The 115343-nt window shown below is 29.0% G+C and carries 112 protein-coding genes (2 of these 112 cut by a window edge); 94 read left to right on the top strand and 18 right to left on the bottom strand.

Going from position 1 to position 115343, the window contains the following annotated elements:
* Both L3B96_RS01020 and L3B96_RS01015 read left to right on the top strand, forming a co-directional pair.
* A protein-coding gene (locus tag L3B96_RS01020) for a glycoside hydrolase family 2 TIM barrel-domain containing protein (RefSeq protein ID WP_238858603.1) crosses the window boundary here: on the top strand, positions 1-2085 show its 3' portion. Its footprint begins 942 nt before the window's first position; the window shows 2085 of its 3027 coding nt (coding positions 943-3027); its start codon lies beyond the left edge, outside the window; the stop codon is at positions 2083-2085.
* Between the two features lie 113 nt (positions 2086-2198).
* Positions 2199-2795, top strand: a complete 597-nt coding sequence (locus L3B96_RS01015; RefSeq protein ID WP_238858602.1) for a maltose acetyltransferase domain-containing protein — start codon at positions 2199-2201, stop codon at positions 2793-2795.
* Positions 2796-2937: 142 nt separating this feature from the next.
* Here L3B96_RS01015 and L3B96_RS01010 read toward each other — a convergent pair whose 3' ends face one another.
* On the bottom strand, positions 2938-3417 hold the full coding sequence (locus L3B96_RS01010) for an S-ribosylhomocysteine lyase (RefSeq protein ID WP_026889258.1): 480 nt from the start codon (positions 3415-3417) through the stop codon (positions 2938-2940).
* A gap of 330 nt (positions 3418-3747) precedes the next feature.
* On the opposite strand from L3B96_RS01010, the gene L3B96_RS01005 reads away from it, so the two are divergent.
* The 6 genes from L3B96_RS01005 to L3B96_RS00980 all read left to right on the top strand — a co-directional run bounded on the left by L3B96_RS01005 (position 3748) and on the right by L3B96_RS00980 (position 11042).
* Complete coding sequence (locus tag L3B96_RS01005) at positions 3748-4335, top strand: ACP phosphodiesterase (RefSeq protein WP_238858601.1); 588 nt, start codon at positions 3748-3750, stop codon at positions 4333-4335.
* 332 nt (positions 4336-4667) lie between these two features.
* Positions 4668-6590 carry an oligopeptide transporter, OPT family gene (locus L3B96_RS01000; protein WP_238858600.1) on the top strand — a complete coding sequence of 641 codons (1923 nt, stop codon included), beginning with the start codon at positions 4668-4670 and terminating at the stop codon, positions 6588-6590.
* A complete protein-coding gene (locus L3B96_RS00995; RefSeq protein ID WP_238858599.1) occupies positions 6577-6933 on the top strand; it encodes a PqqD family protein in 357 nt (118 codons plus the stop codon). Before L3B96_RS01000 ends, L3B96_RS00995 begins: the two co-directional genes overlap by 14 nt.
* Positions 6934-7340: 407 nt before the next feature.
* On the top strand, positions 7341-8633 hold the full coding sequence (larA, locus tag L3B96_RS00990) for a nickel-dependent lactate racemase (RefSeq protein WP_238858598.1): 1293 nt from the start codon (positions 7341-7343) through the stop codon (positions 8631-8633).
* A 477-nt stretch (positions 8634-9110) separates the two neighbouring features.
* On the top strand, positions 9111-10403 hold the full coding sequence (locus tag L3B96_RS00985; protein ID WP_238858597.1) for a C40 family peptidase: 1293 nt from the start codon (positions 9111-9113) through the stop codon (positions 10401-10403).
* Positions 10404-10679: 276 nt separating this feature from the next.
* The gene (locus L3B96_RS00980; RefSeq protein ID WP_238858596.1) at positions 10680-11042 is read left to right on the top strand and encodes a DUF2809 domain-containing protein; all 363 of its coding nucleotides are present in this window, start codon (positions 10680-10682) and stop codon (positions 11040-11042) included.
* 87 nt (positions 11043-11129) lie between these two features.
* Here the strand turns inward: L3B96_RS00980 and L3B96_RS00975 are convergent, their stop codons facing one another.
* Positions 11130-13130, bottom strand: coding sequence for a KUP/HAK/KT family potassium transporter (locus L3B96_RS00975; RefSeq protein WP_343073036.1), 2001 nt, complete (start codon positions 13128-13130; stop codon positions 11130-11132).
* 412 nt (positions 13131-13542) lie between these two features.
* Here L3B96_RS00975 and L3B96_RS00970 point away from each other — a divergent pair, with 412 nt between their 5' ends.
* The 4 genes from L3B96_RS00970 to amrS all read left to right on the top strand — a co-directional run bounded on the left by L3B96_RS00970 (position 13543) and on the right by amrS (position 16530).
* Entirely contained in the window at positions 13543-13683 is a 141-nt protein-coding gene (locus L3B96_RS00970; RefSeq protein WP_171788706.1) for a hypothetical protein, read from the top strand.
* Between the two features lie 176 nt (positions 13684-13859).
* On the top strand, positions 13860-14015 hold the full coding sequence (locus L3B96_RS00965) for a hypothetical protein (RefSeq protein ID WP_170816419.1): 156 nt from the start codon (positions 13860-13862) through the stop codon (positions 14013-14015).
* 21 nt (positions 14016-14036) lie between these two features.
* The gene (amrA, locus tag L3B96_RS00960; RefSeq protein WP_238858594.1) at positions 14037-15443 is read left to right on the top strand and encodes an AmmeMemoRadiSam system protein A; all 1407 of its coding nucleotides are present in this window, start codon (positions 14037-14039) and stop codon (positions 15441-15443) included.
* A gap of 100 nt (positions 15444-15543) precedes the next feature.
* Positions 15544-16530, top strand: coding sequence for an AmmeMemoRadiSam system radical SAM enzyme (gene amrS / locus L3B96_RS00955; protein WP_238858593.1), 987 nt, complete (start codon positions 15544-15546; stop codon positions 16528-16530).
* Positions 16531-16602: 72 nt separating this feature from the next.
* On the opposite strand, the gene L3B96_RS00950 is transcribed toward amrS, so the two are convergent.
* Positions 16603-17304 (bottom strand): hypothetical protein, encoded by a 702-nt coding sequence (locus L3B96_RS00950; RefSeq protein ID WP_238858592.1) that lies wholly within the window; start codon positions 17302-17304, stop codon positions 16603-16605.
* Positions 17305-17506: 202 nt separating this feature from the next.
* On the opposite strand from L3B96_RS00950, the gene L3B96_RS00945 reads away from it, so the two are divergent.
* From L3B96_RS00945 to lon (L3B96_RS00920), 6 genes are all read left to right on the top strand, one after another.
* Entirely contained in the window at positions 17507-17947 is a 441-nt protein-coding gene (locus L3B96_RS00945) for a YiiD C-terminal domain-containing protein (RefSeq protein ID WP_077830324.1), read from the top strand.
* A gap of 54 nt (positions 17948-18001) precedes the next feature.
* Positions 18002-18409, top strand: a complete 408-nt coding sequence (locus tag L3B96_RS00940) for a VOC family protein (protein WP_238858591.1) — start codon at positions 18002-18004, stop codon at positions 18407-18409.
* Between the two features lie 92 nt (positions 18410-18501).
* Positions 18502-18897, top strand: coding sequence for a carbonic anhydrase (locus L3B96_RS00935; protein ID WP_238858590.1), 396 nt, complete (start codon positions 18502-18504; stop codon positions 18895-18897).
* A 255-nt stretch (positions 18898-19152) separates the two neighbouring features.
* Positions 19153-19524 (top strand): four-helix bundle copper-binding protein, encoded by a 372-nt coding sequence (locus tag L3B96_RS00930; protein WP_238858589.1) that lies wholly within the window; start codon positions 19153-19155, stop codon positions 19522-19524.
* A 276-nt stretch (positions 19525-19800) separates the two neighbouring features.
* A complete protein-coding gene (locus L3B96_RS00925; protein WP_236895187.1) occupies positions 19801-20364 on the top strand; it encodes a TetR/AcrR family transcriptional regulator in 564 nt (187 codons plus the stop codon).
* Between the two features lie 125 nt (positions 20365-20489).
* Positions 20490-22877, top strand: coding sequence for an endopeptidase La (gene lon, locus L3B96_RS00920; RefSeq protein ID WP_238858588.1), 2388 nt, complete (start codon positions 20490-20492; stop codon positions 22875-22877).
* A gap of 171 nt (positions 22878-23048) precedes the next feature.
* Here lon (L3B96_RS00920) and L3B96_RS00915 read toward each other — a convergent pair whose 3' ends face one another.
* Positions 23049-23984: a multidrug resistance efflux transporter family protein gene (locus L3B96_RS00915; protein WP_238858587.1), complete on the bottom strand. Its 936-nt coding sequence runs from the start codon at positions 23982-23984 to the stop codon at positions 23049-23051.
* Between the two features lie 150 nt (positions 23985-24134).
* On the opposite strand from L3B96_RS00915, the gene L3B96_RS00910 reads away from it, so the two are divergent.
* The 20 genes from L3B96_RS00910 (at position 24135) to L3B96_RS00815 (ending at position 39797) form a co-directional block, all read left to right on the top strand.
* Positions 24135-24689 carry an XRE family transcriptional regulator gene (locus tag L3B96_RS00910; RefSeq protein WP_023976665.1) on the top strand — a complete coding sequence of 185 codons (555 nt, stop codon included), beginning with the start codon at positions 24135-24137 and terminating at the stop codon, positions 24687-24689.
* Between the two features lie 180 nt (positions 24690-24869).
* Positions 24870-25592, top strand: coding sequence for a precorrin-3B C(17)-methyltransferase (gene cobJ, locus L3B96_RS00905; RefSeq protein WP_023976664.1), 723 nt, complete (start codon positions 24870-24872; stop codon positions 25590-25592).
* Between the two features lie 130 nt (positions 25593-25722).
* The gene (locus tag L3B96_RS00900; protein ID WP_238858650.1) at positions 25723-26487 is read left to right on the top strand and encodes a cobalt-precorrin-6A reductase; all 765 of its coding nucleotides are present in this window, start codon (positions 25723-25725) and stop codon (positions 26485-26487) included.
* Positions 26488-26596: 109 nt separating this feature from the next.
* Entirely contained in the window at positions 26597-26785 is a 189-nt protein-coding gene (locus L3B96_RS00895; RefSeq protein WP_238858586.1) for a GNAT family N-acetyltransferase, read from the top strand.
* Between the two features lie 4 nt (positions 26786-26789).
* Entirely contained in the window at positions 26790-26951 is a 162-nt protein-coding gene (locus tag L3B96_RS00890) for a hypothetical protein (RefSeq protein ID WP_238858585.1), read from the top strand.
* A 501-nt stretch (positions 26952-27452) separates the two neighbouring features.
* On the top strand, positions 27453-27620 hold the full coding sequence (locus tag L3B96_RS00885; RefSeq protein ID WP_236895180.1) for a hypothetical protein: 168 nt from the start codon (positions 27453-27455) through the stop codon (positions 27618-27620).
* Between the two features lie 72 nt (positions 27621-27692).
* Entirely contained in the window at positions 27693-27872 is a 180-nt protein-coding gene (locus tag L3B96_RS00880) for a hypothetical protein (protein WP_011968594.1), read from the top strand.
* Between the two features lie 533 nt (positions 27873-28405).
* On the top strand, positions 28406-29371 hold the full coding sequence (locus tag L3B96_RS00875; protein ID WP_238858584.1) for a glucosaminidase domain-containing protein: 966 nt from the start codon (positions 28406-28408) through the stop codon (positions 29369-29371).
* Positions 29372-29445: 74 nt separating this feature from the next.
* Positions 29446-30537: a nicotinate-nucleotide--dimethylbenzimidazole phosphoribosyltransferase gene (cobT, locus tag L3B96_RS00870; protein ID WP_171788696.1), complete on the top strand. Its 1092-nt coding sequence runs from the start codon at positions 29446-29448 to the stop codon at positions 30535-30537.
* Between the two features lie 418 nt (positions 30538-30955).
* Positions 30956-31486, top strand: a complete 531-nt coding sequence (locus L3B96_RS00865) for a cob(I)yrinic acid a,c-diamide adenosyltransferase (RefSeq protein ID WP_171788695.1) — start codon at positions 30956-30958, stop codon at positions 31484-31486.
* Positions 31487-31524: 38 nt separating this feature from the next.
* Positions 31525-32064 carry a bifunctional adenosylcobinamide kinase/adenosylcobinamide-phosphate guanylyltransferase gene (locus L3B96_RS00860; protein WP_238858583.1) on the top strand — a complete coding sequence of 180 codons (540 nt, stop codon included), beginning with the start codon at positions 31525-31527 and terminating at the stop codon, positions 32062-32064.
* Positions 32061-32819, top strand: a complete 759-nt coding sequence (locus tag L3B96_RS00855; RefSeq protein ID WP_171788693.1) for an adenosylcobinamide-GDP ribazoletransferase — start codon at positions 32061-32063, stop codon at positions 32817-32819. The genes L3B96_RS00860 and L3B96_RS00855 overlap by 4 nt, the downstream gene beginning before the upstream one ends.
* Before the next feature lie 15 nt (positions 32820-32834).
* Complete coding sequence (locus L3B96_RS00850) at positions 32835-33221, top strand: bifunctional adenosylcobinamide kinase/adenosylcobinamide-phosphate guanylyltransferase (RefSeq protein ID WP_171788692.1); 387 nt, start codon at positions 32835-32837, stop codon at positions 33219-33221.
* Positions 33222-33274: 53 nt separating this feature from the next.
* Positions 33275-33883: a histidine phosphatase family protein gene (locus L3B96_RS00845; protein ID WP_077830309.1), complete on the top strand. Its 609-nt coding sequence runs from the start codon at positions 33275-33277 to the stop codon at positions 33881-33883.
* 56 nt (positions 33884-33939) lie between these two features.
* Positions 33940-34887 (top strand): adenosylcobinamide-phosphate synthase CbiB, encoded by a 948-nt coding sequence (cbiB, locus tag L3B96_RS00840; RefSeq protein ID WP_238858582.1) that lies wholly within the window; start codon positions 33940-33942, stop codon positions 34885-34887.
* A 189-nt stretch (positions 34888-35076) separates the two neighbouring features.
* A complete protein-coding gene (gene cobD / locus L3B96_RS00835) occupies positions 35077-36162 on the top strand; it encodes a threonine-phosphate decarboxylase CobD (protein WP_238858581.1) in 1086 nt (361 codons plus the stop codon).
* Positions 36163-36238: 76 nt separating this feature from the next.
* Positions 36239-36976 (top strand): immunoglobulin-like domain-containing protein, encoded by a 738-nt coding sequence (locus L3B96_RS00830; protein WP_077830306.1) that lies wholly within the window; start codon positions 36239-36241, stop codon positions 36974-36976.
* Positions 36977-36996: 20 nt separating this feature from the next.
* The gene (locus L3B96_RS00825; RefSeq protein ID WP_238858580.1) at positions 36997-37659 is read left to right on the top strand and encodes a diphthine--ammonia ligase; all 663 of its coding nucleotides are present in this window, start codon (positions 36997-36999) and stop codon (positions 37657-37659) included.
* 106 nt (positions 37660-37765) lie between these two features.
* On the top strand, positions 37766-39265 hold the full coding sequence (locus L3B96_RS00820; RefSeq protein ID WP_077830305.1) for a cobyric acid synthase: 1500 nt from the start codon (positions 37766-37768) through the stop codon (positions 39263-39265).
* Positions 39266-39281: 16 nt separating this feature from the next.
* Complete coding sequence (locus tag L3B96_RS00815; RefSeq protein WP_077830304.1) at positions 39282-39797, top strand: hypothetical protein; 516 nt, start codon at positions 39282-39284, stop codon at positions 39795-39797.
* Between the two features lie 200 nt (positions 39798-39997).
* Here the strand turns inward: L3B96_RS00815 and ytaF are convergent, their stop codons facing one another.
* The gene (ytaF, locus tag L3B96_RS00810; RefSeq protein WP_011968608.1) at positions 39998-40624 is read right to left on the bottom strand and encodes a sporulation membrane protein YtaF; all 627 of its coding nucleotides are present in this window, start codon (positions 40622-40624) and stop codon (positions 39998-40000) included.
* Positions 40625-40934: 310 nt separating this feature from the next.
* Here ytaF and yidA point away from each other — a divergent pair, with 310 nt between their 5' ends.
* Positions 40935-41747 (top strand): sugar-phosphatase, encoded by an 813-nt coding sequence (yidA, locus tag L3B96_RS00805; RefSeq protein ID WP_238858579.1) that lies wholly within the window; start codon positions 40935-40937, stop codon positions 41745-41747.
* Between the two features lie 460 nt (positions 41748-42207).
* Entirely contained in the window at positions 42208-43314 is a 1107-nt protein-coding gene (locus L3B96_RS00800) for an HD-GYP domain-containing protein (protein ID WP_017211561.1), read from the top strand.
* Positions 43315-43359: 45 nt separating this feature from the next.
* Here the strand turns inward: L3B96_RS00800 and ade are convergent, their stop codons facing one another.
* Both ade and L3B96_RS00790 read right to left on the bottom strand, forming a co-directional pair.
* Entirely contained in the window at positions 43360-45129 is a 1770-nt protein-coding gene (gene ade, locus L3B96_RS00795) for an adenine deaminase (protein ID WP_077830301.1), read from the bottom strand.
* A 258-nt stretch (positions 45130-45387) separates the two neighbouring features.
* The gene (locus L3B96_RS00790) at positions 45388-46446 is read right to left on the bottom strand and encodes a lactonase family protein (protein ID WP_077830300.1); all 1059 of its coding nucleotides are present in this window, start codon (positions 46444-46446) and stop codon (positions 45388-45390) included.
* Between the two features lie 590 nt (positions 46447-47036).
* Between L3B96_RS00790 and metA the strand changes: the two genes are divergently transcribed.
* Together metA and L3B96_RS00780 are read left to right on the top strand one after the other, a co-directional pair.
* Positions 47037-47951 (top strand): homoserine O-succinyltransferase, encoded by a 915-nt coding sequence (gene metA / locus L3B96_RS00785; RefSeq protein WP_011968613.1) that lies wholly within the window; start codon positions 47037-47039, stop codon positions 47949-47951.
* Positions 47952-48036: 85 nt separating this feature from the next.
* Positions 48037-48645 carry a DUF2238 domain-containing protein gene (locus L3B96_RS00780; protein WP_017211558.1) on the top strand — a complete coding sequence of 203 codons (609 nt, stop codon included), beginning with the start codon at positions 48037-48039 and terminating at the stop codon, positions 48643-48645.
* A 38-nt stretch (positions 48646-48683) separates the two neighbouring features.
* Here L3B96_RS00780 and L3B96_RS00775 read toward each other — a convergent pair whose 3' ends face one another.
* Both L3B96_RS00775 and L3B96_RS00770 read right to left on the bottom strand, forming a co-directional pair.
* A complete protein-coding gene (locus L3B96_RS00775; protein ID WP_026015812.1) occupies positions 48684-48950 on the bottom strand; it encodes a DUF1294 domain-containing protein in 267 nt (88 codons plus the stop codon).
* Between the two features lie 145 nt (positions 48951-49095).
* Positions 49096-49737: an undecaprenyl diphosphate synthase family protein gene (locus L3B96_RS00770; protein WP_238858578.1), complete on the bottom strand. Its 642-nt coding sequence runs from the start codon at positions 49735-49737 to the stop codon at positions 49096-49098.
* 1100 nt (positions 49738-50837) lie between these two features.
* Between L3B96_RS00770 and hemA the strand changes: the two genes are divergently transcribed.
* The 8 genes from hemA (at position 50838) to L3B96_RS00730 (ending at position 58996) form a co-directional block, all read left to right on the top strand.
* A complete protein-coding gene (hemA, locus tag L3B96_RS00765; RefSeq protein ID WP_238858577.1) occupies positions 50838-52043 on the top strand; it encodes a glutamyl-tRNA reductase in 1206 nt (401 codons plus the stop codon).
* On the top strand, positions 52001-52681 hold the full coding sequence (locus L3B96_RS00760) for an NAD(P)-dependent oxidoreductase (protein WP_077831515.1): 681 nt from the start codon (positions 52001-52003) through the stop codon (positions 52679-52681). Before hemA ends, L3B96_RS00760 begins: the two co-directional genes overlap by 43 nt.
* 43 nt (positions 52682-52724) lie before the next feature.
* Positions 52725-53600, top strand: coding sequence for a hydroxymethylbilane synthase (gene hemC, locus L3B96_RS00755; RefSeq protein WP_238858576.1), 876 nt, complete (start codon positions 52725-52727; stop codon positions 53598-53600).
* Between the two features lie 12 nt (positions 53601-53612).
* On the top strand, positions 53613-55076 hold the full coding sequence (gene cobA, locus L3B96_RS00750) for a uroporphyrinogen-III C-methyltransferase (RefSeq protein ID WP_238858575.1): 1464 nt from the start codon (positions 53613-53615) through the stop codon (positions 55074-55076).
* A gap of 97 nt (positions 55077-55173) precedes the next feature.
* Positions 55174-56139, top strand: coding sequence for a porphobilinogen synthase (gene hemB / locus L3B96_RS00745; RefSeq protein ID WP_041900860.1), 966 nt, complete (start codon positions 55174-55176; stop codon positions 56137-56139).
* Between the two features lie 238 nt (positions 56140-56377).
* Entirely contained in the window at positions 56378-57673 is a 1296-nt protein-coding gene (gene hemL / locus L3B96_RS00740; RefSeq protein WP_238858574.1) for a glutamate-1-semialdehyde 2,1-aminomutase, read from the top strand.
* Positions 57674-57713: 40 nt separating this feature from the next.
* Positions 57714-58355 carry an epoxyqueuosine reductase QueH gene (locus L3B96_RS00735; protein ID WP_171788677.1) on the top strand — a complete coding sequence of 214 codons (642 nt, stop codon included), beginning with the start codon at positions 57714-57716 and terminating at the stop codon, positions 58353-58355.
* An 83-nt stretch (positions 58356-58438) separates the two neighbouring features.
* Positions 58439-58996: a DUF3867 domain-containing protein gene (locus L3B96_RS00730; RefSeq protein WP_077831521.1), complete on the top strand. Its 558-nt coding sequence runs from the start codon at positions 58439-58441 to the stop codon at positions 58994-58996.
* A 635-nt stretch (positions 58997-59631) separates the two neighbouring features.
* Here the strand turns inward: L3B96_RS00730 and L3B96_RS00725 are convergent.
* Complete coding sequence (locus L3B96_RS00725) at positions 59632-60606, bottom strand: alpha/beta hydrolase (RefSeq protein WP_038457281.1); 975 nt, start codon at positions 60604-60606, stop codon at positions 59632-59634.
* Positions 60607-60979: 373 nt separating this feature from the next.
* Here L3B96_RS00725 and L3B96_RS00720 point away from each other — a divergent pair, with 373 nt between their 5' ends.
* From L3B96_RS00720 to L3B96_RS00695, 6 genes are all read left to right on the top strand, one after another.
* Positions 60980-61918: a hypothetical protein gene (locus tag L3B96_RS00720; protein ID WP_011968626.1), complete on the top strand. Its 939-nt coding sequence runs from the start codon at positions 60980-60982 to the stop codon at positions 61916-61918.
* 160 nt (positions 61919-62078) lie between these two features.
* Positions 62079-63536, top strand: coding sequence for a threonine synthase (gene thrC, locus L3B96_RS00715; RefSeq protein WP_238858573.1), 1458 nt, complete (start codon positions 62079-62081; stop codon positions 63534-63536).
* Between the two features lie 11 nt (positions 63537-63547).
* Entirely contained in the window at positions 63548-64444 is an 897-nt protein-coding gene (thrB, locus tag L3B96_RS00710) for a homoserine kinase (RefSeq protein WP_171788674.1), read from the top strand.
* The gene (locus tag L3B96_RS00705; RefSeq protein WP_023974269.1) at positions 64444-64881 is read left to right on the top strand and encodes an ACT domain-containing protein; all 438 of its coding nucleotides are present in this window, start codon (positions 64444-64446) and stop codon (positions 64879-64881) included. The genes thrB and L3B96_RS00705 overlap by 1 nt, the downstream gene beginning before the upstream one ends.
* Before the next feature lie 139 nt (positions 64882-65020).
* Complete coding sequence (locus L3B96_RS00700; RefSeq protein WP_039772063.1) at positions 65021-65575, top strand: hypothetical protein; 555 nt, start codon at positions 65021-65023, stop codon at positions 65573-65575.
* A gap of 437 nt (positions 65576-66012) precedes the next feature.
* Positions 66013-66678, top strand: a complete 666-nt coding sequence (locus tag L3B96_RS00695; protein WP_077305386.1) for a hypothetical protein — start codon at positions 66013-66015, stop codon at positions 66676-66678.
* 301 nt (positions 66679-66979) lie between these two features.
* On the opposite strand, the gene L3B96_RS00690 is transcribed toward L3B96_RS00695, so the two are convergent.
* Positions 66980-67321, bottom strand: a complete 342-nt coding sequence (locus L3B96_RS00690) for a hypothetical protein (RefSeq protein ID WP_011968632.1) — start codon at positions 67319-67321, stop codon at positions 66980-66982.
* 592 nt (positions 67322-67913) lie between these two features.
* On the opposite strand from L3B96_RS00690, the gene L3B96_RS00685 reads away from it, so the two are divergent.
* The 8 genes from L3B96_RS00685 to msrA all read left to right on the top strand — a co-directional run bounded on the left by L3B96_RS00685 (position 67914) and on the right by msrA (position 76723).
* On the top strand, positions 67914-69053 hold the full coding sequence (locus tag L3B96_RS00685; RefSeq protein WP_171788673.1) for an acyltransferase: 1140 nt from the start codon (positions 67914-67916) through the stop codon (positions 69051-69053).
* A 559-nt stretch (positions 69054-69612) separates the two neighbouring features.
* Positions 69613-69753: a hypothetical protein gene (locus L3B96_RS00680; RefSeq protein ID WP_011968634.1), complete on the top strand. Its 141-nt coding sequence runs from the start codon at positions 69613-69615 to the stop codon at positions 69751-69753.
* A gap of 431 nt (positions 69754-70184) precedes the next feature.
* Positions 70185-71258 (top strand): hypothetical protein, encoded by a 1074-nt coding sequence (locus L3B96_RS00675; RefSeq protein WP_077305390.1) that lies wholly within the window; start codon positions 70185-70187, stop codon positions 71256-71258.
* Between the two features lie 359 nt (positions 71259-71617).
* Positions 71618-72172, top strand: a complete 555-nt coding sequence (locus L3B96_RS00670; RefSeq protein ID WP_171788671.1) for a sigma-70 family RNA polymerase sigma factor — start codon at positions 71618-71620, stop codon at positions 72170-72172.
* Position 72173: 1 nt separating this feature from the next.
* On the top strand, positions 72174-73415 hold the full coding sequence (locus L3B96_RS00665) for a hypothetical protein (RefSeq protein WP_238858572.1): 1242 nt from the start codon (positions 72174-72176) through the stop codon (positions 73413-73415).
* Positions 73416-73859: 444 nt separating this feature from the next.
* Positions 73860-74810 carry a DUF3800 domain-containing protein gene (locus L3B96_RS00660; RefSeq protein ID WP_236895156.1) on the top strand — a complete coding sequence of 317 codons (951 nt, stop codon included), beginning with the start codon at positions 73860-73862 and terminating at the stop codon, positions 74808-74810.
* 316 nt (positions 74811-75126) lie between these two features.
* Positions 75127-76074 (top strand): alpha/beta fold hydrolase, encoded by a 948-nt coding sequence (locus L3B96_RS00655; RefSeq protein ID WP_238858571.1) that lies wholly within the window; start codon positions 75127-75129, stop codon positions 76072-76074.
* 175 nt (positions 76075-76249) lie between these two features.
* Positions 76250-76723, top strand: a complete 474-nt coding sequence (gene msrA / locus L3B96_RS00650; RefSeq protein WP_238858570.1) for a peptide-methionine (S)-S-oxide reductase MsrA — start codon at positions 76250-76252, stop codon at positions 76721-76723.
* A gap of 66 nt (positions 76724-76789) precedes the next feature.
* Here msrA and L3B96_RS00645 read toward each other — a convergent pair whose 3' ends face one another.
* Positions 76790-77650, bottom strand: coding sequence for an AraC family transcriptional regulator (locus L3B96_RS00645; protein WP_238858569.1), 861 nt, complete (start codon positions 77648-77650; stop codon positions 76790-76792).
* Between the two features lie 319 nt (positions 77651-77969).
* Here L3B96_RS00645 and L3B96_RS00640 point away from each other — a divergent pair, with 319 nt between their 5' ends.
* From L3B96_RS00640 to thiI, 6 genes are all read left to right on the top strand, one after another.
* Entirely contained in the window at positions 77970-79439 is a 1470-nt protein-coding gene (locus L3B96_RS00640; RefSeq protein WP_238858568.1) for a UDP-N-acetylmuramoyl-L-alanyl-D-glutamate--2,6-diaminopimelate ligase, read from the top strand.
* A 46-nt stretch (positions 79440-79485) separates the two neighbouring features.
* Entirely contained in the window at positions 79486-80706 is a 1221-nt protein-coding gene (locus L3B96_RS00635) for a dicarboxylate/amino acid:cation symporter (RefSeq protein WP_238858567.1), read from the top strand.
* A gap of 443 nt (positions 80707-81149) precedes the next feature.
* Positions 81150-81974, top strand: coding sequence for a RelA/SpoT domain-containing protein (locus L3B96_RS00630; RefSeq protein WP_011968644.1), 825 nt, complete (start codon positions 81150-81152; stop codon positions 81972-81974).
* Positions 81975-82024: 50 nt separating this feature from the next.
* Positions 82025-82915 (top strand): NAD(P)-dependent oxidoreductase, encoded by an 891-nt coding sequence (locus L3B96_RS00625; RefSeq protein ID WP_275297061.1) that lies wholly within the window; start codon positions 82025-82027, stop codon positions 82913-82915.
* A gap of 228 nt (positions 82916-83143) precedes the next feature.
* Positions 83144-84292: a cysteine desulfurase family protein gene (locus L3B96_RS00620; RefSeq protein WP_238858565.1), complete on the top strand. Its 1149-nt coding sequence runs from the start codon at positions 83144-83146 to the stop codon at positions 84290-84292.
* Entirely contained in the window at positions 84292-85449 is a 1158-nt protein-coding gene (gene thiI, locus L3B96_RS00615) for a tRNA uracil 4-sulfurtransferase ThiI (protein WP_238858564.1), read from the top strand. The genes L3B96_RS00620 and thiI overlap by 1 nt, the downstream gene beginning before the upstream one ends.
* 65 nt (positions 85450-85514) lie before the next feature.
* Here thiI and L3B96_RS00610 read toward each other — a convergent pair whose 3' ends face one another.
* Complete coding sequence (locus L3B96_RS00610; RefSeq protein ID WP_238858563.1) at positions 85515-86264, bottom strand: YoaK family protein; 750 nt, start codon at positions 86262-86264, stop codon at positions 85515-85517.
* A 270-nt stretch (positions 86265-86534) separates the two neighbouring features.
* Between L3B96_RS00610 and hisZ the strand changes: the two genes are divergently transcribed.
* From hisZ to L3B96_RS00505, 21 genes are all read left to right on the top strand, one after another.
* Entirely contained in the window at positions 86535-87680 is a 1146-nt protein-coding gene (gene hisZ / locus L3B96_RS00605) for an ATP phosphoribosyltransferase regulatory subunit (RefSeq protein ID WP_236895132.1), read from the top strand.
* A gap of 2 nt (positions 87681-87682) precedes the next feature.
* The gene (gene hisG / locus L3B96_RS00600) at positions 87683-88312 is read left to right on the top strand and encodes an ATP phosphoribosyltransferase (protein WP_011968650.1); all 630 of its coding nucleotides are present in this window, start codon (positions 87683-87685) and stop codon (positions 88310-88312) included.
* A 132-nt stretch (positions 88313-88444) separates the two neighbouring features.
* Positions 88445-89743, top strand: coding sequence for a histidinol dehydrogenase (hisD, locus tag L3B96_RS00595; protein ID WP_238858562.1), 1299 nt, complete (start codon positions 88445-88447; stop codon positions 89741-89743).
* The gene (locus tag L3B96_RS00590; protein WP_238858561.1) at positions 89730-90770 is read left to right on the top strand and encodes an aminotransferase class I/II-fold pyridoxal phosphate-dependent enzyme; all 1041 of its coding nucleotides are present in this window, start codon (positions 89730-89732) and stop codon (positions 90768-90770) included. The genes hisD and L3B96_RS00590 overlap by 14 nt, the downstream gene beginning before the upstream one ends.
* A 217-nt stretch (positions 90771-90987) precedes the next feature.
* Positions 90988-91575 carry an imidazoleglycerol-phosphate dehydratase HisB gene (hisB, locus tag L3B96_RS00585; protein ID WP_238858560.1) on the top strand — a complete coding sequence of 196 codons (588 nt, stop codon included), beginning with the start codon at positions 90988-90990 and terminating at the stop codon, positions 91573-91575.
* 127 nt (positions 91576-91702) lie between these two features.
* The gene (hisH, locus tag L3B96_RS00580) at positions 91703-92323 is read left to right on the top strand and encodes an imidazole glycerol phosphate synthase subunit HisH (protein WP_065415838.1); all 621 of its coding nucleotides are present in this window, start codon (positions 91703-91705) and stop codon (positions 92321-92323) included.
* Positions 92320-93042, top strand: a complete 723-nt coding sequence (hisA, locus tag L3B96_RS00575) for a 1-(5-phosphoribosyl)-5-[(5-phosphoribosylamino)methylideneamino]imidazole-4-carboxamide isomerase (protein WP_011968655.1) — start codon at positions 92320-92322, stop codon at positions 93040-93042. The genes hisH and hisA overlap by 4 nt, the downstream gene beginning before the upstream one ends.
* Before the next feature lie 4 nt (positions 93043-93046).
* On the top strand, positions 93047-93808 hold the full coding sequence (hisF, locus tag L3B96_RS00570; protein ID WP_238858559.1) for an imidazole glycerol phosphate synthase subunit HisF: 762 nt from the start codon (positions 93047-93049) through the stop codon (positions 93806-93808).
* A 57-nt stretch (positions 93809-93865) separates the two neighbouring features.
* Entirely contained in the window at positions 93866-94195 is a 330-nt protein-coding gene (hisI, locus tag L3B96_RS00565; protein ID WP_011968657.1) for a phosphoribosyl-AMP cyclohydrolase, read from the top strand.
* A 31-nt stretch (positions 94196-94226) separates the two neighbouring features.
* Positions 94227-94553, top strand: a complete 327-nt coding sequence (gene hisE / locus L3B96_RS00560) for a phosphoribosyl-ATP diphosphatase (protein WP_065415842.1) — start codon at positions 94227-94229, stop codon at positions 94551-94553.
* Between the two features lie 646 nt (positions 94554-95199).
* On the top strand, positions 95200-95394 hold the full coding sequence (locus L3B96_RS00555; RefSeq protein ID WP_017211518.1) for a hypothetical protein: 195 nt from the start codon (positions 95200-95202) through the stop codon (positions 95392-95394).
* 129 nt (positions 95395-95523) lie between these two features.
* A complete protein-coding gene (locus L3B96_RS00550; RefSeq protein WP_238858558.1) occupies positions 95524-96339 on the top strand; it encodes a hypothetical protein in 816 nt (271 codons plus the stop codon).
* 95 nt (positions 96340-96434) lie between these two features.
* On the top strand, positions 96435-97718 hold the full coding sequence (tig, locus tag L3B96_RS00545) for a trigger factor (protein ID WP_011968660.1): 1284 nt from the start codon (positions 96435-96437) through the stop codon (positions 97716-97718).
* A gap of 155 nt (positions 97719-97873) precedes the next feature.
* Positions 97874-98473, top strand: coding sequence for an ATP-dependent Clp endopeptidase proteolytic subunit ClpP (clpP, locus tag L3B96_RS00540; RefSeq protein ID WP_011968661.1), 600 nt, complete (start codon positions 97874-97876; stop codon positions 98471-98473).
* Positions 98474-98515: 42 nt separating this feature from the next.
* Positions 98516-99805 (top strand): ATP-dependent Clp protease ATP-binding subunit ClpX, encoded by a 1290-nt coding sequence (gene clpX / locus L3B96_RS00535; protein ID WP_011968662.1) that lies wholly within the window; start codon positions 98516-98518, stop codon positions 99803-99805.
* A 246-nt stretch (positions 99806-100051) separates the two neighbouring features.
* Entirely contained in the window at positions 100052-101728 is a 1677-nt protein-coding gene (gene lonB, locus L3B96_RS00530) for an ATP-dependent protease LonB (protein WP_011968663.1), read from the top strand.
* Positions 101729-102035: 307 nt separating this feature from the next.
* Positions 102036-104366, top strand: coding sequence for an endopeptidase La (gene lon / locus L3B96_RS00525; RefSeq protein WP_011968664.1), 2331 nt, complete (start codon positions 102036-102038; stop codon positions 104364-104366).
* Complete coding sequence (gene yihA / locus L3B96_RS00520; protein WP_011968665.1) at positions 104356-104952, top strand: ribosome biogenesis GTP-binding protein YihA/YsxC; 597 nt, start codon at positions 104356-104358, stop codon at positions 104950-104952. The genes lon (L3B96_RS00525) and yihA overlap by 11 nt, the downstream gene beginning before the upstream one ends.
* Positions 104953-105173: 221 nt before the next feature.
* Positions 105174-105659, top strand: coding sequence for a hypothetical protein (locus L3B96_RS00515; RefSeq protein ID WP_011968666.1), 486 nt, complete (start codon positions 105174-105176; stop codon positions 105657-105659).
* A gap of 31 nt (positions 105660-105690) precedes the next feature.
* The gene (locus L3B96_RS00510) at positions 105691-105945 is read left to right on the top strand and encodes a hypothetical protein (protein WP_011968667.1); all 255 of its coding nucleotides are present in this window, start codon (positions 105691-105693) and stop codon (positions 105943-105945) included.
* 114 nt (positions 105946-106059) lie between these two features.
* On the top strand, positions 106060-106584 hold the full coding sequence (locus tag L3B96_RS00505; RefSeq protein WP_011968668.1) for a hypothetical protein: 525 nt from the start codon (positions 106060-106062) through the stop codon (positions 106582-106584).
* Positions 106585-106873: 289 nt separating this feature from the next.
* Here L3B96_RS00505 and L3B96_RS00500 read toward each other — a convergent pair whose 3' ends face one another.
* On the bottom strand, positions 106874-107797 hold the full coding sequence (locus L3B96_RS00500) for a hypothetical protein (protein WP_238858557.1): 924 nt from the start codon (positions 107795-107797) through the stop codon (positions 106874-106876).
* Positions 107798-107934: 137 nt separating this feature from the next.
* Positions 107935-108342, bottom strand: coding sequence for a Fur family transcriptional regulator (locus L3B96_RS00495; protein WP_011968670.1), 408 nt, complete (start codon positions 108340-108342; stop codon positions 107935-107937).
* Positions 108343-108755: 413 nt separating this feature from the next.
* Between L3B96_RS00495 and L3B96_RS00490 the strand changes: the two genes are divergently transcribed.
* Together L3B96_RS00490 and L3B96_RS00485 are read left to right on the top strand one after the other, a co-directional pair.
* Positions 108756-109082, top strand: coding sequence for a hypothetical protein (locus L3B96_RS00490; protein ID WP_011968671.1), 327 nt, complete (start codon positions 108756-108758; stop codon positions 109080-109082).
* 142 nt (positions 109083-109224) lie between these two features.
* Positions 109225-109461: a hypothetical protein gene (locus L3B96_RS00485; protein WP_238858556.1), complete on the top strand. Its 237-nt coding sequence runs from the start codon at positions 109225-109227 to the stop codon at positions 109459-109461.
* 142 nt (positions 109462-109603) lie between these two features.
* On the opposite strand, the gene L3B96_RS00480 is transcribed toward L3B96_RS00485, so the two are convergent.
* The gene (locus L3B96_RS00480) at positions 109604-111088 is read right to left on the bottom strand and encodes a nicotinate phosphoribosyltransferase (protein ID WP_011968672.1); all 1485 of its coding nucleotides are present in this window, start codon (positions 111086-111088) and stop codon (positions 109604-109606) included.
* A 299-nt stretch (positions 111089-111387) separates the two neighbouring features.
* Between L3B96_RS00480 and L3B96_RS00475 the strand changes: the two genes are divergently transcribed.
* The gene (locus L3B96_RS00475; protein WP_238858555.1) at positions 111388-113403 is read left to right on the top strand and encodes an ATP-dependent helicase; all 2016 of its coding nucleotides are present in this window, start codon (positions 111388-111390) and stop codon (positions 113401-113403) included.
* Between the two features lie 94 nt (positions 113404-113497).
* Here the strand turns inward: L3B96_RS00475 and L3B96_RS00470 are convergent, their stop codons facing one another.
* Entirely contained in the window at positions 113498-114493 is a 996-nt protein-coding gene (locus L3B96_RS00470; RefSeq protein ID WP_238858554.1) for an arabinose ABC transporter substrate-binding protein, read from the bottom strand.
* 66 nt (positions 114494-114559) lie between these two features.
* Positions 114560-115343: the final stretch of a response regulator gene (locus L3B96_RS00465; protein WP_011968714.1), read on the bottom strand. Its footprint extends 842 nt past the window's final position; the window shows 784 of its 1626 coding nt (coding positions 843-1626); the start codon falls outside the window, past its right edge — the gene reads right to left on this strand; its stop codon occupies positions 114560-114562.

Here is a 115343-nt window from a genome sequence, read left to right as displayed (position 1 = left end):
GTTGTAACCCAAAAGATAGGGTTTAGGCACTTTGAAATGAAGGATAAAATTATGTGCCTGAATGGAAAGCGTATTATCTTTAAAGGTGTAAACCGTCACGAATTTAGCGCAAGGCGTGGACGCTCAATTACGAAAGAGGATATGCTATGGGATATTAAGTTCTTGAAACAACATAATATTAATGCTGTTAGAACATCACACTATCCAAATCAAAGTTTATGGTACAAGCTTTGCGATGAATACGGGATTTATTTAATAGATGAAACAAATTTAGAAAGTCATGGTTCATGGCAAAAGATGGGGCAGATTGAACCATCATGGAATGTGCCAGGAAGTCTTCCACAGTGGCAGGCAGCAGTTTTAGATCGAGCATCATCAATGGTTGAAAGAGATAAAAATCATCCATCTGTCCTTATTTGGTCATGTGGTAATGAATCTTATGCGGGTGAAGATATTTATCAAATGTCTGAATACTTTGGAAAAAAAGATCCTTCACGTTTAGTGCACTATGAAGGGGTAACTAGATGTAGAGAATTTGATGACACGAGTGACATGGAAAGTAGAATGTATGCAAAGGCAGCAGAAATAGAAGAGTATCTTAATGATAATCCAAAGAAACCTTATATCAGCTGCGAATACATGCACTCAATGGGTAACTCAACTGGTGGAATGATGAAATATACAGAACTTGAAGACAAATATTTGATGTATCAAGGTGGATTTATTTGGGATTATGGCGATCAAGCTTTATATAGAAAACTTCCAGATGGAAAAGAAGTTCTAGCTTATGGAGGAGACTTTACAGATCGTCCAACAGATTATAATTTTTCTGGAAATGGTTTGATTTATGCAGATAGAACTATATCGCCTAAAGCACAGGAAGTTAAGTACCTATATCAAAACGTAAAATTAGAACTAGATGCAAAAGGGGTGACTATTAAGAATCAAAATCTTTTTGTTAACACTGATAAATATGATTTATACTATATCGTTGAAAGAGATGGAAAACTAGTAAGAGATGGTTATCTAAATGTATCTGTAGCTCCAGGAGAAGAAAAATATATCGAACTTCCAATAGAAAAGTATAATTTTCTTGAAGAAATTGTACTTACAACCTCATTAAGATTAGTACAAGATACACTTTGGGCAGAAAAAGGATATGAAGTAGCATTTGGACAAAAGGTTATTAAAGAAAAATCAGATATGAATAATCATAATTCAGAGTCTAAAATGAAGATCATTCATGGAGATGTAAACATAGGGGTTCACGGAAAAGATTTCAAGGTTATATTCTCTAAACAAGAAGGAGGAATTGTATCCTTGAGATATAATAACAAGGAGTTTATAACGAGAACACCAAAAACTTTCTATTGGAGAGCAACAACAGATAATGATAGAGGGAATAAACATGAATTTAGATGCGGTCAATGGCTGGCTGCTACTATGGGGCAGAAGTATGTGGATTTTTCAGTTGAGGAATTTGATGAGAAGATTACATTATATTATAATTATCAATTACCAACAGTGCCATCTACTAATGTTAAGATAACTTATGAAGTATCTGGAGAAGGAATAATTAAAGTAAATGTTAAGTATAAAGGAGTTAGCGGATTACCTGAATTGCCTATACTAGGAATGAATTTTAAATTACTAGCTGAATTTAATTCATTTAGTTGGTATGGAATGGGACCGGAAGAAAACTATATAGATAGATGTGAAGGTTCTAAACTAGGGATTTACGATAGCACACCAATAGATAACTTATCAAGATACCTAGTCCCACAAGAATGTGGAAACAGAACAGGAACTAGGTGGCTAGTAGTTAAAAATGATAAAAATGAAGGTCTTAAATTTACTTATGGTAAAGCTCCATTTGAATTTAGTGTTTTACCATACAGCAACATGGAATTAGAAAACGCACTTCATATAGAAGAATTACCATCTGTTAATTTTACTCATGTGAATATAATAGGTAAACAAATGGGTGTTGGCGGAGATGACAGTTGGGGAGCACCAGTATTACCTGAATTCTGTATCGATTCAAGTAAAGATTTAGAATATAGTTTTGCAATTTCTAAAATGTAATAAACGTATATTAAGTACTAAAAATGTTCTGAAGGATATAATTCAGAACATTTCTATATAAAAGAATACACGTGAATAATCAGAAGATTAATAAAATAAATTGGGAGGCTACTATGACAATTAGGGAAAGAATAAAAAATGGTATGCTATATGTCGATATAGGAGAAGGTCTTGATGAAGAACGTGAAAAGTGCAAGGAATTATTATATGATTATAATCATACACGTCCAAGTGAGAAAATTAAAAGGAAAGACTTTTTAAAAGAATTACTAGGTGATATGGGGGATGAGATTTGGATAGAACCACCACTACATATGGCATACGGTAAAAATGTACACATTGGTAACTGTTTCTATGCTAATTTTAATCTTGTAATTGTAGATGATATTGATGTATATATAGGTGAGCATGTTATGATAGCACCTAATGTAACAATAACGCCTACAGGCCATCCGGTAGATCCTGATCTTCGTAAGCCAGGTACTCAATTTTCAATTCCAGTAAAGATAGGTAATAATGTTTGGATAGGGTCTAATGCAGTCATTTTGCCTGGTGTTACCATAGGAGATAACTCAGTAATAGGTGCGGGGAGTGTTGTTACCCATGATATTCCTGAAAATGTAATTGCTGTAGGAAATCCTTGCCGCGTATTAAGAAAAATAAGTGAACATGATAAAGAATTTTATTTTAAGAATAAAAGAGTCGAATAATCTAGCAGTAGAAATTTTAACGGATTATTTTTAGATGAATATCCTTTAAGAGATTCTATAAGTATATATACTAAGTAAAGAAAAAATAGGATGCCCATAAAAGCATCCTATTTTTATATCATATAAGTTTATCATAATTTCATTAATTAGGATAAACTAAATTTTTCTCAGTTATATTTAATAAGATATCGTTAAGAAATTTATTTGCTAAATATTTTGCCATTGGTAAATTCATATCTAAATAATTCCCACAATCTTTAGCAGAAGCACCAGGAATATCTCCTTCAAATTCAGCCATAAATTTATATAGTTCTGTAAGTAGAGGAACTATATCTTTAGATTTATAATCACCATGTAAAATTAAATAAAAGCCTGTCCTACATCCCATCGGTCCAAAATAAACTGTTTTATCTGCATAATCTTTATGATTTCTTAAGAATGTAGCAGCTAAGTGCTCTATTGCATGCATCTCTGCTGTATTCATAGTTGGCTCAAAGTTTGGTCTAGTCATTCTAATATCAAAAGTTGTAAGAACTGTATCACCAAACTTATCTTGTCTTGAGACATATACACCAGGAAGTAATTCTAGGTGATTAATTGTAAAACTTGCTATCTTCTCCATTAACGTCACTCCTTAATATAATTTAGAATAAATGCTCAATAATATACTATAATAGTTACATTTATTAGAACCTTATTTAAATTTATTTCTATTAAATTTTAACACTTGTAATTCTTATTATCAATAACATGCTTATATATTAGATGATTGTTCAGAAAACCATAAGAACTATTATATGAAGAAGAACTTATAATTAATAGAGAAAAATATGATACTTTTAAATGACCAAAGATCATATCAGTGATATTATCTTGGTAAAGAATGAAAAACAATAAGTTATAGAAATTATAAATTTAGAATATTATTTGTAGGAATTTGAAAGGAGAAAAAATGAATTATTTAGCGCACATATATCTCGCAGATAATAGCGAAGAAAATATGTTAGGAAATTTCTTAGGGGACTTTGTAAATAAGTCTTTGGAAAATGAATTTGAACAATCCATAAGACAAGGGATTATTATGCATAAAAAGCTTGATACTTTTACGGATTCACATCCAGACTTCATGAGGAGCAGAAAAAGAATTTCAAAAAATAATAGACGCTTGGCAGGTGTATTGATTGATATATTTTATGATCATTTCTTAGCTAAAAATTGGAGGGATTATTCCTCAATATCATTAGAAGATTATGCTGATAATTTTTATAAGATACTTAGAAAGTTTTCTTACTGTCTGCCAGATAAGTTATTAAGAAGGATGAATTATATTATAGAAGAAAACTGGCTCCTTTCCTACAAGGATATACATGGTATTCAAACAGCAGTTGATAGGATTGCTATAAGATTTGCGAATACAAGGCACCCATTAGTAAACCCTATAGAGGAGCTAATTAATAATTATGAAGGTCTTGAAAGTGATTTTAAATGTTTTTATCCTCATGCAATTGATTATTCAAATAAGCTTAAAATAATTCTTTAGTTGTGTGATTCATAGTATTTAGAGTTAACATAGAGTATGCAATATATTTGGAAAGTTAAACCAGTATATTGTATATTTTTTATGTTTAGAATATTATAGCTTATCATAGGAAAACATAATTCTGTTGATATGCTAATCTCTAAAACTAGATGAATTAAAGTGTAATGGTCTTATATTGTTAAACTTATCTATTATGTGTGGAAATCTTCAAAAAAATTAAATATTTTGCTAAAAATATTTAAAAAAATATAAATAATTGAAGAGAAAAAATATAGTATTATATGAAAATCGTGTTATAATATTGCTTGTGAAATATAAAAGGAGGTGCCCTTATGAATAATAAATTGTCCAAAGATGCATATGGCGGTGTAGCTGGTAAGAGCTATGTTCCATACATTTCTAATGGTTCGAAGTCGGGTGGAAACGTTTCAGTTTTGATAATCGGTATTATATTGGCTGTTCTATTTGCAGCATCAACGGCTTACTCAGGAATGAAGTCAGGACTTACAGTCGCTGCTGGTATACCAGGATCTATAATAGGATCTGCGTTTATAGCTGTATTTGCAAAGCAAAAAGGTATACTTGGTAAAAATTTAGTTCAAGGTATGTCAAGTGGTGGAGAATCTGTTGCTAGTGGTGTAATATTCGTATTACCAGCAATTCTTTTAATAGGTTCTAAAGTTAGTTTCATAGAAGGTTTTTCTGTTGGAGCAGCTGGAGTTTTATTTGGTATAGGAATAGCTTCTCTTGTTTACAATTACTTAATTGTTGAAGAACATGGTAAATTAATGTATCCAGAATCAATGGCTATATCTGAAACACTTGTTGCTTCAGAAGGTGCTGGAGAATCAATGAAGTTCATGGGAATTGGTTTTGGAATAGGCGGTATTATAACGGTTATAACAAGTTCATTTTTGAATTTAGTTAACAATGTTATAAGTTATGTAAATGAGTCGTTTTATAAGTGGAAATTCGAAGTTGAAGTTAATCCTCTACTATTAGGAATAGGGTTCATAGTTGGTATGGAGGTTTCTTTAACTATGTTTGCTGGAGCTATACTAGCTAACTTTGGTATTATGCCATTAATAGGATACTTCTCAAGTCTTGGAAAAGACGGAGGATCTGTGTGGAATAATCCTAATGTTGCTATAAATGCTATGCAAGTAAAAGATATAGCTGGTAGCTATGTAAAATATATAGGGGCAGGAATGATGCTTTCTGGTGGTTTAATAGGCGCTATAAAACTTATTCCGACTATAATATCTTCTATAAAAGAAACTCTTAATGCTAAAGCTTCAAATAGTGGAAAGAGTTCATCTGTTGAAAATATGATATTACTTGGTGGTATAATATTAGGATTTGTAGGTGGATTTGTAGCATCTAATGGTAATATAGTAATGGCAATACTTGCTTCTATTTTATCAATGTTTTTATCATTATTATTTGTTATAGTTTCTGGTCGTTTGACTGGTACTATAGGAACTTCAAATCTTCCTGTATCAGGAATGACTATAGCCTCTATAGTTATTGTGACATCATTATTTGTTGTAATGGGATGGAAGAGCCCTGAAAGCAACAAATCACTACTTTTATTTGGGACATTTATTGTTACTGCTATATCAGTAGCAGGCGGTTACTCACAATCTCAAAAGGTTACTTTTGTAATAGGTGGCGATAAAAGAGAAATGGAAAAGTACTTTGCAATAGCTGGAATTTTAGGTGTTGCGGTAGTTGTTGGTACTATATTATTACTTTCAGATCAACTTGCAATAACTGGTGATAATGTTCCGTTTGCATTGCCACAAGCTAACTTAATGTCTACATTAACTGCTGGAATAATGTCAGGCCAATTACCTTGGGTAATGGTAATTGCTGGTGTTGTTATGGGACTTGTTTTATTTATGTTAAACCTTCCTATAATGGCAGTTGCTATAGGATTCTATTTACCTATATCTACAACTACTATAATATTGGCAGGAGCATTGGTACGTCTATTTATAGAAAAGAATTCTAAATCTGAAAAGGAAAAAGAAGCTAAAGTTTCAAATGGTATAAGCTTATCTTCTGGACTAGTTGCTGGAGGCTCTATTCTTGGACTTATAGGAATAATATTCCAAATATCTGGTCTTGTAGGTGGAGCTGAGCCAAGTGGATTTGCTGCTTCTAATGGAATGGCATTTATATTACTAATAATTTTGGTAATAGCAACTGCAATGCCAATTCTAAAGAGTAAGGTAAAAAATGCTGGAAAATAATAAAGATGTTTTAGAGTTAGTATATAAAATATCTGATGATTTAGAGTATGAAGTGGATAAAGATAATATTGTGACTATACTTTTAAAACAAGACCATAAGGTACAAAGGTTCTTTAGAAAACTTAAATTCAGAATTCCACAGTATAAAAAGATTTCTTTAGATGAATATGGAAGCTGGATATTATTGCAGATAGATGGACAGAAAAATGTGAAAGACATAGGAGAAAGTCTAGAAGCAAAATATGGTGATAAGGTTCATCCGCTTTATGAGAGATTATTATTATTTTTAAATCATATTGATGTTAATTGCCACTATATAGAAAAAGTGAATTTTCAAAATTAAATATGATATTTTATTATACTTGTAATAAATTATAATATATAAAATTAAAGCCATAGAGATTTGAGTTTCTCTATGGTTTTAATTTTTTGTATACATTCTAGAAAGGGATAAGTAAATATTTTGAATATTATCATGAAGTTCACGATCTATCACTATATATTGTGACTATGCATCAATGAATAGTGGATTTATTATTTTAGTAATATCAAGCAATTCTGTTTCTTACTTGTTAATATAAAATTGAATATGTTTGAGGCTAAAGAGGTGTGTTAGAATAAAAGACTATTTCTAAATTCTAATTTGACTATAGTTAAAATTTGTATTATATTAAAAGTAGATGGAAAACTTTGATAAATTGGCAATAAAAATTCAAAAGCGTTAACAAATTCATTATTGGGGGACTATAAATGAAAGAAATTAATATGAAATATGGAAGAGATAAAATGAGGGCTTTTATTGAAGAAAAAAATCTTCTGGAGGTAATTGAAAGCAACGATTTTAAGAAGAGTAAGACAGAAGATGAAATTATAGCTGAGGCATTGTATAATCCTATTGACAGCGAAAGACTTAAAGATATTGTACATGAAGGTGAAAAAGTTTGTATAATAATTTCAGATATTACAAGAAGTTGGCAAAAGCCATATAAATTTTTATATAAAATCGTAGAGGAACTAAATGAAGGTGGAGTTAAAGACGAAGATATTATATTTTTATCTGCTCAGGGGACTCATAGAAAACAGACAAGAGAAGAACATGAAATACTTCTCGGAGAAAAGCTATCAAAAAGATTTGAAGTTTACGATCATGATTGCTTCGATGAAGAAAGTATGACATATCTAGGGAATACAAGCTATGGCACTCCTGTTATGTTAAATAAAAAAGCTGTTGAATCTGATCATATAGTTATTACAGGAGCTATAGTCTATCATTTTCTTGTAGGCTGGTCAGGAGGGAAAAAATCTATACTTCCTGGTATTGCATCATTTAAAACAATATCAGCAAACCATTCACTTTCCTTGAATGATGGATTTGGAAGCGGGACAAGAGAGAGTGTGTGCTCAGGCAATATTATAGAAAATCCAGTACATGATGATATGATGCAAGCAGCTGCAATGGTAAAACCAACATTTATGTTTAATGTAGTCATGGGACCTGATGGAAATATAGCAGGTGCGGTTGCTGGAGACTATATAACAGCTCATGAGGCAGGAAGAAAATTGGTGGATAGTATTGATGGTGTCAATATAAGAAGTAAATCAGATATAGTTATTGCAAGTGCGGGAGGGGCACCAAAAGACATAAATCTTTATCAATCAATAAAAACTTTGATAAATGCAAAAGAAGCAGTTGTAGAAGGAGGTACCATTATAGTACTTGCTGAGTGTAGTGAGGGAATTGGAGAAATTAAAGATATTAATGATATGATATTAAATTTTGACAATATGCTTGATAGAGAAAGAGATCTTAGAGAGAATTATACTATCTCAAAATATGTAGGGTACTTCTTCTGCGAAACAGGAGAAAAGTATAAGCTAATTTTGGTCTCAGAAATTGATCATGATTTGCTGAAGAATACAAAAATTATTGTTGTTAGAACGTTAGAGGAGGCACTTAAAATTTCTTATAATAATAATGAAAATAAGAATCTAACTATTAACCTTATGCCTCATGGAGCGACTACACTTCCCAAATTAGTTTAAAATAGTATTGGTCATAAATTGTGAAGTATTTTAATGAAAGCACAACTGTTCTTTATATGGAAGTTAGTGCTTTTTTTCTTTTATGAGACTAAAATCTAATGAATATAAATACTTTGTTAACTAGGAAAACATAAAGGTGAAAAATCAAAATAATATTAATGGAGTAGTTTTTTGAGTAATAAATTTAATAGTGAAATTATAGAAAAAGTAGTGGCGAATCAAAAAATATTCTTATCGTAAAAGTCTGCATTCTTATATAAAATATGCTAACGTATATAAAAATATTTATAAATCTTAACTTAAGTAAATGTGAATATTTTACCAAATTTTTAAGGAGAATAGAAGAATAGAGAAGAAAAACTAATTTAATGTATTATCACAGCATATATGAGGTTTGTTGACGGTTACTAAAAGTGCTATAATTATGTATAACAGGGGATGACAAAGGGGGAAAGGGTTGTAACAACCGACGGTATTATGAAAAATAAGGTTTTAGCACTTATATTAGCAACAGTAATCACTACAAGTAGTTCCATAGCTGCTTTTGCAGCACCTGATAATGCACAGTTGGATGCTTCTAGACAGAAATATGCGGAAATAGAAAATAACATAAAAGATATTGAAAATAAAATTTATGATTTAGATACTCAGATGGAGCCATTACAAGCAACTGTGGATAAAAATAAAATAGAGATAGATAATATTAATAAAATTACTGAGAAGACAAAAAAGGATATTGAGCAATACAAAAAAGACATCAATGATTTAGATCTAGCTTTAGGACAAAGAGTTAAAGTTATGTATGCATCAGGAGATTTGGAATTTAATTATTTAAATTTTGTCGTTAACTCGGATTCAACAACTGAATTTTTTTCGAGATTGCAGGCTGTTAGTAAGATTGTAGGGAAAGACAAGTCTTACATAGAAGATATCAATAACAAGAAAAATGAATTAAATGCTAAAATAAAGTCATTAGACGATAAAAAAGCTGAAATTAGCAAGCTTAACAAAGAAACACAGGATAATTTAAATCAGTTATCACAAAAAAAGAAAGAAGAAGAACAATTAGCTAATCAGGCTAAGGCAGAAAAAAGTAAATTTGATGAACAGTATTTATCACAACTTGAAAGAGACGCTGTAAAGTATCAGTTTGATGTAATTGATAGTTCAAATAGTTCATCAACAGAGATTCAAGGCGCAGTTAACCAGTTAATTAGTATTAGGGATAGTCAAATTAAGAGCCCAATTGTTACTAAGGAAATCAATGATAAAATAGAAAAAGGAAAGACAGCCGCGGCTAAAAAGAAGCAAGAGGAAGAAAGGATTGCTGCAGAAAGTGTAAAGCAATCAGTAGTAGCTTCAAATGTACAATCAAGTGTCCAATCAAAGAGTAGTCAGAAATCAAGTTCATCTGTAGCTGCGCCATCTGGAGGTAGTGCACAAGCAGTTCTTAATGAGGCATATAAGCATTTAGGAGCATCTTATGTATGGGGAGCAACAGGACCAAGTACATTTGATTGTTCAGGATTTACAGAATATGTTTATGAGCATGCTACAGGGATAGATATTTCAAGAACAACTTATACACAGATTGATGTTGGACGACCTGTTAGTGAGGATCAACTTCAACCTGGAGATTTAGTATTCCCTCATGCTGGACATGTTGGAATATATGTTGGAAATGGACAAATGATTCATGCACCACAAACAGGTGATGTTGTTAAGGTTGGTCCAGTATATAACTTTTACGCAGCAAGAAGAATACTTTAAAGAAGCTTTTATAGGGGATTAGAGTATAATATAAAACATAAATCAATTTAGAATATATGATAAGGATAGAAACTTGGTGATTCTATCCTTATTGTTTTTTATTCTCTAGGAACTGTTCATGAAGGCAAAGCCTTAACAAATTATAATGAAAATATTGGGGAGCACAATACTGAACTTGACCACAGTAGTCTAGGATTGGTTTATGCTGATATAAATTATTTTAATGGATACGTAAAAAATTATATATTTAAGCCAGATTAATGGGAGGGGATTGATATGAGAGTAAACTACAAATATTTATACATTTTCATAGTTTTATTTTTAATAGAAGTCTATATTGGAGCTTTTATACATGATAATATAATTAGACCTTTTATTGGAGATGTATTAGTTGTATGCTTAATTTATTTTTTTATAGGAGTGTTTACTAAGAAGGTTTCACCAATATATGTTTTCATATTTGCTTGCTTAATTGAGATAGGCCAGTATTTTAATTTGGTTTCTCTTTTGCACATGGAAGATTTTAAAATAGCTAAAATAATTATTGGATCAACTTTTGATTTTTGTGATATCATTTCATATTTAATAGGAACAATTCTTATATTTATATATAAAGCCATAGAAAAAAATAAGCTGTAAAAATTAAATAAATATTTTAAAGAAAAAATATAACTGCCCACTAAATTGTGGACAGTTATATTTAAATATTTAATTAATTCAATAATGTTATTTTGGAGTTCTTTTTAAAGTTGTATGGTCATATTTTCCTATAAATAGAGGTACCTTTTCAACATCAACATCACTATTCTCAAGGCCAAACCATTTGGTTGGAGAAACAGTATATCTTTTTATGAATAATTTTGATTTAAGTATCAATTCTTCCCAGAAATTTAAAGCTGTCTCATACGAAAGCTGCTCTTGAATTAAAAGAAAACGGAAATCTCCGACTTTTCTATCTGGCATAGTTGTATAGTTTCTAGATTGAATCTTTATTTCACCATTTTCAACTAACTCAGTTGAAATTTGTCGTAGAAAGACATTCAATTTTTGTTCTACTCTAAATCCAAGTCTTATTTGAACCCTTACAATATATAATGTTCCTAAAGTATCTACTGAATATTCTGCTACATAAGGCTCATCAGTAACAGCAATATTAACAAACCAATAAACATCTGCTTTTTTAGGTCTTTTGTCTAAAATAGAATACATTATTTTTCTTTCGATTTGTTCAGGATCATGGCTGCTAGTTAAACATACAAGGTTAGTTGTATACTTAGGACGGTCACTATCTTGGCGTAATTGATTAAGTTGGGTTTTATAATTTTCAATTGGGACATGTTCTAATAAACGCATCTTGATATAATAGCCTTTAATCCAAATATACATAACGCTTAAGATTGCAAGAGCAATTAAAGCAGCAATAAATCCTCCGTGAGTAAATTTAATGATATTTGCAATGAAGAAAGAAAACTCAAATGCACTAAAGAAAACAAGGATTAATACAGCAGCAATGAGCGGTGTTTTTTTCTTCAATAAGTAATTAAATAAAAGAATAGTAGTCATTAACATAGTAACAGTAATCGATAATCCGTAAGCTGCTTCCATTCTTGCAGAGTTTCCAAAGTATAGAACAATTCCGATACAGACAATCCATAAAAATTTATTGATGGAAGGTATGTAAAGTTGTCCTTTAGTGCTAGATGGATACATAATATGTAATCTTGGAAATAAATTAAGCTTAATTGCTTCAGAAACAAGGGTAAAAGAACCTGAAATTAGCGCTTGTGAAGCAATAATTGCCGCTAAAGTTGAAATTATTATACCAAAAATTAAAAAAGAAGGTGGAATCAATTGGAAAAATGGATTTAAACCTTCCATATTTGTAAAAGTGGGATTATGTCTAGCTGATAATAACCAGGCTCCTTGGCCAAAGTAGTTCAATAGTAAACATATCTTAACAAATGGCCAAGAACCATAAATATTATATTTACCAACATGCCCAAGATCTGAGTAAAGAGCTTCGGCACCTGTTGTTGCTAAAAATATGCTACCAAGTATAAAGAAACCTGCTTTATTTTCACTGCTAAAAAGAGTGTTAATTGCATAATATGGAGATAGGGCACGCAATAATGTCCAATTGTGGGAAATACCGATAATTCCCCATATAGCTAATACAGAGAACCAGACAAACATTATTGGACCAAACATTTTTCCAATCAAATCAGTCCCAAAGTGCTGAATGAAGAAAAGAGCACTTAATATTATTATTACAATCGTAACAATATCAACTTGACTTCCTAAAACAGCACTAAAACTTGGAATTAAATCTAATCCTTCAATTGCTGAAGTTACAGTTACAGCAGGAGTTAGCGTTCCGTCAGCCAGCAATGCTGATCCACCAATCATTGCTGGAATGATAAGCCATTTTGCACGATTTCTAACCAAGGTAAATAGTGAAAAGATTCCACCCTCACCATTATTATCTGCATTTAAAGTTATAAGGACATATTTTATTGTTGTTAAAATTGTAATTGTCCAAAAAATTAGAGATAATGATCCAAGAATAAAGTTTTCAGATATATTCTTCAAGCCACCATTACCTTCAATAATTGACTTCATTACATAAAGTGGTGAAGTTCCAATATCTCCGTAAACTACACCTAGTGCTATAAGTATTCCTCCAGCACTCAGTTTTGCAACATCTCCATGTTTCGTAGTTGATTTCAAATTAATCATCCTTTACATCAAATATAGTTATATATAATTCCTAAAATTAAAAAAATGAAATTTAAATACTTGTCTAATTTACTTTTAATATGTAAAGTAGGTAAATTAATAATTATTTTAAGAATAATTATTATAATAACATTGTTAAAAAATATTAGTCAAACCATTAAAAATTAGATAATACAGTGAATAGTGCCAAATCCATAGGATTTTAGCCCTTATATGAGGATTTAGACTAATATTGATAAGAAGCTAATAATAAGTTGTTCGCTTATGAGTTTAGTATGCTGCAAGCATAATAAATATATTTATAGAAATAATAAAAACGAAATAATTTGTTACAGAAATTTATATCTATAAAAATAATTTACCCAATTTTTAAAAATAAATCAGAGTTCGGGGAGATAAATTTATGAAGAATAAGCCTTATGATAAAAGAAACAGTATTAGTAGTTTAGGAAGTGATTTGACTACAGCAATTCAGAATTTCCACTATTCTGGGGAAGAAATTAAAAAAATTAGTAATAAAAAGGATAATAAAATTGAGAGATAAGTGATTTTCTTTGAAACTGTTTTGGTTAAAAACTTATATATATTGCAAAAATAATAATTCATTATAATTCTAAAAATATTGAAAGGATTTTAGCCGTAATTGTGAATTTTGAATTGCAACATATATATTTAGAGAAAATTAGCTTAAATAATTCTTTAGAAAGGAGAATTTAACTAATGAGTAGAAATAGTGAAGGCAATAAATTTAAGAATATTATGAGTGTTGGAAATTTCACTAAACATGCAGTAGAAAATTTCGAAGAAAATATAGTAAATCAAAGAAACTATTTAGAAAAGGTTAAGGAAAATGAAAAATCTAGAGAAAAAGAATAGTTCTAATTACGAGGTGAGAACATGGAAAATATACTAGGTTATTATTTAATGCCACATCCACCAATAATTATACCAGACATAGGTAAAGGTGAAGAAAAGAAAATACAGGAAACAAGCTTAGCATGTAATAAAATAGGGAGAGAAGTAGCAGATATTAAACCAGATACGATAATAATTATAACACCTCATGCCACAATGTTTTCTGATGCAATAGCCATATCAGATGAGGAAAAAATTTCGGGAGATTTAAGCCAATTTAGATGTACAAACATAAAGATGGATATTCCTATAGATAAGGAGTTTAATATTAAACTTGGCACCGCATGTCATGTAGAGGGAATTCCGTCAGTCCTTGTAGATTCAGAATTATTACGTAGATACAATGTTAATTATGAATTAGATCATGGAAGTATAGTACCACTATATTTCATTAATAAATATTATAACGATTATAAATTGGTTCATATTACTTATTCAATGATAGGGGATATCAATTTATATAAATTTGGTATGGAGATAAAAAATGTGGCAGAAAAATTAAATAGGAAAGCTGTTATTATAGCAAGTGGAGACCTTTCGCATAAACTTAAAGAGGAAGGACCATATTCATATTCACCATATGGAGAACTATTTGACAAAGCTCTTCTGGGTAACCTTGAAAAAGGAGATGTTTTAGGAGCTTTTAATATGAATAGAACTATGATTAGTGAGGCTGGACAATGTGGGTTAAATTCAGTTTATATACTTCTTGGAGCAATGGAAGGTAAAGAAATAAAAGGAGAGCTCTTATCGTATCAGGGAACTTTTGGAGTGGGATATGGAGTAATGAAACTTAGTAGACAGCAGCAAGATAGAAACTATTTAGACGAGCTAACAAAATATAAGGAAGAAAAACTCAAAGCAAAGCTAGATGAGAGCAATACCTATGTAAAACTTGCAAGAGAAAATTTAAATCATTATTTTTCTCACGGAAAAAGTATAGAAGATAGTTCTAATTTGCCAAAAGAACTCTTAAATGAAAGACACGGTGTTTTTGTATCTTTAAAGAAGTTTGGTAATCTTAGGGGATGTATAGGAACAATTGCACCAACAACAGGTTCTGTGGGTGAAGAAATAATAAGAAATTCTATAGAAGCAGCTATGAGCGATCCAAGATTTCCAGAAGTTTCAGAAGATGAAATGGATGATATTGATATATCTGTAGATGTTCTCATGGATTCGGAACCATGTAATAAGGAAGATTTAGATCCTAAAAAATATGGAGTCATTGTTTCTTTAGGAATGAGAAGAGGGTTATTGCTTCCGGATCTTGAAGGTGTGAATACTGTAGATGAACAATTACAAATTGCATGTGATAAGGCAAATATAGATTTTGACGAGGATTATAAGATAGAAAGATTTGAAGTTGTAAGATATAAGGAAGGATAGACAATAAATCTATTTAAAGTTAAAGATTTTAATAGTAGAGTTTTAAAAATCAAAGATATTTATGAATAACTTATGCTTTATTTAAAGAAGGTGATAAAGAGTGGAAAAAAAAATACCGTTTTATGAGGAAGTTAAGGATAAAGTGATATGTAGGATATGTCCACATAATTGTTTAATAGATGAAGATAAGTTTGGAATTTGTGGAGTTAGAACGTTGAAATCTAAAGTCCCTATTGCCATAAATTATGGAGAAGTAACTTCAATGGGAGTTGATCCCATTGAGAAGAAACCCTTATATCATTTCAAACCATCAAAAGATATTTTATCAATTGGAAGCTTTGGGTGTAATATGACTTGTAGCTTTTGCCAAAATTATGAGATATCCCAGGGAAAGCCACAAACCCAATATATAAGCGTTGAAAAACTAATAGGCATTATTCCAACCATAGAAAACAATATTGGTATTGCATTTACTTATAATGAACCTTTCATGTGGTATGAATATATGTATGATGCTGCAAAGGGCATAAAAGAGAATAATACTGATACAAGTGTTGTGGTTGTTACTAATGGCTATATTAATGAAGAGCCGCTTAAGAAGCTCCTTCCTTATGTAGATGCTATGAATATAGACTTAAAAGGATATACAAATAGATACTATAATAATATTTGTGGTGCAAAACTTGAGCCTGTTCTAGAAACTATAAAAAGGTGCAGTGAATACTGTCATGTGGAAATTACCACTTTACTTGTCAGTGAAGAAAACGATTCTTTAGAGGAATCAAGGCAAATAGCTGAATTTATAGCTAGTGTTGATGAAAATATACCTCTTCATTTAAGCAGATATTTTCCAAGATATAAGATGGAGAATAAGGCTACCAAAATAGAAAAGATAACTGAAGCTCAAAATGAAGCAAAGAAATACTTGAAACATGTATATGTAGGAAATGTTCAAGGAGTGGATAATAATACTTATTGTGATAATTGCAATGAACTTCTTATTGAGAGGAATGGTTATTCAACTAATGTATTTATAAAAGACAATAAGTGCCAAAAATGTGGTGAGGAAATAAACATAATATTGTAAAATAAGATTTAAACTTTAAATTAATGATTATAGAAATCGTAGCAGGAGAATTTAAAGCTCCTGCTTTAATTATTATCTGCTAGTAACTGTAAATGGATTGAATTTGATGGCACCATTATATTGATAAGGATAAAATTGCTTTAAGTGAGAAAGGTAATTTATCCATTGAGAAGTTAATGCCCTATAAACTCTGCAAATATCGCCTTTTATGTGATTAGAGTCATCTTTTGTCAGTGTTTTATATTGTAAAAATACTATTTCATCTCTTAAATGCATTAGAGACATAAGTAAATCGGCAAAGGTTTCATGCTCTAATATATTCTCATTACTTATAAGGTTAGATAAAATATCTCTACTTCCGAGAACTAGTTTTTCAAGCCTAGGATAATTAATTTTTTCAAAGGCTATTATGTGTTCATAAGATTTTAGTTTATTATTAGAAGTTTTTAAGTCTGTAAAATCTAGATTTAAATATTGTATATTCGCATCACCAGCTACTATTATTTCCAATAGAGTAAAACCAATATCACTAAAAAATAATCCGACTAACATATTTAATTTACTTAAGCGTTCAAGTTTAGTACGTCTTTCTACAAGTTTATCAAATACTAGGGTTACGACTAATATATTTATAGGGATAAAACAGAGACTCATAAAAGAGTAATAAATCGTGTTTTCCAATTGACCAAATACTAAATAGTGAATAAAAAACATTATGAATGATAATAAAATTAAAATAAATGAAACTAATAAATAATGTGTAATATTTTTCATAATTGCTCCTTTAATATTAGAATTTATATAGATAACAATAGCATGTCTGACAAGTTAAGACAATTATATTTCAATATTAGAATAATAATTGCTTGATTGTACTATTGTGTCATATATTGGATTTGAATTGAGTTATATGATAAAATTTATAAATATTATATTTTGTCTACAATACATGTAGATGAACATCGGAGGTAAGATAATGAGTGAGAATGAGTTTGAGCAGTTTTTACATACCAACATACCAATTACAGAAGCTATGGGCATAAGTGTTACAGAGTTTACTAAGTCGAGAGTTATACTTGCTGCTAAATTAAAACCTAATATAAATGATAAATTAACAGCGTTTGGAGGAAGTATAAATACTTTGATGACAATATGCGGATGGTCTATGGTTTTTGTAAATATTAAAGAAATTGATCCAAAGGCTCAGATAGTAATTAAAAAAAGTAATATAAATTATAGAGCTCCTATACGTGAAGATTTTACTGCAGAATGTGAAATTTTGGGAGATGAAACAAGAAGAGAATTTCTCGAAACATACACGAAACATAACAAGAGTAGATTAGATCTTAAGGTTGTTATTAAAAATAAGGAAACTGTTTTTGCAGAGTACGAGGGGCAATATGTTATATTTAAATAGAATAATTAGGGCTAAATTTACAAGTATAAATAGATTTATTATGGAGGATAAATAATGGGAATAAAAGCTATGCACCATGTGTGCATCCAAACCAATAGTTACAAAGAATCACTTGAATTCTATAAAAATATTCTTGGGTTTGAGATTTTGGAAGAGACAAAGAATTTCCATACTAGAGATTATAATACATGGTTAAAACTAGGAACGTTCATGATTGAGTTACAAACCAGCAAGAAGGGAGAAGATCTTTCTAAGTGGAATAAGTTAAGCGAAGGAATAGTGCATATGTGCTTTTTAGTGGATAATGTTCAAGAAGAATTTAATAGGATTAAAAGTTTAGGTTATAACAATTTTAGGGTTAAAAATAATGAAGTGATATATAAAGTTGAGGATAGTTTCTTATTTAAACTAAAGGCTCCTGAGGGCACAGAAATTGAATTTAGAGATAAAAATGAAATATAGATTGCATTTATCATCTTTATTTGAAGAGATTGATAGCAAACGCTAACTTATATTCATATCTTACCTAAGAATAATAGTTTTAGGTGGTATGAATGAAAAAAAGCTTTGGGACAGTTTTAAATTGTATTGACGGAAGGACTCAGATTCCAGTAATAAATTGGATAAAAGAAAATTTTAATGTGGAGTATGTGGATTTAATAACTGAGCCTGGCATTGACAAGATAGTGTCAGAAGGGAATCCGTTTTATTCAAGTAGATTAAAAGATAAGATTAATATTTCAGTTAAGGCTCATAAATCCAAAATAATTGGATTGGTAGGTCATTATGACTGTGCTGCGAATCCAGTGGATGCTGAGGTGCATTATAGGCAAATAGAAGAAGCCACAAATTTGATTAAAAATTGGAATTTTTCGGTTGATACAATAGTTGGTTTATGGGTGGATGAGTTTTGGGAAGTACATGTCGTTAGCTTGTATAAAAGAATTTAAATATAGAACATATATAAATTAGGAGCAGATGTTACTTAATCTGCTCCTGTTTTTGATGCACAAATATATTCAGTACAAAGATATTTAAGATATAACAAGTATAAACTAAAAAGTGTATACAAAAAATTATCAATATATTAATGTATCCTTTTTGAATTTTATAGGCGACTTAAGCAGAAATTACAAAGTATATTTTTAGTGCCTTAGAAGAAAATATATTTTGTTATCAATAAAATAATAAAGGAGGAAACAAAAATGGAAGCAACTATGACCAGACATTCAAATTCATTAATATCAGAAGGAAATCCAATGCAATATTGCATTGATGCTTGCAGTAAATGTGTGCAAATATGTGAGGAATGCTTAAATTTATGTTTACAACATAGTGATGCTAGAGATAGGATGTATTGTATTAAATCACTTCAAGATTGTGCTGAAATTTGCTCTACAACAGCTTGTTTTATTTCAAGAGGAAGCGGTCATATAAGAGAAATAGCTACTGTATGTGCTGCCGTATGTGAAAGCTGTGCAAAAGAATGCGGAAGATTCAATGATGGACATTGTCAAACTTGTGCTGATGTATGTAGTCAATGTGCTAGCGAATGTAGGCACGTATTAAATATGTAAGGCATTGTTTGATTTAAGTTACTGCTTGTTTTAAACATAAAAGTTTGGAAAGTATTAAAAATCGCTATTTTAAAGTTGAATAGCGATTTTTAATACTTTTGATAATTAGGAGTGATGTATTTTTTACTAGATTAAAAACAGACAAATTATGTTTTTAGTTTCTTTATGTAGATTTTAAAAGAAAATTAACATTTAATAAGATAAAATTGATGGAATATATATTGACAATAAAAGAATGTTCATTTATTATAGAAATATAATAATAGAGGTGTTTAAATGAGAAGGAAAGACGATGAAAAGCAAAAGAACATAAAGGAAGCAGTTATTAAATTAATTCTTAAAGAAGGCTTTCACGGTACGTCTATTTCGAAGATAGCAAAAGAAGCAGGGGTATCACCTGCTACAGTATATATTTATTATGAAAATAAAGAAGTCATGTTACAAGACATATATCTTGAATATTCTGAAGATATTTTTGATTACATACTCAGTAAACTTAACAATAAGATGAATGGTCAGCAAGTTATTGAAATTATTGTTAAAGAGTATTTTATTTATATTAGGGAGCATGGAGAAGTCTTTCATTTCGTAGATCAATTTGCTAATTGTCCAGCTTTATCAAATCAATGCTTGACTAAGAGGGGAATAAATAACCTAAATAATTTTCTTGATGAAATGAAAGAAAGAAAAGTTTTTAAAAATCTTCAAAATGATAATTTAAAAGCAATACTTTTTTATCCAGTAAAATCAATTGCTATTAATTCATGTATTGATGAAAATGAAAAAATTGAGTTGCTAAAGGAACTCATTAGAATAGTGCAAGAGGCATTACTTATATAATTAAAAGGACTGTTTTTAGTGCGAGAGATTTTGTGAAATATAATTGCAGAAGTATCTCGCTATTGCTTAACTAATCTTTAAATGAATGCTCGTTTAAGAATGTTCTAATAGGAAGGATGATTATTATGATAAATTTAGATAATAAAAATAATATAGGAAGAGTAATTCCTGTGTCAGATATAGTGTTATTACCTGGAATGTACCATACACTAAAATTTAATAAATTTAGTGAAATTCAAGTTGAAAGTTTATCAGATGAAGATATAGTTAATATTGCATTACCTTTAAAACAAAACTTTGGTCAAAGTAAGTTAAAGGAAGAAGATTTTCATAGAGTTGGTGTTACATTTCAAGTAAATGCAATTGAAAAAACAGAAAAGGGATATAAAGCAGAAATTAAAATATTAGATAGAGTTGAAATTAAAACATTTAGTATTGAGGAAGATTTTATTAAAGCTGAATTCGAATTTGCACCCGATATTATTGATCTTACAGAAAAAAGTAAGGACGAAATGGTAGAGTATATTAAAAAAGTCACTCGTGAAATTAGTGAGAATTTTAAAGGATCAGAAAAGTTTATGTTGGCTGTAGAAGGTCAAAAAGATTTGAATAAGCTTATGGGTTATTTATCTCATTTCATGCAAATTTCAAATGAGGAAAAATATGATTTGTTGGAAACTCAATCATTAAAGGATAGAGGCCTTAAATTTATAGATTATTTATTAAAACAAAAAGAATCTTTAAAATTACAATTTGAATTAGCAGAAAGATTCACAGAAAAAGCTAATAAGAATTATAGGGAAACAGTATTAAGAGAGCAGTTAAAAGCTATTCAAGAAGAATTAAATGAAGGAAAAAGCTCAGCTTCTAAAAAGGACAAGAACTACTTAAATAGAATTGAAGAGGCACAAATGCCTGATGAAATAAAAGAAGTTGCTTTAGAGGAACTAGAAAAATTAGAAAGCCAAAGTCCAAATAGTGCTGAATACAATGTGATTAAAAACTACTTAGAATTATTAATTCAGCTTCCTTGGAAAAAACAAGAATTTAAGGACATTGATTTAGAAGAAGCAAGAAGAATATTAGATGAGCAGCATTATGGATTAGAAAAAGTTAAAGATAGAATAATACAACATTTAGCAGTTATGCAGCTTAAAAATGATAAAAAGGGTTCTATTCTATTATTAGTAGGTCCTCCAGGAGTAGGTAAGACAAGCTTAGGAAAGAGTATTGCAGAAGCCTTAAACAGAAAATATGTAAGATTAAGTTTAGGCGGAGTTCGTGACGAGGCTGAAATAAGAGGGCATAGAAGAACTTATGTAGGTGCAATGCCAGGAAGAATTATTCAAAGTATAAAGAAAGCAGGAGAAATAAATCCAGTTATGGTTTTAGATGAAGTAGATAAGTTAATGGCTAGCTATAATGGAGATCCAGCAAGTGCATTATTAGAAGTATTAGACCCAGAACAAAATGATACTTTTACTGATCACTATTTAGATGTACCTTATGATTTATCTAATGTATTCTTTATTGCTACAGCGAACTCTCTAGATACTATACCAAGGCCTTTATTAGATAGGATGGAAGTAATTCAAATTTCTAGTTATACTATGAATGAGAAATTCCATATAGGAAAGAATCATTTAATTCCATCGGTTCTTGAAGATCATGGATTAAATAGTAGTCAGCTTGTTATAGAAGATGAAGCTTTAGAAAGAATTATAAGTGAATATACTTTAGAAGCTGGAGTAAGAGGCCTTAAGAAGCAAATAGCGACTCTTGCAAGAGTTACATCAGAAAAGATTGTATCTAATAAGGTGGAATTACCTTTTAAAGTTAAAGAAGATGATTTAGAGGACTTATTAGGAAGAAAGGTTTCAAGTCATGATAAGGCTCAAGATGATAATGTCCCAGGAGTTGTAACTGGACTAGCGTGGACATCTGTAGGTGGAGAAATACTTTTCATAGAAGCGACAGGAATGCTAGGAAGTGGACAAATTGTCTTAACTGGACAGCTAGGAGATGTTATGAAAGAATCTGCGCAAATCTCTTTAAGTTTATTAAAATCAAGATTGCCAATTAATGCTATAAACTTTAGAGAAAGAGATATTCATATTCACGTTCCATCAGGATCTGTTCCTAAGGATGGACCATCAGCAGGAATTGCATTATTTACTGCACTTGCATCACTTGTTACAGGCATAAAAGTGGATTCAAAACTTGCAATGACAGGAGAAATAACTCTAAGAGGAGCTGTTCTTCCAATAGGAGGACTTAAAGAAAAGTTATTAGGAGCTCAAAGAGCTGGAATTACAAAAGTACTAATTCCAAAGGATAATGTAGTTGATTTAAATGAGGTTCCACAAGAAGTTAAGGAACAATTAACTATTATAGCTGTAGAAACAGTAGAAGATGTTTTAAGAGAAACTTTGGGGATTTCATTACCAAGAATAGAGCATATATTTAATCCTAATAAATTTATTGAAGGAACCTTCAAGCCAGCAGAAGAATAAGAAATATTAAGAGATGTTGTGAAAAATACTTATTGACAAGTAGAAGAAGCAACATCTCTTCTTGTTTTTTACAAGAACGGAAATATAAAAATTTCTAGTCGTAAAAAGTAATGATACTAATTGATTATAAGTATCAATGCTCAAAGCTGGCTTTTTGTTAAATCAATAATTTTATGATTTAACAATACTATTTAAAATCATGCCTATTACTATTAGTACTATGCCTGCTAGTCCAACAAATGTTGGACACTTATCGTGAAATATAAATACTCCACCTATAAGAGTAAATATTACTTCTCCGGATTGTGTTGATTCTACAACGGCTAATTTATGCGTATCATTACTTACTATGTCAGTTGCTTTAAAAAAAAGTATTGTGGCAATAATTCCTGAAAAAATAGCAACGACTAAGGATTGAAGTATTTGTCCTTTACTTGGCATACCAGCAGATAATACCCCGAATATTGATATTAATATCCAAAAGGGCATACTACATAAAGTCATTCCGAATACTCTCTGAAAGGTATTAAATTTATCATCGCAGATTTCCATCATCTTGCGATTACCAAGTGGGTAAGCAAATGCAGCTAGAATAACGGGAATAACTACAGAGATTATTTCTGAAAAAGAGACATTTTTTGATTGTTCAAACTGCATTAAAAATATACCTAGTAATATTAAAGAGGACATTAACAGGGATTTTTTCGGAAGTGTATTTCTTACTTTGCATATTCCAGCAGGTGTTTTAATATTTTTAAAAAATAATGGAGACATAAGAGCACCAGCAATTATAGTTAATTGCCAAGTTCCAGCAACTAGCCATGATGCACCATATGCAGATGCAAAGCTTAAAGGAGCGTAAAATAATCCAAAGCCTATTGTGCTCCAAGTAATCCATTGAATAGGTTTATTAATTATATCATTTAATACAGGATTTAATTGTCTATTTATAATCATAATAATAAGCAAGAGTGGCAACATAAAGATATATCGAAGTGATGAACTCCATAAAAAGCTTCCGCCAGAAATATTCATTTGTTGATTTAATATAAATGTGAATGCAAAGAAAAATGATGCTGCGACTCCTAATAGAAATGCTTTTGCCATTTAAAAGACTCCTTATCTAAAATATTTGAAATTAAGTTGTGAATCTAATTAGTAAGATATGTTATATTATATACGGGAATAATATTTTGTGCAATATATTATTTATGTATATGTTATAACATACAATACTTTCGAGCAAAGGAGTAGAATATGAGAAATTTAAATTCGATTATTGGAAGCAAATTAAAGGAAATCAGAAATAAGAGAGAATTAAGTTTGGATGAAGCAGCAAAATTGACTGGAGTTAGTAAAGCTATGTTAGGTCAAATAGAGAGAGGACAATCAAATCCGACAGTATCGACTTTATGGAAAATTTCAACTGGATTAAAGGTATCATTTTCCTTTTTTATTGATGAAGAGCAGGATGAATTAGAGATAGTGGATCAAAATAATATTGATCCGATTATAGAAGACGATGCCAGAATGAAGTTATATCCCATATTTCCTTTTGATGCAAATAGAGGTTTTGAAATTTTCACTATTGAATTAGAACCAGGGTGCAATCATGTATCTACTCCACATAGTGATGGTGTTGAAGAATATATTATAGTAACTCAAGGTGAAGTAGAGATAGATATTGATGATCAAAAGTATTCATTACAAAAAGGTAATTCTATTAAATTCGTAGCTAATATATCCCATAAATATAGAAATGTGAGTAGAGAAAAAGCAATATTTCAAAATATAATATTTTATTTCAGGTAATGGAATATCATATGATCAAAATTGTTTCGATGAGAAAAATATACAATAGGTAAGTTGCATTTTAAGATTGCAAATGCTATCTTACCTATATTAGAGTGAAATGCTATAATATAGAATTAGATAATAAGAATTAGATTTTATTCAAAGGATAAAAATGAAGCGAAAGAGGTTGATTGAAGTATGGGAAAATTAAGAGTAATAGGAATAGGGCCTGGAAGCATTGAGAATATGAGCTTGAGAGCATTAAAGGCCATTGAAGATAGTGATGTTGTCGTAGGATATAACAAATATATTGACATGATAAAAGACTTAGTTAAAGATAAAGAGTTATATTCGACAGGAATGAAAGGTGAAGAAGCTAGATGCAAGGAAGCTTTAAATTTATGTAAAGATAAGAATGTTGCATTAATAAGTACTGGAGATGCAGGTATTTATGGAATGGCTGGATTGATACTTGAACTTAAAAAAGATGAGGATGTGGAGATAATTCCAGGTATTACTGCAAGTAGTGCAGCAGGTTCTGTAGTTGGGGCGCCTCTTATGCATGATAATTGCAATATTAGCTTAAGTGACCTAATGACACCTTATGAAGATATAAAGAAGAGAGTAAAACTTGCAGCAGAAGGAGACTTTGTAATATCTTTATATAATCCTAAAAGTAAAGGAAGACCTGACTATTTAAGAGAGTGTATTGATATAATAAGAGAGTTTAGAACGGATAGCACTCCAGTGGCAGTAGTAAGACATGCACTTAGAGAAGGGCAAAGTTATAAATTATTTACTATCAAAGATTTTGATGAAGATATAGTAGATATGATGTCTATTGTAATAGTAGGAAATTCAAAAAGTTATTATAAAGATGAAAGCTTTATAACACCTAGAGGTTATGAAAATAAAAGATAGAGATAGTTTGTATTTAGGCATATGAAAGAAAATAATGAGTTGATGATGAACTACATAAATTTGAAATAAATTAGCATGGTTGGCTTATTGTTTTTTAAAATGTGTCTTGGCAATCTGGAATGGAGAAAGTATGATTGGATTTATCTTAGGAACTTCAGAAGGAAGAAAAATTTTATCGTTAATAAATAAATACACTAATGATATTGCTGTTACAACTGCTACAGCGTATGGAGGAGAGTTACTCAAGGAATTTAATATAAAGCAGCTAAACACAAAGCCTTTGAATGCAGAAGAAATGCTAAAATGGATAGAGGTCAATCAAATTGATATGCTAGTTGATGCCTCTCATCCTTATGCACAAGAAGTTACAAAGACTGCATTAGAGTGCGCAAATTATCTTAAGATTAAGTATATAAGATATGAAAGATTAGGTGCTCTTGAGCGTATTACTGGAGAAGATATAGTAAGAGTTAAAGATTATGACGAGGCTATTAAAATTATAAAAAATATAGACGGAAATATTTTAAATACTACAGGCGGAAATAATGTTTCTAAGTTTGTAAATTTAGAGTTTAACCATAGAGTGATACATAGAATTTTACCATCACCTAAAGTATTGGAAAAGATAGTCGAGAAGGGAATTAATATTAAAGATATTATAGCACTTCAAGGTCCCATATCTTATGAACTGGAGAAAGCATTTATTCGCCAATATAATATTAAGGCAATTTTGACTAAAGACAGTGGTAAAGAAGGTGGAGTTCTAGAAAAGCTTAAGGCAGTTCGGGAAGCCAAGATTAAATTAATAGTAATAGAGAAACCAAAATTTAATTATGAATTAGTATTTAATCATGAAGAAAAATTAGTAGAGTTTCTGATGAAAGATAAAAAATAAATTGAGGGTAAAAATGAATTATATAGTCAAAAGAACCACTTAGGAAGATGTAGATTTTAAGTTTTTAGAGAAGCAACTTGATGAGGAGTTATTCGAAATATATGGGGAGATGCAAAATAATTATTCATCACACAATACAGTTAGAGATCTAAAGACAATTGTAATATATGATGACAAAAAACCAATAGGTTGTGGATGCTTAAAATTTCTTGATTATGATTTAGCAGAAGTGAAGAAGGTATATGTATCATTAGAAGATAGAGGCAGAGGGGTAGCTAATTATAGTAAAAGAAATTGAAAAGTTGGCAATTGAAAGTAATGTTAAAAATATTATTTTACAGACAGGAAGCAGGCAAAAGGCAGCTGTTAGTTTATACGAGAGTATGGGCTATAAGTTAAGTAAAAACTATGGACCATATATAAATGATAGTAATAGCATTTGTATAAAGAAAATTGTTGGATAGAAAAATTGGTTATGAGATGTTAATATAGCTATAAAAGTGTTTTCATTGAAAGAAAATAGATAAAAGGGGGAGATTCTTACGGAAAGTGAAGAGAAACTGTCATTTTACGATGAAGAATTAAATGAAATTGGTATAGCTTCTCGTTCAGAAATACATGCAAATGGACTTCTACATAAGGTTGTTCATTGTTGGATAGTAGATGAGTCTAGCAATGAAAAATGGATATATCTTCAACAGAGATCATATAAGAAAAAAGATTTTCCAGGATTATATGATATATCAGCAGCAGGACATGTTGATATTGGAGAGGAAATAGAAAATGCATTAAAACGTGAAGTTAAGGAAGAAATAGGAATAGAAATTAATTCTAGGAACTTAAGATTTGTTGGAAGTATAAGAGAAAAACTTAATCTAAATAGCTTCTTAAATAATGAAATATGTGAAGTATATTTATATAATATAAAAGATCCTAAATTTAATATTGGATCTGAAGTGGAAAAGATGGTAAAGCTATCAGTTAGTGAATTTAAGAAGCTGGTATTAGGTCGCTATGACTATATTATGGCTTTTTCAATTGATGAAAAGTTAAAATTTAATATAAGAGCTCATGAATTTTGTGTACACAAGAAAGAATATCTAAAATCAATAATAGATTTTATTGGAAAATGATTATTGATTAAATTATCTTTTTGGAATATAATCAAAGAAAATAAATAATTCATACTGAAGGGAGTTAAAGTAATGAGCGTTAAAGAAAAAGTTTTAGAAGTTATGAGAGAGGCTGGAAAGCCAGTTAGCGCAGGTGAGGTTGAAAAGTTATCTGGTTTAGATCGTAAAGAAATTGATAATGCATTCAAGGAATTAAAGAAAGAAAGCGCTATTATATCACCAGTTCGCTGCAAATGGGAGCCAGCAAACTAATATACATGATAATTAAATTGAAGAGTACTCTTGGGATAATGATGATATCACAAAAAGAGGCTCTTTATTTTTTTGCGAATATATATTGCAAAAATAATTCTTTATCATAATTCTGAAAATATTGAAAGAATTTTAGCAGTAATTGCGAATTGTGAAATCTACATTATGAATTATGAATTGCAACATATATACGATTTTATGTTAAAGAAGCTAGCTGTTAGTTCATTAATAATTTTTTTAGTAATTACACTTGAAAATATATTTAAAAGAATAAGTGATTGTCGAAATATTATTTAAAAAGTAATAGAAGTTTAATAAAAATAGTTATCTGAAATTTATATTTACATTATATAATTTAAATATATAACTTATAGATAATATAAGTTATCATTAAACATTGGGTTACTGAAATTCCGAATGTAATTTTATTATTTTAGCATAACATTTTATAGCTTATTAAGAGAAGTTTTTTTGGCTATGATTGTTCATTTATAATCATATATTTTTTATGTGGGATGAAAGGGAGAATTATTATGAACACGAGAAAAAGAAAAAGAGGATTTAAAAGAGTTATACTAAATATTATAGCATTTGGTATTATAGCCTTTGCTATTTTTGGAGTTTATAGCGGCTATATGGCAAAATATAATAATATAAACCTTAAGGATTTAAACACAAAAATGTATATACAGGATGCAGATAATGCGAGCAAAGGTAAACTTCAAGTAAATTGGAAGTTCATGGCGGCTATTGATGGTGTTAGATATAAAAATGATTTTTCTAAAGCAACAGATAGTAGCATAAATCAATTAGCTAATATGTTCATAGATAAAAATAGTAGTACAAGCATTAAAATTAAAAATAGTCAATATAAGCTCGTTGACTTGGATACAGTGTTAGATAAGCTATCTTTTGATAAAGAACAAAAAGAAAAAGTATATGAGTATTTAGATGATTTAAAATATATTGGATCTCAAAAGAATAATTTAAAAGATGAATCTAAGCAAGGATTTATTAATGATTTATATCCAGAGGCAATTGAGATATATGATAAGTATGGTATTCTTCCTTCTATAACTATTTCGCAGGCAATATTAGAAAGTGGCTGGGGAAAATCAGATTTAAGTACCAAAGCCAATAATCTATTTGGAATAAAAGCAGATTCAGGATGGACAGGGAAAAAAATTAAAATGAGTACTTCAGAGTATTATAAACAAAAAATCGAGGATTACTTTCGGGTATATAGTAGTAAAGAAGATTCCATGAAAGATTATGGGGAATTTCTCAGCAATAATAAAAGATATAAACAAAGTGGAGTTTTCCAGGCGGCTGATTATCTAGATCAGGCTAATGCTATAGAAAAGGCTGGATATAGTACAGTTGAAAATGACAAGGGAGAAGAAATTTATTCGAAACTTCTGATAGGAGTTATTCAAGAACAAAATCTTCAGCTTTTAGATTTCGAATGTGAAATGAATTATTTTAAAGATAAAAAATAAATTATACACATTTTTTATGAATTTATGTTATATTAAAACAAAAAATAATAGCGTATATAATTGGGGGAAATGAAATGAACATTAATTCTAAAGAATTAAGAGATATTATTAATAGTATAAGAAAAGCAGATGCTTATGTAATCGCTGAAGCAGATAGAAGAATGACATCACTTGCAAAGCCGCTTAAGAGTTTAGGAAAGCTAGAAGAAATTGCTATAAAACTTGCGGGCATTACAGGAAAAGTGAAAAATAACATAACAAAAAAAATGGTTATAATAATGTCCTCAGATAATGGGGTGGTTGAAGAAGGAGTTGCTTCTGCGCCTCAATCGGTAACGTTAGCACAAACAATTAACTTCACAAAAGGATTAACGGGAGTAGCAGTTCTTGCAAAAGAAAATGATACTGAGCTTATGGTGATAGATGTTGGCATTAACTGTGATTTTAGCTATCCTGGTGTAATTAATAAAAAGATAAGAAAAGGAACTAATAATATTGCAAAGGGGCCTGCAATGACACGTGAAGAAGCAGAGAAAGCAATTTTAATTGGAATAGAGTCTGTTAAAAATGCGAAAGAACTAGGCTATGAAATTCTTGGTGTTGGAGAGATGGGGATTGGCAATACTTCTACTAGTAGTGCCGTGTTGTCAGCATTAACAGACGTAAGAGTGGAAATAGTTGTAGGAAGAGGTGCTGGAATCACAGACGAAGCATTTGAGAAAAAGAAGGAAGTTATTAAGAAAGCAATAAAGGTGAACAATCCAGCAAAAGATGATCCAATAGACGTAGTTTCGAAAGTTGGAGGTTTTGACTTAGCAGCTATGGCAGGAGTTTTTTTAGGCTCTGCTTATTATAAAGTTCCAGTTGTTATTGATGGCTTTATATCAGCAGTTGCTGCACTTATAGCATTTAAATTAAATTCAAAAGCTAGAGATTATATGTTTACTTCACATGATTCAAAAGAATTAGGATTTAAAGTTGCAATGAAAGAGCTAAGCTTAAGTCCAATATTAGACTTAGATATGGGACTTGGAGAAGGAAGTGGATGCCCATTAGCATTTTCAATAATGAAATCTGCATGTGCGGTTATGAATAACATGGCAACTTTTGAAGAAGCAGAAATTAACGACAGTTATTTAGATGAACTTAAGGCTATGAATAAATGATAAATATTTAAATGATTGTAGGGGATTAAATTAACTATTTATAATTTAATAAGGCACATGAAAGTAAATAATAAGTAAAAAACTACTAAGGAATGTTTTTTTGTAGAAAAGTTCCGTATTGCAGTATAGATGCTCTTTTCATAAGCGTATAGCTGTTTTTTATAAGTGGTATATTTCTAGTCGTGCAAGGAAGTAAAAGATCATCATAGTGGGGTTAATATGGAATTTAAAGAATATGTTATAATAACTGTATACTCTATGAAAACATGAGTATGTAAAGCGGTTAAAACTTATGATATTATGTTTTAATAATTTGATAATAATATATTTGTTTTGACAAATGCTTATAGAGTAATGATTAAGCAGCATTTTTGAATATAAAATTACTTATTTTTATGAATAAGAAAGGAGAGTGTTTATGGAATTAGGACTTATTCATATTTATTGTGGAGATGGAAAGGGCAAGACAACAGCGGCTATGGGCCTCGGAATGAGAGCTGTTGGACGTCAAAAGAAAGTTTTGTTAACACAATTTTTAAAGGATAATGAAACGGGTGAATTAAATTCTATTGATAAGCTAGGAAATGACTTTGAAGTTTTTAAAGGTGCTCCAGTAAAGAAATTTTTTAAATTTATGAGTGAAGAAGAGCAGATAGAGACTAAAAGAGAGCATGAGGAAAGATTTTCTAAAGTTACTAAGAAGGCGATAGAAGAAAATTTTGATTTATTAATATTAGATGAAGTGATTGCATCTACTAATTTAGATTTAATTTCTTTAAGTAAGGTAATAGATTTTTTGGAAAACAAACCCAAAGGATTAGAAGTTGTTCTAACTGGAAGGAATCCTAATGAAAAGTTAGTTGGACTTGCAGATTATGTTTCAGAAATTAAAGCTGTAAAACATCCATATGAGAAAGGAATAGGCTCAAGGATAGGTATAGAGAAGTAATTTATTTTTATTAGTATTTTGGGCTTAAATTAGAGTATATGAATTATTTAATAATTGGAGGTTCTAAGAGTGGTAAATCAGAAGTTGGAGAAAGAATAGCTCTATCCTTAAATAGAAATGAAGTTATATATATTGCCACTATGAATCCATATGATAGAGAAGATGAAGAGAGAATAGAGAAACATAAAAAAAGTAGAGAAGGATTGAATTTTAAGACACTAGAAGTTCCTCGAGATTTGGATAGTGTGATTAATATGATCAATTGCAAGGATACTGTACTTATAGATAGTATAACTTCCCTTTTGACTAATGAGATGTTTGTTGAAAATCATATTATAAAAAATCCTTCTCATAAGATATTAAGTGATATAAAGCAAGTTATGAATAATGCAAAGAATGTTGTTATTGTGAGTGATTACATATTTAATGATGCAATACAATATGATGAAATAACTGAAAATTTCAAGAAAGAACTAGCTATTATAAATAGAGGTTTAACAAAGTATTGTGGGAATGTTATAGAATGTAGCTTCGGATTAATTAAGTATATTAAACATGAGGAGAAAGTAACTTTATGAAGAAATTATACAAAGGATTTATTATGGCATTAAGCATGTTTACGATACTTCCAACTCCATATGTTGAATGGGACGATGATGGAGTAAAAAATATGATGAAATTTTACCCACTGATTGGATTAATAATTGGAATCTTGTGGAGTATAATATATTATTTAGCGAGTATATTAAATATCTCAATAATTTTAAAGAGTTCGATAATTACCATAGTACCATTTATAATAACAGGAATGCTTCATTTAGATGGTTTTATGGATGTTTGTGATGCAATTCTTTCAAGGAGAAGTAAGGAAGAGAAACTCAGAATACTTAAAGATTCAGCTACAGGAGCGTTTGCAGTAATATCCCTAGTGATCTTGTTCTTTTTACAATTTGGAGGGGTATATTCTATTTTAGAAAAGAATAATTCTCTTTATACATTAATTTTGATTCCAATAATAAGCAGAAGTGTTGTAGCGTATTATCTTTTAAGCAGAGCAACTATAAAAGAAAGTACTTTAGGGACTTACTTTAAAAAAGGGACTAATGTTTATGATAAGCTTATTATGATAATAACATTGATAATAACATTGATAATATCAGTAATTTTATTAAATATTTATGGAATAATATTAGTTTTATTAATAAGTTTAGGAATTAAATTGTCAGTAGAAAAATGCAGAAAAGAATTTGGTGGAATATCTGGAGATGTTGCTGGATTTGCTTTGGTCATAGGTGAGGTAGTTGGAATATTAATACTAGGAATAATTCCGTAAGGGGAAGGGGCATTTATGAAATTAATTTTTGGTGGAGCCTATAATGGAAAATTAGATTATGTAAAAGAAAAATATAAAGTAAGTCATGAACAAATATTTTTCTGTAGAGATGAAAATATAGAATATAATAAGGAAATCATATGTGGATTACATATTTTTGTTAAAGCGTGTATTTCTAATAAGCTTAACCCAATAGAAGCTTTAAAAGATAAAATGGATTTGTTAGAAAATAAAATAATAATATGTGATGAAATAAATTCCGGAATTGTTCCAATCGAAAAAATTGATAGAATATGGAGAGAAGAAAATGGGCGATTACTTCAGTTCCTAGCAAAGCATTCTTCTCATGTATGTAGAATATTTTTCGGAATTGAAGAGGAATTGAAAAATAATACAATTTAAAGAAAGAGGTAAAGTAGTTATAGATTTAATTAAAAATCTATAACGATTAAGATATGAAAGAAATTAAGTTATATTTGGTCAGGCATGGAAAAACTTATTGCAATGAAAGACGATTATATTGCGGTAAAAGTGATGTTGAATTAAGTGAAAGCGGGAAAGAGCAATTAAGGGAAATTTCTAGAAGGGTTAAGTATACAAAGTGCGATTTTTACTTTACGAGTGGGGCAAAGAGAGCAAATCAAACATTAGAAATTATTTGTCCGAAGAATAAGTATGAAATTCTAAGTAAGTTTTTTGAGTATGATTTTGGTGATTTTGAATTAAGATCATATGAAGAACTAAAACTGTTAAAAGAGTATATAACTTGGATAGAAGACAAAGAAGAAAATGTAAAATGTCCAAGCGGAGAGAGCAGAGCAGAATTTAGAAAAAGAGTTAATGATGGATTTATGGAGCTTATAAATTATCTCATTAAAGAAAATATAGATACTGCTTTGGGAGTTATTCATGGAGGAAGTATAGGTATACTATTAGAAATGTTTTATGATAGTAAGAAAAAATTCTATGAGTGGCAGCCTAGCAATGGAGAAGGGTACGAACTTACAATAAAAATAAGAAAAGATGAACAATTTGAAATAGAAAATGTATCTCAAATACAGTAAGAAAATATGATTAGAATTATTTTTGAGATGCGAAAGAAAATAACGAGGAGAACTATATGATTGAACTTAGTATAGGATTTGTTTTGGATTTATTAATTGGGGATCCTAATAATCCGTTTCATCCAGTTAGAGGAATTGGATATGTGGCTAAAAAACTTGAAGCAATGTTTAGAAGAATCCTTAGAAAGCATTTAAAAGCAGCAGGTCTCATTGTATGGATTCTTACTGTGTCAATAATATTTGCAATTGCATTCGCAATTGTTAACTTATCGAGAGAATTCAATATTTACTTTGGAATTATTTTAGAGGGGATTTTGATATATTTTTGTATATCATCGAAAGCATTAGTTGTTGAAGGATATAAAGTAGTTAAGTTTTTATTAATAAATGATTTAGATGGTGCAAGAAAGCAGTTATCATTTATAGTTGGGAGAGACACTGCAAGTTTGAGTAAAGAAGGAATAATAAAAGCAGTTGTTGAAACTATAGCAGAAAATATGGCTGATGGGGTCATAGCTCCGTTATTTTATGCTATGATTTTTGGAGCGCCTCTTGCATTTGCATATAAAGCAGTGAATACATTAGATTCGATGTTTGGATATAAGAACGATGAATACATAGAGTTTGGATATTTCCCGGCGAAATTGGATGATGTTTTTAATTTTATTCCAGCTAGGATAACGGGCATGTTGATAATATTAGCTTCTGCATTTTTAGGATATGATTATAAAAATAGCTTTAAGATATATAGAAGAGATAGATATAATCATACAAGTCCTAATAGTGCACATCCAGAAGCAGCTATAGCTGGTGCATTAGGGGTACAGCTTGGAGGGGCAAATTATTATTTTGGAAAACTTGTAAGTAAGCCTACAATAGGAGATAAAATTAAAGAAATTGATATTAATGATGTTAAGAAGACTGCTAAGGTTCTTTATTTATCATTTTTTATAGGATTTGTGTTCACTTTAATATTTAGAAAGCTAATGATAACAATGTTTTAAATGTCAGAAATTTGAGTGGTTAACGAATATTATAATATAGAGATGTGAGAGTTAATATTAAATTGAAATTAATGTATATATTGAAATAATAAATTTATATTTAAGCGTATAGCAAGCTAAAAATAAATTAAGATTGAAGTGGAGAAATTTAATTGAAACATATATGCACTATGCATAGGGAGGAAAGTCATGGCAAGCTTTGGACATGGTGGAAATGCTAAAGAAATAAGTAGAGAAAACAAAATAAATTACAAAGACATAATTGATTTTTCAGCTAATATTAATCCATTGGGAATGCCAAGGGGGGTAAAAGATGCGATTATTGAAGGTATAGATGAAATTGAGAAATATCCTGATATAACTTATTTTGAGCTCAAGGATTCAATAGAAAAGTTTGAAAATGTTAGCAAAGAAAATTTGATTTTAGGTAATGGAGCAGCGGAAGTTTTATTTAATGCAGTAAGAGGAGTTAATCCAAAGAATTCATTAATTTTGGCTCCAACTTTTTCAGAGTATGAAGAGGCAGCAAGGGCAATAAATAGTAATATTATTTATTATAATTTAAAAGAGGAAAATGATTTTAATATAAAAGAAGATATTCTACAGGATATAAATGAAAACTTAGATTTAATATTTATATGTAATCCAAATAATCCAACAGGTGTTATAACTGAAATAGAGTTATTAAAAAGAATTTTGGACGAAGCAGAGATAAATAATGTTAGGGTAATAATAGACGAATCATTTTTGGATTTTGGAAAAGAAAGCTTTTCTATGATTCCATATATAGATGAATATAAAAATTTAATTATAATAAAATCTTTGACCAAATTTTTTGCGCTTCCAGGTATAAGAATCGGTTATGCTATTTGCAGTGATTTAACATTAAAAGAGAAGATAGAATCTATATCTCCAGCTTGGAATATAAATATCTTGGCAGAAATAGCAACAAAAGCAGCACTTAATGAAAAGAATTATATAAAGAAATCTATAGAATTTATAGACCATGAAAAAAAATACCTTTATAATGAAATAAGAGAAATAGATGGAATTAAAGTCTTTGAACCAAGTGTGAATTTTATTTTATTAAAGACCCTGATAAAAATAGATTTGAAAAAAGAACTATTAAAGAATAATATATTAATTAGAAGTTGTAGCAATTATGTTGGATTAGATAATAGATATTATAGAGTTGCTGTACGAAGTCATGAAGAGAATTACAGACTGATAAAAATAATGAAAAATATATTTAAAATGCACAGAACTGAACAATAATTTAAGTTATGTATAGGATAATTTTATTGTTGGAATCAGATGAAATATTAAGCTTTGATAATGAGAGGAGCAGGATATGAATAGAAAATTTATTGCTTCAATAATGAGCGTGTTTGTAGGGATGAGTGTAGGAATCTCTAATAAAGTTAATGCAGAAATTAACAATGGCTGGATCAATAACAATAATGGCTGGAGTTATTATGAAAATGGCAGTGTAAAGACTGGATGGGTAAATGATAAGGGGAATTTTTATTACCTTAAAGACGATGGGAATATGGCTGTAGGATGGATTAATGTTAATAACAAGTGGTATTATATGAGTGAATCTGGAGCTATGAAAACAGGCTGGGTTCAGTATAAAGGAGCTTGGTATTATTTAAGCCAAAATGGAGAAATGGTTTCCAATGATACTGTGGATGGATACTATTTAGGAGTAGATGGATCTTGGGTTGAAAAAAACTCAACTAATGATGTGACGGAAGTTAATGATGAATCTAAAAATAATATTACTATGAAAACAGAAAAAACTGAATATGGTCTAAATACTAAAGAAATTACTGTGTATATCACAAACAATGGAAAACAATCAGCTTATTATGGAGTAGAATATGCAGTTGAAAAATTTGTAGATAATAAATGGAGTAAAGTCCCTTTTAAAGAAGAACAAATGTTTATAGAAATCGCTTATAATTTAGAGCCGGGAAAAACAAGTAGTCAAGTTATTTCTCTAGAAAATTTTGAAAATTTAACTGCTGGGAAATATAGAATAGTAAAGTTTAGCGGAAAATGTGCTGCTGAATTTGAATTAAAGTAAAAACAAATAAGAGGGGTAGTATGGATAAAGAAAAAGTTGTAGTTTCATTCAGCGGGGGAAAAGATTGTACTTTAGCCTTGTATAGGATGATTAAAAGTGGTTATAAAATAATAGGATTATTAGTTACGTTTGAAAGCAAAAAAGATTCGTATTTTCATAAAATACCAAGGAATGTTTTTCAGGATATTTCTAAAGAATTGGAAATTCCACTTATTGAAATAGATTGTAGCAATAAGAATAATTATGAAGAAGAATTTGAGATGGCATTAAAAGTTTCAAAAGATAAAGGTGCTGAAATTTGTGTATTTGGAGATATAGATATAGAAGCACATAGAGGTTGGTGTTTAGATAGGTGCAAGGCAGCAGAAATTAAAGGAGTATTCCCTTTATGGCAAGAAAATAGGGAAAAGCTTACTAATGAATTTATAGATTGTGGTTTTAAGGCTATAATTAAAAAGGTAAATCTAAAGGCGCTAGGAATAGAGTTCTTAGGAAAAGAATTAACAAAAGATATTGTTAATGAAATAAAAAACTTAGGATGTGATCCTTGTGGAGAAAATGGAGAATATCATACATTAGTTTTTGATGGTCCTATATTTAAGAGTTCAATCAAATTTAATAAGAGTGGTACAGAGATTACAGAGAATTATGGATATTTAACAGTAAACGGATTATTAGATTAAAGATATAAATTAGAAAAATAATTCAAAATTTGAATTCAAATGTTGGAAATCAGAGATTAAAAATAAATGTTAAGTATTGGAACTCGAATTTGAGGGGAGTAAAGAAATGGATAAAAAAAGTATAATGTTTTTAGGTACAGCGTCTTCTGTTGGTAAAAGTACTTTAGTAACAGCCCTATGTAGATATTTAAAAAATCAAGGGTTAAATGTAGCTCCTTTTAAGGCCTTAAATATTTCATTAAATTCTTATGTAACAAAAGATGGATTAGAAATGGGACGAGCTCAAGTAGTTCAAGCAGAGGCTTGCAAATTAGAGCCAGATGCATTGATGAATCCGGTTTTGCTAAAACCAAGTGGTGAATATACACAAGTAATAGCAGATGGAAAAGTTTTTTGTAATATTGAGCCTTATAAATACAAGGAACTTAATGAAACTTTAAAGGTCAGAGTTAAGAAAGCTTATGATAAGCTAAGCAAAAAGCACGATGTAATTGTACTGGAGGGATCTGGGAGTTGTGCCGAAATAAATTTGAAAGATAGCGATATATCTAATATGGCTATGGCAGAAATTGCTGATGCACCTGTAATTTTAGTATCCGATATTGATAGAGGTGGAGTTTTTGCATCTATAGTTGGTACAATTCAATTATTACCCGAATCAGAGCGTGAAAGAATAAAAGGGGTAATAATTAATAAGTTTAGAGGTAATATAGAACTATTTAAACCTGCAATAAAACAGTTGGAGGATATTATAAATATTCCAGTCCTTGGAGTTATGCCATATGAAAAATTTGATATTGATGATGAAGATAGTGTAACTGAAAGAATTAGGAACAAAGAAGAAGTTGGAACTTTAGATATTGCTATTATCAGGCTTTCTCATATGTCAAACTTTACTGATTTTAGTATTTTAGATAGAATTCCAGATGTGACTATACGATATGTGGATAAACCTAGTGAATTAAAAAATCCAAATTTAATTATAATACCTGGAACAAAGAATACAATTGAAGATTTAAGAAGTATGAAAGAAAATAAATTATTTGATAAAATAAAAGAATTAAAAGAGAGTGGTACACCCATTTTAGGAATTTGTGGAGGGTATCAAATGCTTGGAACGTTGATACTCGATAAATTAGGCGTTGAGGGTAATATATCTCAAGAGGATGGTTTCGGATTTTTGGATATAAAGACACGATTTAATGAGACGAAAGTTACAAAGCAGACTAAGGGAAATATTTTATGTGATCTAAAATCAATTAAGTCTATAGAAGGTAGCACTATAAGTGGCTATGAAATTCATAATGGAATAAGCAAGATTGGTAAGAAAGCAATACCTTTTATTAAGGATTTAGACGGTGATATTGTAGGTGTATGCGACAAAGAAAGAATTGTTGCAGGAACTTATCTTCATGGTATGTTTGATTCAGAAGAATTTATAAGTTCATTTGTTAAATCTCTTAAAGAGAACAACGATATTGTTGTTACAGAAGATATAATTATAGAAAAAGTAAATGAATATAAAGATAATGAATATGATAGATTATCTAAACTTTTTGAAGAAAATATAGATATATATCAGTTGAGAAAAATAATGGAACTTTAGGAAGAAGGGGATAGAGATGTTAACGGCTACTGAAGAGAGATTATTAGAATATATAGAAGAACGCGCAAGAGCAAATGTTAGAGGTAAAACTTTCTATAAGATGACGGATATATTAGAGCAAGCGTTTTGGATATCTGAAGAAAAGGCATATGAGGTTTTAAAGAATATAATAGCTAGAAAAAATATAGGAAATTCCAAAGATGCTATTATAGATGAATATATTGATATGCTTAAAAAAGGATATGGATCAATACAAGAACAGGTAGATTTATTTGGTGGGGATAAGTATACGAGTGTTATGTATGCAGCTGAAAGAAGGTTAAAGCAGTATGAAGGTGGTACGTTTTTTGATCTTCTTAGAGAAGTTTATAAAATCCCAGACGAAGAAATTATGGAGGTAACAGAAAAGTATTTAAAGTTTTTAAATTCTCCAATATTTTCATATAGGTTAGAAAAGGAGACCTTTCATAAGTTTCTACAATCAGACCTAGAGGAATTAGATAAGCAGTTCAATAGGTTTGTAAATTTATAGTATTAAGTTAAAAATAATTATTAAGCAGAGCAGGTTGTAGTTAAGAGGTAATAATTGCGATTTTAAGCATTAGAAATAAATTTAGATAAATAGAGCATATATGTATTCTAAAGAATAAAGAAAATAATAGATGCAATTTTTATACCCAGTTTTTATAGTATTCATGTAATAATATACTATATGAACTGGGTATAAATTTATCATTTTAATACTCTAAGTATTGCTAATAATATAAGTAGAGCTCCTGATAACCAAGATAATTCAAGGTGTACTTTTTGAGCAAATTTTCGTCCAATAACTACCCCAAGAGATACTAGAGAAACTCCTATGATAAAGCATAATACTAAAACTTCCGTATAGTTAATGTTACATAGGCTAGACCCAATTCCTACTGCAAGACTATCTAATGATAATGCTAAACCTAGATAAAATGATTCTTTAATATTTAGGCATTTTGAGTTATCAAAGTCAGCTTTTATTTCATCTGCATAAACTTGTAGGACAAATTGAAAATCAAAGATCTTAAATGTTAAGGGACTATCGGATTTTGAGCATTTTGAAATATATGATTTAAAAATATATTCAAATAATCTATATATTCCAAGTAACATCAAAAGTACAAATCCTAAAATTGCGGGAAGGTTACTTGGGAGTATGCTTTTAACTATTGAGCCAATAAGTAAAGAACAAGCAAGTGTAATGGTGCATACTAAATTTATTACTACTGCGCATATGGGTGGAATACGAATTTTCGAAGTACCATAAGCAATACTTGCAACAAAAGAATCTATGCATAACGAAGATACTAATAATAAAGACTCAAGCATAACTATTACCTCATAAGTTTTAGATACAATTCATGATATGAAAGAAAACTACTATTAGTTACAAATTTTGAGGTTTTATATTATTTTGGAATAGATTTATTAATAATAATTGAAATTCCTATAGAATCCCTGTAAACTATAAGAAATAGTAACAGTGAATATATAATATATTGTTGTAATAACATATTCATATATATAGCCTTTGGTAATTTAAATATTTATAATGTAGCAATCTAATCGCAACATATTATATCTAAAAAAAATACCAATAAATATGCTGTAAATTATATTATATAAATGGAGGAATAAAATGTATAAATTACTTGCACTAGATATGGATGGAACTTTACTTACAACGGATAAGAAGGTTTCAAAAAATACTGAGGCAGCTATAAAAGCTGCAGAAAAAAAGGGTGTTAAGATAGTATTAGCATCAGGAAGGCCATTAGATGGATTAAATAGGTATTTAGAAGAGCTTGATTTAATAAAAGGTGAGGACTATGTACTTAGCTTTAATGGCGGATTAGTTCAAAATACTAGAGGAAAAATTGTCTCAAAGGTATGCTTAAAGGGAAATGATTTAAAATATATATATGAAATAAGCAAGAAACTTAATGTAAATATACATGCTTTTTCTGCAAAGGATGGATTAATAACGCCTAAAACTAGTCAATATACGGAGTATGAAGCTACAATGAATGGAATTGATATTACTATTAAGGACTTCAATGAAGTTGATGACAATGAAGATATTATAAAAGTCATGATGATAGATCCACAAGAAATATTAGATCCAGCCATAAAGGAATTACCTAGTGAAATTTATGAGAAATATAGTGTGTTTAAAAGTGCACCTTACTTTTTGGAATTTACTCATAAGGAAGTAGATAAAGGACTTGGATTAAAAAAACTTGGCGAATATCTTGGGATAAAACAAGAAGAAATAATTGCATGTGGAGATGCTGGTAATGATTTATCAATGGTAAAGTATGCTGGTCTTGGTGTAGCTATGGGAAATGCTACTGAAGAAATTAAACAAGCTGCAAATTTTATTACTGATTCAAACGATGAAGATGGAATAGTAAAAGTAATAGAAAAATTTATTTTAAGTGAATCTAAGTAGGAATTTATAGGAAATTGTTTTATTTCTATTGCCTAAACTACATTTTGATAGGCGATATAAAACAATTTCTTTTTATTCTTTGGTAACTGCCTATCAAGGCAAAGCCTTCAAAGAGTATAATGAAAGTAGTTTTATTTTCGCAGGAAATTTATAATACGTTGAAATATATGGACATTGTGTGGCTTGTGAGTATAATTAATATAATAGCCTACGCAAGTGATGGCTGAAAAGAATAAAAACAATAAAAAAATAAATAGATTTAATTAATGAAATTTGATGTTTAAGGTAATATAATATATTTATGCACCTATACGGTAGGATTAATTTACTTAATAATTAAAAAATTAAATTAATTGTTTGGTTATTGTTAGGTGTTATATAAAGAAAGGCTATGTACATATGGTCTATATTTAGGGGTATGGTATAAATAATAATGATTTATTTAGGGGGAATATAAGCTTTGAGATTAGTCCCAATTGAAAACGTAAAGCCAAACACAGTACTTGGAAAATCGCTGTATGACATTAATGGTAGAATTCTACTTAGAGCTGGAGTAGTTTTAAGAGAAAATACAATTGCAAAAATAAAGGAAATAAATATTTTATCAATATATATAGTTGATAAATATAGTAATGAAGAAATTGAAGATATTATTAAGCCAGAACTTAGACAAAAAGCAATTATAACAATAAAAGAAGCTTTTTCTAACATAGGAAGACTTAATAATAATTCAGTAAGGAATAAAGAAAGTGATTATACTTGGCAAGAGCAGAGTTATTTTTATAATATCGGAAAGATGGCAGTAGATTTAATTGATGATATCTTAAATCGAAGGGATGTAATGCTTGCATTAGTAGATATACGAAGTATGAATAATTATATGTATTCTCATTCTGTAAATGTTGCAGTAATATCACTTACTATAGGAATTGCTCTTCAACTATCAAAAAAGAAATTGGAAGCTCTATGTATAGGCGCATTGATACATGATATTGGAAAATCACTAGTACCTAGAGAGATATTTGATAAACAGGGAAGTTTAAGTGAAGAAGAAAAAGAAATATTAAAACAACATCCAAGACTTGGATATAAGTATTTATCAACTACTTATAATATTAATAGTCTAAGTAAATTAATAGTTCTTCAACATCATGAAAGACCAGATGGAAATGGATATCCAGATGGATTAACTAAGGATAATATTATTGAACTAAGTAATATTGTAAGTATTGCCAATGTATATGATAATTTATCAACAGACTTGCCGAATAAAAGAGCAATGTTTCCAAGTGATGTACTGGAATATTTAATGTCGAATGCAGGAACAATGTTTGATTATAATATAGTTAATATATTTTGTAGAATAGTAATTCCATATCCAAAAGGAACTATTGTAGAATTAAGCACAGAAGAAGTTGCTGTGGTTGAAGAAACAATACCAGGATTCCCGCTCAGGCCAACTGTAAGAGTAATAGAAAGTCCTAGGGTAAGTAGAATTAGTATGAAAATTGATCTTATAAAAGAAATTTCAATAGTTATTACTGGGGTGAAATATGAAATTGATTAGTATAAGCATATAAAGGCAATCTTAATCTAAAGATTGCCTTTATAACTATTCAAAAATGTCAATAAACTTAAAATTGATAACATCAAATAAACCTTTATCTGTAATCTTTAAATCTGGTATTACTGGTAATGATAAAAACGATAATGTTAAAAATGGATTGAAATCAATTTGTGGTGCTATGATTTTGATAGCTGAATGGAGATTTTTTAAATCAAACTCAATTTCACCATATGTTCTATTTGTCATAAGCCCACCAATTTCAAGTTTAATATGAGCAAGAATATTTTTATCTTTAACCACAATTATGCCGCCGCCCATTCGCTCCAATTCCTTAGCAGCAAATAGCATATCTTTATCATTTGTTCCAGCAATTATTAAATTATGGGAATCATGAGCAATGGTGGTTCCAATTGCACCTTCCGAAATTCCTAAACCTTTTAAGATTCCAAGTCCTAAATTGCCAGAAGCCTTATGCCTTTCAATAACTGCGATTTTTAATAAGTCATATTCAGTTGATGAAGTGAAAAATTTATAATCACTACCTTTTATTGAATTAATATCTGAAATATTGAGCTTTAAATGAATGCTTTCTAATTTGTTTGGAATTATTTCTATTGCATTCAATATCTTTACATCTTTATTTGGTATATTAATTTTAAAACTATCTTCACTTAGTGGTGGAAGATTTATAGAATTATAAAAAGCATTGTTATTTGCGTTTTTTACTAAATTTGTATCGAAATTAACAAGTTTATTATTGTTTACAACTAATTTACCTTCTTTATAAACTTGAGATATTTTAAATCTTTCTAAGTCATCTAATAATATAAAATCTGCAATGTATCCAGGGGCAATTGCTCCTTTGTTATTTAGTTTATATAAGAGAGATGGATTTAGTGTTGCCATTTGAATAGCTGTTTCTGGATTTAAATTAGAGTTGTTTATAGTATAAATAATTGAGCTATTAATTGATCCATTGGCAGCAATATCGTCAATATGCTTATCATCAGTGCAGAAGCAAAATCTATTACTATTAGATTCATTGACTGCAGGTAATAATTCTTTTAAGTTTTTAGCAACGGTACCTTCTCTAATTAGAATATACATACCACGTCGGATCTTATCAAGAGCTTCTTCAGCATTATTACATTCGTGATCAGTTAAAATATTGGCGGTCCTATAGGTGTTTGTCATCATAGATGTGAAGCCAGCTCCATGACCATCAATAACTTTATTATTAGTAATTGAATCGCATATCTTATCAATTATCTTATCATCACATTCTGAGACAGAAGGATAATCCATAACTTCAGCTAAACCTAAAACTTTATCATTTTTATAAAAATCTTTTAAGTCCTTAGAGAGCAAAGTTGCACCAGAGCTTTCAAAGCTAGTACCAGGAACACATGATGGAAGCATAAAATATATATCAAATGGGATGTTTTGTGAAGAATTAAGCATGAAATTTATACCATCAGCTCCCATAACATTTGAGATTTCATGAGGATCTGCAATAACAGATGTGATTCCGTTTAATAATGCCAGCTTGCTGTATTCAGTAGGTGTGACCAAACTGGATTCTATATGGCAATGGGAATCAATAAGTCCAGGACAAATATATTTGTTAGTTCCATCTACAATTTCATACCCATCATAGTCACCAATACCAACAATATATCCATCTTTAATACCAATAGTATCTACGAATCTATTCTTATTAAAAACATCAATTATGGTAACATTTTTAATTACGAGATCACATTTTACACTTCTATTAGAAGCTTTAATATGATTTATTAATGTATCTTTATTCAAATAAAAGTCCTCCTTATTACGAATTTTTATTAGTTATATTCACTGTATCTAAAAAATATATTGCCTTATTATAATTGAAATTTGTGAATATTGTCAAAAGTAAAAATGTTTACAAATAAAAAAAAATATATTCTTACTTTTGAGAACGTTTAGACATAAAGGCTTTATACATAATATGGAGATAAGGAAGTTAGGTGCATATTATAAGCTTAGATTATAATATGCACCTAACTTTTAGTTATATGATTAATTATTTAACTAAATAAATTCTATACATGTTGGAGTGGGGATGTTTTTAGATTTTATAAAAGTTAACTCTCCTGTTATTGAATTAATAGAAAATATAGATATATTATCGGAATTTTCATTAGCACAAAGTAGAAATTTACCAGATGGATCCAATTGAAAATCTCTAGGAGAATCACCATTACAAGAAATAGTGTCGATATACTTTAGCTTTCCATTATCTGAATTCATATGGAATAAACTTAAAGAATTATTTCCTCTATCCGAAGTATAGAGAAATTTATTATTCTTGTGTATACGAATTGCGGAACCAGATTTTGTCCCTTTGTAGTCCTTTGGTAATGAACTTAAAGTTTGAATATTTTCAAAAACAATATTTGAGTTTGCTTTATAATCAAAAACAAATATTTCAGAAGTTAATTCACTTAAAACGTAGTAATAGTGTTTTCCATTAGCATAAGTAATATGTCTTGGCCCTGTGCCGGCAGGGAATGCATAGCTTAAATTTTCATTTTGATATAGTTTTCCATCTTTTATTGAAGAAACTATCATTTTATCAATCCCTAAATCAATAGATAAAATATATTTGTCATCATCAGTAAACATTGAGCAATGAATATGAGGTTTTTCTTGTCTCAATTGATTTACACTAGAGCCACTATGACTTCCAAGCATAGGAGAATTTAAAATTAAGCCATCTAAAGTTTTGTAGACAAACATCTTGTTTTCATGATAGTTTGAAGAAATTAAAATCTCATGACTGTTATTTAGACTTACATGACAAGGTGGTTTTTCTTCTGAAAGATTAGAGTTTATTAAGTGTAGTTTATTATCTTCTTTCCAATATTTAAATGAAGATACCCCAGCTTTTTCCTTGATTTTACATGTTGAATAAAGAATGTGCCGTTCTCTATCTAGAGTTAGATATGTAGGATTCTCTATATTGTAAGCTAAATTGATATTTTCAATATTGCCTGAAATTGTATCAAAATTAATTCTATAGATTCCTTTACTTTCATTTTTGGTATAAGTTCCAATAAATCCAACTGAAATATTTTCTTTTAGTACCATTATATATGCCCCCTTTTATTGTATATCTATTAGTATAGCATAAATGGAAGTAAAAGATATTTATGAAATTTTGCAGAAATCTATTGATTTTAATCATTTAATTATAGTAGTAGAAGAAATAAAAAAAATTAATAATTGTGTATAATTATTAATGTCAAAATACAATTAAATAATAGTAAATTTTTGTAAATGATTAATTGTAAACATCTATAAACTGTAAATGAAGTAATTCTATGATTTATTAACAGTGATTACCACAAAATTAGTTTTATGCAAGTAAATAGCAAAAAAATTCTTTATCATAATTTTAAAAATATTTTAAGAATTTTAGCCGCATTTTGAATTGTGAAATGTGCATTGTGAATTGAAACCTATATAAATTGGTTTAAAGAATTTATGCCATATATTTATAGTTTAACTTGTGAAAGTCATAGCAAAATAAATGTATTTTTAAGCTTACATAATTTTATTATTATATTTATTTTTATAATGTTGATAAGAAGTGGAATTTTGATATAATAATATTTATATACAAAAATAATTAAATAATAATCTAAAATAAGCAATAATCACATTGGGGGGAAACAAATATGCCAATAAAAATTCCTATAGAATTGCCTGCATTTCAGGTTTTATCTGATGAAAACATATTCGTAATGAATAATGAGAGGGCTAATACTCAAGATATCAGACCGCTAAAAATAGCAATTCTTAATTTAATGCCAAAAAAAATAGTAACAGAAAATCAATTATTAAGATATTTATCTAACACGCCACTACAAGTAGAGGTAAGTCTAATACAGACTAAGAGTTATACTTCACACAATACACCACCGGAGCATCTAAATAAATTTTATAGCTATTTTGATGATATAAAGCAAGAAAAATTTGATGGACTTATAATAACTGGGGCTCCAGTTGAACAAATGGCTTTTGAAGAAGTTACATACTGGAAAGAGCTTACTGAAATAATGGAATGGAGCAAGACTCATGTATTTTCAACATTCTATATTTGTTGGGGAGCACAGGCAGGTTTATATTATCACTATGATATACCTAAATATGATTTAGATGAAAAAATGTTTGGTGTGTTCTCACATTGGGTTAATGATGAGAAAGCTGATTTGACAAGAGGATTAGATGATGTGTTTTATGCACCACACTCTAGACACACAGAAGTCAAACGTGAAGATATAGAGAAAGTTTCAAATCTTGAAATTTTATCCGAATCTGAGGAAGCTGGAGTATTCATAGTTGCAACAAAAGATAGGAGAAATGTGTTTGTAACTGGACATATGGAATATGATAGAAATACATTGATGGATGAATATATAAGAGATAAAGAAAAAGGCGATGAAATAGCTTTACCTAAAAATTATTTTAGAAATGATGACATAAATCAAAAACCGTTGTACACATGGAGAGGTCCTGCTAGCATAGTTTTTGGAAACTGGCTAAATTATTGTGTATACCAAAATACACCTTTTGATCTTAATACTCTTTAGAAATTTTATGAATAAATCATAAGTGCTTTTAAAGCACTTATGATTTGGTTTTTAAATTTTGTGAATCTTATATAAGGAGATATTGATGAAGGAAAAGAATTTTCATTTAATATTATTAATAAGTATATTTGCAATTTTAGTTGCGTCGGGAATAAATCCTCATGATAGATTTACATGGGTATTAGAGGTTATTCCGGCAGTGATAGGCGTTATGGTCTTAATAACTACTTATAATAAATTCGTATTTACTAACTTAACGTATATTCTTATTTGGTTTCATGCAGTTATATTAATAGTGGGTGGTCATTATACATATGCAGAAATGCCTTTATTTAATTGGCTAAGAGATACTTTTGACTTGAGTAGAAATTACTATGATAGGCTTGGGCATTTTGCACAAGGATTTATACCAGCAATAATTATTAGAGAAATTTTCATAAGAAACAAAATTGTTAAAAATATAGCATGGACTAATTTTATTACAATATCAATTTGTCTTGCTATTAGTGCTTCTTATGAAATAATAGAATTTATTGTAGCATTAATTACTGGCGAAAGTGCAACTGCTTTTTTAGGAACTCAAGGAGATATTTGGGATACTCAGTGGGATATGATCTTTGCGTTTTTAGGCTCAATGGTTTCAGTATTAACGGTAGGAAAATATCATGAGAATTTATTAAAGACAAATCAGTAATACTTTGTCCAATAAAATTTGAATATTAGTATACTATTTTAATAATTTAAATATAGTATAGCTATGAAAATTTGCATAAGAAGTATGAGTGGAACTCCAATTGTAAACTTCTTATGCTTTGTTTTGTGCCTAAAACTAGACATTCCAATAAGCATTCCAATAGATCCTCCCAAAATAGAGATACCAATGAGTGTTTTTTCAGGTATTCTCCATTCTTTATGAATAGCTCTTTGTTTATCTATAAACATAATAAGAAATCCTAGAAGGTTAATAATCAATAAATATGTAAATACGACTTTTAACATAAATTTCACTCCAATATATCATTAAATATAAATTAATATTAATGATAACATAATTCATACTGAAGCACAAAATATAGAGATATGAAGTAAAAGAAGTTAGATTTACGAAATTTTATTAGCATTGCTTATTTTTGAATCTATGACATTAGCCGCCTAAAGTTACATCTTGCTCATTATACCAAGATAAAGCGTCATAAAAGTCTTCTTTTTTAAAATTAGGCCAGTAATTATCTAAAATATAAAAATCTGAGTAAACTGATTGAACTGGCAGCAAGCCACTTAATCTTCTTCGCCCACCCCATCTAATTATAAGATCTATTCTAGAAATATCCTTTGATTGTAAATGAGGTTGAATATGTTTTTTTGATATATCTGCATTTTTTAGTAGATTTAAATCCCATTCCCAACCGTAATTTATTAAAAAGTTTGCCTTTATTCCACCTGAACCAAACTTTTTTCTTTTAGTGAAGGGCAATAATTCTTTTGGAAAGCAACTAGACTCAGTATTACCTAAGACTAATATTTCGCAATCTTCTTTTGTTAAAAGCATAACAGAATCAATGCAAGCTTTAGTAAATGCTATTTTTTGATCGCTAGGACGTTTGGTATTATCAATTGTGAATCCATAAAAGGTTACTTCCTGAATATTTTCTTTTTGGCATAATTTAAAGACCTCAAGTCCTGGATTTATTCCGTGATCATATCCCTTATCTTTGCTTAATGAGTTAGATAAAGCCCAACGTCTATTTCCATCAGGAATGATGCCTATGTGTTTTGGGATTCGCATAATTTTTTCACCTCTCAAATTTGATATTGCTTTTAAGAGTATAACCCAATTAATCCAAAAAAATACACACCTATAAAAAAAGCGCGAAGCGCAACTAAGATCTTAGATAAAAAAAGCGCGAAGCGCAATTAAGAACTTAGTATAAAAAAAGCGCGCACATATGAAAAGAGTGCGGAGCACAATTTGGAACTAATTAAGCGCAATTAAGAAAGTAGGTGAAAAAGTACTCATTTATAAAAAAAGGGAAAAGCATATTTAGAAACATAGGTTTTATATAAACTTAAAAAATAAAAACCCTAAGCACAAGTTTAGGGGATCCTATGCTTAGGGCGAGTCATTAATATATAAACGACTTCTATTAATTAATAAGGGGTAAATAATTAACTACTTTACGATATCAGTATAATCCTGAAATGTGTCAAAAATATGTCAGAAATAAAAAATACATTTAATTAATATAATAATATTTATAAAGAGCTGCATCGCTATGAAGAATAAGTTATTAAGTTATATGAGCTGATTATAAATATTTAATAATTAATTATAAATTAAATGTTTTTTGAGCGAAAATAGTATATACTAAAATATTAGCAGAACAAGATGTTTATCTGAGGTTAGAAATTTTTTTGATTAATGTTGCTTTTATACATTCTAAGGAATATACCTTGACTAGAATTTTATTAAATGGAGAGCAAGAAAAATATTTTTCATTATCTATATTATTCAGAGTTAATCTATAATTCTTATAAGAATTGCTTGGAAAAAACAATCTCTATCTGATAAACTTAAGTGAGAGTCCAAATGTATCATTTGGCAACTCGAACTTACTCAGCGAACGAATGTGAGTCGAGTTTCAGCTAATAGGTACAAAAGTGAGGATCCAAATTTTACATTTGGCTACTGAACTTTCTCCTTGCGAGAATGTATCATTTGGCAACTCGAACTTACTCAGCGAACGAATGTGAGTCGAGTTTCAGCTAATAAGTCCAAAAGTGAAGATCCAAATTTTATATTTGGTTACTGCATTTTCTCCTTGTGAGAATGTAGTATTTGGAAATGAATAGAAAATGCAAATAAAAAAGTATGTGAGGTGTCAATACGTGATAGGCTTAATAGGCATAAGAAAAAATACTCCATTGGAAATTAGAGAAAAATTTATAGTTAAGTCTAAAAAATATAACGAGTATTTTAAGGAATTATTAAAGGAGCTGAATGAAGTAGTTATTTTAGCTACATGTAATAGAACAGAAATTTATTTTAATGCTTCTTTAAATGAAGAAGAATTATTAAAAAAGATTTTTGATATTTTTAATTGGGATTATGAATATAAAAAATATGTTTTTATAACTAGTAGTAAGGATGCTTATAGGCATTTGTTTGAAGTTTGCTCCGGATTTCATTCGAAAATATTAGGAGAGGATCAAATTCTAGGGCAAGTTAAGGATGCTTATGAAGAAGCTTTAGAATTTAAAGCTGTTTCATTGGAATTGCATAGATTATTTCAGGAAGCTATTACTTGTGGAAAGCGATTCAGAAAAGAAGCTAAGTTATTTGAAATACCAGTATCATCTTCTTCGATAGTGGTTAGCGAATCTATTAAGCGTGAATGTACTAAATTTATGGTTTTAGGTTATGGGGAAGTTGGACAGCTTGTAATGAAATATTTGCTTTCACATAAAATCCAAACTGTCTACTTGGTTGTTAGAAATCCTAAAATAAAAGATGAAATACAGGATGAACGAGTAAAAGTAATTACTTTTGAAGAAAAGAATAAATATATTAATAGTATAGAATGTATAATAAGTTGTACTTCAGCACCACATCCAGTTGTAAAAACAGAAGATATTAGTGAAAGCGGAAATAGGTTAGTAATATATGATTTATCAGTTCCGAGAGATGTGGAAAAAGAGGTGGCGTTATTATCTAGGACTGAAGTTTATAATATTGATACAATAAGCCGTATAGATGATGCAAATAAAAAATTAAGAAAAGACAAGATGGAAGAAAATAGACATATAATGAATAAATACCTGAAGGAATATGATGAATGGTTAAAATTAAGAAGTATTTCTCATGTAATCAAAAACTTAAAAACTGTTGGAAATGATGTTTACGAGAAAAGAGTTCAAACTTTTTCACATAAAAGCAAAGATAAAAATAATATTGCTTTAGCACATAAATTAATTAAAAGTACATCTGATTTTTACATAAATAGGGCAATTGAAGTTATTAAAGAAGAGACTCTAAAGGGATGTGGTGAAGAATGGATAGGGATAATAGAGAAAATATTTATGACCAAGGAATAGAGTATTCTTATATTTCATTAATTTCTAAAAAACTAAGAGTTGGAATAGTTGGCGGAGGTAAAGCAGGAACAATAAAAGCAAGACATTTTGTAAAAAATAAATGCTGTGTTGAGGTAATCTCTAAAACTTTTGATGGAGAATTAATAGAACTTTCCAAAGAATTTTCAGAAATACTTAAACTTAAAAATGAAGATTTAAGCTATGAATTTTTAAGAGATAAGCACCTTATAATTATTGCATTAGATGATGAAAACTTAAAAAACATAGTGAAGAAATACTGTGAAGAGAATTATAAGATATATATAGATTCATCTGATTTTATAAGTGGAATGGGAGTTGTTCCGATTCAAAGAAGTACAGAAAATGTAGTATTTGCTTTAAACACTAATTATGGAAATCCCAAAGGGGCAGTTTTACTTTCTAACAAAGTAGAAAAGACTATAAAAGAATATGATGAATTTATTAGATATATAGGATTAATACGAAACAAAGCAAAGTCATTTCCAGAGTTTAAAATGCAAATAACTTCGTTTATTGGGAATGATGAATTTAAAAAATCTTTTGATAATGGTGAAGCAGAAAAAGCATTAAGAAGCAGGTTTTCAAAGGAAATTGTAGATTATTTAATTAAATTTTAAATGAGTTTGTAGATGAATGAATTTTGGAGGTAGAATTAAATTAATGGATAAATTGACTATAGCAACAAGAAAAAGTAAATTAGCACAAACGCAAACAGAAATAATAATGAGAAGTTTAAAGGATAAATTTAATATAGATAGTGAAAAAATGCTTATTGTTACTGAAGGCGATAGAAAATTAGATGTTTCTTTGGCAAAGATAGGCGGAAAGGGATTATTTGTAAAAGATATAGAAATTGCACTTTTAGAAAAAAGAGCTGATGGGGCAGTTCATAGTATGAAGGATGTACCTTATGAATTGAGTCATGAATTTGAAATAGCGGCTATAACAGAAAGAGAAGATATAAGGGATGTATTAATTTCTAAAGATAATATATCATTTAAAGAGCTTAGAAAAGGTGCAATAATAGGAACTAGCAGTATAAGAAGAGCTTGTCAGTTAAAACTTATGAGAAATGACTTGGAGATAGTCCCAATTAGAGGAAATGTTCAAACTAGATTAGAGAAAATGAAAAGTCAGAATTTAGATGGAATCATACTAGCTTCGGCAGGATTAAAAAGATTAAATGAAGAAGATATGATCACTGAATATTTTGATCCTAAAGTATTTATACCAGCAGTGGCTCAAGGAGCTTTGGGAATAGAATGTTTAAAAAATAGCAGTGCTAAGGAATATTTTGAAAAGCTAGAGAATTCAAATGCTAAGCTAACAGTTGAGGCTGAACGAAGCTTTATGAGAATGCTAAATGGTGATTGTCATAGCCTTATTGGAGCTTATTCTGAAATTCAGGGTAATGATTTATATATGATTGGTATATATGACATAGGCGGAAGAATAGTTAAAAAAGATATTTTAGGAGATAAAAATAATCATATTGAATTAGGAAGAAAATTGGCAAATAAGATATTAGAGATATAGGAGAGATGGAATATGAGTAAAGTATATATAATAGGTACAGGTCCTGGAGATGAAGAGTTATTAACATTAAAGGCTGTCAAAGTATTAAAAAGATGTACTGCTGTTCTTTATGATAGATTGGTTTCAAATAATGTTTTGAATTATCTAGAACCAAATTGTGAAATTTATTATTGTGGAAAGGAACCAGGAGCTCATTCAAAAACCCAAGAAGAGATTAATGAACTTTTAGTTAAGCTTGCAAAAGAGGGGCATACAGTTGGAAGAATTAAAGGTGGAGACCCCTATGTTTTTGGAAGAGGCGGAGAAGAGGTATTGGCTTTAGTTAATGAAAATATAGACTTTGAGGTAATACCAGGGGTAACATCTCCTATTGCAGTTTTAAATTATGCGGGAATCCCAATAACTCACAGAAAGATAGCACAAAGTTTTCATGTTATAACAGGAAAATCTGCGCAAGATTTAAATGTGAATTTTAAGGCATTAGCTAAAGAAGAAGGCACATTAGTATTTATGATGGGATTAAGCAATTTAGATAATATAGTTGAGGAGCTTATTAATAATGGAAAAGAGCCAAGTTTTCCATGTGCAGTAGTGATGAGAGGAACTTCAGCTAAGCAAAAAAAGGTGGTAGGAACTCTTGAGAATATTTCACAAAAAGTAAGAGATGCTAAATTACAATCTCCATGTATAATTGTAGTTGGTGAAGTTGTAAATCTAAATAAAGATTTGAACTGGTATGAAAATAAACCTTTGTTTGGAAAGAATATATGTATTACGAGATCAAGGAGACAATCTGAAAAATTAAAAAATAAATTAGTTGACTTAGGAGCGGAAGTCACAAGTTTTAATTCTATTAAGATAAAAAGCAGTGCAGAAAACTTAAATGATTATATCGATAAGATAGAAAATTATGATCATATAGTATTTACTTCAGTTAATAGTGTAGAAATATTTTTTGATTATCTTATTGAAAAAGATTATGATATAAGAAGAATTAAGGCTAAAATATCTGCAATAGGAGCTGCTACTGCAAATTCTTTAAAACAAAGAGGAATTATCTGTTTTGCAAAGGCCAGAGAATTTGTTGGTGAAGGTTTAGTGAGCATATTAAAACCTCATTTGAAAGATGACCAAACTCTACTTTTGCCGTGTTCTGCAAAGAGTAGGAAATATATCTATGAAGAATTAACAAATTGCGGTGCAAGTGTAGATAAAGTGTATATATATGATACGGTTTGTGGATCAGTAGTTAATAAGAGATCTTTTGATGAAGTTGACATAGTATTCTTCACAAGTCCGTCAACAGTTGAAAACATGATTGATATGTTAGGTATCGAGGAAATTAAGAAAAAGCAGGTTATAGCTATAGGACCAAAGACTAATGAACCTTTAGAAAAGTATGGAATAAAAGCATACGTATGTAAAGAACACTCAGAGGAAGGATTTCTAAAAGAGATAGAAAATTTACTGCAATAGAGGAAATAGATTTTTAAAATAATTAATATATAAATTTAGATATTAAATAAAATGAGGGACATCTTTGAAGATGGCTAAAATAATGGAGGAGTTTGTTATGATTAAAAGAGGTAGAAGACTTAGAGTTAATGCTGCCATTAGAGATATGGTTAGAGAAACAAGTTTAAATTCAAAGGATTTTATTTATCCTATTTTTGTTGTTGAGGGAGATAATATAAAAAATGAAATTTCATCATTGCCAGGTGTTTATCATTATTCAGTTGATAGGCTGTATGAAGTAGTTGAAGAAGTTAGAGAAGCTAATATTTCTGGAGTATTACTTTTTGGAATTCCAAACCATAAAGATGAGTGTGGTTCTGAAAGTTATAATGATAATGGAATTGTTCAACAGGCAATAAGAGAAATAAAGAAGCTTGATAAAGAATTGCTTATTATTACTGATGTCTGCATGTGTGAATATACTTCACATGGACATTGTGGAATAATTCATGATGAATATGTAGACAATGATGAAACATTAGAATATTTAAGTAAAATAGCAGTATCACATGCGAAGGCAGGTGCAGATATTATAGCTCCTTCAGATATGATGGATGGAAGAATTGGATCATTAAGAAGTGCATTAGATGAGAATAACTTTAAGAATGTTAGTATAATGAGTTATTCTGCTAAATATTGCTCGGCTTTTTATGGACCGTTCAGAGATGCTGCAAATTCAGCACCACAATTTGGAGATAGAAAAACATATCAAATGGATCCAGGAAATAGAATGGAAGCCATTCGTGAAACGCAAATGGATGTAGAAGAAGGAGCAGATTTCATTATGGTTAAGCCGGCACTTTCTTACCTAGACATAATAAGAGATTGTAAAGAAAATTTCAATCTTCCTCTTGTGGCTTATAATGTAAGTGGTGAGTATGCTATGATTAAAGCAGCTGGAAAGCTTGGCGTTATTGATGAAGAAAGAGTAATGATGGAAACTTTAACATCGATTAAGAGAGCTGGAGCAGATATAATTATTACTTATCATGCATTAGAGGCAGCAAAAGTTCTAAGAAGATAAAAGAACATAAATAGATAGTAATTAAAAAAATTTATATATTGCAAAAATAATTATTCACCATAATTCTAAAAATATTACAAGAATTTTAGTCGTAATTGTGAATTGTGCATTGCAACATATATATTTAAATATATAAATTTTTTACAATTTAAATATAATAATATGTAAATATGAAACAATAAAAATATGAACATATATAAATATTTATAGATTTTATGCGGGCTAAGGAGGAGTTAAATTGAAAAACGTTGATATATTTAAAGAATCAGAGGAATACATGCCTGGTGGAGTTAACAGTCCGGTTAGAGCCTTTAAGGGAGTTAATTTAAATCCGCCTATTATAAAAAGCGGTAAAGGCGTAATAATCAAAGATGAGGAAGATAATGAATATATAGATTTCGTATTAGCCTGGGGACCATTAATTCTAGGACATTGCGACGATGATGTTGTAGAAGCTATTAAGCAAATTAGTTCAATGGCATTGGCTTTTGGAGCACCAACAAAATTAGAATTAGATTTAGCAAAATTTATATGCACCAATCTAGATAATGTTGAGATGATTAGAATGGTCAATTCGGGAACAGAAGCTACTATGAGTGCAGTTAAACTTGCAAGGGGATATACAAAAAGAAAAAGAATTGTTAAATTTGCAGGCTGCTACCATGGACATTTTGATGGGTTTCTAATTGAAGCCGGATCAGGAGTGATGACAGGAGGAATACCAGGTTCACTTGGTGTACCAAATGAAAGCATAGAGAATACGTTAATTGGTATATATAATGATAAGGAACAAATTACACAATTATTCAAAAAATATGGTAGTGAGATTGCGGGGGTTATTATTGAGCCGGTGGCTGGAAATATGGGAGTGATAAAGGCAGAAAATGACTTTATGGAAACCTTAAGAGAACTTTGCAATCAGTATGGTTCACTATTGATATTTGATGAAGTAATGAGTGGATTTAGAGTGGCATTTAAAGGAGCACAATCACTATTTAACGTTAAGCCAGATTTGGTTACTTATGCTAAGATTATGGGTGGCGGACTTCCATGTGGTGCATATGGTGGAAGAAAAGAAATAATGAAGAATCTATCCCCTTTAGGCGGAGTTTATCAAGCTGGAACTATGTCAGGAAATCCAATTGTTATGGCAGCAGGTATAGCAACTTTAAATAAGTTAAAAAATAATCAGAATTATTATGATCACATCGAAAATATAGGAGCTAGACTTGAAGAAGGTATAATAAATATATCAAAAAAATATGATCTTCCGGTTGTAATGAATAGAGTTGGAGGAATGATGACTTTATTCTTTAATGATTTAAAAGAAGTTAGAACTTATGATGATGTTAAGAAATGTGATGTGAATAGATTTAATAGATATTTTGAACATATGTTAAAATCAGGATTTAATTTACCTCCGTCACAATTTGAAGCATTATTTTTAAGTGTACAACATAAAGAAAGTCATATAGATGCTTTCTTAAAAGCATTTGAAGAGTTTGCATCAAATGAAAATAAAATGAGTTTATAATAAAATGCATTAATAAACTTATAAAAGGAATGACTTACATATGAATAAAATTAATTATCAAAAGGAATTAGATTACTTAATTGAAAATTTGGTAAAAAATCAAGAGGTTCCAACTTTACTACTTCATAGTTGCTGTGCACCTTGCAGCAGCTATGTGTTGGAATATTTGTCACAATATTTTAAGATAACTATCTTCTTTTATAATCCTAATATATACCCAATGGAGGAGTATACTAGAAGAGTTGCGGAACAAAAGGGTCTTATATCAGAAATGAAAGTCAAAAATGAAATAAGATTTATTGAAGGAAAATATGATACGGAAAGTTTTTATAAGTTAACTAAAGGTTTGGAAGAGGAAAAAGAAGGTGGAGTTAGATGTTTTAATTGTTATGAATTAAGACTTAATGAAGCTGCCATAATGGCCAAGGAAAAAGGTTATGACTATTTTACAACAACATTATCTATAAGCCCTCATAAAAATTCTGCTAAATTAAACGAAATTGGTAAAAGTTTATCTGAAGAACATGATGTAAAATATTTATATTCTGACTTTAAGAAGAAAGAAGGGTATAAACGTTCTATAGAGCTTTCTAAACAATATAAATTATATAGGCAAGATTATTGTGGATGCGTATTTTCTAAAAATGAAAGAATGAACGATGATAATGAAAAAAATAAGTAAGCAATTATTAAATAAAATATAATAAAAAAAGTACAACAGATAAATACTTAATATTATATAATAATACAAAGGAGAGGATTAATGTGTCTGATAAAATTATAGATTTTAATGAATTAAAAAATAAGGTCAAAGATAAAGACATAGATAAATTCGAAGAGTATATTTATTCTATGTATTATAAACTGGCTGAGGGCAAAATGAATATGTCTGATTTCTCCAAAAATATATTAGCTTACATGGAAGAAAATAATATATCACAAGATAAATTAATAAATATACAAAAAAAGTTTCTAGAAAGATATGGAGTAGATCCTTCTTTAATTCAGGGGCAATTTAAAATACCCGGATTTGATACGGGTGGAAGCAACTTAGACTATCAGACTATTAAAAAGACAATGGGGTTTCAGGAAAAATACAAAAGCAGAATATCTAATAAAACAATGTCAGAATATTTCATAAAAAACGAGAAAAATGATTTGAAAGTACTTCTAGAGAATTTAGAGGTTATATTAGTTAGTGAGAAAAGTATAGATTTAAATGATAATGAGTTAAATGAATTTTTATGCTCATATAAAAAAGTAATAGAGGATAAGAAAATAAATATAGTAATATGTGAAAATGTAAAAAATTACGAATATTAATTTTCTAGGTGAAGTGTCAGATAAAGTAGATGAAATTATATAACAAGTCCCAATTATCATAGAATGTTCTTATGTGCAGAAAAGTTCTGTATTGCAGTATATCTGCTCTTTTCATAAGTGCATAGCGATGTATATTTTAGGACATTAAAAAGTTAAGGGTGAGCCATAAAGAAATTAGGGCATACCCTTTATTTTTTTATTCTTTAGGAATTTATATTCCGATAAAATCTGTGGATAATTTAAAAAAAGTTGATTGACTAGTTTTTGTATTTTAAAAAGAATAAAAAAGAAATCTTATTCGCCTTCATAAAATGTTCTTATATGTAGCATAGCTACCATTTCTGATGTGCAGATTTTTCTCACATGCGTTCGAAAAGGCAGATGCGTGAAAAAAATCTCCGGCTCCACAGTCGCCTGTGATTTTTTTATACCTATGTGTAAAGAGTTGGAAAGTACTAATGATGATAGCCTGTAATTTGGCTGATAGTATCAATAATTAGTCTAGGAGAAGAATGTCCGACGTGAAGTATAATCTGAAGGAAACCGAAGGTAAAGTCTTGCATCAGATATACGAATTACAGTTGAGGATTAGATTTGTTGCATCACATTACCTACGATTTCTATAAATATTTACTCTATAAAGGTGAATTGAATATTACAAATTTAAGTAATCCCTCGGAAATATCTATAACATCATCTTTAGAGATATCCGATAAATCATGAGCGCTGCTATTTAATGTAATCAGCTTAGCTTTTGAGTGTTCCTGAACACATTTATCGTAAAGCTCCTTTGAACTTTCATAAGGAACCATATTATCTGAATTGCTATGAATTATCAAAGTATTTGGAGTTGCTTTGTTGACGTAAGTTATGGGATTATATTTTTTTATTACATCTTCTTTATTTGAAATAGAAGCAAAAATTTTTGATAAATCATAATTTAAATTTTGAGTATTTAATAGACTTAAATCAGTTGGTCCTGCAAAATCAATTAAGTATTTTACTTTTGAAGAATAATTGCTTAATTCGTTATCATCTATAAATTCATCATCACCACTGTAACTTGCCATGAGAGAAAGATGCGCGCCGGATGAAACACCAATAATGCCTATTTCACTTGTATTAAGATTATAGGAATACTGATTCTTATTTATCCATCTTATTGTATCCTTGACATCGGAAATTTGTTTGTTGAAATTTTCCTTTTCTTTCATAAGCTCATAGGAAGTACTTATAATTGTATAACCTTGTTCTCTAAAAGTATCGAGTACTGGACTCAATGCATCAGGAATATTTTTATCTCCATAAGCCCAGCTTCCACCATGAACATATACAAGTACTGGTGAAGATTTATATACTTGATTTATTGGACCGTAAATATCTAGTTTTAATGGGACACCATTAGTATTTTTATAAATAACATCTTTGTAATTCATTGAACTTGATGACTTTTGAGTATTGAATTCCTGTATTGTCCATACATGATTTTTTAAAGAAATATACTTATCAGCAATTCTATACGATAACATAATTCTTTTGTAAAAAAACAAACTAAAAACAAAAAGTACAATAAATAAAATTAAGAAAAACCTTTTAAAAAACTTCTTCATTAAATACCACATGCCTAATAATCAATAAAATTTATTCGGGTATTTATAATAATTTAGGCATATCTCCTTTCTGAAAAGATTTTATAATATTAAAATACTAATATAGGCAATCTAAAAAATGTGTATAGAAAACAAGCGTTTAAGTACACCTAAAGACTATATTAGAATTTCTATATCAATATAAATTTATACTATAAATTTATATTACAAAAGATTCAAATAATTCGCAAATTAAGAAATTTGCAATTTATTGGGAAAAAATAGATGCATTTTTAATAAAAATAAAAGTATAAATAATATTTTATATTAGTATGAATATGAATAATATATAAGAAGAAACGAATAGATATTAACCTTTTTGAAAGGAGTATATATGAGCAATCCTTTTGGTATACTTGTTTATTTAGATGAAATTTTAGTTAGAAATTTATCCTCTTTAGTGTTAACTGGATTCATAGAAACAATAACTAGAACTCAAGCTTTTGATAGAACATTATCAGCAGGGTTTCATGAGGGAGATAGAATAGAAAATTCTAATCAAGGAAGTGTTACAAGAATTGAGAGAAAAGGATTTAAGGATAAAAATGAATTAGATGCTAATAATAATTTTGAGCATCATCATATTGATAAAGAAATAGATGCAAGGCAATGTGTAAGAGAGGAAAGACAAGTTAAAACTACTTATACTACATTCGTATTAAATGGAAGTTTAATTAACTACTTTAATGAAAATAAACAGTTGCAGCATAAAAATGAAAAAGATATAGAAAATAATAATATATATCCAGGAGATCTAATTGAGATTGAAGGAACAATTACAAATAAAAGCATTATGTCTTATATTGAAACTCTAATTAATTTGATAACAATATTTGGAGCAGAATACTTGGATGATCTAACTAAAGAATGTAATGTGAAAATAAATTTTTCAATGTGCTTAAAAATGCTGACTTATATGAAAAGTATTTTAGAAAATAATAACACTACAGATTTAATTATGAAATGTGGAAATGGAACAATAATACTAAACGTCAATAAAGATAATTTCATGAATAATAAATTTAATATATTTGATAATATAAATTGTCCGTGTAGGGTCATAGGAAAAGTAATAAAAACGTGCACTGAAGAACAAGATTCTATAAGTTTACTTAGAAAAACTGGCCAAGAACAGTTTTATGAAAAGTTTTTTGAGCAATTTACTCCTCTTATAGAGTGTTTAGAGAAAAATAATATTTTTGTACCAGAGTGCCCAGATTTAAGAATTAATGATTGCGCAATCCAAATAATGCCATTAAACATTTACATGTAAAAAAATATTATGATTTTCATGTGTTTTATGGAAAAACACTTGTTTATCTATAGAATACATGATAATATATATTACAGGTGGAATATGTTTATATATACTTAAATTTGTTAATTAATAAAGATATATTTTCATATTTAATACAATTTTGAGGTGATATTAGATGAAGTTTAGAAGTACTAGGGGTCTGGATAAGAATATAGAATCTGCTAGAGCAATAATTAATGGAATTTCAAAAGATGGCGGATTGTATGTTCCAGATGAATTTCCTAAAGTCTATGATGAATTGAAGGAAGATACGCATATTAAATATGAAGATCTAGCATTTAAAGTTATCAATGAGTTTTTCACAGATATTGATGATGCGGAATTAACTGGGGCAATTAATGACGCATATAATGATAGATTTAGTGTGGAAGTAAAGAACAATTTTTTAGAATTATATCATGGACCAACTTGTGCATTTAAGGATGCAGCGTTATTATTTTTACCACAAATCATGAAAAGAGCTAAAAAGATTTGTGATGTTAAAGAGGATATAACAATTCTTACAGCAACTTCAGGAGATACAGGAAAAGCTGCACTTGAAGGTTTTAAAAATATTGATGGTTTTAAAGTTGTAGTTTATTATCCTAAGAATGGTGTTAGTGCAATTCAGGAAAGACAAATGTCAAGTCAAGAAGGAAACAATGTTAAGGTCATTGGAATAAAGGGGAATTTCGATGATGCTCAGACAGGCGTAAAAGAAATCTTCGGAGATAATGAATTCAGAGAAGGGCTATCTCAAAAAGGATTTATCTTATCATCGGCAAACTCCATTAATATTGGAAGATTAGTACCTCAAATAGTGTATTATTTTTATGGATATTTTAATTTAGTGAACCAAGGAGTAATACAAAAAGACGATCCTATAAATGTTGTAGTTCCTACAGGAAATTTTGGAAACATATTAGCAGGATATTATGCTAAGCAAATGGGATTACAAATAGATAAATTTATATGTGCATCAAATGAAAATAAAGTTCTTACAGATTTCTTTGAAACTGGGGTATATGACAAGAAAAGAGAGCTTATTTTAACAGAATCACCGTCTATGGATATACTTGTTTCATCTAATCTTGAAAGATTATTATTTGAAGCAAGCGGTAGAGATACTGAAGTTGTTAGTAAATTAATGGAAGATCTAACTACTAAAGGTGTTTATGAAGTAAACGAAAAAATTAAAAGCTTCATAAAAGAATTTTATGGAAACTTTGCGACTACAGAAGAAGTGTATGATGCTATAAAGGAAGTTTATAAGAAAGATAATTACTTGATGGATACTCATACAGCAGTGGCATATGTGGTTAAAAAGAAGTATATAGAAGAAACTAAAGATGACAAACCAACTTTAATACTTTCAACAGCAAGTCCGTTTAAATTCCCAAGAAGTATTTGTAATGCACTTGATATTGATGTAGAGGGATTAGATGATTTTAAAGTATTAAATAAATTATCTGATTCAACAAATAATAAAATACCAAATAGTTTAAGTACTTTGGAAAATGCAAAAGTAATACATGATGAAGTTTGGGATAAGAGTGAAATGAGAAATGCTCTATTATCTTATTTGGATTCATAGGTGATAAATATATGATTACAGTTAGAGTACCAGCTACATCAGCAAATATGGGACCTGGATTTGACACGCTTGGAATAGCATTAAATTTATACAATGATTTTGGGTTCAGGGAAATAGAAGATGGTTTGAAGTTTAATGGAATGCCAGAAGAGTTTTGTAATGAAGATAATATTATTTACAAAGCAATGAAATATTGTTTTGATAAAGCGGGCTATAAAATAAAAGGATTAGAAATAAGTGAAATTAAACAAGATGTTCCAGTATCTAGAGGTCTTGGAAGTAGCTCTACATGTATAGTTGGGGGACTAGTAGGAGCTAACGAAATCTTGGGGAAGAAGTTTTCAGAAGAAGAGTTGTTGGAGATGGCTGTAGAAATTGAAGGGCATCCAGACAATGTTGCACCAGCCTTACTTGGGGGCATGGTTGTTGCAATAGTTGATGAAAGCAAGACCTATTATGATAAGATAGATGTAAAAAATGGAATTAAGTTTATTTCGATAATTCCTAATTTTAGATTATCAACTGAGGAAGCAAGAAAAGTGCTTCCGAAGGAAATAAGTTTAAAGGATGGAGTATATAATGTATCAAGAGCAGCTCTTATGGTTGCATGTTTTTCTAGCGGAAAATATGAATTATTAAGGTATGCATGTAAAGATGCCTTTCACCAAAATTACAGGAGTAAATTAATTCCTGGTTTTGAAGAGGTGTATAATAAGAGTTATGAATTAGGAGCTCTAGCTTGCTATCTAAGTGGAGCAGGTCCTACAATCATGGCGATTATCGATGAAAAGGATGAGCGCTTTAGCAATAAGCTTAAAGAATTCTTGCAAATAAAAGGATTGGAATGGAATATATTAGGGTTATCTTTAGATAATGCGGGGGCAACCATTATAGAAGGTACAAAATGATGAGTGGAGATTACTTAGTTATAGATAAAAGGGTTTTGCCTGATGTTTATGAAAAAGTTCTTTTTGCAAAAAAATTATTAAAAGATGGAAAAGTAAAAGAAATAACTGAAGCAGTAAAAATAGCAGGAATAAGTAGAAGTGTTTATTATAAATATAGAGATTTCGTATTTGATTTTGCAGAAACTTCAGAGGGTAGAAAAGTTACCTATAATATTATATTTAAGAATGAAAAAGGGCTTTTATCGAATATAAGTAATTATATTACAGAAAAAGGCGGAGACATTTTAACAATAAATCAAGGCATACCGTTAAATGGTTATGCTAATTTGAGTATAACCATAGATTTGTCTACAGTAGATGGAGATATAAAAACATTGACAGAGGGTTTGCTTAACATAAGAAATGTTGAAAAAGTTGAATTTATAGGAATGGAATAGGAAGGGAAACCTTCCTATTTTAATTATATAAATTTAAAAGATATCAATAAAATATAAAATCTGTTCAAAAATATGCTAGAATAAATTAAAGTCAGTAGAGACAAGTTCTAATTACACAAAATTAAAATGGAGTGATTTCATGATTAGAAATAAATATGAAAGTGATTATATGATTAAAAAGCTTGGATTAAATAGAATGTCAGAAAAGATATTTACGTATAATTCAACTTTAGATGAACTTAAAAGTTATTTAGAAGAGAATACCTATAAATATTATAATATAAGAGATAAATCTGTATCAGGCGGTAAGTTTTTATATATGCTTACCAAAGATCAGGTGTTGCTAAAAAGCAAAAAATACAAAAGATATGCAGTATATGAGAGTTTAGCTATTGCGGATGATAGATTAATATTACAAGGTGACATAGAGATAGACAGAGATTTTATTATGAGAGCATCGTTAAGTGATATAAAAGGAATATCAAATAGAATTGCAATGGAAAAGCCAGTATACAATATTTATAATTACGATTTAAAAGAAAAAAGAGATCCGCCAATAAGTGGATTATCTAAAGTTATAGATTATATATCACAAAATTCTTTAATTGACATGGTGGTTGAGTTCTCTCTGTTTGAAATACCGGTTGGAATAAACCAAGAAAATATAATAATTTGGGAATTAAGAAACTACTAAAAAGTGATGACTAAAATTATATAGAAGTAAACATTATATATTTTTTAATGAAAAGACAAACTTCGTTTTCCTATAACTCATATGTTGAAATTTTTGCCAATATAAATAAAAGGCACTCGTTATGAGTGCCTATCAATAATTAGAGAAAGCAAAGTGGAAAGTTTGAACTCTAACTTATTTGATTTTATTATAGCATAAAGAGGGGAATATATGAATGCCTGAAATAAAAAAACAATTCAGTATAAACTCTATAATTATTTATTTCAAGATGAATTAAAAAAAATACAAAAATATTGAAGAGTTTAGAAAATTCCAGTATGTTTAAACTACAAAAAATACAATTATTTTTTTAACTTACAAGTAATGACATAAATTTACATAGAAAGATGTTATAATTTTATTGTAAAAGGGTTTTAAAATAAAAATGGGGTGAGATAATGAGAGTATTATGTAATAATTGTGGTTTAAAGTGTCATATTAAGGAATGGAAGGAAAGGCTTGATGATTTGTTAGCTAAAAAGCAAAATAACTTATTGGATGATGAAGTAATTTGCTTAAGTCAATCTATTGATGATTTAATATCTGACTGTATATTTTGCAACACAAGCAATTTATATAGTTCCAATCGAAGAAATACTGGTGAAAGAGATTCTATTTTATACTACTATGGAGAGCAGCATTTAATTGTTAATTTATATAATTACATAGAAGAAGGAATAAGAAGTAAAGAAAATATCTACATTTCTGTTGAGAAAAATCTTTATAAGAGATTAGAAAATTATCTTATAATCAATAGAATTCCTACAGAAAAATTTAAATTTATGTGTTTAAAAGATATTAAATCAATGATTGAGAATAATGACAAATCTATTAAATTAAGAGAAGAAAAATCTAGGTGGATAGTTCAACCATCTTTACAAAAGCACTTTTTATATGCAGAAAGTACTTTAAACAAACATACTAAAGATTTAGATTTGGACATTCTCTATGTATATGATGCTTATGAGCATATTCATAGAAATGCTAAGAGTGAGTTAAGCTCTAAACTATTAGGAAAATGTCAATATTCACTAAAAAGAGAAAGTCATGAATTATGGGTTTAAAAATAATGTGGAATTAAGAGTCTTATAGTTAAGGCTCTTTTTTGTGTTACAGGATCACTGATAAAGGCAAAGTCTTCAAAAATATAAAATAAAAATAGCCTTATTGTTGTATGGAATTATAAAGATGTTAGGTTATAAAATTGGATTATTTAAAGGAATTAAGTAATGTGGAAATTTCAAAATGATACAACTAAGCGTGGCGTATACCTCCTTGTTCATGATCAGTAGAAAAATGCTTAAATTTCAGACAAGCTCCTATAAAGGAGGAGCTTGTATATACATTTGTAATTATAAAGAGTATTTATCTGCCATTTATATTGATTGGTGAAAATGATATGCTGCCATCACCAATTATTATAATTTTATAATCATATTTCATAGGACGCATTACATATTTCATTGAATGTCCTTCGAACCTTATAGATTGTTGAATTCTTTTATTACTATCGAAAATAATCATAAAAACTTCGTTAGGAGAAAGGTTCTGAACATTATACATAACATTTTGCATGATACTTAAATCTGATATAGTGTAGAATCCTTCTGAAAAGTTTTGAGGGAGAGATGCAGCAGTGGCAGTCGTTTTATTAATATTAAATGTGATTAGTAAAATAATAGAAAGTATAAAAGTAAATTTTTTCATTATTTAGCCACCTTTCATAATTTAAATTCGAATATTGAACCGCTCAAATTTTATTATTAGAATTTAGATAAAATATATAACAGAAATATGTTAGAAGATTAATATGAATACTAGGAATTAATGAATATAAAGTAAATGTATCTGGTAAGATTGATTAGTAATTACGTTGCCATAATGAATATAGTTGTAGTCGATATTATTAGAGGATGAGAAGTATAGATTACTTAAAGTTGAGTTTCCAATTTTTTGCGTAATATCAATAAGCTAAAAACATATAAATAAAAAAAAGGAGAATTAGTTCCAAATAGATAGACCCCATTAGAAATGTATAGGGGATAGCTTGGGGATGTATTTTGTAAGATAATAAAGTGATTTCTATTAATAAAAATTTAAAGAATGTTGAAATATTCTTAAAAATTTTAGAATATTAACTATATATAGTCATTAGGCGTGATATAGTTAATATTCAGTAAAAATATAAGTTGAAAATGAATGCTATTATAACAGTAAATTATGATATAATTTACCAGTGATAATAGAAAGTTTAAGTATAAGACTATTAAGTTAGTTTTATTGACATGAGGTGTATGCGGTGGAAAATACAGAAATTGACTCGAAGATTAATATGTTTGAAAGAAAAATAGGAAGAAGCTCTAATTTGGAGTTACTAAGAATTTTGGCGATAATAATGATTATTGCACATCATTATTCTGTTCATGGTGGATGGGATATTCCTAACGAACTAAGTTACAACAGGATAATTGTCCAATTTTTAAGTTTAGGTGGGAAATTAGGTGTTAATTGCTTTGTTTTAATTACAGGATACTTTATGATTAATTCAAAATTTAATATAAAAAAGTTTGCTAAAATTGTAGGACAAGTTTTCTTTTATTCTGTAGTTATAATGCTGATTTTTAAATTATTCGGAATATCTCATATAGGAATTAGAGAAACTGCTAAATCATTTTTTCCTATAATATTTTCTAAGTATTGGTTTGCTACTACATATGTGGAATTATATATACTATCACCATATTTAAATAAGCTTATCAATTATTGTACGCAAAAAGAGAATAAGATATTGATTACCATACTGATTGTAGTGTTATCAGTCATACCTACTTTTTCAAATTCATTACTTGAAATTGATAATTTATCTTGGTTTGTATTTTTGTATTTAGTTGCATGTTATATAAGGAAATATCAACATAAGTTTTTTGATAAGACGAAATTACTTTTAGTGATATTTACTAGCAGCTATATATTAATAATGTTCTCAGTAGTTATACTAGATGTGTTATCTCTAAGAATAAATGATTTTCCTATTGATCCTACATTCTTAAGAGAGATGAATTCCCTACCAATGTTTATTTGCTCGATTTCATTATTTCTTTATTTTAAAAAATTAGATATTGGATCTAAAAAGATAATTAATAGTATATCTTTAACTACATTTGGAATATATTTGATTCATGATAATAATCTTGTTCGGAGTTACTTATGGGAACATATTGCTAAAAATAATTCCTTTTACAATTCAAGATGGTTGTCGCTTCATGCTATAATTACTATTTCTCTTGTATTTTTCATATGCATGGTTATTGAAGGGATGAGAATTAATTTTATCGAAAAACCAGCTATGAAGTTTTGGGATAGGGAAATAGAGAGCAAATTCCTAAATAAAAGTAGAAATTATATAGATAGATCTTTCTCCCAACATATATCAAATTAAGAATGAGAATTTTATTGTCTAGATTTCATTATTGTTATGAACTAAAACTTATATTAAATTATTAAGAGATGCAGACTTAGAAGTTACAAATATTTCTGAGTTTGTTTTTTTTATTCCTTAGTTATCTATATGAAGCCAAATTGGTGGACATTGAGTTGATTCGTTGCGGGTATAAATCACGAGAAGACTGATTCATTTAAAGAAGTCTTAAGATTAGTAGGAGATTTATGCTTCACAGTATTATGGAGCTGTCTTAAGTAGTTTTATGAGCAGCTTAATGCATAATAAGATGAATCATAAATTAGTATAAACTTAGAATGAGTGCGTATACTAAAGTCAAGAATAATATGCAAAATAGAAATTTAGATATAAGTACATAAGATATTACAAAAGAAGATTTTAGATATATATACCTTATATAATATAGATTAATGATGATAATATTTAGCCACGTTAGTTTATATGTTATTTAGAAATAATATTTACATATCATTATGTGGCTTACTGATGCAAATTTTTAATATGAGTTAAATCTAAAGAAGTGTAAGGAGAGATAATTATGACTAATAAACGTAAAGTCACTAAAAAGCAAATGGCATCATTAGGATTAAGAAAGACTGAAAATGGAGATTATGATTACATAAATCCAAATGATCCAAATTCAAAATATAAACCCGTAAGAAAAGAGCCAAATAAATAGGGCTCTTTTTTTATTTTTCAGGAATTTATATTTTAATAAAGTCTGCGGATAACTTAAAAAAAGTTGATTGACTAGTTTTGGTATTAAAAAAATAAAAAAGAAATCTTATTCGCCTGCCAAATTTTTATCACATACGTTCGAAAAGGCAGATGCGTGAAAAAATCTACACATATGAAAAGAGTGCGAAGCACAATACGGAACTTAAACACAGTCGCCTGCGATTTTGTTCTAATTAAATTTATTTAAATTCTATCAGCAGTATTGTCAGATTTCATAATAACAATACGAATTATATTATGAAAAGCAAAAAACAACTGACAGAAGTTTTACAGTACTTATTAAAACCAGGGTTTTAAAATTATTAAGAAGAGTAAAGAAAAAAATAGTTGATTTGTGTACAAAAAAATAACTATTGGGAGGGATTTTATAATTTGGAGAATAAACTAGTTGAAAAATTGGATGATTTAAATATTAGTGATACTAATTTGTTGCTATCTAAAGATATAAAGTTATCATTAGATGATATCACTATAAAAAGAATTGAAAAATTAGTTAGCAAAAAAACTGGTTATTATAAATCAAATAATACTTTTAAAGAAAAAATGAATTATATTTTAGGGGGAATTTACATGAAAAGAAAAATAGCTTTAGTACTATCTGTTGTAGCGCTTTCAAGTTTAGGGGGAGGTGTATATGCTCATGCAAAGACCACTCCTGTAGCATATGTTAGTGTAGATATTAATCCAAGTATTGAACTATCAGTAAATACATTTGATCAAGTTATTTCTGCAGAGGCATATAATGAAGATGGTGAAAAAGTGTTGGAAGATACTAACCTAGTAAATAGCGATGTTGATGATGCAGTTAAGAATATTATTACAAATGCAGTTTCAGATGGATATATAAAGGAAGACGGTACATCGGCAGTTGAAATTACTACAGCTACGGATAAAGATAATGTAGCAACGAAGTTAGATGAATCTTTAAAACAAATTGCTGACAAATCATTAGAGGAAAATAATATAGAAGCAACAGTTGAAACTCAGAATGTTGCTCTTGCAAGAAGAGATGAAGCAAGAACGTTAGGAATAACTCCAGGTAAACTAAACCTGATACAAAAACTACAGGAATTAGATCCAACTATAAGCGTAGAAGATTATAAATCAAGTTCTGTAAAAGATATACAAAAGAAGACTAAAGAATTAAAGAAGATCAATAATAATGAAGAGACTACAGTTAAAGATGATGCAAATACTGGTGGAAACATAGAGAGTGATGCTAATCAAGATGCAGTTACAGAAGATAAAATAAGCAATTCTTCTTCTAAATCAAATGGAAATGGAAGTGTCAAGAAAGAAGAAAATAGTGATTCATCTAGTAAAAAAGAAGAAAATGCTACAGCAGTTGAAAAATCAAAAGATAATTCAGCTAAAACTCAAAAACAAAGTGATAACGGTAATTCAAACTCGCAGAATGGTAATAAGGATAAAAATAAAAATAATTAAATAGTTTAAAATGAGTAGCTAATATAGAAAATAATAATAGCTACTCATTTTTTTGCGATAATCAATTTGAATTTAGAGTTTCATTAAATCCAGTGGAGGAACAGAATGTATAAATTTAATTGGAATATATCGTGAAATAGTATAAAAAATTATTATTGAAGAATCACTAGTAATAGCATTAATAGGATTTATCTATAGATTTAATATATATTACATAGAACAGGAGAGAAAAGAAAATATAAGTATTTGATATTGATAATGTAAAAATTATTATATTTTTTGAAATTTATTGTCAGATTTTATTTATGTATTACGAATTGTATAATATATAACGAAATTTTAGGGGAAGAAGGTGCATTTTGATTTCGGATATTGAATTACTAAAACTTTTGGATGAGAAGCCGGAAATAGGCCTTAAAAAGCTGATGGATAACTATATGGCACTTATTTACACAATAATATTTAATAAACTTTCTGGAATGTATTCAAAAGAAGATATAGAAGAATGTGTAAGTGATGTGTTTTTTGAAGTATTTCATTATAAAAATAGAATTGATTTAGATAAGGGATCAATCAAAGCCTTTTTAGCAATTATAGCAAAAAGAAAAGCTATAGATATGTATAGAAAAAATAAAAATAATAATCATCTTCCAATAGATGATGTAGCCCAAGAATTACATAGTGTTGTAGATGATGCAGCACATTCGATTTTATTAAAAGAAAGCAATTCTGAGCTTATAAGTGCTATAAAATCATTAGGAGAACCTGATAGTGAAATAATTATAAGAAAATATTACTTGCATCAAAGCTCGAAAGACATTTCCAGTGATCTGTGTTTAAAAGTTAATACAATTGATAAAAAAGTTTCTAGGTGTATGGAAAAATTAAAAAAATTATTGGGAGGGGGGAGATAAATTGGATGATAAATTATTTAAATTATTAGATGACTTAAACATTAAGGATACTGATTTATTATTGAATGAAAATATTAACCTATCTATGGACTTGTCTTCTAGACAACGTATTGAAGAATCTGTAAAGAAAAAAGCGGGATACTTAAGCAAGAAAAATACATTTAACAATAAGATGAAAAATATTTTAGGGGGAACTTATATGAAGAGAAAAATTGCTTTAGCTGCATCGATAGCAGTAGCATTTAGTTTAGGAGGAGGAGTATATGCTTATGCTAAAACTCCGGTAGCATATGTCAGTTTAGATATTAATCCGAGTGTTGAGCTAGGAGTAAACGCTTTTGATACAGTAGTATCTGCAGAAGCATATAATGAAGATGGTGAAAAAGTTCTAGAAGGAACTAATCTGGTAAACACTAAAGTTGACAATGCAGTCAGCACAGTAATAACAAATGCCATATCAGATGGTTACATAAAGGAAGATAGTGCAAATGTAACTACAGCTGCAGCAGTTGAAATTACAGTATCTACAGATAAGGATGGTTTAGCAGATAAGTTAAATGAATCTTTAAAAGAAACTGCAGATGAAACATTAAAAAATAATGATTTGGAAGCAGAAGTTGAAACTAATAAAGTAGCACTTGCAAGAAGAGATGAAGCAAGGCAACTCGGAATAACTCCAGGAAAATTAAATCTTATACAAAAGCTTCAAGCACTAGATCCAAGTATTAAGGTAGATGATTATAAATCGATTTCAGTTAAGGAAATTCAAAAGAAAACTAAAGAATTGAGAAAAATGACTAGAAATGATAATGATGCTGTTGATGTAAATAATTCTGTAGATACTAATACGAATGTTACAGGTAGTAATACAAATACTAACACTGAAACAGATACAAACACAAGCACTAGTAATCAGGATGCTAATGTAGCGTCTGGATCAACAGAAGAAGATATTACATTTACACAATCATCAATAGGAGATCAAAAAACTAAAGAAGCTAAGACAGAAAAAGGCAATAATTCATGGAATGAGAAAAGTAATAATGGTAATTTGAAAAAAGAAGAAAATAGTAATGCAGACATTAATCAAGAAGAAGACCAAGACAGGAAATATGAAAAGGCTTCAAATGGATCCGAAAAAAAGGGTTCTGGAACTCAGGGAAATAGCAACTCATCAAAGTCAGAGAAAAGTAATAATGGCAATTCAGATTCCAAAGGTAAGGGAAATGACAAAAATAAATAGACAGTAATCTAAACTGATATATTTTCTATAGAGACAGGATAATTTTAACAAGTAAATTATCCTGTCTCTATAAATATTTTAAGAGCTCTAGAATACTAGAAAAATATTTTTCATAAATTTAGTAATCTAAGTTCTAAATCTATAGAAGTATGCCATATATTTATTTAGTATTAACGGATACAATTGCAAGATAAATTTAAACTTATTTTGTGATTGTATTTGCTATTTCGACGTATCAAAAAATAGAGGAGAATTTAATTTTGAGTAGTAGGGTAATAAAAAATATATTTCCTTTAAAAAATCGCATTAGTACGATGATGTTTAATAAATTATATGTAAAAAAGCATGCTTAGGATAGTTATAAGGATGTATCTGTTGTTGTGCGTTGTAAAGAATATTGGGTATATTAGGTTAAAGAGTAATTAGTGAAGGGGAGAAGTTTATATGGGGAAAAAATATGTAATGTTTATTGATGAAAGGGGAATTACAAGTTTAGATAAAAGCGGAAATTTCTCAATGGTAGGGTTGATTTTTGAATATGATTATTGCATCGATTGGAAAAACAGTGAATGTGAATTGAAAAGAAAATTAAATGAGTATAAGAAAGAATGTCTTCTGGATAGTGATGCAAATATACCAATGGATAATATAATATTAAAAGAGGAAGTGTACAAGAATATTGATAAAATTATAATAAGTGAGTTTGTAAATAAATTACCAACATTGATTAGCAGATTAAGATTCAAAATAATTTCAAGCTCAATTAAGCAAAATTTAAATGAATCAGATGATTCGTATTCAATAGTGACAAAAAGACTTTTAAAGAAGTTCTATTCATTTATTACTAAGAATGATGGAGAATCAGGTGGGATAGTTATTGAAGCAAAAGTAGGAAATAGAAATTGTAGTATAATGCAAAATTTCTTTGATATATATAACAATAGAAATATTAATTTAAGTATGCAAGATAATGTTCAGAGTAAAATTAATACATTTATTGTATCTGATAAGAATAATAAAATTTATGGCTCTGGAATAGAGATATTAAATATAATAACTAATGTATTTTTTAGAGTTCTAAATGGAAATAGAGAAATTAATGAGGAATTAATATCATATATAGAGTATGGCAACAGGGATAAGATATTTAGTGAGCTTAAACATAATGTATACAACGATTTAGAAATAGGAATCTCACGTTCTCAATTACAAGCTATTTCTCATAATTATATTGAAGGTTTTAATAAAGAATTAAAATTACTAAAAGAGCAATTAAAGCTTAAGGATACTAGAATAAAAGAAAAGGAAAAAGAAATTAGTGAGCTTACTAGCGAGATTAAATTGTTATCTAAACAGTTGGAGAGAGTGTTAGTGAACAGAAAAATGATAATATAGTATCATGGCTTTCGTATATATAGATATTGAAGTTAGTGCTTTTTGTAAAGCGATTGTAAGTTTAAAGGATTATTTATTCGCAATTATTTATTTATATGATAAGGCAGTATATGAGAATTTATAATAAAAATTTATTATATTAAATTAGGAAATTTAAAATGCCTGAAAGAATCTTAAATGAGCTTTTGGGTATTTTGTTTTGTAAGAAACATAAAGCAAGACATTAGAGTTTTATAGATTTCTTTCATAAGTATTTTAAATTTCTATAAATAAGGGAAGCATATAAAAAAATAAGCTTTTTAATAAAGAGGAATTTATGAATAAATTATCTTATGAAAATGAAGTGGAAGATTATTCTAAAAAATTTAAGGATTTTAAGATGAAATCTATGCAAGACAATATAAATCTAGGTATAACGCTTTATGTACCTAAGGGCGAAATAAAGGGAATATTTCAAATTAGTCATGGTATGATGGAGCATAGAAAACGCTATATACATTTCATGGATTATTTAGGCAGCAATGGTTATATTTCTATAGTCCATGATCACATAGGTCATGGTGAAAGTGTTATTACTAAAAATGATTATGGATATTTTTATAACAACGGAACCACGAATCTCGTAGATGATTTACATCAGATAACACTATATATGAAGCAAAGGTACAAGAAATATCCTTACTTTTTATTTGGATTTAGTATGGGATCATTAATTGCAAGAGCATACTTAAAAAAATATGATTATGAGTTAGATGGTCTTATACTTTGTGGTTCACCAGTAAAGAATAAAGTCATCCCGTATATTAAAAAATTGTGTAAAATTATAGAAAAGATAAAGGGAGATCATTATAGGTCAATTTTTATACATAAAATACTTCGAGGAATAGGAGATAATGTTATAACGACGTCAGAAATAGAAAGAGATAAGTTTACGAATGATGAAGGTTGTGGATTTATTTTCACAATAAATGGTTTTGAAAATCTATGTAACTTAATAAAAATTGACTATAGCAAAAAAGACTGGGCAAAAAGAAACTTAAATCTCCCGATTCTATCCATTGCAGGAGAAGATGATATAGTTATTATAAGTGAAAAAAGATTTAATGAATTAACAAGGTTTATGAAAAAAATAGGATACGAGAAAGTCTTTACTAAAATATATTCAGACAAATATCATGATCTTTTACACGAAGTAAATAAATTGCAGGTATATAAGGATATTTTAAATTGGATGGATAGAGTTAATAGTGAAAAGAAAACTTGATTTTATAAGGCACACTATTTCAATAGGTAAAATTATTGAAATGATAAATCTACATTCATTATTATGCTAAGCCAATGGCGCAATTAAGATAAAAATTTAGAAACTCAATTATAATATATATAATTGCAAAGTACTATTATTTGGGTTTATAATGCTGTTAAAGGATGTGTTAAATATGAAAAAAATAGTTTTTGGCGGAGGCTGCTTCTGGGGTGTAGAGAAATTCTTTTCTATGATACCAGGAGTATTAGAAACAGAAGTAGGATATGCAAATGGAAAAACAGAAAATCCAACATATGAAGAAGTTTGCAAAAATGATACAGACTTTGTTGAGGTATGCTACATAACATACGATGAAAAAAAAGTTTCGCTTGATAAATTATTAGATAAGTTTTGGAGTATCATCGATCCTACGACATTAAATAAACAAGCTGGAGATGTTGGTACTCAATATAGAAGTGGAATTTATTATATTGATGAATCTGATGCTGATACAATTAATAGAAGTAAAGCAAGTATTCAAGAAAAATGCGATGTTCAAGTTGTAACTGAGGTAAAACCGTTAAAGAAATACTACACAGCAGAAGAATATCACCAAGATTATTTAGAAAAAAATCCTACTGGTTATTGCCATATTAAATTTAATTAATATCAATGAGTTAGCATATTTATACTGGTAACTTATTAAAAACTATCTTAAGAATAGAAAACTATTTTAAGATAGTTTTTTTGTTTTTGGGGAAAACTCACTTGGAGATTTTTTAAACAGGTTTTTAAATGAACGTAGAAAACATGTATAATCATTAAATCCACATTGTAAATAAACTTTCGTAATTTGCTCACCACTAATTATAAGGTCCTTTGCCATTAGTAATCTCTTTTGATTTACATAGTTATGAAGAGTATATCCAGTCTCTTTTTTAAACTTATGCATAAGATAATATTTACTAATATAAAACTTTTGAGATAAAGTTTCTGTAGAAAGATTTTCAGATAAATTATTATTTATATATTTCAAGATTTTTTCAATTTGCTTATCATATTTGAGAGATCCTTCATCATTTATATACATGTTGTTAAGATGAACTCTATTTAAGTATACAAGCAATTGAATAAATAATGAATTGCTCAAAAGTTTACTACCAAAATCTTTTGAATTAAATGAAGTCATTAGTGAATCTATTATAAACTTAATGTTATCTTGCAATTTACTATTAAGTCTAATAAGATTGAAACTTTTTTCATTCGCTAGTCTAAAACAAGTAGATAAATCACAATTTTCATAGTTATGGTTTTCTATAAAATCAGAATTCGCCCAAATAATAATTCTTTCATAAATTTCAGAAGAATCAATAATAGGTTTATGAACATCATGATTATTTACAAGTAGAATATCCCATGGTTTTAAGTTGTATGCTTTTCCTTCAATTAAATAAGTTACTTTTCCAGATAAAAAAATTATTATTTTATTAAAGTCGTGATAATGGAACTCAAATTCTTGATTTTTTTTATCTTTTAAATGAAATAATTGAAAATCATTGTTTAAGTAGCCTGATTTATTACTATTTTTATTCATAGTTGAAAACTCCCTTGAAATAACTTTAATTACAAATGTATTAATTAAAAATATAAGATATAAATATATATTCAATTAACTCTAAGATGTGTATATATAAATTTTAGTTTTATATATGTAGCAATAATGAACTTACATTTAAAATTCCAGTAAGCTAAGTGCACAATTATAATAATAATGTAAAAATTCAATTGCAACATATATATTAAAATCATAAAGCACTTTTTGCAGTATATCAAGCAATATATGCACTATTTAATGCGAAAATGTTGTATATAATGAAGATATAAGAAGTTAAGTAATTCTTGGAGGAATAAAAATGAAGTTATACAATTTATTAAAAGATTTAGATTACGAAATAATTAGCGGCAGTGTTGATATAGATGCTAGGAGTGTTAGTTATGATTCTAGAAAAGTGAAAGGAGATTCAGTGTTTATCTGCATAAAGGGGGCTAATGCAGATGGTCACGACTATATAGATGAAGCAGTAAAAAGTGGCGCTTTAGCAATAGTGATACAGGAAGAAATTAAAATAGATAATGAAAATATAACAGTAATAAAAGTAAGAAATACTAAGTTAGCTTTAGCAAGTATAGCTAACGTGTTTTATAATGAACCTTCTAAAGAAATTAATTTGGTTGGAGTAACAGGTACCAACGGAAAGACTACAGTTATACATTATATAAAAGACATATTAGAGTCATATAAAAAAAGAACAGCTATAATAGGAACTTTGGGATATGAATTTAATAAAGAAAAAGCAAGCATACAAAAGGTTAATCCTACAACACCTGAATCATTAGAATTACAAGGATTATTTAGAGAATTTATTAGTAAAGGTGCTGAAAATATTATAATGGAAGTTACTTCGTCTGCATTAGCAAAACAGAGAGTTGAGCATTGTGATTTTAAAGTTGGAGTATTTACAAATCTATCTCAAGATCATCTTGAAGAACATGGAACAATGGAGAATTATAAGAATGAAAAGATAAAATTGTTTAAAAAATGTGAGCTAGGAGTTATAAATCTAGATGATGGAATAGCAGAAGAAATTATACAAAAGGCTAGTTGTAAGATTTTAACTTATGGAATAAATAAAGAGGCTGATATTAGAGCAACTGAGATTAGATACAGAAATGATTGTATAATATTCAAAATCAAATTTAGGGACATAAAATGGCGCTGGTGGTGTATTACAGATGTAAAAGTAAATATTCCTGGAAAAATAACTGTATATAATGTTTTGGCTGCTATAGGAGCTTGTATAGGTCTTGGCATGGATATGGGTGACATTATAAGCTGTTTATCTAATCTAAAACATGTTCCGGGAAGACTAGAAATGATAAAAAATAATTTAAATAAAAATATAATAGTTGATTACGCACACACTCCGGATGCGCTAGAAAGACTATTGATGATGGCAAGAGAGACGACTAAAGGCAAACTTATTACTGTATTTGGTTGTGGTGGAGATAGAGATAAGAGTAAGAGAAAAGTAATGGGAATGGCAGCAGGAATTTTATCAGATTATTGCATAATAACATCAGATAATCCAAGAACAGAAGATCCGATAAAAATAATTGAAGACATTGAAGAAGGAATGGAAGTCATAAATTCAACTTATGAGAAAATCGTTGATAGAAAGAAAGCTATTGAAAAAGGATTAAAACTTTTAAAAGACGATGATTTATTAATAATAGCAGGAAAAGGACATGAAGATTATCAGATAATAGGTAAGGATAAAATATATTTTGATGATAGGGAAGTTGTTAGGAAAGCTCTTGGATAGTGCTAATATTTATAATTTAAGCATCAAAATTTAGGGGGCGAGAAAATTGAGATTTTTAAAGAACTATAAATCGTCATTGATTCTAGTGTTATCGATATTATTAGGCGGGGCGATAGGTATTATAATGGGAGATAAAGCTAAAATATTTGCTCCACTAGGAAATTTATTTTTGAATTTAATATTTACAATGTTAGTTCCTATAGTATTCTTTAGTATTGCTTCTGCGATAGCTAATATGGATAAATCAAAAAGGCTCGGAAGAATATTTATAATAACATTGATTACATTTGGAATTACTGCAATTATTTCAGGCATAATAGGAGTAATTAGTTTCAAAATGTTTAATCCAGCAGTTGGGTTGGACCCATCAATGTTTAATAATCTAATGACCACTAATAGTATAGATACACCTAAAAGTGGAGGAGTTTTAGAAAAGATTGTTTCGAGTATAAGTGTAGGGGATTTTTCTGAACTTTTATCCAGAAATAATTTGTTAGCACTAATATTATTTTCTATATTAATAGGTTTTGGAACTATGATTTCTAAGGAACAAGGCAAGGCTTTTGCGTCATTTTTAAACAGTGGAGCTACAGTGACAATGAAAGTTGTAAATATAATTATGTATTATGCACCAATTGGACTTGGAGCTTATTTTGCAAATGTAATTGGACAATTAGGAGGACAAATATTAAGTGGGTATGCAAAAATATTTATACTATACTTGGTTGTCTCCATAATATACTTCTTTGTATTCTTCAGTATATATGCTTATATAGCAAGTAGAAAAGAAGGCGTGAAATTGTTTTGGAAAAATGCAGCAGAACCTTCAATAACTGCATTAGCAACATGCTCTAGTGCTGCCTGCATACCAGTAAATATAAAAGCAGCTAAAAATATGGGGGTATCAGATACCTTGGCTAATATAATAATGCCTCTTGGAGTTAACATTCATAAGGATGGTTCAGTGATTGGAGGAATATATAAAATAATGTTCTTGTTTGCTATATTTGGCAGAGACATGAATACTATTAGTTCCTTATTTCCTATATTAGGAGCAGGGCTTCTCATTGGTGCAGTAGTTGGGGCGGTGCCAGGAGGTGGGGCGATTGGTGAAATGCTCATTTTAAGTATATTTGGATTTCCACAGGAAGCATTAGCTATAATGCTTGTAATAGCTACAATAATTGATGCGCCAGCGACATTATTAAATTCATCAGGAAATACTGTCTGTACAATGATAATATCAAAATTTATAGACAAGAAATAGAACTGGAAAATTTGCTAAGAATTAAATTAGAAGCTGGATAGCATATTCTTTACAAGTATTTTGCATACAAAAATTTGGGCTATAATAAACAATTTACATTTATATACCTTGAAAAGGACTATTTCATAGAAATTTAATCTAAACTATTAGTTATTATAAACCATATAATTTTAATAAAAAACTTCAATCTTATTTTGGTTGAAGTTTTTTGAAATAATTTTTAATTAAGGCATATGAAAGAAAATAACAAGGTCAAAATGCTATGATTATTTTTCATCAGGCAAGAAAGTAGAGTGGGCTCATAGCAAGCTAGTAGGCAATCTGCTGATGCAGTATGATGGAAAATAGATGTGGCAGATGGATTTGTTATTTTTTGATTATGCCTAATGTAGTATAATCTATATAGTATCGAAATTAATGGAATTTATAGAGGAGTATGCAGAATGAAAAAAAGTTTTAACATAGATATATTTTTGGAAAAATATCCTCAGGCTAAAGAAATAATTTCTAAAAATAATATTAATATTGAAAATCTTAAGGAAATCTACGAAGACTACATAAATTATAAAACTTCTTATGAAAGCCAGGCTGCATTTATAGCAAACATTTTACGATCGCAGAGAATGGTGCATTCTGTTAAATCAAGGATTAAAGATCCTGAGAGATTAATAGAAAAAGTTATAAGAAAGACAGAAGATAGAAAAAATAAATACGGAGATGATTTTGAATTTACAGTAAATAATTATAGAAATGAAATAAATGATTTAATAGGAATTAGAGTTATACATATATTTAAAGACCAATGGCAGGGGATACATGATTTTATAATAAAAACTTGGAATGTAACTGAGATTACTGCAAATGTAAGAGAAGGAGATAATATAGATGTTTTTGATGATCCTATTATAGAAGTAAGGTCAAAAGCCTCTGGATATCGATCAGTTCATTATTTAGTTGAATTTTATCCAATCAATGAAAAGGTAATAGCGGAGATACAGGTTAGAACAATTTTTGAGGAAGGATATGGGGAAATAGATCATAGGTTAAGATATTCCCATAATGAAATTCCGGAAATACTTAAGTCCAACTTAATGCTCTTTAATAGAATTGTAGGAAGTGCTGACGAAATGGCATCATTAATAAACAATTTAAGTAAAGAGTGGGGAGATAAAGAAGTTTATTATAAAACAATAATAAAAGATCAGGAAGCAGAAATTAATAGATTAAAAAGTAAAATGACATGGATTGACGTAGAAAAAGATTCTTAATACTAATTTTAAGAAGTTAAATATGAGGATACAAAATATTATAACTAAAAATGGAGGAGTTTGAAGTGAAGACAATTGGATTTATAGGTGTAGGTGTAATGGGAAAATCTATGGTTAGAAACCTAATGAAGAAAGGATATGAGGTATCTATTTATACAAGGACAAAAGAAAAAGTTCTTGATGTTATAAATGAAGGTGCTAAATGGTGCGACGATGTTAAAAGTTGTGCAAATAATAGAGATGTCATAATAACAATTGTAGGATATCCTAAAGATGTAGAAGAAGTTTATTTTGGGGAAAATGGCATTTTAGAGAATGCTAAAAAAGAGTCTTGTATAATTGACATGACTACTACAAGTCCGAAGCTTTCTATAAAAATTTATAATGAGGCTAAAAAGAGAGAAATATATGCTTTGGATGCGCCAGTATCAGGAGGAGATGTAGGTGCAAAGAATGCTACATTATCTATAATGGTTGGTGGAGATTTAGAAGTTTTTGAAAAACACAAAGATGTTTTATCTGCACTTGGAACCAATATAATTTATGAAGGAAAAGCTGGGAATGGACAGCATACTAAAATGGCAAATCAGATAGCTTTAGCTGGTGCGATAGCTGGAGTGTGCGAAGCAATTACGTATGCAAAAGGAGCAGGATTAGATGTTCAGACCATGCTTGATAGTATAAGTGAAGGTGCAGCGGGAAGTTGGCAAATGAAAAATATGGCTCCTCGTATGTTAAAAGGAGATTTTGACCCTGGTTTTTATATAAAACATTTTATTAAGGATATGAATTTAGCAATAGAAGAGTCTACGGATAATTTCATAAATTTAGGCGTATTAAATGAAGTGCTAAAAATGTATAAAACATTAGATAACGATAATTTGGGTGATCTAGGAACTCAAGGTCTTATTAAATATTACGAAAAGTATAGCAAAAATTAATACTAAGAAATTATCCCTTATTAATTTTCTCTCTCTATCAGAAGCAGTAAGTAAGAAATTCTTATTTACTGCTTCATTTTATATATTTAAAAAAATACTATGCAGGGATTATTTTTTTGTTATAATAAAACATGTATATTACATAGTAAGTTTATAAGATAATAAGGGAAGAATATATTTTATAATTGATCTTTAGACGTCTATAAACTTGAAAGGAAGAAGACTTATATGGAAGTTTATTTTGATAATAGTTCAACAACAAAGCCGCTTGATGAGGTAATAGATGAAGTGAGTTTTGGTATGAAGGAATTTTACGGAAATCCGTCTTCCTTACATAATTTGGGGTTGAAAAGTGAAAGAAAACTTAAAGAATGCAGAGGTATATTAGCTAAAACTATAAACGCAAGTGAAAATGAAATACATTTTACTTCGGGTGGAAGTGAAGGAAATAATTTAGTTCTAAAGGGGCTTTTGAAAAGCGGAACTCATCTTATTACAACTCCTTTTGAACATGCTTCTATTTTGAATACTATAAAGAAATTAGAAGAAAATAATATTAAAGTAACATTTTTAGAGATAAATGAAGATGGTAAGATTAACTTGGAACAGCTAAAAAAAGCTATAAATAAGGAAACGGTATTGGTTTCAATAATGCATGTAAATAATGAAGTTGGAGTAATCCAAGATCTAAAAGAAATAGGAGACATAATAAGAGCAAGTAGCAATAGAACTAAATTTCATGTTGATGCAGTTCAAAGCTATGGTAAATTACCTATAGACGTAAAGAAAATGAATATAGATTTTCTAACAGTGAGTGCTCATAAATTTCATGGACCTAAAGGTGTAGGATTTATATATATAAAAAATACTAGTTCTTTATCACCGTTGATAGAAGGTGGATCTCAAGAGTTTGGAATAAGAGCGGGTACACAAAATATACCTGGAATTATGGGAATGGCTTTAGCTTCTAAGATTTCAAATGATAATATGAAAGAAAATTACGGAAAGGTATTTCAGATAAAGAAAAAATTAGTTGATAAATTAAGTAATATCGATAATATAAAGATAAATAGTCTATTAAATAATGATTTTTCACCTTATATATTGAATGTTTCTTTTAGAGGTGTAAGAGGCGAAGTATTGCTTCATTATTTAGAGGAATCAGGAATATATGTGTCTACAGGATCAGCGTGTTCTTCTAAGGAAAGAGAGAGAATTGGTGGTAGTTATGTGTTAAAATCTTTAGGATTAACTAAGGATGAAATATCAGGAGGAATTAGATTTTCTTTTTCGGATGATAATGATGAATCAGAGATAGATTATGTAGTAGACATTTTAGAAAAAGGACTTAAATTTTTAAGGAGGATAAAAAAATAATGAGAGAACTTATTTTAGTAAAGTACGCACCAGAAATATTTTTAAAGGGGTTAAACAGAGGTAAATTTGAAAGAAAATTAAGAGATAATATAGCTAAAAAACTTGATGGGATAAAAGCTGAATTTATACACGATAGTGGAAGATATTTTATAAAAACTGATGAAATAGAAGAAAGTATTAATAGGATCAGTAAAGTTTTTGGGATACTTGAAGTATGTTTAGTTAGAGAAGTTGACATAGATTTTAATAGTATACAAGAGGTTGCGTTAGAAAAGGTTAGACAATCAGAAGGAAATACTTTTAAGATTATTACAAATAGAGCTAATAAAAAATTTGAATTGAATTCTATGGAAGTTTCAAGGAAAGTAGGAGCATATGTTCTTACTAATTTAGATGGAGAAATAAATGTTGATGTTAAAAATCCAGATATTTTAATAAATATTGAAATAAGAAATAATTATGCTTATGTTTGGGCAAATACTGATATAACAAAGGGCGCAGCAGGTCTTCCGTATGGAATGAATGGTAGTACAATGTTAATGTTATCTGGTGGTATTGATTCCCCAGTGGCAGGATACATGATGGCTAAAAGAGGTGTTGAAGTAAGTTGTGTTTATTATCACAGCCACCCATATACATCAGAAAGAGCAAAGGATAAAGTTAAAGATTTAGCGAAAATATTAGCTCAATATACAGAAAAAATTAATTTGTACATAGTTCCTTTTACAGATATTCAAATGGAAATTATAAATAAATGTAGAGAAGATGAACTTACAATAATAATGAGAAGATTTATGATGAGGATAGCATGTAAACTTGCAGATAAGTATGGAATAAATTCAGTAAGTACGGGAGAAAGTATAGGCCAAGTTGCAAGTCAGACTATGGATGGTCTTATTGTAAGTGATAATTGTGCTGATAGACCAGCATTTAGGCCGTTAATTGCAATGGATAAAACAGATATAATGGAAATAGCAAGAAAAATAGGAACATATGAGACTTCAATTTTGCCTTATGAAGACTGTTGTACAATATTTGTTCCAAAGCATCCGAAGACAAATCCAAAACTTGATGCAATAATGAAAGAAGAAGAAAAATTAAATGTGGATGAATTAGTACAAAAATCAATTGAAAATATTGAAGTTGTACCATTTTAGAAAAATACCTCAGGTTTATTTTACCTGAGGTATTTTTTGTATAATTTAAATATTTGAATGACATTCTAAGTTTCACTTGTTATTTGTTCTTTGCTGTTATGATCAAAAATATATTTATCAAAGCTAAATAAGCCTACTGAAATAATTAATATTACTACGGCGAACCAAATTGATTTGCCACCAACGTGTAAAGTTAAGATTCCGCCTAAATAAGCTCCAACAATAAAGAAAAAGATTATAACTAAGTAGCGAATACTTTTGAGAGCAAGTTTTTTATCTTTTTCTATAAATGATTTATAAGCAGCTTGAGATGCGGAACGCAAATTACCTGTGCACATAGCTGTACTATATGGAGAGTCAATTAGTTTTCCAAAAGATGCGATTTGAACTGATGACACAAATGAAATTGGAACTGTTACAAATATGTTAGGGACTGTAGTTGGTATAAATCCTATAATAAAAAGCACAATAATTTCAATAATTAAAATTATACGTTCCGCATTTGTAGCAAAAGTCATTGATGGAACTTTAATATCTTTTATCCTTTCGGTAAATATCACCCCAAGCACGAATGCTAAAATAGGCAGTAAAGCTGTAATTGCTTGGCCAGGATTTCTCTTCGTAAGAGCTATTCCAAGTAAAACAAGGTTACCAGTCTGAGCATTAGCAAAAACTTCACCTCTGCAGACAAAGGTGTAAGCATCTAAGAAACCTCCAACAATTGCAAGGAGAATACCAAGGCGTACTGATTCAGAAGTTTTGGTATGGATGTGCATTTTTTTTATTGCGTTTATGTGTATATCTTTAGTAATCAATGTAAAAAGTCTCCTTTCAATATATTTCCAGTATTAAAAATACTTTTACAAATAAACTATTATATTATAACACTAATTTCTATATAGTTAAAATTAAGGATATAAGAATATTTAACATATAACTTATAAATAATTATATAAAGGTTTTTGAAATGATTGACATGGTAGAAAAAATAAGTTATCATAAATTAAATGATAATTTAGCACGCTAAACTGATAAAACGATAAAATGATATAGAGATTAAGCAATAAGAATAGGTGGGGTGGAAAATGAATAAGAAGAACATACTTCCAGAAGGAACAAGGGATTTAGTATTAGATGAATGTGCAGTAAAACGTATTTTAGAAAAAGACATTGATAAACTTTTTGAAAAATGGGGATATAAAGAAGTTATAACACCGACGCTGGAGTTTTATGAAACTTTCAACTATAATTCACAAACTCTAAGAGAAGAAGATATGTACAAGTTCTTCGATAATAGGGGGCGTATATTAATTTTGAGGCCAGATATGACAATTCCAATAGCAAGAGTTGTAGAAACTAAGCTCAAAGATGTAGAATTACCGATAAAGCTTAGGTATACCTCGAATGTTTTTAGAGTGCATGCGAGTCTTGGGGGAAAGAGGAATGAATATACAGATTGCGGTGTTGAATTTATAGGACTTGAAGATGAAAAATCTGATTTAGAAATATTAGTATTGGCATTAGAAGCTTTGAAGAAATTAGGATTAAATGATTTTAAGCTTGAAATAGGAAATATCGGTTTTTTTAATGGGGCATTTAAAAATTTAGAAATAGAGCAGGAATATAAAGAGGCTATTGCGCAGTTTATAGAGGATAAAAACATGAAAAGTTTGGAGGATTATTTAGAGGATTTAGATATAAAGGAAGAGTATAAGGCATTTTTTAATAAGTTGCCTTGGATGTTTGGGGATAAACAGATTTTGGAAGAGGCTAAAAAGTTAGCATTTAATGAAGAGTTAAGAAAAAATCTTGATTATCTGGAGGCATTATACCAGGAACTAGATTTGTTGGGCTATGGTAAAAATGTGACATTTGATTTAGGAATGGTTCCGAGACTGAATTATTACACAGGAATTATTTTTAGAGGTTATGGTGAAGGTGTTGGCAATACGTTACTGAGAGGTGGGCGATATGATAATTTAATTGAGCTTTCAGAAAAATGTGTTCCAGCAGTAGGATTTTCGATAGATATTGATGCTGTGATTCCAACTGTAAAGTTCAATAAAATAGCAAGTGAAAAGGAAAATATATATAAGATATACTATAATAAAAATACTAGAATTGAAGCTATTAAAAAAAGTGAAGAGCTTAGGAATCAAGGGTATATCGTTGATTTATTACCAAATGAAGATATGAAAGAAATAAAAGTAGTTAAGGGTGGGGAATATTAAAAATGAGCATAAGCATAGCATTAACAAAGGGAAGATTAGAAGAAGAAACCATAAAGATCTTAGATAAGGCGAAATTTGATCCTTCAGAATTAAAAAGCAAAGGTAGAAAACTTGTGTTTAAAGATAAAACGCAGGATATAAATTATTTTTTGGTAAAGGCAGCAGATTCAATAACTTATGTTGAACATGGTGTAGCTGATCTTGGAGTAGTTGGAAAAGATACTATTTTGGAAAGTGATAACAATTGCTATGAAGTTTTGGATTTAGGATTTGGAAAGTGTGGATTCATAGTAGCATCATTACCAGAAAGTGATATTTTCAAAAAAGTTGGTCATATAAAAATAGGAAGTAAATATCCAAAAGTTGCAAAGGATTATTTTAAAAAGAAAGGGATGGATGTAGAAGTTATAAAAATAGAGGGATCAGTAGAACTTGCACCAATATTAGGCCTATGTGATGGAATTGTGGATATCATGGAAACCGGAACAACTTTAAAGGAAAATGGTTTAGTTGTTATAGATAGGATTTGTGAAATAAGTGCTAGATTGATAGTGAATAAAGCTAGTTTTAAAATGAAGCAGAATGAAATATGGGATTTTATAGATAGGATTAAGAAAGTGATTAATAATTGACAAAATTCGTGAGATGTTGATAAAATTGATTATGATATCTTGAGTAATTAATAAAAAATAATAAATAAAATTTAAAGAGTATTTTTTGTTGTTATTACTTTTTTATCAAGTCAAAGGGGGGCTATTAATTATATGTTAAATTTAATGGAGATTACCGAGAGTAATAAAGAAAGCTTAATTAGTGAACTTAAAGGTAGAGTTACAGAAACGGAACAAGAGATAATCTCAAGTGTAAATAGTATTCTATCAAGAGTGAAAAAAGATGGGGATAAAGCTTTATTTGAACTTACGAAGTCATTTGATAAGGTTGAACTTAAAACTTTAGAAGTATCAACTTTTGAAATTGATGAATGTTTTAATAAAGTGGAGAAAGAGTTCATTGAAGCATTAGAAGAAGCTAAAGCAAATATAAAAGAGTATCACGAAAAACAAAAATCAAATGGATTTTTAATGACAAAAGATAAAGGAGTATACCTAGGGCAGAGAGTATTGCCTTTAGAAAGAGTTGGAGTTTATGTTCCAGGTGGAACTGCTGCTTATCCATCATCAGTGCTTATGAATGTAATACCTGCAAAAGTAGCAGGAGTAGATGAAATTGTTATGGTAACTCCACCAGATAAAAATGGAGGGATTAATCCATATATTGGAGTGGCTGCAAGAATAGCAGGAATTAATAAAATATATAAAGTTGGAGGAGCACAAGCTGTTGCAGCTTTAGCTTATGGAACAGAGAGCATTAAAAAGGTTGATAAAATTGTTGGACCAGGAAATATATTTGTTGCTACTGCAAAGAAATTAGTATTTGGAGAAGTTGATATAGATATGATTGCAGGGCCCAGTGAAATATTAGTTATTGCTGATGAGAAATCTAATCCGTGTTTTGTAGCAGCAGATTTAATGTCACAGGCAGAGCATGATAAATTAGCATCATCAATATTAATCACAACATCAAAAGAATTACACAAGAGAGTTGAGATGGAGTTGGAACGACAAGTAAAGACTCTTGAAAGAGAAGAAATAATAAGAACTTCCCTTGAAAATTTTGGAAGTACAATAATTTGTAGAACAATAGAAGAATGTATTGACATTTCTAATTCTATAGCTCCAGAGCATTTAGAACTAATGGTAGATGATCCAATGAAATATTTAGGTATGGTTAGAAATGCGGGGTCTGTATTTTTAGGAAGATACTGTCCAGAGCCTATAGGAGATTATTTTGGGGGGACAAATCATGTATTACCTACAAGTGGTACAGCAAGGTTCTTTTCACCGTTATCAGTTGATAGTTTTATAAAAAAATCTTCTTTCATTTATTATTCAGAAGAAGCACTTATGGAAAATGGAGAAAAAATTATAACATTAGCAAGCAAGGAAGGACTTACAGCTCATGCTAATTCTGTGAAAGTGAGATTAGAGAATGGGAACTTATAATGAGTATATAAATTCGTATGATGAGTATACAATAAATCTAGATAGCAATGAAATTTATCTAGAGATGGACCCAAAGATACTAATGAAAATGAAATCTTGCTTAACTAATGTACTTTTCCATAGGTATCCTACAAATGAGATGACTACCATTAAAGAATTATATGCAAATTATGCAAATATAGAGAGCAAAAATATAATTGTAGGAAATGGGTCTGATGAGATGCTTGAACTTGTTGTAAGTAAGGCTATTAAAAATGGAAAGAAGGCATTAACTCTAGGACCAGATTTTACAATGTATGATTTTTTTGTTTCAAGATTTGGTGGAGAATTAAAGAAATATGATATAGGCAAAACTATGAATTTTAATGTTCAGGAATTTATAAATATAGGAAAACAAGAAGCCGTAGATCTAATTATCTTTTCAAATCCCAATAATCCTACTGGAATTGGAATAGAGTTAGAAGATATAGTTAATATTTTAGAAGTTTTTAAAAATACTGTTGTTCTTGTAGATGAGGCTTATTATGAATTCTACGGAAAATCAATGATTCCATATATAAATAAATATAAAAACTTGGTTGTTACAAGAACCTTGTCAAAGGCTTGGGGGCTTGCATCGTTGAGAGTAGGATTTTTGATAACTCATGAGAGTAATATTTCTGAATTATTAAATTATAAAATTCCATATACAATAAGTTCGTTTTCGCAAAATCTGGCCTCAATGGCTTTGAGATACCCAGAAAATGTTGTTAAAAATGCAAAACAAATAGTTAAACAAAGAGAAGAATTATATGAGAATTTAAAAGAGGTTGAAAAAAATGCCGCAATGAAAATACAATTCTATCCGTCAAAGGGAAACTACATCTTTGGACGAACACCTCATAAGGAAGCTCTTATTAAGGGACTTGAGAGTATTGGGATAATAATTAGAAATTTTAATGATGACAGTTTCAGAATTACAGTTGGTTCACCAATGCAAAATAGGAAAGTAGTTGAAGGAATAAAAAAGATTTTTATATATGTATAACTAATTGGCATGTTTAGGAAAATGATAAGTTGGTATGTTGATTTATTTAAAGGGATAATCTTCGGCTCAATAAAAAATAATCATATCATCTGCATATTATTTTCTTAGATATGCTTGACTATAGAAAGATTATGTTTTATATAGATATTATTAATGTATAGAATTCTTTTGGAAAACTATATTTAAAATACAATTATTCGTTTTAAGGAGAATTAGTATGTCAGATAGAAGCTCAAGAAGAGAAAGAATAACTAAAGAAACTAGTATTAGAGTAGAAATTGACTTAGATGGAAACGGGAATAGTGAAATAAATACAGGGATTGGATTTCTAGACCACATGTTAAATTTGTTTTCATTTAATAGTAAGGTTGACTTGAATGTATTTGCTAAAGGAGATTCTTATGTATGTGATCATCATACGATAGAAGATATCGGAATAACATTAGGAGAAACATTTAAAGAATCACTAGGAGATAAGCATGGCATAAACAGATATGGAACTTTTTATATACCAATGGATGAAACGCTTGCTTTAGCGTCAATTGATGTGAGCAATAGACCCTTTTTGGTTTTTGATTGTGATTTTAAGAGAGAAAAAGTTGGTGAAATGTCAACTGAAATGGTGGTTGAGTTTTTCAGAGCCTTTGCATTTAATGCTGGAATAACACTTCATTTAAAAGTTTTATATGGTGAAAATGATCATCATAAAATAGAAGCTTTATTTAAAGCTTTTGGAAGAGCAATTAAAGAAGCTATATCTAGAAGTAGTGATAATGATATACCATCTACTAAAGGAAGCTTATAAAAAATTATAAAAGAGAAAAATGAATAATGATGATTATTAGTAAAATATCTGTAAAGTTTGGGGAATAGAGATGCTAACTTATCATTTGTTATTCATTTTGATCTTTATTATAGGAGGGGGTTATATAATGATAGTTATAATAGACTATGGAATGGGAAACTTAAAAAGCGTTAAGAATGCCCTGGATTATCTTGGGATTGAGAATAAGATCTCATGTAGTGAAGATGAAATCAGAGATGCGGATGCATTAATATTACCAGGCGTTGGAGCATTCCCAGATGCTATGGAGACTATTGAAAAATTATCTTTAGATAAAATAATATCAGAAGAAGTAAGAAGGAATAAACCGCTTCTTGGAATATGTCTCGGTATGCAATTATTATTTGAAAATGGATTTGAAGGAATTGAAAGAAAAGGGCTCGGCTTATTAAAAGGTAGTATTATTAAAATGAAAGATGATAAAGTTAATAATATAAAGATCCCACATATTGGTTGGAATGATTTGGTTTTTAGTAGAAGCGATGAACTTTTCAGAGGTATAGATGAAGGGGGATTTGTTTATTATGTGCATTCTTATTTTGCACAAGGTTATAATGATGAAGATTTGGTAGCATACAGCGAATATGGGGAAAATAAGATACCAGGTGTAGTTAGGTGCAAAAATGTAATAGGAGCTCAATTTCATCCGGAAAAAAGTGGATCTGTAGGTTTGGCTATTTTAAAAAATTTTGGGGAGTTGATTAAATGATAATTTTACCAGCAATTGATATAATTGATGGCAAGCCAGTAAGATTGTATCAGGGAGATTATAATAAAAAAGAAATTGTTGCAGATGATGTATTTGAAACAGCAAAATCTTTTCAAGATATGGGAGCAGAATATATACATTTAGTAGATTTAGATGGGGCTAAAAGTGGAAGTAATCAAAATCATGAGCTAGTAATTAAAATTGCTAATGAGCTTAATATTCCTGTGGAACTAGGTGGAGGAATAAGGTCTTTTGAAACTATTAAATATCTTTTAGATAATGGAGTAGCAAGAGTAATTCTTGGAACTATAGCAATGGAAGATGAAGAGTTACTAAAAAAGGCAATAGCAATATATGATAGCAAAATAGCAGTTGGAATAGACTGTAAAGATGGCAAAGTATATGGAAGGGGATGGCTTGCGGCCAGTGACCTTGATTATATAGAATTTGCTAAAAAGATGGAGAATATTGGTGTTAAGAATATAATAGTAACCGATATTAGTAAAGATGGAACATTAGAAGGACCTAATGTAGAAATGCTTAAAAAACTTAAGAGAACAGTAAGTATTGATATTACAGCTTCTGGTGGAATTAAGGATATTGAAAATATTAAAGAATTAAAAAACATAGACTTATATGGGGCAATAACAGGTAAAGCTATATATGCTAAAACATTGTCTTTAGAAAAAGCAATAGAAATTTCTAAAGAGGGGAGATAACTGGATGCATACTAAGAGAATTATTCCATGCCTTGATGTAAAAGAAGGAAGAGTTGTTAAAGGAATTAATTTTGAGGGATTGGTCGATGTAGGTGATCCTGTTGCACTTGCAGAATATTATAATAAGCAAGGAGCGGATGAATTAGTATTTTTAGATATAACAGCAACTCATGAAAAACGTGGCATAATGGAAAAAGTTGTTCAAAGTGTAGCTGAAAAAATTTTCATCCCATTTACAGTAGGTGGAGGACTTCAGACTTTAGATGATATAAAGTCAATACTTAGAGCAGGAGCAGATAAGGTGAGTTTAAACTCAGCAGCTGTTAGAAATAAAATGCTTATAAAAGAAGGAGCTTTCTATTTTGGAAGTCAGTGTATAGTATTGGCAGCTGATGCAAAGAAAAGATCTGATAATACAGGATGGAATGTTGTAATAAACGGAGGAAGAATTGATACAGGATTAGATCTGCTAAAGTGGATTGAGGAAGCAACAGCGCTTGGAACTGGAGAAATTCTTTTAACATCTATGGATGCAGATGGAACTAAAAAAGGCTTTGATTTGGAATTGACAAAAGCTGTAAGTGATATAACTAATGTTCCGGTAATAGCTTCAGGTGGATGCGGTTGTTTAGAAGATTTTTATGATGTATTTAAAAGTAATATAGCGGATGCAGCACTTGCCGCTTCTCTTTTTCACTATGGGGAGTTAACTGTTGATGAGGTTAAAAGATATTTACATGATAAAAATATTTCAGTACGTATATAAGTTTAAGATTATATAAAAAGCAAATAGCTAGTATATATCTGAAGGGAGAAAAATTGTATGGAGATTTGCAAGAGAGTGGAGCAAGTTGATTTTGAAAAGATGAATGGATTGATTCCAACTATAGTTCAAGATTATAAGACTAAAGAGGTTTTAATGTTAGCCTATATGTCAAAAGAAAGTTTAAATAAGACATTAGAGGATAATACAACTTGGTTTTACAGTAGAAGTAGGGATGAACTTTGGAATAAAGGAGCAACTTCGGGACATTTTCAGTATGTGAAAGAAATAAAAATAGATTGTGATAATGATACCATTTTGATATTAGCTGAGCAAGTTGGAGCGGCATGCCATACAGGAAATAGAACTTGTTTTTATAGGGATTTGTAATTTATATATGAGAAGCATTGGAGGATTAAAAATGGATGAAAATATAAAGGCTTTATATGAGACTATACTAAAAAGGAAAACAGAAGGTGAAGAGGGATCCTATACGAAGTATCTTTTTGAAAAGGGAACAAACAAGATACTAAAAAAAGTTGGAGAAGAATGCACGGAAGTTATAATTAGTTGTAAAGAAAATAATAAAGAAGAACAGATAAATGAGATTTGTGATCTTACTTATCACTTACTTGTTCTAATGGCTCAAATGGATATTTCAATTGAAGAAGTAGGAGCAGAATTGGAAAAGAGGAGAACTAAAATTAATAATTTTAAAGGTGAAAGAAAACCGATAACAAATGTTTAAATAAATTCTATTTGTAATTAAGCGGTATTATAAGTATAAAAGTAGGATTGTTTGTCTGAGCAATCCTTTTTTTGATGTTAAGATGCGGAAATCTGAATAACATAAGTTTTAGAATTACAAAATTTTAACGGTTGATTGTCAATTATAAGTTGAGTATTATAATATTAGGTAAACACAAAGTAAATTTTTTATTAATTATAGGCAAGAATACTTATAATATTAAACATAAAAAAGAAAACCTGTATATATAGTACAGGTTTTCGCATGTCCACTCGAGAAAGGAAATAAATGAACATGTTATTGTGGGTTTATAAAATTTTATGGCGATAAACCATAAAGTGTATGGGCTATTTGTTACAATATTGATAATTTAATTATACAATAATCACAAAAAAAAACAATAATTTTTTATATTATGACAATTAAAATATAAGAGAAATAAGTAAAGTTTATGTTGCTAAATAAAGGCTTTAGTATATAGAAAAAATTATAAGAAATTTATAGGTGTATAATATAGATATTATGTAGAAACTAACTTGAATTTAATGTAGATTAAGAATGAAAATATTAAATTATTATATTAATATATAAATTTAATATTGCAATATATAATTACAAAATAAAATAATATGTGTAGGAGAATGAAATGATTAAAATATATAAAGAAGAATTGTTGAAAAATACCATAGATTATGAAGAGTATTCAGAAAATGTTTGTAAATTAACACTAGAAGAACTTAAAAAAGAAGGGTTATTGGAATGTGGAGGTTGCTGCTTAAAGGGAGAAAATAAAAAAGGTAATTGCTCAAGCTGCAATAGTAAGAACAGTTGTAAAAAATAATATTATTTTTTGATTTAGGATTATATGATTATAAAAATATAAAATATGTTGTAGATTTAAACAAAAGAATAATATATAATGAATTTGTTTATATTATAATACATTAGAAAGATTTGGAGGGGGCCATCTTTGGGAAAGCCAAGTATTTTTAGTAAAGAATATGAAAAAAGGATGAAGCGAAGAAGAAGAAATGCGATAATAATATTTTTGGCAATAATATTAATAACATCTGCGCTATCAATTAAAATAGCGTATAATCCAATAGATTATAAAAATATTAAACAAAATATACAGGCATGGATTGATAGTGATACTAATAATTCTTCAGAACAAACTAAAGCAGAAAAACAAGAAACATCTGACGAAAAAAAAGATGAGGAAGTAGTTCAAGAAGAACCTCAAAAACCGGTGGAAGAATATATAAATATAACTCTAGCGAGTGGAAATGTTGCAAAAGCAATTTATGTAGATGATGCTAATACAGGAAAAGTTTTTAAAACTTTAGATACTAGCGATAATGGTGTTAGTTACAGCATAAGTCCATCTGGTAAGGAAATAATTGTGGAAGATACAAATTCAGTAATTACTCTATATAATTTAGATGGAACAAACAAGGTGATATCAAAAGATCAATATGTATCTACAAGTGGAAGTGTTTTTACTAAAGAAGCTACAATTCAATCAAATCCAAAATACTTATGGAATCAGAATCCAAAATTTATTAGTGAAGATAAAATAATATTTGTAACTAATAGGCCATATTTTGGAGCTGGAAATCTTAAAAAGTATCTATGGATGACTGATATTTCAACTAATGAAGATAAGGTTATGTGGGATTTAGCTGGAGCTAATATAGAAATTGGTGAAAAGGAAGAAAAAGGCGTTAAAATTACTGTTGATGGTAGAGTATATTTTATCGATGTAAATGGTAATTATATTCAATAGAGATAATATTAATAAATTATTTGATAAGATTTAAGTGTTTATGGTATAATGACTTAGTTAAATTAGATGCACACTATTTAGGAGGAAAGAATAAAATGAAAGCTAAAGTGGAAAAAATAGAAACAAATGTGATAAAATTAGAAATAAGGGTTGAAGCTGAAAAATTCGATGCAGCGTTAACTAAAGCTTATAATAAGAATAAGGGCAGATATAATATACCTGGATTTAGAAAAGGAAAAGTTCCTATGGCAATGGTTAAAAAGTTCTATGGAGTTGAAGTATTCTATGATGACGCTGTTAATTTTGCTATAGATGAATCATATCCAGAAGCATTAAATGCAGAAAATATTAAACCTGTAGATTACCCACAAGTTGATATAGTAGAATTAGGAGAAGGTAAAGAATTAGTTTATACTGCTACAGTTACTACTTATCCAGAAGTAGAACTTGGAGAGTATAAAGGATTAGATATAAAGAAGCCTATATATGAAGTAGAAGATACTGAAATAGATAAGCAAATTAAAGAAATGCAAGAAAAAAATGCTAGAATAGAAGTTAAAACAGAGGGAAATATAGCTAAAGGGGATATAGCTGTTATTGATTTCAAAGGATACATAGATGGAGTTGCTTTTGAAGGTGGAGAAGGCTCTGATTATTCTTTAGAAATAGGTTCTGGTACTTTCATTGATAATTTTGAAGAACAATTAATCGGTTTAGCAGTTGGGGACAAAAAAGAAGTAAATGTTACTTTCCCAGAAGCTTACGGAAAAGAAGAATTAAACGGAAAACCAGCAATGTTTGAAGTTGAAATTAAGTCAATTAAAGTTAAAGAATTGCCAGAATTAGATGATGAATTTGCTAAAGATGTATCAGCAGTTGACACATTTGCAGAATTAAAAGAAAATCTTAAAAAGACATTAGAAAAAAATAACGATGAAAAGGCAGAAAGAGAATTCGAAGAAGCTGTTATAACTGCAGTAATTGAAAACTCAAAAATGGATATTCCAGAAGTTATGGTAAATAAAGAAATTGATGCCATGATGCAAGATCTTGAAGGAAGATTAAAATATCAAGGTTTAAGCTTAGAACAATATATGGAATTCACAGGAAATACAACTGAAAAAATGAGAGACTTTATGAAAGAAAATGCAGAAAGAAAAGTTAAAGCTGATTTAGTTCTTGAAGCTATTGCAAAAACAGAAGAAATTAAAGCAACTGAAGAAGAGTTAAATGCAAGAGCTTTAGAATTAGGAAAGATTTATGGACCAAAAGACCCAGAAAAAATGGCTAAAATCTTAGTTAAGTCTCAAAGAAACATGATTGAAAAAGACATAATATTAGAAAATACTTTAAAATTCTTAAAAGAAAATTGCAAATAATTTATTTTAATATATAATATAAAATAAGAATGCTAATTATAAATTGCCAGAAAAAAATTTTTTTCTGGCAATTTATTCAAATAATAATTAACAAAGTAATAAAAAAAATATATAATTAGAATTAGAAAAAGTATAATAGTAAAAGGAGGATTTATATGGCTTTAGTACCTATGGTTGTAGAACAAACAAGTAGAGGAGAACGTTCCTATGATATATTTTCAAGATTATTAAAAGAAAGAATAATCATGTTAAGTGGAGAAGTGAATGATGATAGTGCTAATTTAATAGTAGCACAATTATTATTTTTAGAAAGTGAAGATCCAGATAAAGATATATATATATATATAAATAGTCCAGGAGGATCAATAACAGCTGGAAATGCTATATATGATACTATGCAATATATTAAGTGCGACGTATCAACAATATGTATAGGTATGGCAGCTTCAATGGGAGCATTTTTACTTTCTTCTGGAACAAAAGGAAAGAGATTTGCACTTCCAAACGCTGAAGTTATGATACATCAACCACTAGGCGGTTTTCAAGGTCAAGCAACAGATTTTGAAATACATGCTAAAAGAATATTAAAGATGAAAGAAACTTTAAATAGAATTTTAAGTGAAAATACTGGTAAGCCTTTAGAAACAATTAAAGCAGATGTAGAAAGAGATAACTTCATGTCTGCAGAAGAAGCTAAAGCTTATGGGTTAGTTGATGAAGTAATAACTACGCATAAAATAGGAAAAGATAAATAAGATTGAATTTTAAATTTATACGTTTTTAAGTGAGGTGAATGTATGGCTAAATATGATGAAAAGAAGCAGTTAAAGTGTTCTTTCTGCGGCAAAACTCAAGAACAAGTAAAAAGATTAATTGCAGGTCCAGGAGTATATATTTGTGATGAATGTATTGATTTATGTTCTGAAATTATAGCAGATGAATTCCAAGAAACTGTTGATTTTGACCCTAAAAGTGTACCAAAGCCAAATGAGATTAAAGAATACTTAGATTCTTATGTCATTGGGCAAGAAAGAGCAAAAAAATCTTTAGCAGTAGCAGTTTATAATCATTATAAAAGAATTAATACTAATAAAGAAGATATTGATGTTGAATTATCAAAAAGTAACATTTTACTACTAGGACCAACTGGTTCAGGAAAAACACTACTTGCTCAAACATTAGCAAGATTTTTAAATGTACCTTTTGCAATTGCTGATGCTACAACATTAACAGAAGCTGGATATGTTGGAGAAGATGTAGAAAATATTCTTCTTAAACTAATACAGAATGCAGATTATGATGTAGAAAAAGCTGAAAGAGGCATTATTTATATAGATGAAATAGATAAAATTGCTAGAAAATCAGAAAATCCATCTATTACTCGTGATGTATCAGGTGAAGGTGTTCAACAAGCATTGTTAAAGATACTAGAAGGAACTGTTGCATCTGTTCCTCCACAAGGTGGAAGAAAGCATCCTCATCAAGAGTTTATCCAAATAAATACTTCTAATATATTATTTATCTGTGGTGGAGCTTTTGATGGTGTTGATAAGATAATAGAAAATAGAACAAGAAAGAGTTCTATGGGATTTGGAGCACAAATTCAAGCTAAACATGAAAAGGATGTTGGAAGCTTACTAAAAGAAATTATGCCAGCAGACTTATTGAAGTTTGGGTTAATTCCTGAATTTGTTGGAAGACTTCCAATACTAGTTACTTTAGAGTCTTTAGATAAAGAAGCTTTAATTCAAATTTTAACTAAACCTAAAAATGCTCTTGTAAAGCAATATAAGAAATTATTCGAGCTAGATGATGTTAAGTTAGAGTTTGACGAAAAGTCATTAATCGCAATAGCAGAAGAAGCGATTAGCAGACAGACAGGCGCCAGAGGTTTAAGAGCTATTATTGAAGATATAATGAATGAAATAATGTATGAGATACCTTCTGATAATAGAATAACTAATGTTATAATAACTGAAGAGGCTATTAAAGAGAAAAAGCAGCCTAGAATTGAAAGAGTAGAAGAAGGAAAGATTAGACCTACTTTAGTAAAAGCTAGAACTAAGAAAGATATTGAATCAGCTTAATATTAGCGAGAATAATAAGTCAGTATATATTTTTTTATATATACTGACTTATTTAGCGTTTTTTACAAGTTTTTAGTATTTTAAATATTGGATTGTTTTTATTTATATTTCAAAATCAAGAATATATTTGTAATAATAAGCAAATAATACTAATAATAAAAATTGAAGGAGGCAAAGTATATTTACTTTAGTAATAATAAGGAAATAAAATGTATATATTAGTAAAGGTAAGTATATTTAAAGATTATGACAAATATATTAATGATTTTGCAAATTATAGTTCTAATTCTCATGGTTTATGTTATGTGTAATGCAATAAGTAAACCACAAAAAAATAGGGAGATAATAATTGATAGGGAAAATACTAAGGAATTAAATAATCTAAATAGATTAAGACAAATAAGTTTATCTAAGCCACTTACTGAAAAAAGTAGACCATCTAGTTTTGATGAGGTAATAGGGCAAGAAAAAGGGATTAAAGCATTAAAGGCAGCTCTTTGCGGGCCGAATCCTCAACATGTTATAATTTACGGACCACCAGGGGTTGGAAAGACGGCAGCAGCTAGATTGGTGTTGGAGGAAGCTAGAAAATCCAAACTATCGCCATTTACAGAAAAGTCAAAATTTGTTGAGTTAGATGCAACCACATTGAGATTTGATGAGAGAGGAATAGCAGATCCACTAATAGGTTCAGTGCATGATCCGATTTATCAAGGCGCTGGTTCTTTAGGTATAGCTGGAATTCCACAACCAAAGGCAGGAGCTGTTACAAAAGCTCATGGGGGTGTATTATTTTTAGATGAGATTGGAGAGCTTCATCCAATTGAGTTAAATAAGTTATTGAAGGTATTAGAAGATAGAAAAGTGTTTTTAGATAGTTCATACTATAGTTCAGAAGATACTAATATGCCTAAGTACATAAAGGAAGTATTTGATAATGGGCTTCCTGCTGATTTTAGATTAATAGGAGCAACAACAAGAGCGCCACATGAAATCATACCAGCTATAAGATCAAGATGTGTTGAAATCTTTTTTAGGGCATTATTGCCTGAAGAAATAGAGAAAATAGCTGAAAATTGTGTTAATAAAGTTGGATTGCAAATTTCAAAAGATGGTGTTGAAGAAGTAAGTAAATATTGCACAAATGGTAGAGAAGTAATAAATTTGATTCAGTTGGCGTCTGGAATTGCTATTAATGAAGATAGAAGTGAGATTACATTAGATGATATTAAATGGGTATTAGAGAATGGACAGTATAACAAAATAATTTCAAATAAGATACCATCTCAATCTAGAGTTGGGGTTGTTAATGGATTAGCAGTATATGGAGCAAACATTGGAATGTTAATGCCTCTTGAAGTTAGTTGTAAGAAAGTTACAAGTAGAAGAGGGGAACTTAAAATAACTGGAATAGTTGAAGAGGAAGAGATAACTAATAACAATAAAAAAATAAAAATGAAAAGCACTGCTTTTGCATCTGTTCAAAATGTGCTTACAGTATTAGATAATTTATTCGATTTATCAACTGATAGATATGATATACATGTAAATATATCAGGAGGAATTCCAGTTGATGGCCCATCAGCTGGTATAAGTATTGCAACAGCGATCTATAGCGCTATAACTAAGCAGAAAATAAATAGGTTTGTTGCTATGACTGGAGAAATAAGCATATTAGGATCTGTAAAAGCGATAGGAGGAGTGAAGGCTAAAATATCTGCAGCCTTTAAAGCTGGTGCAAAAAAAGTTATAATTCCACAAGAAAATTATGATGAATCACTACATGAAATATGTGAAATAGAAATAATTCCTGTAACAAATTTTAAAGAGGTAATTAAGTTGGCTATAGAAGAAGATATAATTAATGAAAGCGAACGAGAAATATTATCAGCTGAAGGCAATAACATTTTGAATAACTTGTAAAGTTATATTTTTAATTAGTACAGTAAAATATGAATAAATCTTAATATTTTTACACTTTTTCTTTTAAAATTAATATATTATGTTATAATAGATAAACTAAAGAGTATTTATAGTAGTATATATGCTGTTTGATTAAACAAAATTATTATAAGTTTACAAAGCAAGTGACTAGGTATACTTGTTTTGTAAACTCTACAATATATAATGAGTTTTTTATTTTTAGAATCATTGAAAAAAATATTTATTATGTGTATACTAGATAAGTCAAAATAAATAATGTAATTAAGATATGGGGGGAAATAGTACTATGAAAAAGCTATATACGATTCCGCTAATTCCTTTAAGAGGATTGACTGTTTTTCCTAGTGTGGTTGTACATTTTGATGTGGGAAGAGAAAAATCCATAGCAGCTATTGAACAAGCTATGTTAGATGAACAAGAAGTTTTTCTTGTAGGGCAAAAAGATTCAATGATAGAAGAACCTAATCAAGATGAAATATATTCGATTGGAACCATATGTAAAATAAAGCAAATCTTAAAGATGTCTGATAATACTATTAGAGTTCTTGTGGAAGGCCAAGAAAGAGGTAAAATAGTTAAATATATAGAGGAAGAAGAAAATTATATAAAAGTTTCAGTAAAAAAATTAGATGATAAAGTGGTTAAGAATGAGGAATTAGACGCCTATATTAAATTCTTGGATAAAGAATTTATGAAACTACTTAAGTTAAGTGAAGATAATTTTGGAGAAGCAGTTAAATCAATAGATTCACTTGAAAAACCAAGTCAGTTTGTAGACATGGTAGCTTCTTATGCAATAACTGATGAAAAGCTTAAACAAGAAATTTTGGAAATAGTAGATATAATCAAGAGAGTAGAGAAAGTACTAGAAAGAATTAAAATAGAGATTTCTATAGCAAAAATCCAAAAAAAAATTGCTAATAAAGTAAAGAATACAGTTGCAAAAGAGCAGAAGGAATTTTATCTAAGAGAGCAATTGCGCGCAATTCAAGAAGAATTGGGTGAAGATGATGAGGACAAGAAAGAAATAGCTAAGTATGAAGAAAAAATCAAGAAAGCTAAACTTCCTAATGAAGTTAAAGAAAAGGTTAATTACGAGTTATCAAGACTTAAAAATATGAGTCCTACGTCATCAGAAGGCAATGTTGTAAAGGCATATTTAGACTGGGTATTGGATATCCCTTGGGGTAAGAATACAAAGGAAAATATTGATGTTACTAAAGCAAGAGAAGTTTTAGATAATGAGCACTATGGATTGGAAGACGTTAAAGATAGAATTATAGAGTATTTAGCAGTAAAACAATTCAGTAAGTCCCAAAAAGGACCTATTCTTTGTTTAGTTGGCCCTCCAGGTGTGGGAAAGACATCTATAGCAAAATCTATAGCTAATGCCATTAATAGAAAATATACAAGAATATCCGTAGGTGGAATGAAGGATGAAGCTGAAATAAGAGGTCATAGAAAGACATATGTTGGTGCAATTCCAGGTAGAATAGTCTATGCAATGAAAGAGGCAAAATCTATGAATCCATTAATGCTTTTTGATGAGATAGATAAAATTAGTTCGAGCTATAAAGGTGATCCATCTGATGCATTATTAGAAATATTAGATAGTGAGCAAAACAAAGATTTTAGAGATAGTTATTTAGAAGTACCGATGGATTTGTCTAAGGTTATGTTTATAGCAACAGCAAATTCTTTAGAAACCATACCAAGGCCGCTTTTAGATAGAATGGAAGTTATTGAAGTATCGGGATATACGTATGAAGAAAAATTCAATATAGCTAAAAATCATCTTATTCCTAAGATATTTAAAGAACTTGATATTCCGCAAGATAAAATTGATATAGAAGACGATTCTATTAGAATGGTTATCGAGGGATATACAAGAGAATCAGGAGTTCGTGGATTAGAAAGAAAATTAAGTTCTTTAATAAGAAAAGTATTAGCAGAAATGTTAAAAAGAGAACAAAAGGAATTCCTAATTAATAATGAAAGTGTTGAAAAATTATTAGGTAAGAAGACGTTTGATTTTGATCAAATTGATAAAGTGGACAAGGTTGGAGTAGTTACAGGAATGGCATGGACTGCATATGGAGGCGATACGCTTCCAATAGAAGCTATGGTTATGACTGGATCAGGAAAACTTGAACTTACAGGTAAGCTTGGAGATGTTATGCAAGAGTCGGCAAGGACAGCGTACAGTTATGTTAGAGCTAATGCAATTAAGTTTGGGATAAATGAAACTTTTTATAAAGAAAAGGATATCCATATTCATGCACCAGAAGGTGCAGTGCCTAAGGATGGTCCATCGGCAGGCGTGACTATGGTAACTGCACTTGTATCAGCACTATCCGGTAAGAAGGTTAAGCATAATGTAGCAATGACAGGTGAAGTTACATTAACAGGAAGAGTGCTTCCGATTGGTGGGCTAAAGGAAAAATCTTTAGCAGCATTTAGAGCAGGAGTAGATACTATAATAATTCCTAAAGAAAATGAGAAAGATATAGATAAGATACCAAATTCGATTAGAAATAGCTTGAATATTATTTCTGCTAAAGAAGTTAATGAGGTATTGAAAAATGCACTAATTGGAGAGGATACTAATGAGAATTAAGAAATCAGATTTTATTACGTCAGCAGTAAAGAAGAATCAATATCCCATAGATAATAGAGTGGAAGTTGCATTTGTTGGAAGATCTAATGTAGGAAAGAGTTCGCTGATAAATTCATTAACCAATAGAAAAAAACTTGCAAAGGTTAGTCAGACTCCAGGAAAAACTAGATTAGTTAACTTTTTTCTTATAAATGATGATTTTTATTTAGTTGATTTGCCTGGATATGGATATGCAAAAGTTTCGAAGGCGGAGAAGGATAGCTGGGGGAAAACTGTTGAAATGTATTTGACTGGTAGAGAACAGCTAAAAAGAGTTGTCTTGCTTGTAGATTCTAGGCATAAGCCAACGGGTGATGATATAATTATGCATGAATGGATAAAACATTTTGGTTATGACGTTATAGTAGTCGCTACAAAGAGCGATAAACTTACACGGAATGAATTAAAGAAAAATGAGAAGGTTATAAAAGAAACACTCAAATTAAATTCAGATGACAAATTATATTTTTTCTCATCATTAAATAAAGATGGGAAAGATGAACTAATAGATAATCTTTTCTTAGAATTTGCGACAGATTTAGATTAGTAAAATATTTTTTATAAATTTTTATATAATAGTAAACAAATAACCTCTTACAGATATAATATTTGTAAGAGGTTATTTCTATTTAAGTAATGATATTATTTATTAAAATAGCTGATAAAAAATTTAAATAATTATAAGTTATAAAAAATAGTGTCAAAAATTTTAGGTAGGAATAATATATAGTATAAAAAAGAAAAAAATATTTCCAAGGAGGAATAAAAATGGAGATGAATGATATCCTAAATGGTTTAAATTCATGTGATGATGATTGTTCAGATTCAAGTTCTAACAATTGTGGTTGCGGGCCAAACTTTGGTGGACCAGGAATCGGAGGTTTTCCAGGGGGTATAGGAGGCTGTGGACAAGGATTCAATAATGGTGGTTGCGGATTTAACAGCTGGATTTGGATTTTATTAATATTATTCTATTGTGGCTGTGGAAGAAATAATTTAGGAAGAGGTAATGTAGGAAGTGATTGCTGCTGTGAGAAAAAGTGCGATTGCTGCTGTGAAAAGAAAGATTGCTGTTGCAACAAAGGCGGAGCTAATAGTGGATTCTTAGGTAGTTGTGCACCATATTTGTTTATATTAGTACTATTATTCCTTTGCAATAATAACAATGGAATAGGCGGAGGATTTAACAATTGTGGATTTGGCGGAGGAGTAAGTCCTTTCGGTAATAATTTTGGTTGTGCTGCTAATTGTTAAGATTCTTAATTTTTAGGAAGGAGAGATAAATATGTCTAAAAGGAAGAATAAATGTTGCTGTGAAAAAAGACACAATGAATGTTGCTGCTATGAGCCAAGATCAAATGCTTCAGATGGTTTATTAGGAAGTGGTTGTACACCAATCATATTTCTATTAATAGCATGCGGGTCAGGTTTATTAAACTGTAACAAATCATATTTAATTATTTTACTATTTATATTATGTGGTGGATGCTTCTCTAATCTTTTAGGAGGCGGACGAGGAGAAAGTAATTGCTGCTGCTAGGATAGTGGATAGAGGGCTTTAATGGCCCTCTAAAAAAATGCGTAAAAACATAAACATTTTTAGAATGATATACATATATTAAAAAGAGACAATTTTAAGTGAGAGGATTTTAAAATGGCTAAGCATAAACATAGAGAACAAGATCAAACATCAAATGATACTAGTTCTAATATTAATGATAATGCTAGAAATGCACCTTTCGGAATTGATCCTATGCAGTTAATGGGATTACTAGGTGGAAATTTTGATATGAATAATATGGGGAATATGTTAGCTTCAATGAATACAAATGGATTTAATTTGGGAAATTTAAATTCAATAGCTCAAATGATGGGGTTAAATTTAGATAATAACTTATTTCAAGGAAATATGAGTGGAAGTCAAAGCAATGTAAATAATAAGAATATGTATTCAAATCCTAAAGAATATTCTAGCAATACGAATCCTAAAAATTCTGAAAATCTAAATGAAGATAAAGGTGTTAAAAAGAACAATGTTGCAACAAATAGAAATATTAAGGATAAGGATGCGAACTTAGAATTTTTAATGGCAATTAGAAGTTATGCTCATCCGGATAGAATAAAGTTTATTGATAGAATCATTGAAGCTTATAAGAATGGAGAACTCAAAGAAGCATAAAAAAATAAAAATTATTTTTTAAATTGTGTATACAAAAAGAAATCATGTCAATAATATTAATGTAATAGAGAAAGTATTCTCTTACAAACTTAATGGATTATTAAGTAAGACTTGATTTAGAGAGGTATTTCCATCTAAAATCTAGTTAAGCTTATCCAGAAGTTTAATGCCGTTTGGTTAACATTTAAAGAGTTTGATGTGTTAATGGCAGTTCAACTATCGGATAAATTTTTTACTTCATTAAGTAACCCCTCATCCCCCTTTAGGCCGCTAATGCGGCCTTTTATATTTATTTAGCTTTTTGTATACTATTTATTTTATAAGAAGAACCTTGCTTTTCAAAATCTATTAATAATATCAACTCACTTTTATTATTTGTACCTTTAAGATTGCTTTTTTCAAAAGATAGTCTCCACCTTATAGCTGAGGGCTCTAATGACTCAGTCCACTTATAATCATAAAAAAAGGCATTTTGAAAAGTATACGAATAATTATCTTTATCTAAACTCCAAAGTAAAGATAAATTCTCTTTGTCAATTGTAGAAGAGAAGATATCTGGAAGATCATCAACTACGTAAGGAAGCTCAACTAAATTAATAAAACTCGTTGCAGAATCTAATGAAGGAAGATTTGTATTATCCTTACTAGTATCTAAAATATCATTATTAATGAGCATAAAGCTATTTAATGAAGAAAGCCCTTCTGATGATGATATTGAATAACATTGAGGAGTCTTAGAATTTTTACAATCCAATATACCAAAAATATTATTATTACTTGAATAGAGCAAATTAAAGTTTTTTTTATTCCACTTAAATACATAAGACATAGACTTATCATTTTTAGAGCCAAGAAGTATAATTTCAGGAATATTATCTCTAGAAAGATTATGAAAATAAACTTTAGGCTCAAAATGAAGATTAGTCGTGAAAAGTGTTTTGTCACTAAGTTGATTGGAAAGATAATGATCATTATCAAAACAATTTATATTAAAATCAACCTTATTTTGTGAGCTTAATAATTGAAAAGTATCTTTTTTGCCATCACCTGTTAAGTCATATTGTGTATTTTGGGTAATGTTTATTGGAGATATAGTTTGTAAAGATTTAAACTTATTAGAAACAAAGTAAACCATACCTAAAATTAAAAATAATGCTGATATATATAGTGCTGAGTTTACTAAAATCCTTTTCTTTAATATTATGATTTTCATTATGTATCACCTCAATAAATTATATGTTGATATAGTGATGCATATTAATAATATAAAAGCGATAAAATAAAAAAAGACCATAACTTCACGCAAAATATTTTTTGCCTAAGTTATGATCAGGATGAAAAAAATAACAATTATTTGCAGTTGCTACAATAACCATAAAAATAAACCTTATTTGAAACAATCTGATAATCAGTATGCTCTTTTGCCAAAGCATTAAGATTATCTAGAGATAGATCTTTAAAATCATCTACTCTTCCGCAACTTAAGCATTGTAAGTGAGGATGAGGTAATGAATTACCATCATATCTAAAGTTTCCTTCACCAACATTTATTTCTTGAATTAATCCTACATCAACTAATGTTTTTAATGCTTTATATACAGTAGCTAAACTCATAGTTGGATATTGGATATGAATATCAGAATAAATAACGTCTGCTGAAGGATGAGAAGTAGTATTAATTAAATAGTTATATACTGCAAGTCGTTGAGGAGTTAATTTTAGCTTTTTTTCTTTGAAAACTGAAGCTATTTGATCCATTTTAAAAACCTCACTTCTATTAGTTTTATGTATCGATTATAGCATAGAAATAAAGAAAGAGTCAACTAATTAATTAATACTATTTTTAAACAATTATTATTATTTAGAGAAATATTGTTAATAAAAATTCAAAGAAAAAGATTGAGTTTGCTTAATTTGAACATTTAATTATAAATAAACACGCAATTTCAATTAATTTTCTGATAATTGAATGAAAATATCAAAAATTTGTTGTACATTAAAGAAAAGTCTGTTAAAATATAACTAAGCAGAGTATGTTAATTAATTAACATACTATAGTAATTATAATTACTATTTCTACAAAAAAATGATAATTTTTATTACAGACTTAATCAAAATCATTTAGCCTATGATAAAAATATAAATAGAAATTGATGAGGAGGCGTATTTTTGTGGGAAAATATAAAGTTGGGGACGAATTAATAATTGTAAATGATCCAAGCAAGGATAATGAGAAGTTAAAGGAATTAACAAAATTAACTGTTGATGGAGACTTCGCACAAATATCTTGGGGAATAAAAATATTAGAAGTAGAATATGACAAGCCATATGTGACATTAACTTATAAAAATGTTAAAGGCGAGAAAAATAAAGTTTTTTCTGAATGTAGAGACATAGAGAACTTTGATAAAGAAAAAGTTTTGGAAAAGGCATTACTTAGAGCATTCCAAAATGAACTTATAAATATATCAGTTGTTAAGAATATTTGTCAAATATAATTATAAAAATTAAGGAGCATTATAAAAAATGCTCCTTAATTTTACATAGAATTCCATTGTAAAATCTTTACTTTTAAGGGCGTTTGTAATATAATGAATTCATAAATTTATGAGATTTATAAATTATTAGGATGAGAAAAGGATGGCGGGTTTTATGAGTAGGTGTCCATTTTGGTCAACAACAAAAGAGAAAGTGGAGTGTTATAGTGAATGCCCTATAAAAAGTGAATCATTAAAAGGGCAAGATGATAAGCTTTGCATTTTTAATGAATGTAGTGAGTCAAGCAGTATCGATTTTAAGGAAATTATGAAAGAAGACTACGGTTTTCTAAATTTGTCTATATATGATGACGAAAAGAGAACAAATATTAACTATTAATGCTAAAGAAATATAGATTAGAATATATGAAAATATTCTAATCTATATTTTTATTGATAAAAGAAGTATATGTTTATTTGATCTATAAAAATATTATAATATTTATAGATAAGTTCGCGAATTAACTTAGTTTTGTAGAGTTTTACTCTTGTGCTTCATAAGAGTTTGTATATTTATGAAGAAGAGAATGTTTTAAAGACCATAAATTTTGGGATAAATCAACATAATAAGTATGAGGATTTTCAAATCTAAGTACTTCAGGCCACAGCTTATCAGTTTCAAGTTTTGAAAAATCTTTTATTTCTAAAACTGTAGGAGATTCATACACGCACTTTCCACTTTTGAATATTGGTGCTTGAAGTTCTTTAGTGTAATAATTCTTGATTTTTTTTCTCTTCCATGTATGAATAGGGTCGAATATTATTAATGGTTCATTCTCGTTAATGTTTTCATCTCTTAAAGTAATTAAATCCGCAATGGCCTTGTGAGAGTTTTTATCAAATATTCTTATTATCTTCTTAAAACCTGGATTTGTTATTTTTTCTTCATTTTCGCTTATTTTAATTTTAGGGATAATGTCATTATCACCTTCCAATGCAACTAATTTATAAACGCCGCCAAAAACTGGTTCTGACTTAGCAGTTATAAGTCGCTCACCAACTCCAAAAGAGTTTATACATGCACCTTGATCTAATACATCTTTTATAATATGCTCATCAAGAGAGTTAGAAACTACAATTCCACAATCTTCATATCCAGCTTCATCTAACATCTTTCTGCATTTTCTTGTTAGATAAGTAATATCACCAGAATCTATTCTTACGCCACGAGGTCTCTTGCCAAGAGGTTTTAAAACTTCATTAAATACTTTTATTGCATTTGGAATTCCTGACTTTATGACATTGTAGGTATCAATAAGTAATACACAATCATCTGGATAAATTTCAGCCCAGGCTTTAAAAGCATCATATTCTGTATCGTATAATTGAACCCAACTATGAGCCATAGTTCCAACAGCAGGGATATTAAACATTCTGTCTGACATAGTGCAGGCTGTTGAACTACATCCACCTATAATAGCTGCTCTAGCACCATAAATTGCGCCGTCATAACCTTGAGCTCTTCTTGAACCAAATTCCATTACAGGACGCCCATCTGCTGCTCTACAAATTCTATTAGCTTTTGTAGCAATTAGTGTCTGATGATTTATTGTTAAAAGAATCATTGTTTCAAGGAATTGAGCTTGAATTACAGGGCCACGAACAGTTACAAGAGGTTCGTTTGGAAATACTGGGTTTCCTTCTGGAACAGCCCAAACATCGCAACTAAAATCGAAGTCCCTTAGATAGTCAAGAAATTCTTCGGAGAAGGCGTGTTTATCTCTTAGATAAGTAATATCGTCGTCAGTAAATTTTAAAGTGCTTAAATAATCGATTAATTGTTCAACTCCAGCCATTATACAGTATCCGCCATCATCGGGGATTCGCCTAAAGAACATATCAAAGTATGCTATTTTGTCTTTAAGTCCTTTACGGAAATAACCATTACCCATAGTCAATTCATAAAAATCAACTAACATCGTTAAATTTCGTTCATCCTTAACATTAAAACTAGATTTATTATCCATAATAATCTCCTTTAAAAAACATGTAAATAATTTTATTTTATAATTATAGTTTAATCCATTATAAATTAAAATGCATAAAACTATTGTACATCTATAAGAGTTTGATTACAATATAGTTGCTTATAACTTAAAATCAGACATATATTAATTTTTTGAAGTTAAGTAGAAAATATTCAGTATTATGAGAGGAAAATGAAATTCATATAGTAAATATGGAAAGAATTTAAAATATGTAAGTCTTATATAAAGAAATTCATAAATGCTGAAATGTAAATAGGAATGAAAGAAGGAGCATTACAGTGGGGTACGATCTTGATAAATATCAGATGGATGCAGTAAAGGCAGAAGAAAAAAATGTCTTGATAGTTGCAGCACCTGGATCTGGAAAAACTACGGTTATAATAAATAGAGTTGATTATCTAGTAAAGCATAAAAGAGTAGCTAATGGAAATATAATAGTAATTACATTTACAAAAGCGGCAGCGCAGAATATGAAGAATAGATATGTATCTAAATTCAATACGAACAGTTCACCTTTTTTTGGGACATTCCATGGCTTATTTTATAAGATACTTTTGAGATGTGGAAGAAATATAGACATAGTTGATGGGGCCGTTGTTCACAAAATAGTTAGTAATATTTTAGGTAAATACTTTGATGAAGTTAATGAAGATAAAATTAAAGAAGCAATAAATAACATTTCTTTGTATAAAACTTCAAGAGTTCCTCTAAATGAATTTAAGCCATCAATTGCAAAAGAAATTTTTGAAGAAGCATTGGAAAAATATGAAGAATATAAAAAAGAACACAATAAAAGAGATTTTGATGATCTAGCTATAGAAGTATTAGAATTGCTAAAGAATGATAAGAATATGTTGTTGTCTTATAAGAAATTATTCAAGTATGTTTTAGTTGATGAGTTTCAAGATTGTGATGAAATGCAAATAGATTTTTTAAGGTTAATAAATGATGGGGAAGATAATAATCTTTTTGCAGTGGGAGATGAAGATCAATGTATTTATTCTTTTAGAGGGTCAAAGCCAGAGTATATGGTTAACTTTGATAAAATATTTATAGGTGGGAAAAAATATTATTTATCTATAAATTATAGAAGTAGAATGAATATAGTTGATAAATCAAAAACTGTAATAGCGTATAATGAAAAGCGAAATAATAAAGAGATAAAATGGAATAAAGAGTGTGAGGGGATTGTTAAGTGGTTTAATCCATATAATGAAAAGATGCAGGCTGAAAGTTTGACTGATATAGTTATAAATAATAAAACTCTAGGAATTAATTATGAAGATAATGCAGTATTGTATAGAACTAATATAGAGTCTATGTCTGTTATTGATGTATTAACTAAAAGAAAGATCCCATTTACACTACTTGATAGAGAATATAATTTTTTTGAGCATTTTATTTGCAGGGATTTAATCTCATATTTAAGATTAAGCGTAGATGAATTTGATAGAAATAGCTTCTTGCAAATAATAAATAGGCCTTTCAGATATATAAGTAAGGGAAATTTATTTTATATAAAAAATTATGATAGAGAAGAGAGTCCATTTACTATAATTATTAGCAAAGAAGATACACCACCATTTCAAAAGAAAAAGCTTGATGAGTTAAGAAAAGATATAAACTATTTAAATAAGATATCTTTATCATCAGCAATTGCATATATAGTAATGGATCTAGGATATAGAGATTATCTTCAGGAATATGCTAATAAATTTAATCAAAGTTTTGAGGATTTAGAAGATATAATAGAAGAATTTAAATTATCAGCAGAAGGATATAAAACTATATTTGAATTTCTAGAACATATAGAGGAAGTAAAACAAAGTATAGAGGAAAGTAAAAGAAAAACTAAGAGAGAAGGCGTTATCTTAAGTACTATACATGGCGTGAAAGGAATGGAGTTTAAAAATGTCTATGTTATAAATTGTGTAGAAGAAACTATACCTCATGCATCAAGTATAAAGGAAAATATTGAGGAAGAACGAAGATTATTTTATGTTGGAATAACTAGGGCAATAGATAATCTGTATCTATTTTCTCCAAGAAACAGGAAAGGCCAATTTAAGGACGTTTCGAGGTTTATTATTGAAGGAAAATTAAATGATATGCCTGTTGACACTTATGGATACGAGATTGGAAATAAAGTAGCCCATAGAACTTATGGTGTTGGAGAGATTACTGGATTTGATGAAAATGACAAAGATAAGATTAAATTGAAGTTTGATGATGGAATTTTTAGAAGTTTTTCTTTGAAAATTTTGGTTGATAATAATTTAATATCAAAATGTTAAATTAAAAAGATAATAATTAAATTTAAGTTGGTAGAACTCCATTCATGTAACAGTTGAGAAATTATTATGTGAATGGAGTTATTTTATTGTTAAATTATTTAATCACAAGACTTTTATAATTATCCTTTGTAATCACTTTATCTTTTACCAAATATTTATCAGGAATATTTTTATTAAGCAAAAGGTTCTCCATAAGTTCCTGAGCAGCAATTTCTCCAACTTCTGTAGCACTTATGTATGCAGACGCTATAAGAGGAGAGTTTTCTTTTTGAAATTCATCCTTTGCTACATATCCACCTACCCCTACAGCAACAGCATTTTCTGCAAGACCAGATTGATCCAGTGCTTTTATTGCACCAATGGTGCCAGCTTCATTTGCAGACATGACAAACCAATTCTTTATATTTTTATTAGACGTTATAGTTGATGCGGCAGAATAAAAACTTTTTTCTGATTGTCCATTATATTCGGCTTGAAAAATATTTTCTCTTGGAAATCTTGGAAGTCTATCTTTAAATGTTTCTAACTGTCCTTCAGTTCTAGGTATGCAGCTAGATACAGAATCCATTGACATAAGCAGAAGTCCTGAAGAATTAGAATCACTTAATTTATTATTCTTTTCTAAATAATCTACCATGAGACTAGTCATATCCCGTCCAATTTGATTAGAATCTATTCCGACAAATGGTGCAATATAATTACCTTCATCATCAGTAAGAGGATCGTCGCAGGCTATAACAGCAATATTTGATTTCTTACATCTATCTATAGTGATTTTACTTAATTTTTGATCAGGAACGCATATTAATATACCATCTACTTTTTGAGTAATTAAATTATCCAAAGCAGATAAATACACATCAGGATTCATTTTAGCATCTATAGTAATTACATCTTTAGCCCCCATAGCTAAAGCCTTATTTTTAGCAGCCTCACTTTCTTCCTGAAACCAAGCTTCATCTAAAGTTTTGTAAATAACGGCAATAACTAAATCAGATTTTTTTGAGCTCTGTTTAGAAGTTGTAGTATCACAAGAGAAAGCAAAACTAGATAAAATTATTATTACAACTAAAAGTATTTTCTTATTCATGTAAATATAAATTCCTTTCAAAATTTTTAAAATGTATATTTGGAGTAGTTATAAGCCATTACCCAACTATAGATTTTTAAAATAAGAGTCTCTAAATTGGTTCGGAGTGATACCTGTAACTTTTTTAAATAAAATACTAAATTGTTGAGGACTATTAAATCCAAGTTTGTCTGATATTTCATAAAGCTTATAGTTAGTTGATAAAATTATTTCTTTAGATTTGTCAATTCTAGCTTTTAAAATATACTGCGTAACATTTTCACCTGTTTCTTCTTTAAAGATTCTGCATAAATAAACTTTATGGACATTAATGTTTTCTGCTATATCTGTTAGACTAAGAGATTGATTAAAGAGATTTTTGTTTATGTAATCTATGGAATCAGCAACCTTTTTACTATATTTATTTTTAAAAGAGTTATTAAAATTAATATTTATTATTTTAGTAAAGATCTCAATAAACCATCCGCTCATTTCTTCAACGGTTTCTTTTGTTGATAATATTTCTATAGGTAGGTATGAAGTTGAAAAAATATCTTCATAAGCTATAGAATATCTATTACAGGTTCTTACTACTAAATCTAGGAGAGAGGAGTTTATATAATTTAGATAATTAAACTGCATAAATCCTCGTATATCTTTATCATATAAGTGAGTTAACTCTGATTTTAAGTTTTCAATATTATTTTGTTCAATAGCTATATTAATGGCATTAATTCTTTTTGCTAAAGTATCAGTATCTAAATCTAAATTTTTTACAAAGGTATTATTTAAAATTATAGTATCATTGCCTAGGAATACCTTCATTTTAGAAAGTTTAAATGCTTCATCAAAGTATTTCTTTATTTTAAAT

The organism is Clostridium sp. YIM B02569, from assembly GCF_022320765.1.
GTDB classification, from domain to species: domain Bacteria; phylum Bacillota; class Clostridia; order Clostridiales; family Clostridiaceae; genus Clostridium; species Clostridium beijerinckii.
This window is presented reverse-complemented; position numbering and strand designations above follow the sequence as displayed.

Bases quoted from the DNA above. Each gene is read 5' to 3' on its own strand.
- L3B96_RS01015 (WP_238858602.1), top strand. From the start codon at position 2,199: ATGACAATTAGGGAAAGAATAAAAAATGGTATGCTATATGTCGATATA.
- L3B96_RS01010 (WP_026889258.1), bottom strand. From the start codon at position 3,417: ATGGAGAAGATAGCAAGTTTTACAATTAATCACCTAGAATTACTTCCT.
- L3B96_RS01005 (WP_238858601.1), top strand. From the start codon at position 3,748: ATGAATTATTTAGCGCACATATATCTCGCAGATAATAGCGAAGAAAAT.
- L3B96_RS01000 (WP_238858600.1), top strand. From the start codon at position 4,668: ATGAATAATAAATTGTCCAAAGATGCATATGGCGGTGTAGCTGGTAAG.
- L3B96_RS00995 (WP_238858599.1), top strand. From the start codon at position 6,577: ATGCTGGAAAATAATAAAGATGTTTTAGAGTTAGTATATAAAATATCT.
- larA (WP_238858598.1), top strand. From the start codon at position 7,341: ATGAAAGAAATTAATATGAAATATGGAAGAGATAAAATGAGGGCTTTT.
- L3B96_RS00985 (WP_238858597.1), top strand. From the start codon at position 9,111: ATGAAAAATAAGGTTTTAGCACTTATATTAGCAACAGTAATCACTACA.
- L3B96_RS00980 (WP_238858596.1), top strand. From the start codon at position 10,680: ATGAGAGTAAACTACAAATATTTATACATTTTCATAGTTTTATTTTTA.
- L3B96_RS00970 (WP_171788706.1), top strand. From the start codon at position 13,543: ATGAAGAATAAGCCTTATGATAAAAGAAACAGTATTAGTAGTTTAGGA.
- L3B96_RS00965 (WP_170816419.1), top strand. From the start codon at position 13,860: ATGAGTAGAAATAGTGAAGGCAATAAATTTAAGAATATTATGAGTGTT.
- amrA (WP_238858594.1), top strand. From the start codon at position 14,037: ATGGAAAATATACTAGGTTATTATTTAATGCCACATCCACCAATAATT.
- L3B96_RS00950 (WP_238858592.1), bottom strand. From the start codon at position 17,304: ATGAAAAATATTACACATTATTTATTAGTTTCATTTATTTTAATTTTA.
- L3B96_RS00945 (WP_077830324.1), top strand. From the start codon at position 17,507: ATGAGTGAGAATGAGTTTGAGCAGTTTTTACATACCAACATACCAATT.
- L3B96_RS00940 (WP_238858591.1), top strand. From the start codon at position 18,002: ATGGGAATAAAAGCTATGCACCATGTGTGCATCCAAACCAATAGTTAC.
- L3B96_RS00935 (WP_238858590.1), top strand. From the start codon at position 18,502: ATGAAAAAAAGCTTTGGGACAGTTTTAAATTGTATTGACGGAAGGACT.
- L3B96_RS00930 (WP_238858589.1), top strand. From the start codon at position 19,153: ATGGAAGCAACTATGACCAGACATTCAAATTCATTAATATCAGAAGGA.
- L3B96_RS00925 (WP_236895187.1), top strand. From the start codon at position 19,801: ATGAGAAGGAAAGACGATGAAAAGCAAAAGAACATAAAGGAAGCAGTT.
- lon (WP_238858588.1), top strand. From the start codon at position 20,490: ATGATAAATTTAGATAATAAAAATAATATAGGAAGAGTAATTCCTGTG.
- L3B96_RS00915 (WP_238858587.1), bottom strand. From the start codon at position 23,984: ATGGCAAAAGCATTTCTATTAGGAGTCGCAGCATCATTTTTCTTTGCA.
- L3B96_RS00910 (WP_023976665.1), top strand. From the start codon at position 24,135: ATGAGAAATTTAAATTCGATTATTGGAAGCAAATTAAAGGAAATCAGA.
- cobJ (WP_023976664.1), top strand. From the start codon at position 24,870: ATGGGAAAATTAAGAGTAATAGGAATAGGGCCTGGAAGCATTGAGAAT.
- L3B96_RS00900 (WP_238858650.1), top strand. From the start codon at position 25,723: ATGATTGGATTTATCTTAGGAACTTCAGAAGGAAGAAAAATTTTATCG.
- L3B96_RS00895 (WP_238858586.1), top strand. From the start codon at position 26,597: ATGCAAAATAATTATTCATCACACAATACAGTTAGAGATCTAAAGACA.
- L3B96_RS00885 (WP_236895180.1), top strand. From the start codon at position 27,453: ATGGTAAAGCTATCAGTTAGTGAATTTAAGAAGCTGGTATTAGGTCGC.
- L3B96_RS00880 (WP_011968594.1), top strand. From the start codon at position 27,693: ATGAGCGTTAAAGAAAAAGTTTTAGAAGTTATGAGAGAGGCTGGAAAG.
- L3B96_RS00875 (WP_238858584.1), top strand. From the start codon at position 28,406: ATGAACACGAGAAAAAGAAAAAGAGGATTTAAAAGAGTTATACTAAAT.
- cobT (WP_171788696.1), top strand. From the start codon at position 29,446: ATGAACATTAATTCTAAAGAATTAAGAGATATTATTAATAGTATAAGA.
- L3B96_RS00865 (WP_171788695.1), top strand. From the start codon at position 30,956: ATGGAATTAGGACTTATTCATATTTATTGTGGAGATGGAAAGGGCAAG.
- L3B96_RS00860 (WP_238858583.1), top strand. From the start codon at position 31,525: ATGAATTATTTAATAATTGGAGGTTCTAAGAGTGGTAAATCAGAAGTT.
- L3B96_RS00855 (WP_171788693.1), top strand. From the start codon at position 32,061: ATGAAGAAATTATACAAAGGATTTATTATGGCATTAAGCATGTTTACG.
- L3B96_RS00850 (WP_171788692.1), top strand. From the start codon at position 32,835: ATGAAATTAATTTTTGGTGGAGCCTATAATGGAAAATTAGATTATGTA.
- L3B96_RS00845 (WP_077830309.1), top strand. From the start codon at position 33,275: ATGAAAGAAATTAAGTTATATTTGGTCAGGCATGGAAAAACTTATTGC.
- cbiB (WP_238858582.1), top strand. From the start codon at position 33,940: ATGATTGAACTTAGTATAGGATTTGTTTTGGATTTATTAATTGGGGAT.
- cobD (WP_238858581.1), top strand. From the start codon at position 35,077: ATGGCAAGCTTTGGACATGGTGGAAATGCTAAAGAAATAAGTAGAGAA.
- L3B96_RS00830 (WP_077830306.1), top strand. From the start codon at position 36,239: ATGAATAGAAAATTTATTGCTTCAATAATGAGCGTGTTTGTAGGGATG.
- L3B96_RS00825 (WP_238858580.1), top strand. From the start codon at position 36,997: ATGGATAAAGAAAAAGTTGTAGTTTCATTCAGCGGGGGAAAAGATTGT.
- L3B96_RS00820 (WP_077830305.1), top strand. From the start codon at position 37,766: ATGGATAAAAAAAGTATAATGTTTTTAGGTACAGCGTCTTCTGTTGGT.
- L3B96_RS00815 (WP_077830304.1), top strand. From the start codon at position 39,282: ATGTTAACGGCTACTGAAGAGAGATTATTAGAATATATAGAAGAACGC.
- ytaF (WP_011968608.1), bottom strand. From the start codon at position 40,624: ATGCTTGAGTCTTTATTATTAGTATCTTCGTTATGCATAGATTCTTTT.
- yidA (WP_238858579.1), top strand. From the start codon at position 40,935: ATGTATAAATTACTTGCACTAGATATGGATGGAACTTTACTTACAACG.
- L3B96_RS00790 (WP_077830300.1), bottom strand. From the start codon at position 46,446: ATGGTACTAAAAGAAAATATTTCAGTTGGATTTATTGGAACTTATACC.
- metA (WP_011968613.1), top strand. From the start codon at position 47,037: ATGCCAATAAAAATTCCTATAGAATTGCCTGCATTTCAGGTTTTATCT.
- L3B96_RS00780 (WP_017211558.1), top strand. From the start codon at position 48,037: ATGAAGGAAAAGAATTTTCATTTAATATTATTAATAAGTATATTTGCA.
- L3B96_RS00775 (WP_026015812.1), bottom strand. From the start codon at position 48,950: ATGTTAAAAGTCGTATTTACATATTTATTGATTATTAACCTTCTAGGA.
- L3B96_RS00770 (WP_238858578.1), bottom strand. From the start codon at position 49,737: ATGCGAATCCCAAAACACATAGGCATCATTCCTGATGGAAATAGACGT.
- L3B96_RS00760 (WP_077831515.1), top strand. From the start codon at position 52,001: ATGGATAGGGATAATAGAGAAAATATTTATGACCAAGGAATAGAGTAT.
- hemC (WP_238858576.1), top strand. From the start codon at position 52,725: ATGGATAAATTGACTATAGCAACAAGAAAAAGTAAATTAGCACAAACG.
- cobA (WP_238858575.1), top strand. From the start codon at position 53,613: ATGAGTAAAGTATATATAATAGGTACAGGTCCTGGAGATGAAGAGTTA.
- hemB (WP_041900860.1), top strand. From the start codon at position 55,174: ATGATTAAAAGAGGTAGAAGACTTAGAGTTAATGCTGCCATTAGAGAT.
- L3B96_RS00735 (WP_171788677.1), top strand. From the start codon at position 57,714: ATGAATAAAATTAATTATCAAAAGGAATTAGATTACTTAATTGAAAAT.
- L3B96_RS00725 (WP_038457281.1), bottom strand. From the start codon at position 60,606: ATGAAGAAGTTTTTTAAAAGGTTTTTCTTAATTTTATTTATTGTACTT.
- L3B96_RS00720 (WP_011968626.1), top strand. From the start codon at position 60,980: ATGAGCAATCCTTTTGGTATACTTGTTTATTTAGATGAAATTTTAGTT.
- thrC (WP_238858573.1), top strand. From the start codon at position 62,079: ATGAAGTTTAGAAGTACTAGGGGTCTGGATAAGAATATAGAATCTGCT.
- thrB (WP_171788674.1), top strand. From the start codon at position 63,548: ATGATTACAGTTAGAGTACCAGCTACATCAGCAAATATGGGACCTGGA.
- L3B96_RS00705 (WP_023974269.1), top strand. From the start codon at position 64,444: ATGAGTGGAGATTACTTAGTTATAGATAAAAGGGTTTTGCCTGATGTT.
- L3B96_RS00700 (WP_039772063.1), top strand. From the start codon at position 65,021: ATGATTAGAAATAAATATGAAAGTGATTATATGATTAAAAAGCTTGGA.
- L3B96_RS00695 (WP_077305386.1), top strand. From the start codon at position 66,013: ATGAGAGTATTATGTAATAATTGTGGTTTAAAGTGTCATATTAAGGAA.
- L3B96_RS00690 (WP_011968632.1), bottom strand. From the start codon at position 67,321: ATGAAAAAATTTACTTTTATACTTTCTATTATTTTACTAATCACATTT.
- L3B96_RS00680 (WP_011968634.1), top strand. From the start codon at position 69,613: ATGACTAATAAACGTAAAGTCACTAAAAAGCAAATGGCATCATTAGGA.
- L3B96_RS00660 (WP_236895156.1), top strand. From the start codon at position 73,860: ATGGGGAAAAAATATGTAATGTTTATTGATGAAAGGGGAATTACAAGT.
- L3B96_RS00655 (WP_238858571.1), top strand. From the start codon at position 75,127: ATGAATAAATTATCTTATGAAAATGAAGTGGAAGATTATTCTAAAAAA.
- msrA (WP_238858570.1), top strand. From the start codon at position 76,250: ATGAAAAAAATAGTTTTTGGCGGAGGCTGCTTCTGGGGTGTAGAGAAA.
- L3B96_RS00645 (WP_238858569.1), bottom strand. From the start codon at position 77,650: ATGAATAAAAATAGTAATAAATCAGGCTACTTAAACAATGATTTTCAA.
- L3B96_RS00640 (WP_238858568.1), top strand. From the start codon at position 77,970: ATGAAGTTATACAATTTATTAAAAGATTTAGATTACGAAATAATTAGC.
- L3B96_RS00630 (WP_011968644.1), top strand. From the start codon at position 81,150: ATGAAAAAAAGTTTTAACATAGATATATTTTTGGAAAAATATCCTCAG.
- L3B96_RS00625 (WP_275297061.1), top strand. From the start codon at position 82,025: ATGGAGGAGTTTGAAGTGAAGACAATTGGATTTATAGGTGTAGGTGTA.
- L3B96_RS00620 (WP_238858565.1), top strand. From the start codon at position 83,144: ATGGAAGTTTATTTTGATAATAGTTCAACAACAAAGCCGCTTGATGAG.
- thiI (WP_238858564.1), top strand. From the start codon at position 84,292: ATGAGAGAACTTATTTTAGTAAAGTACGCACCAGAAATATTTTTAAAG.
- hisZ (WP_236895132.1), top strand. From the start codon at position 86,535: ATGAATAAGAAGAACATACTTCCAGAAGGAACAAGGGATTTAGTATTA.
- hisG (WP_011968650.1), top strand. From the start codon at position 87,683: ATGAGCATAAGCATAGCATTAACAAAGGGAAGATTAGAAGAAGAAACC.
- hisD (WP_238858562.1), top strand. From the start codon at position 88,445: ATGTTAAATTTAATGGAGATTACCGAGAGTAATAAAGAAAGCTTAATT.
- L3B96_RS00590 (WP_238858561.1), top strand. From the start codon at position 89,730: ATGGGAACTTATAATGAGTATATAAATTCGTATGATGAGTATACAATA.
- hisB (WP_238858560.1), top strand. From the start codon at position 90,988: ATGTCAGATAGAAGCTCAAGAAGAGAAAGAATAACTAAAGAAACTAGT.
- hisH (WP_065415838.1), top strand. From the start codon at position 91,703: ATGATAGTTATAATAGACTATGGAATGGGAAACTTAAAAAGCGTTAAG.
- hisA (WP_011968655.1), top strand. From the start codon at position 92,320: ATGATAATTTTACCAGCAATTGATATAATTGATGGCAAGCCAGTAAGA.
- hisF (WP_238858559.1), top strand. From the start codon at position 93,047: ATGCATACTAAGAGAATTATTCCATGCCTTGATGTAAAAGAAGGAAGA.
- hisI (WP_011968657.1), top strand. From the start codon at position 93,866: ATGGAGATTTGCAAGAGAGTGGAGCAAGTTGATTTTGAAAAGATGAAT.
- hisE (WP_065415842.1), top strand. From the start codon at position 94,227: ATGGATGAAAATATAAAGGCTTTATATGAGACTATACTAAAAAGGAAA.
- L3B96_RS00555 (WP_017211518.1), top strand. From the start codon at position 95,200: ATGATTAAAATATATAAAGAAGAATTGTTGAAAAATACCATAGATTAT.
- tig (WP_011968660.1), top strand. From the start codon at position 96,435: ATGAAAGCTAAAGTGGAAAAAATAGAAACAAATGTGATAAAATTAGAA.
- clpP (WP_011968661.1), top strand. From the start codon at position 97,874: ATGGCTTTAGTACCTATGGTTGTAGAACAAACAAGTAGAGGAGAACGT.
- clpX (WP_011968662.1), top strand. From the start codon at position 98,516: ATGGCTAAATATGATGAAAAGAAGCAGTTAAAGTGTTCTTTCTGCGGC.
- lonB (WP_011968663.1), top strand. From the start codon at position 100,052: ATGACAAATATATTAATGATTTTGCAAATTATAGTTCTAATTCTCATG.
- lon (WP_011968664.1), top strand. From the start codon at position 102,036: ATGAAAAAGCTATATACGATTCCGCTAATTCCTTTAAGAGGATTGACT.
- yihA (WP_011968665.1), top strand. From the start codon at position 104,356: ATGAGAATTAAGAAATCAGATTTTATTACGTCAGCAGTAAAGAAGAAT.
- L3B96_RS00515 (WP_011968666.1), top strand. From the start codon at position 105,174: ATGGAGATGAATGATATCCTAAATGGTTTAAATTCATGTGATGATGAT.
- L3B96_RS00510 (WP_011968667.1), top strand. From the start codon at position 105,691: ATGTCTAAAAGGAAGAATAAATGTTGCTGTGAAAAAAGACACAATGAA.
- L3B96_RS00505 (WP_011968668.1), top strand. From the start codon at position 106,060: ATGGCTAAGCATAAACATAGAGAACAAGATCAAACATCAAATGATACT.
- L3B96_RS00500 (WP_238858557.1), bottom strand. From the start codon at position 107,797: ATGAAAATCATAATATTAAAGAAAAGGATTTTAGTAAACTCAGCACTA.
- L3B96_RS00495 (WP_011968670.1), bottom strand. From the start codon at position 108,342: ATGGATCAAATAGCTTCAGTTTTCAAAGAAAAAAAGCTAAAATTAACT.
- L3B96_RS00485 (WP_238858556.1), top strand. From the start codon at position 109,225: ATGGCGGGTTTTATGAGTAGGTGTCCATTTTGGTCAACAACAAAAGAG.
- L3B96_RS00480 (WP_011968672.1), bottom strand. From the start codon at position 111,088: ATGGATAATAAATCTAGTTTTAATGTTAAGGATGAACGAAATTTAACG.
- L3B96_RS00470 (WP_238858554.1), bottom strand. From the start codon at position 114,493: ATGAATAAGAAAATACTTTTAGTTGTAATAATAATTTTATCTAGTTTT.